Below are 86,187 nucleotides of genomic sequence, written 5' to 3' on the forward strand. Positions count from 1 at the left end.
CCGTGACCGCGACCGCCGTGGCAACCGTGACGGCGACGCCGGCCAGCAGCGCGGCGACCGTCAGCAGCAGCGTGACCGTGGTCCCCAGGGCGGCCCCCAGGGCGGCCCGCAGGACGAGGACGACTTCGAGGGCGGCCGCCGCGGCCGCCGTGGCCGCTACCGCGACCGTCGTGGCCGCCGCGGGCGTGACGAGGGCTTCGCCAGCGAGCCGCAGGTCTCCGACGACGACGTCCTGATCCCCGTCGCGGGCATCCTGGACATCCTCGACAACTACGCCTTCATCCGGACCTCCGGCTACCTCCCGGGCCCGAACGACGTCTACGTCTCCCTCGCCCAGGTCCGCAAGAACGGCCTGCGCAAGGGTGACCACGTCACCGGTGCGGTCCGGCAGCCGAAGGACGGCGAGCGGCGCGAGAAGTTCAACGCCCTCGTCCGCCTCGACTCGGTGAACGGCATGGCGCCCGAAACGGGCCGTGGCCGCCCGGAGTTCGGCAAGCTCACCCCGCTCTACCCGCAGGACCGCCTGCGGTTGGAGACGGACCCGGGCGTGCTGACGACCCGGATCATCGACCTGGTCGCCCCCATCGGCAAGGGCCAGCGCGGTCTGATCGTCTCGCCGCCGAAGGCCGGCAAGACCATGATCATGCAGGCGATCGCCAACGCGATCACTACGAACAACCCCGAGTGCCACCTGATGGTCGTCCTGGTCGACGAGCGTCCGGAAGAGGTCACCGACATGCAGCGGTCGGTCAAGGGCGAGGTCATCTCCTCGACCTTCGACCGCCCGGCCGAGGACCACACCACCGTTGCCGAGCTGGCCATCGAGCGCGCCAAGCGCCTCGTGGAGCTGGGTCACGACGTGGTCGTCCTGCTGGACTCGATCACCCGTCTGGGCCGTGCGTACAACCTGTCGGCCCCGGCCTCGGGCCGCATCCTGTCCGGTGGTGTCGACTCGACCGCGCTCTACCCGCCGAAGAAGTTCTTCGGCGCCGCGCGCAACATCGAGGACGGCGGCTCGCTGACCATCCTGGCCACCGCGCTGGTCGAGACCGGCTCGCGCATGGACGAGGTGATCTTCGAGGAGTTCAAGGGCACCGGCAACATGGAGCTCAAGCTCGACCGGAAGCTCGCCGACAAGCGCATCTTCCCGGCGGTGGACGTGGACGCGTCCGGCACCCGTAAGGAAGAGATCCTTCTCAACAGCGAGGAGCTCGCCATCGTCTGGAAGCTCCGCCGGGTGCTGCACGCGCTGGACTCGCAGCAGGCCGTGGAGCTGCTTCTCGACAAGATGAAGCAGACGAAGTCCAACGCCGAGTTCCTGATGCAGATCGCCAAGACCACGCCCTCCTCGGGCAACGGCAACGACTGATCCGCATCCGCACGGCAACAGCCTCCCCGTCACACCTGTGGCGGGGAGGTTTTGCCTTGCCGCCACTCACCCGCCCCCGGCCCGCCACCGCATCGTGATCTTCCCGTGACCTTTTGAGAGATGCGCCACAGCCGCGACGTCGGCCGCTGGCCGGATCAAAGGCCATCAATTGGCCGAAATCCCAGGTGGCGCCGGGCGCGAAGGCCGCACCGGCACCCTCGCGGCCAGCGAATTTCTAAGACGGTCCTCAGATTCCGCTGTGCAACCCTGTCGCAAGCTCACCCGTCTGGCAGACAGCAGGGGGTAGCCGGAAAGACACAGCGAAGGACTGAGGAGCGGCATGGCTGACGACAGCAGCAGTACGACGGCGGGTTCACCACGCCGCCGTGCCGGCGGTGGGCGCGGTCGCCGTCGCAAGCCACCGGTGCGCCGCAGGGGCCGGCGAATAGCCGCCTGGAGCGCCGCGGCCCTGGTCGTGCTCGGCGGCACGGGGGCGGGCTTCCTCTACTTCAAGCTCAACGGCAACCTCAGCAGCGTCGACATCAACGCGGCGCTGGGCAAGAACCGGCCGGAGAACATCGACAACGGCTCCCAGGACATCCTCGTCCTCGGCTCCGACTCGCGGGCCGGCGACAACGGCAAGTACGGCAGGGACGAGGGCAGCTCCCGCTCGGACACGGCGATGATCGTCCACGTCTACGCGGGTCACAAGGAGGCCAGCGTCGTGTCGATCCCGCGCGACACCATGGTCGGCCGCCCCGAGTGCACCACGCAGAGCGGCAAGAAGGTCCCGGCCGTCAGGCGCGCGCAGTTCAACGAGGCGTACTCCATCGGCGGCGCGGTGTGCGCGGTCAAGACCGTCGAGGCGATGACCGATATCCGCATGGATCACTACCTGGAGGTCGACTTCGCCGGCTTCCAGAAGCTGATCGACAAGCTGGGCGGGGTGAAGGTCACCACCACCAAGCCCATCCGCGACAAGGACAGCCACCTCAACCTCGACGCGGGCACCCACACCCTCGACGGCGAGCAGTCCCTCGGCCTGGTCCGGACCCGCAAGGGCGTCGGGGACGGCAGCGACCTCGGCCGGATCAAGCTGCAGCAGGCCTTCATCAAGGCCCTGCTGGAACAGGTCAAGTCCATCGGCCTCTTCACCAGCCCCACCAAGCTCTACGGGATCGCCGACACCGCCACCAAGGCGCTCACCACCGACCGCGACCTGAACTCCGTGGACAAGCTCTACAGCTTCTCCAACGGCCTCAAGGGCATCGGCTCGCAGGACATGCACATGGTGACGCTGCCCATCGGCGCGGACCCCCGCGACTCCGACCGGGTCGTGCCGCTCACCGTGCAGTCCGAGCAGGTCTGGCAGGCCCTGCGGAACGACCAGCGGATCCCGGAGTCCGCGATCAAGGACAGCGAGGGCACGAAGACCGGCGCCGACGACGTCGTCAAGTAGCCCCGCGCCCCCGCCGGGGCCGCCGGAGCGGCCCAGGGAATAACCGGCCCGGACCCCCCGTTTTGGGGGATACGGCCAGGACTGGCAGACTGGTACGTCGGCCCCGGTTCACGTAAGGCAACCCGCCTCTACGACCCGGAGCCCTCCCGAACCTAGGAGAACCCCTTGAAGCGCGACATCCACCCGGATTACGTCGAGACCCAGGTCAGCTGCACCTGTGGCGCCTCGTTCACCACGCGTAGCACTGTCGCCGACGGCACCATCCGTGCCGACGTGTGCTCCGAGTGCCACCCGTTCTACACGGGCAAGCAGAAGATCCTCGACACCGGTGGCCGTGTGGCGCGGTTCGAGGCCCGCTTCGGCAAGGCCGCCGGGTCGGCCAAGAAGTAGCGACCCGCAGGCGCCGGTCCTCGGTCGCCCAGTTTCGGCTGGGCGACCGGACCGGCGCTTTGTCGTCCAGCAGGAGGCCCGCGGGCCCGTCACTTCCAGCAGCTAGGGAAATTCGATGTTCGAGGCAGTCGAGGAACTGATCGGTGAGCACGCCGACCTCGAGAAGCGGCTCGCCGACCCCGCCGTACACGCGGACCAGGCCAACGCCCGCAAGCTCAACAAGCGCTACGCGGAGCTGACCCCGATCGTCGGCACCTACCGCTCCTGGAAGCAGACCGCGGACGACATCGGGACCGCGCGCGAGTTCGCGGCCGACGAGCCCGAGTATGCCGCCGAGTTCGCCAAAGAGGTCAGGGAGCTGGAGAAGCAGCGCGAGGAGCTCACCGAGAAGCTGCGCCTGCTGCTCGTCCCCCGCGACCCCAGCGACGACAAGGACGTCATCCTCGAGATCAAGGCGGGTGCGGGCGGCGACGAGTCCGCGCTCTTCGCCGGCGACCTGCTGCGCATGTACCTGCGCTACGCCGAGCGCGTGGGCTGGAAGACCGAGATCATCGACTCCACCGACTCCGAGCTCGGCGGCTACAAGGACGTCCAGGTCGCGGTGAAGACCAAGGGCGGCAATGGCGCCACCGAGCCCGGCCAGGGCGTCTGGGCCCGGCTGAAGTACGAGGGCGGTGTGCACCGCGTCCAGCGCGTGCCCGCCACCGAGTCCCAGGGCCGGATCCACACCTCCGCCGCCGGCGTCCTCGTCACGCCCGAGGCCGAGGAGATCGAGGTCGAGATCAACATGAACGACCTGCGGATCGACGTCTACCGCTCCTCCGGCCCCGGCGGCCAGTCCGTGAACACCACCGACTCCGCGGTGCGCATCACCCACCTGCCGACCGGTGTGGTCGCCTCCTGCCAGAACGAGAAGAGCCAGCTCCAGAACAAGGAGCAGGCCCTGCGCATCCTGCGCTCCCGGCTGCTCGCCGCGGCCCAGGAGGCGGCGGAGCAGGAGGCCTCGGACGCCCGCCGCAGCCAGGTCCGTACCGTGGACCGCTCCGAGAAGATCCGCACCTACAACTTCCCGGAAAACCGCATTTCGGACCACCGGGTCGGTTTCAAGGCGTACAACTTGGACCAGGTGCTCGACGGCGAGCTGGACCCCGTGATCCAGGCCTGCGTCGACGCCGACTCGGCGGCGAAGCTCGCTGCCGCGAGCTGACGGTGTTGGCGGTGCCGACGGTGCCGGCGGTGCCGACGGTGTTGGCGGTGCTGACGGTGCTGGTCAAGTGATGAAGAATCGAGCCCGTCCGGCCACTGAGGACGACCGGGGCGCCGACGCGAGAGGAACAACGTGAACCTGCTGCTAGCAGAGGTGGCGCAAGCCACTCAGCGGCTGGCCGACGCCGGCGTACCGTCCCCGCGCTTCGACGCGGAGGAGCTCGCCGCCTTCGTGCACGGCGTCAAGCGCGGTGAGCTGCACAACGTCAAGGACGCCGACTTCGACGCCCGCTACTGGGAGGCCGTCGCGCGCCGTGAGGCCCGCGAGCCGCTGCAGCACATCACCGGCCGCGCCTTCTTCCGCTACCTCGAGCTCCAGGTCGGACCCGGCGTCTTCGTGCCCCGCCCCGAGACCGAGTCGGTCGTCGGCTGGGCCATAGACGCCGTACGGGCCATGGACGTCGTCGAGCCGCTCATCGTCGACCTGTGCACCGGCTCCGGGGCCATCGCCCTGGCCCTCGCCCAGGAGGTGCCGCGCTCGCGCGTGCACGCCGTCGAGCTCGACGAGGGCGCCCTCGGCTGGGCCCGCAAGAACGTGGCGGGCTCCCGGGTCCAGCTCCATCACGGCAACGCCCTGGCCGCCCTGCCGGAGCTGGACGGCCAGGTCGACCTCGTGATCTCCAACCCGCCGTACATCCCGCTCACCGAGTGGGAGTACGTCGCTCCCGAGGCCCGCGACCACGACCCCGAGCTCGCGCTCTTCTCCGGCGAGGACGGCCTCGACACCATCCGCGGCATCGAGCGCACCGCGCACCGGCTGCTGCGGCCCGGCGGCGTCGTCGTCATCGAGCACGCCGACACCCAGGGCGGGCAGGTGCCGTGGATCTTCACCGAGGAGCGCGGCTGGGCCGACGCGGCCGACCACCCCGACCTCAACAACCGGCCCCGCTTCGCCACCGCCCGCAAGGCCACCCCGTGACGGCCCCGACGGCCCCGGCAGCCGGCCGACCCCAGGCAGAGACCCAGTACGAGGAGGTCCGTTAGATGGCACGGCGATACGACTGCAGCGACGCGACCGACCGCAAGACCGGTCTGCGCGAAGCGGCCGCCGCGGTCCGCCGCGGCGAGCTGGTCGTGCTGCCCACCGACACCGTCTACGGCATCGGTGCGGACGCCTTCAGCCGCGAGGCCGTCGGCGACCTCCTGCACGCCAAGGGCCGCGGCCGGGGCATGCCCTCGCCCGTCCTGGTCGGCTCCCCGAACACTCTGCACGGCCTGGTCACGGACTTCTCCGAGCAGGCCTGGGAGCTCGTCGACGCCTTCTGGCCCGGCGCCCTCACCCTCGTCGCCAAGCACCAGCCGTCGCTGACGTGGGACCTGGGCGAGACCCGCGGCACCGTCGCCGTGCGGATGCCGCTGCACCCGGTGGCCCTGGAGCTGCTCACCGAGTTCGGCCCCATGGCCGTCTCCAGCGCGAACCTCACCGGCCACCCGGCCCCGCAGAACTGCGACGCCGCGCAGGAGATGCTCGGCGACTCCGTCTCCGTCTACCTCGACGGCGGCTCCACGCCCGCCGATGTGCCGTCCTCCATCGTGGACGTCACCGGCAAGGTGCCCGTCCTGCTGCGCGCCGGCGCCATCAGCGCCGAGCAGCTGCGCGAGGTGGTACCCGAACTCGAGGTGGCGAATTGATCGCCCCGCAGGGGCGTGGCATAGCGGGACCGGACACCATCACCGACACTTTCCGCATCCTCCACGTCAGCACCGGCAACGTCTGCCGCTCGCCCATCACCGAGCGGCTGACCCGCCATGCCCTCAGCCACCGGCTCGGCGACCCCACCGCGGGCGGCCTGGTTGTGGAGAGCGCCGGTACCTGGGGACACGAGGGCGCGCCGATGGAGGCGCACGCCGCGACCGTCCTGGCCGACTTCGGCGCCGACGCCCACGGCTTCACCGGCCGTGAGCTCCTCGACGAGCACGTCATCCGCGCCGACCTCGTCCTGACCGCCACCCGCGACCACCGCGCCCAGGTCATCTCCATGGGCCACTCCGCGGGCCTGCGCACCTTCACGCTCAAGGAGTTCACCCGGCTGGTACGGGCCATAGACCCCGCCACGCTCCCCGACCCCGAGCAGGCCGGCGGGGTGGTCGACCGCGCCCGCGCCCTGGTGCAGGCCGCCGCCGCCCTGCGCGGCTGGCTGCTCGCGCCCAACGCGGAGGCCGACGAGGTCCACGACCCCTACGGCGCCCCGATCACCTTCTTCCGCTCCATCGGTGACGAGATCAACCAGGCCCTCGACCCGGTCGTCACCGCGCTCACGGGAGTCGCTTCCCGCTCCTGAGCAGCGACCGCGCGGCCCCGGGCCTACATTGGGTGGTGAGCCCATCGCACCCGCCCACAGCTCGGAGCCCGCGATGTCCGCCACCCCCCTCACCCCCGCGCGCGCCCGGAGCGCCGGCGCGGCCGAAGCCACGGCAACCGCGGAGCCGAGGCTGCCGCACCCCGCGTGGGGGCACGGCTTCGAGGCGCTGCTGCGGCAGGATCCCGAGCTCGCCGGGCTCCTCCTCGGCGAGGCCGAGCGCCAGGCGACCGGCCTGCAGCTGATCGCCGCCGAGAACTTCACCTCGCCCGCCGTGCTCGCCGCCCTCGGCTCCCCGCTCACCAACAAGTACGCCGAGGGCTATCCCGGCGCCCGCCACCACGGCGGCTGCGAGCTCGTCGACCTCGCCGAGCGCATCGCCACCGAACGCGCCAAGGCCCTCTTCGGCGCCGAGCACGCCAACGTCCAGCCGCACTCCGGCACCGCCGCCGTACTGGCCGCCTACGCCGCCCTGCTGCGTCCCGGCGACACCGTGCTCGCCATGGACCTGCACCACGGCGGGCACCTCACCCACGGCTCCCCGGCCAACTTCTCGGGCCGCTGGTTCGACTTCGTCGGCTACGGGGTCCGCGCGGACACCGGCCTCATCGACTACGACCAGGTGCGCTCGCTGGCCGGAAAGCACCGGCCCAAAGCCGTCGTCTGCGGCTCGACCTCCTACCCCCGCCACCCCGACTACGCGGCCTTCCGCGAGATCGCCGACGAGGTGGGGGCGTACCTGATCGTCGACGCCGCCCATCCCATCGGCCTGGTCGCCGGGGGAGCGGCGCCCAACCCCGTCCCGTACGCCGACGTGGTGTGCGCCACCACGCACAAGGTGCTGCGCGGGCCGCGCGGCGGGCTGCTGCTGTGCGGGGCCCGGCCGGCGGAGCAGGTCGACCGGGCGCTGTTCCCGTTCACCCAGGGCGGTGCCCAGATGCACACGGTCGCCGCGAAGGCCGTCGCCTTCGGCGAGGCGGCGACCCCCGCCTTCACCGCCTACGCCCACCAGGTCGTCGGCAACGCCCGCGCCCTGGCGGCCGCGCTGGCCGCCGAGGGCCTGGGCATCGTCACGGGCGGCACGGACACCCACCTCGTCGTCGCCGACGTCGCACCGCTGGCCCTGGACGCCGCCACGGCACGCCGCCGCCTCGCCGCCGCCGCGATCGTGCTGGACGTCTGCGGCCTCGCCCCCGGCGCCGCGCGCGGGCTGCGCCTGGGCACCGCGGCGCTCACCACCCAGGGCATGGGCGAGGCGGAGATGGCGCGGGTGGCGGCGCTGCTGGGGGCCGCGCTGCGGGGGGACGGGCGGGAGGGCGCGGTCCGTGCCGAGGTGGCGGATCTGGCCGGAAGGTTTCCGCCCTACCGGTCCCACATGTGATCATTTGAAACCACCTGGGCACGCAGCACGTCTTCTCCTGCATTCACGGATCCGGGGCGGACGCGAATATGGTGTGGGGCTGTGATGTCCGGCGCGATCCCTGGGGCAGCCCGTGCGTGAATACCTGCTGACGTTGTGCGTCACCGCGGCTGTCACTTATCTGCTGACGGGCCCGGTGCGCAAGTTCGCGATCCTGGCCGGCGCGATGCCGGAGATCCGTGCGCGCGACGTGCACCGGGAGCCGACGCCCCGCCTCGGCGGCATCGCCATGTTCGGCGGCCTGTGCGCGGGCCTGCTGGTGGCCGCGCACCTGCCGAACCTCCAGCACGTCTTCGAGCTGTCCAACGAGCCGCGCGCGCTGCTCTCGGGCGCGGGCCTGATCTGGCTGCTGGGTGTGCTGGACGACAAGTGGGGCGTGGACGCCCTCGTCAAGCTCGGCGGGCAGATGATCGCCGCCGGTGTGATGGTGCTGCAGGGCCTGACGATCCTGTGGATCCCGGTGCCCGGTGTGGGCACGGTCTCGCTGACGCCGATGCAGGGCACGCTGCTGACGGTCGCGCTGGTCGTGATCACCATCAACGCGGTGAACTTCGTCGACGGCCTGGACGGGCTGGCCTCCGGGATGGTGTGCATCGCGGCCGCCGCGTTCTTCTTGTACGCGTACCGGATGTGGTTCGGGCACGGCCTGGAGGCGGCCGCCCCCGCGACGCTCTTCGCGGCGATCCTGATGGGCATGTGCCTGGGCTTCCTGCCGCACAACATGCACCCGGCGCGGATCTTCATGGGTGACTCCGGCTCGATGCTGATCGGGCTGGTCCTGGCGGCGGGCGCCATCTCCGTCACCGGCCAGGTGGACCCGGACGCGCTCAAGCTGTGGGCCGGTTCGGAGCGGGCGGCCGTGCACACCATGGTGCCGGTCTACATCCCGCTGCTGCTGCCGCTGACGGTGATCGCGGTGCCGGTCGCGGACCTGCTGCTGGCGGTCGTGCGCCGTACGTGGAAGGGGCAGTCGCCGTTCGCCGCCGACCGGGGGCACCTGCACCACCGGCTGCTGGAGATCGGCCACTCGCACAGCCGCGCCGTGCTGATCATGTACTTCTGGTCCGCGCTGATCGCCTTCGGCGCGGTGGCCTACTCCGTGAACTCGGCGAGCGTGTGGATCCTGCTGCTGGTCGTCGCGCTCAGCGCGGTCGGCCTGGTGCTGCTGCTGATGCCGCGCTTCACCCCGCGCGCCCCGCGTTGGGCGGAGCGGTTCGTACCGCCCCGCTACCGCCGTCGTGCCGTCCCCGCGGCCGTCACGGGGGCCGTGGCGGCCGCGGAGGCCGAGGAGCGGCCGGAGCCCGTTCCGGCCGGTCTGCACGGCGCCACGGCCATCGGCGACCGCTCGCGTTTCTCCCAGCGTGGGAAGATCGGCAGTAATCACTGAACGGCCCGGAAGGGGGCGTTCAGCCATCCGCAATAGCAGACCAAAAGGCGCCCCGTCAGCCCCGTGACCAGCGCATTGACCCTTCCGTGTGACATGCGGCACACGATGTAGGTAAAGACCTCATCAAATAGTTTGTGATACCGTTCACGAAACCCGGTGCTAGAGCCGAAGGACCGTAGTGCGGCGGCCCTTCGTCGCGAGCCATGTCTCATCCCCGGGGATACGCTCGTCACGACGAATCGTTGCTTCCGACCTTCGCCGGAGAATCCCTTCATGCAGTCCAACGACGCCCGAACGCTTTTGCAGTGCGCCGTCCCGACCGCCGTTGCCGGCGTGGTCGCCGTCGCCGTCAGCTCGGTGCTCGCCGGTGGCAAGGGAGGGGTCGGCGCTGTTGTCGGCGTGGCCCTTGTCGGTGCTGTCATGGGCGTGGGGCTGATCATCCTGAACCGCACTGCGCGGCACCTGCCTCACCTGTTCCAGGCGATGGGCCTGTTGCTCTACACGACGCAGATCCTGCTCGTGGCGGTGTTCCTTCTGGTGTTCAAGCACACCACGCTGTTCAACACCAAGGCTTTCGCCTTCTCCCTGCTCGCCGCGACTCTCGTATGGATTGCGGCGCAGGCGCGCGCCTACATGAAGGCGAAGATCTTGTATGTGGATCCCGAGTCCGTAGACGCGAAGAAGTCCGCGCCGGCCGGGTCTCCGTCATGACCAGTAGGGCCGGGATAAATGCTCGCGTGCTCACCTGCTATCGTCCGGTGCCATCTGAGGTACAGCGGACGCAGGCAGCCGAATCCCCGGTTCTCACCGGTGAGGATCGGCTTCCCGTGCAGCTGACGCCTGCGATGACTTCCGGCCGCCGGCCGACCTGCCGCACCCCCATCCGTATGTCCAGTCCAGTGCCGTTCCGTGGCTGTGCGCCGCGCCGACACAACGAGGTTGCCGTACCTATGCGCCACGCTGAAGGAGCTCGCGGTGAGTGCTGACCAGACGCTGCTCGCCTTCGAGACCGATTGCCACATCTTCGAAGGGTGCGGCTTCCCGGCCCCAGGGCTCCACTCGTTCGTCTTCGAACCGATCTTCACTGTCGGCGGATTCGACTTCAACAAGCCGATGCTGCTCGCCCTGTTGGGCTCGATCGTCATCGTCGGCTTCTTCTGGGCGGCCTTCGGCAAGGCCAAGGTGGTGCCGGGCAAGCTCCAGATGATCGGTGAGGCCGGTTACGACTTCGTCCGGCGCGGCCTCGTCTATGAAGCCCTGGGGAAGAAGGAGGGTGACAAGTACGTCCCCCTCATGGTCTCCCTGTTCTTCTTCGTGTGGATCATGAACCTCTGGTCGGTCATTCCGGTCGCCCAGTTCCCGGTGACGTCGATCATTGCCTACCCGGTGGGCCTCGCCCTGATCGTCTACGTCCTGTGGATGTCCCTGACCTTCAAGAAGCACGGCTTCGTCGGTGGCTTGAAGAACCTCACCGGCTATGACAAGTCGCTCGGCGGGATTCTTCCCCTGGTCGTCGTGCTCGAGTTCCTCTCGAACGTGTTCATCCGGCCCTTCACCCACGCGGTCCGGCTCTTCGCCAATATGTTCGCCGGTCACATGCTGATCGTGATGTTCACCGTCGCCAGCTGGTACATGCTGAACGGCATCGGCATCGCCTACGCGAGCGCCTCGTTCGTGATGACCATCGTGATGACCGCCTTCGAGCTCTTCATCCAGGCCGTTCAGGCGTACGTCTTCGTCCTCCTGGCCTGTAACTACGTTCAGGGTGCGCTCTCCGAGCACCACTGAGTAGTCCTCCCGCTCCAGACCAACAGACGTCCGGTGGCCAACCCCCACCGGTCCGTGAAAGAGAAGGAAGAACCGGTATGTCCGCTCTCCAGACCCTTGCCGCCACCGACGCCGTCAGCGGCAACGTCGCTGCGATCGGCTACGGCCTCGCCGCCATCGGTCCCGGCGTCGGCGTCGGCATCATCTTCGGTAACGGCACCCAGGCCCTGGCCCGCCAGCCCGAGGCGGCCGGTCTGATCCGCGCCAACCAGATCATGGGTTTCGCCTTCTGTGAGGCGCTTGCACTGATCGGCATCGTCATGGGCTTCGTTTACAAGTAAACCGGCCCACGACCACCTTTTTCGACGAAAGGCACTGATGTGTACGCCCTGATCGCGTCAGAGGAGATGGAAAACCCGCTCCTCCCGCCGATTCCAGAGCTTGTCATCGGCCTTGTCGCCTTCCTCATCGTCTTCCTGTTCCTCGGCAAGAAGCTCCTCCCGAACATCAACAAGGTTCTGGACGAGCGCCGGGCGGCCATCGAGGGCGGCATGGAGAAGGCCGAGGCCGCCCAGGCCGAGGCTCAGCAGGTACTCGAGGACTACCGGGCTCAGCTCGCCGACGCCCGCCACGAGGCCGCGCGTCTGCGCCAGGAGGCGCAGGAGCAGGGCGTCGCGCTGATCGCCGATATGCGGTCCGAGGGCCAGCGGCAGCGTGAGGAGATCATCGCTGCCGGTCACGCCCAGGTCGAGGCCGACCGCAAGGCCGCCGCGGCCTCGCTGCGCCAGGACGTCGGCCAGCTGGCCATCGACCTGGCCGGCCGGATCGTCGGCGAGTCCCTCGCGGACTCCGCCCGCCAGAGCCGGACCATCGACCGCTTCCTCGACGCGCTCGAGGACAAGTCGGTTGACGTGACGAAGGCCGAGGCAAGCCGATGAGCCTTGCGAGCCGGGAGGCCCTGGCCTCCGCACGCGAGAGCCTCGACGCGCTGGCGGACAACACGTCCGTGGACGCGGCGAAGCTCGCCGAGGAGCTCACCGCCGTCACCGCGCTGCTCGACCGCGAGGTCTCGCTGCGTCGGGTCCTCACCGACCCGGCGCAGTCCGGCGAGGCCAAGGCCCAGCTGGCGGCGCGTCTGCTGGCCGGCCAGGTGGGCGACGAGTGCGCCGACCTGGTGGCGGGCATGGTCCGCTCCCGCTGGTCGCGCTCGCGTGACCTGGCCGACGCGACCGAGGAGCTGGCCAGTGCGGCCGACCTCGTCGCGGCCGAGCGCGCCGGCAGCCTGGACGACGTCGAGGACGAGCTGTTCCGCTTCGGCCGGATCGTCACTTCGAACCCGGGACTGCGTGCCGCGCTGACCGACAAGGTCGCGGACCGGTCCGCCAAGGCGGGCCTGCTGCGCGAGCTGCTGGGCGGCCGGGCCGACCCGGTCACCGAGCGCCTCGTCGTCCGGCTGGTGACCGCACCGCGTGGCCGTAGCCTGGAAGGTGGGCTGAACGCCCTCTCCAAGCTGGCCGCCGACCGCCGGAACCGCATGGTGGCCGAGGTCACGTCCGCGGTGCCGCTGAACGAGCAGCAGAGGCAGCGCCTCGGTGACGCGCTCGCCAAGCTGTACGGGCGGCGTGTCCACATCAACCTGGACGTCGACCCCGAGGTCCTCGGCGGCATCCAGGTGCGGATCGGCGACGAGGTCATCAACGGGACCATCGCGGACCGGTTCGCCGAGGCGGGCCGCCGGATGGCCGGCTGACCAGCCACCAACTCAAGAGCAAACTGACGGCCCGGGTTGGGTCGACGGTGTCCTCTGGGGGCCCGCAGCGCAGCTGCTGTGGGAGCAAGACCCCAGACCCCCAGAATTACTTCGGGCCCAACAAGGAGAGCAGGGAACCCAGATGGCGGAGCTCACGATCCGGCCGGAGGAGATCCGGGACGCACTGGAGAACTTTGTCCAGGCGTACAAGCCGGACGCGGCCTCGCGCGAGGAGGTCGGTACGGTCAGCGTTGCCGGCGACGGCATCGCGAAGGTCGAGGGTCTTCCCTCGGCCATGGCGAACGAGCTGCTGCGGTTCGAGGACGGAACCCTCGGTCTCGCCCTCAACCTCGAGGAGCGCGAGATCGGTGCGGTCGTCCTCGGCGAGTTCAGCGGCATCGAGGAGGGCCAGCCGGTGCAGCGCACCGGTGAGGTGCTCTCCGTCGCGGTGGGCGAGGGCTACCTCGGCCGCGTCGTCGACCCGCTGGGCAACCCGATCGACGGCCTCGGCGAGATCGCGACCGAGGGCCGCCGCGCCCTCGAGCTGCAGGCCCCCACGGTCATGGACCGCAAGTCGGTCCACGAGCCGATGGAGACCGGCTACAAGGCCGTCGACGCCATGACCCCGGTCGGCCGCGGCCAGCGTCAGCTGATCATCGGTGACCGCCAGACCGGCAAGACCGCGCTGGCCGTCGACACGATCATCAACCAGCGCGACAACTGGCGCTCCGGCGACCCGAAGAAGCAGGTCCGCTGCATCTACGTCGCCATCGGCCAGAAGGGCTCCACCATCGCGTCCGTGCGCGGTGCGCTGGAGGAGGCCGGCGCCCTGGAGTACACGACCATCGTCGCGGCTCCGGCGTCCGACCCGGCCGGCTTCAAGTACCTCGCGCCGTACACCGGCTCGGCCATCGGCCAGCACTGGATGTACCAGGGCAAGCACGTCCTGATCGTCTTCGATGACCTGTCGAAGCAGGCCGACGCCTACCGTGCCGTCTCCCTGCTGCTGCGCCGCCCGCCGGGCCGTGAGGCCTACCCGGGTGACGTCTTCTACCTGCACTCCCGCCTGCTGGAGCGCTGCGCCAAGCTGTCCGACGAGATGGGCGCGGGCTCGATGACCGGTCTGCCGATCGTCGAGACCAAGGCGAACGACGTGTCGGCGTTCATCCCGACCAACGTCATCTCCATCACCGACGGCCAGTGCTTCCTGGAGTCGGACCTGTTCAACGCGGGCCAGCGCCCGGCGCTGAACGTCGGTATCTCGGTCTCCCGTGTCGGTGGCTCCGCCCAGCACAAGGCCATGAAGCAGGTCTCCGGACGCCTCCGCGTGGACCTCGCCCAGTACCGCGAGCTCGAGGCGTTCGCCGCCTTCGGCTCCGACCTGGACGCCGCTTCCAAGGCCGCCCTGGAGCGCGGTAAGCGCATGGTCGAGCTGCTCAAGCAGTCGCAGTACGCGCCGTACGCCACCGAGAACCAGGTCATCTCCATCTGGGCCGGCACCACCGGCAAGATGGACGACGTCCCGGTCGAGGACATCCGCCGCTTCGAGCGCGAGCTGCTGGACTACCTGCACCGCGAGCACAAGGGCCTGATGACCAGCATCGTCGAGGGCGGCAAGATGTCCGACGACACGCTGCAGGCCGCTGGTGACGCGATCGCGTCCTTCAAGCAGCAGTTCGAGACCTCGGACGGCAAGCTGCTGGGCGAGGGCTGAGCATGGGTGCCCAGCTCCGGGTCTACAAGCGACGGATCAAGTCCGTCACTGCGACCAAGAAGATCACCAAGGCGATGGAGATGATCGCCGCCTCGCGCATCGTCAAGGCGCAGCGCCAGGTGGCAGCGTCCACTCCGTACGCCAGTGAGCTCACCCGGGCAGTGACCGCGGTTGCCACCGGCTCCAACACCAAGCACGCCCTGACGACCGAGGTGGAGAACCCGGTCCGGGCCGCGGTGCTGCTCATCACGAGCGACCGCGGTCTGGCCGGTGGCTACTCCTCGAACGCCATCAAGGCCGCCGACCAGCTCACCAGCCGCCTCAAGGCGGAGGGCAAGGACGTCGTCACGTACATCGTCGGCCGCAAGGGCGTCGCGTACTACGGCTTCCGTGAGCGTCCCGTCGTCCAGTCGTGGACGGGCTTCACCGACAGCCCGACCTACGCCGACGCCAAGAAGGTCGCCGGTCCGCTGATCGAGGCCGTCAAGCAGGACACGGCCGAGGGCGGCCTGGACGAGCTGCACATCGTCTTCACGGAGTTCGTGTCGATGATGACGCAGACGCCGGTCGACAAGCGGCTGCTGCCGCTGCGCCTCGAGGCGACGGCGGAGGAGGCCGGAGCGGCGAAGGACCAGATCCTTCCGCTCTTCGACTTCGAGCCGTCCGACGAGGGTGTGCTCGACGCGCTGCTGCCGCGGTACGTCGAGTCCCGGATCTACAACGCTCTGCTGCAGGCCGCCGCTTCCGAGCACGCGGCCCGCCGCCGGGCGATGAAGTCGGCGACCGACAACGCCGAAGATCTCATCAAGTCGCTCACGCGGCTTGCCAACGCGGCCCGCCAGGCCGACATCACCCAGGAAATCAGCGAGATCGTCGGTGGCGCCAGCGCCCTGGCCGACGCGACCGCGGGGAGTGACCGATAAATGACCACCACAGTTGAGACGGCCGCCGCGACGGGCCGCGTCGCGCGGGTCATCGGCCCGGTCGTCGACGTGGAGTTCCCCGTCGACGCCATGCCGGAGATCTACAACGCGCTGACCGTCGAGGTCGCCGACCCGGCCCAGGCCGGCGCGAAGAAGATCCTGACCCTCGAGGTCGCGCAGCACCTCGGCGAGGGCGTCGTGCGCGCCATCTCCATGGAGCCCACCGACGGCCTGGTCCGTCAGGCCTCCGTGACCAACACCGGCGACGGCATCACCGTCCCCGTCGGCGACGTCACCAAGGGCCGGGTGTTCAACACCCTGGGCAAGATCCTGAACGAGCCCGAGGCCGAGGCCGAGGTCACCGAGCGCTGGCCCATCCACCGCAAGGCCCCGGCGTTCGACCAGCTCGAGTCGAAGACCGAGATGTTCGAGACCGGCCTGAAGGTCGTCGACCTGCTGACCCCGTACGTCAAGGGCGGCAAGATCGGTCTGTTCGGTGGTGCCGGTGTCGGCAAGACCGTGCTGATCCAGGAAATGATCATGCGTGTGGCGAAGCTGCACGAGGGCGTTTCCGTCTTCGCCGGTGTCGGTGAGCGTACCCGTGAGGGCAACGACCTCATCGCGGAGATGGAGGAGTCCGGCGTTCTGGACAAGACCGCGCTGGTCTTCGGCCAGATGGACGAGCCCCCGGGCACCCGTCTGCGCGTGGCCCTGGCCGGTCTGACCATGGCGGAGTACTTCCGCGATGTGCAGAAGCAGGACGTGCTGTTCTTCATCGACAACATCTTCCGCTTCACCCAGGCCGGTTCCGAGGTCTCCACCCTGCTGGGCCGCATGCCCTCCGCGGTGGGTTACCAGCCGAACCTCGCGGACGAGATGGGCATCCTGCAGGAGCGCATCACCTCGACCCGTGGTCACTCGATCACCTCGATGCAGGCGATCTACGTCCCCGCGGACGACCTGACCGACCCGGCCCCGGCGACGACCTTCGCGCACCTCGACGCGACGACCGTTCTCTCGCGTCCGATCTCGGAGAAGGGCATCTACCCGGCGGTCGACCCGCTGGACTCGACGTCCCGCATCCTGGACCCGCGCTACATCGCGCAGGACCACTACGACTGCGCCTCCCGCGTCAAGGGGATCCTGCAGAAGTACAAGGACCTGCAGGACATCATCGCGATCCTCGGTATCGACGAGCTCGGCGAAGAGGACAAGCTGGTCGTCCACCGCGCCCGCCGTATCGAGCGCTTCCTGTCGCAGAACACCCACGCCGCGAAGCAGTTCACCGGTGTCGACGGTTCGGACGTGCCGCTGGACGAGTCCATCGCCGCGTTCAACTCCATCGCCGACGGTGAGTTCGACCACTTCCCGGAGCAGGCGTTCTTCATGTGCGGTGGCCTCGAGGACCTCAAGGCCAACGCCAAGGAGCTGGGCGTCTCCTGATCCACGGGCTCGCCAGAGCCCTGTGATCAGCGGCCCGGGGGCGGGGCACTCCCGCCCCCGGACCGTACGTCCCCTATTCTTTGACCCAACACCCGCCGTACCCGGCGGGTGGAGACCCGAGGAGCCACGTTGGCTGCTGAGCTGCACGTCGAGCTGGTCGCGGCGGACCGAAGCGTCTGGTCCGGCGAGGCCACTCTGGTCATCGCGCGTACCACATCGGGTGACATCGGCGTCATGCCCGGCCACCAGCCGCTGCTCGGTGTGCTGGAGTCCGGCCCGGTGACCATCAAGACCACCGACGGTTCCACCGTCGTCGCCGCGGTGCACGGGGGCTTCCTCTCGTTCGCCGACGACAAGCTCTCGCTGCTCGCCGAGATCGCGGAGCTTGCCGACGAGATCGATGTCGAGCGTGCCGAGCGGGCGCTCGAGCGCGCGAAGTCGGAGGCCGACGCGGCCGCCGAGCGTCGCGCGGATGTCCGGCTGAAGGCGGTCACGGGCGTTCGCTAGCCCGACCCGCTTCGAGTACGTCCCTCAGCCGCGGACCGGCCTGGAACAATTCCAGGGCGGTCCGCGGCTGAGGCCATAACGCAGGTGCGGTTGCTCTAGATGATGCGAGGAGGTCGGTGGAGATGATCCTCGCTCTGCTCGTGAGCGGCATCGTCGTGCTGCTGGTGCTGGTGGGGCTCTTCGTCTTCGGGCTGCGCAGGCGGCTCATCCAGCGGTCCGGCGGCACGTTCGACTGCAGCCTGCGCTGGAACGTCCCCGAGGACGACCCCGAGCCGGCGGGCAAGGGCTGGGTGTACGGCGTCGCCCGCTACAACGGTGACCGGATCGAGTGGTTCCGGGTCTTCTCGTACGCGTACCGGCCGCGCCGGACGCTGGAGCGGGACTCCATCGAGGTGCTGCGCCGCCGCATGCCGCAGGGCGAGGAGGAGCTGGCGCTGCTGTCGGACGCCATCGTCCTGGTCTGTGTGCACCGCGGCACGCACTTGGAGCTGGCGATGAGCGAGGACGCCCTGACCGGCTTCCTGGCCTGGCTGGAGGCGGCCCCGCCCGGGCAGAGAGTCAATGTCGCCTGATGCGGGCGTCTCTGAATGGGGGTCCCCCGGACGGAGTCCGGGGGAGGGTCAACGTCGCTCGATGAGCTCCGCGGCGTCGGATTTCGGGGCCTTGGCAGCCTTCGGCTCCTTGGGCCAGATCGTGTAGCTCAGCGCGATGATCACGTTGATGCCGACGACCCACAGCATGGTCGACTGCCAGTTCCGCAGCGAGCCGGTGTCGCCCGAGCCGCCCACGTACCAGATCGCCGCCTGCAGCAGGCCCGTCGCCACCGCGGCCGCCAGCACCCACCGCCCCGCGACCTTCCACTCGTGGACCGTGCGCGCCCTGCCGTACTTCGGCGGCTTCACCGGCGGCGGGCCCCCGGCGAAGCGGTGGGCGAAGCGCTGGTCCACCCACGTGATCGTGGAGTGGCCGAGGCCCGCCGAGTAGCCGATGTAGACGGCGGCCAGCCCGTGCTTCCAGTCCGCCTGGGCGCCGTTCCTCAGGTCCACCGCCGTGGCGATCAGCAGGACGAGCTCCAGCACGGGCTCCAGCAGCAGCACCGCGGCCCCCGTGCGGGGCATGCGGGCCAGGTAGCGCAGGCTCAGCCCCCCGGCCAGCAGCACCCAGAAGCCCACTTCGCAGATGACGATCAGCGTGACGATCACAGCTCTCTCCCTTCCTCGCTCCCAGCGTGACCGCCGCCACCGGCCCTTTCGTCGTCGCGCGTGAGGATTGCCGACTGCATCCTTCGATGTAGTCGCAGGCCGCCCCGCCGCCCAGGCAGGGGACGACCGTTCCGCTTGCGACGTGCTGTGATGGATCCATGCCGGTCCGCCTCCTCCGTCAGCCCCCCGATCGCGAAGCGATGCTCATCGGCGCGGCCGGGCTGCTCGGCGGGCTCCTGCTGTGGTTCCTGGGCCTGACCGGCGAGAAGGCCTGGTTCGGGCTGCCGAAGTGGCTGGCGCTGGTCGACCTGGTGGTGATGGCCGGGGCCGAGCTGCTGCGTCGCCGGGCTCCGCTCGCGGGCCTGGTGATCGGCACGTGCGCGGTGACGCTGGACATCATCACCGGCACGCTCGTCGCCACGATCGTGATGTACACCGACATCGTCTACGCGGCCGTGCTGTACGGGCCGCCGGCTGCGGCCCGCCGGATCCCGCGGACCTGCGAGATCCTCACCGCGCTGGTGACGCTGCTGGCCCTGATCGCGACGCGCAAGCCGGAGGCCCTGCTCCTCGGCACGGGCTTCGGAGTGATCACGGCCGCCCCCGCCTGGACCGCGGTGGGCGTCCGAAGGCACCGCGACCGTGCCGAGGCCGCCCGGCTGGAGGCCGAACGGACCGCGCTGCTGGCCGAGCTGGACCGGCGCGAGGCGGTGGGCGCGGAGCGCGCCCGGATGGCACGCGAGCTGCACGACATGGTGGCCGGGCACCTGTCGGCCATCGCGATCCACTCCTCGGCCGCCCTGTCGATCGACGAGCCGGAGGCGTCCCGTCAGGCGCTGGGCGTGATCCGCGAGAACAGCGTGCGGGGCCTCGCCGAGATGCGCCGGCTGATCGGCCTGCTGCGCGAGGAGGTGGGTGCGGACGAGCCCGCCGCCACCCCCACGCTCGACGGCCTCGACGCGCTGGTCTCACGGGCCCGCAGCTCCGTGGCGGACGACCGCTTCTCGTTCGCGCTGCGCGACGAGCGCGGCGGTGCGGCGCTGCCCGTGCCGGTGGAGCTGGCGGCGTACCGCATCGTCCAGGAGTCGCTGACCAACGCGGTCAAGCACGCGGCGCCGGGCGAGGTGACGGTGGAGCTGACCCGTGCCGGAGAGGGCGCCGGGCCGCTGACGGTACGGGTGGCCAGTGCGCTGGGCGACCACTCGGGCCCGCGGGCACCCGGCGCCGGGGCGGGCCTGGTCGGCATGCGCGAGCGCGTCGCGCTGCTGGGCGGGGAGCTGACGGCGGGACCCGTGGCGGATGGCGGCACGGTGTGGGAGGTACGGGCCGAACTGCCCGTCGGATGCGAGGAGAAGGTCTGATGACGGTCCGCGTTGTCGTTGCCGAGGACCAGGCCGCCGTGCGGTCCGGGCTCGTGCTCATCCTGCGCTCGGCACCCGGGATCGAGGTCGTCGGGGAGGCCGCCGACGGCGAGGAGGCCGTGCGGACGGCGCGGGAGCTGCGCCCGGACGTGGTGCTGATGGACGTGCAGATGCCGCGCCTGGACGGGGTGTCCGCCACCCGGCAGATCACCGGTGAGCAGCTCGCCGACGTGCTCGTGCTGACCACGTTCGACCTGGACGAGTACGTCTTCGGGGCGCTGCGTGCGGGTGCCGCGGGCTTTCTGCTCAAGGACAGCGAGGCCGGTGATCTGGTGGCGGCCGTACGGACCGTCGCGCGTGGCGAGGGCCTGATCTCCCCGGCGGTCACGCGCCGCCTCATCGCGGAGTTCGCCCGCCCCACGCCCGTACGCCCGCCGGGCGGCCCCGGTCCGGCCGTGCTGGAGGTGCTCACCCGGCGGGAGCGGGAGGTGCTGGCCCGGCTGGGGGAGGGGATGTCGAACGCGGAGATCGGGGAGCGGCTGGGGATGGCGGAGGCGACCGTGAAGACCCACGTCAGCCGGTTGCTGGGGAAGCTGGAGCTGCGCAGCAGGCTGCAAGCGGCCGTGCTGGCACGGGAGTTGGGTCTGGTCCAGACCTCTTGACCATTGGTACGGACCTTCTTACGCTCCCCCCACAACGCGCACCCCCCACCCTGTCCGGACCTCACCAGGGGAGCACCCCTTGAGCACAGGAACCTTGGGACGACGCAGACGCATCACTCGCATCTCTCGCATCAGAGCCGTGGTGGCCGCCCTCGGGGCGCTGCTGCTGCCGCTCGCCACCCTCGTCGGACTGGCGGCTCCGGCCCATGCCGCGGCCTCCGCGACGGCGACATTCGTCAAGACCTCCGACTGGGGGACGGGCTTCCAGGGCCAGTGGACGGTCAGGAACACCGGCACCACCACCCTCGACTCCTGGGCCGTGGAGTGGGACTTCCCCGCCTCCACCACGGTCGGTTCCTTCTGGGACGCCCTGGTCAGCACCTCCGGCAGCCATGTGACGGCCACGAACCGCGAGTACAACGGCACTCTCGCACCAGGCGCCGGCGTCACCTTCGGCTTCGTCGCCTCCGGCGACGGCGAGCCCGTCGGCTGCAGGCTCAACCGCGGCCCGTGCGACGGTTCGTCCGGGGGTGACAGCGTGCCGGGCGCGCCCGGCACGCCCCTCGCCACCGGAGTGGGCGCGGACAGCGTCTCGCTGAAGTGGACCGCCGCCACGGACGACAAGGGCGTCAAGGACTACGACGTCTACCGGGGCCCGACGAAGGTCGCCACCGTCGCCAAGCTCGCGTACACCGACACGGGCCTGAGCCCCGGCACCGAGTACCGCTACACGGTCGTGGCCCGCGACACGGCCGGCCAGACCGGCCCGGCCAGCGCACCGCTGACCGTACGGACCACCGGCGGCGGCGAGCCCCAGCCGGGCGGCGACTACATCAAGGCCGGCTACTTCGTGCAGTGGGGCATCTACGGCCGTGGCTACACCGTGAAGTCCCTGGACACCACGGGTGCCGCCGCCAGGCTGACCCACATCAACTACTCGTTCTCCAACATCGACCCGGTCAACCTCACCTGTCTCAACGGCGTCACCAAGGCCACCACCCCCAACCCCCAGGACCCCGGCCAGGGCGACGGCGCCGGTGACTCCTGGGCCGACTACGAGAAGGGCTTCGGCGCCGGCGAGTCCGTCGACGGCGTGGGCGACACCTGGGACCAGCCGCTGGCCGGCAACTTCAACCAGCTCAAGAAGCTCAAGGCCAAGTACCCCAAGCTCAAGATCAATATCTCCATCGGCGGCTGGACCTACAGCAAGTACTTCTCGGACGTCGCCAGGACCGACGCCTCGCGCCAGAAGTTCGTGAAGTCCTGCATCGACATGTACATCAAGGGCAACCTGCCGGCGACCGGCGGGCGCGGCGGCAACGGCGCCGCGGCCGGCATCTTCGACGGCTTCGACATCGACTGGGAGTGGCCCGGCTCCGAGGGCCACGCCGGCAACCACGTCTCCAAGGACGACAAGGCCGGCAACACGCTGCTCTTCGCGGAGTTCCGCAGGCAGCTCGACGCGCTGAGCGGGACGACCGGCAAGAAGTACCTGCTCACCGCCTTCACCCCGGCCGACCCCGCGAAGATCGACGCGGGCTGGGACATCACCACCAAGGACGGCACGCCCAGCGTCCTGGACTACATGGACTTCGCCAACGTCCAGGGCTACGACTTCCACGGCTCCGGCAGCGACAACAGCTGGGAGCCGAACCGCACCGGCCACCAGGGCAACCTCTACGCCGACGCCAAGGACCCGTACCCCACGAAGTTCAGCGTGGAACGGACCGTCCAGACCTACCTCGACGCGGGCGTCGACCCACGGAAGGTCGTGCTGGGCCTGGCCTTCTACGGCCGGGGCTGGCAGCAGGTCGCCGACGGCGGGGCCCGGGGAGTGTGGCAGGCCGCGGGCGGCGCGGCCCCCGGCCAGTTCCCCGAGGAGGCCGGCACCCGCGGCTACGACAATCTGCTGGCGTCCGTGCCGAACCTGACCGTCCACCACGACGAGCAGGCGGTGGCGACGTACGGCTACACCGGGCCCGGTGGCCAGTGGTGGACGTTCGACGACGCGTGGTCCATCGGGAAGAAGACCGCTTGGCTCAAGCCGAGGAAACTGGGCGGCGTGATGATCTGGGAGATGTCCGGCGACAGCGGCACGCTGATGACGGCCGTGGAGAACGGCCTGCGGTAGCGGTTGCCTCGCTTCGGCGGTCCTTCCCCTCCCCGCCCGCCGGACGGGCTGACATCCGGCCCGTCCGGCGATCGAGGACACCGCGGTGCCCCCCCCTGCTACCGGTTCTCGCCCGGTACCCACAGGATGTCGCCGAGCTCCTTGTTGGCCGTCCGCGCCAGGATGAACAGCAGGTCCGAGAGCCGGTTGAGGTACGTCGCCGTCAGGGGGTTCATGATGTCGGCGTGCAGCTCCAGCGCCGCCCACGTGGAGCGCTCGGCGCGCCGTACGACCGTGCAGGCCTGGTGCAGCAGTGCGGCACCCGGCGTGCCGCCGGGGAGGATGAAGCTACGGAGCTTCTCCAGGTCCTCCAGGAAGTGGTCGCAGTCCGCCTCCAGCTTGTCGATGTAGGACTGCTCGACGCGCAACGGCGGGTACTTGGGGTCCTCGACGACGGGAGTGGCGAGATCCGCCCCCACGTCGAAGAGGTCGTTCTGCACTCGTACGAGCACCTTGACGACCTCCGCGGGCAGCTGCCCCAGCGCGATGGCCACCCCGATCGCGGCGTTCGCCTCGTTCGCGTCGGCGTACGCCGCGATGCGGGTGTCGGTCTTCACGGTGCGGCTCATGTCGCCGAGGGCGGTGGTGCCGTCGTCACCGGTGCGGGTGTAGATACGCGTCAGATTGACCATGGGTCCGAGCGTAGTCACGGCACCGGCCCGATGGGGGAGCGGCGTGCCCGCGCCACACGAGGGCACGGTGCGGGCTGTGTGACCCCTGAGTCGCGAGGGGCCCAACTGCAGGGTGGGACCCGGCCCCTGGCCGTCTCAGTGTGATGTCCGTCATTCGGGACGTGACGCGCATCTCTTACTGCCCAACCGCGCGCTCACGGGCGCTAATCTCCGGGCGGAGAGCCGTAAATGAACAGATACATGCACAGGGAGTAAGGGGACAGCCGTGGCCAAGAAGCTCGCCGTCATCGGGGCCGGACTGATGGGCTCCGGGATCGCGCAGGTCTCCGCCCAGGCCGGGTGGGACGTCGTGCTCCGGGACGTCACCGACGCCGCGCTCACGCGCGGGACGGACGGCATCAAGGCCTCGTACGAGAAGTTCGTCTCCAAGGGCAAGCTGGAGGCCGCGGCGGCCGAGCAGGCGCTGGAGCGGATCACGACCACCACCGACCTGGACGCGGCGGCCGACGCCGACATCGTCGTCGAGGCGGTGTTCGAGGACATCGACACCAAGCGGGAGATCTTCCGCACCCTGGACGGCCTGGTGAAGGACGAGACGGTCCTGGCCTCCAACACCTCCGCCATCCCGATCACCAAGATCGCGGCCGCGACGTCCCGCCCGGAGCGGGTCGTCGGCACCCACTTCTTCTCCCCGGTGCCGATGATGCAGCTGTGCGAGCTGGTGCGCGGCTACAAGACCAGCGACGAAACGCTCGCCAAGGCCCGTGAGTTCGCCGAGGGCGTCGGCAAGACCTGCATCGTCGTCAACCGCGACGTGGCGGGTTTCGTCACCACCCGTCTGATCGCGGCCCTCGTCGTCGAGGCCGCCAAGCTGTACGAGTCGGGCGTGGCCAGCGCCGAGGACATCGACATCGCCTGCAAGCTGGGCTTCGGCCACGCCATGGGGCCGCTGGCGACCGCGGACCTGACGGGCGTGGACATCCTGATGCACGCCACGGGCAACATCTACACCGAGTGCCAGGACGAGAAGTTCGCCCCGCCGGAGATCATGCGCCGCATGGTGGACGCGGGCGACCTCGGCCGCAAGAGCGGTCAGGGCTTCTACCAGCACTGAGGTTGAACCGTCCACCGGGCTTCACCCTGTGGGGTGAATTCGGTGTCGGTTCGCTTACAGGCGGCAACTTTGTCGTGTGAGAGGCAGTCAGTTCTTTAGAGCCACACCCTCATCAGGCACCACTCCCGGGAGCGCATATGCACATCAGGGGCGACCACGCCGAACTGGTCGTCGGGGGGCGCCTCGACGTCCGCAATGCGGCGGACGCCCGTACGGTCCTGCACTCCGCCCTCGACGCCGGGCGAGGCGACCTCGTCCTCGACCTGACCGAGCTGGACTCCTGGGACGCCACCGGGCTCGGCGTCATCATGGGGGCTCACCGCCGCGCCGGGCGCACCGGGCGGCGGCTCGTCCTGCGCGGCGTGCCGGACCGGATGCAGCGCCTCCTGGTGGCCACCCGGCTGCACCGCATCCTCGCGATCGAGGGAATCGAGGGAATCGAGAGTGCCCAGACAGGCGGCATCGACGCCCCCTCCCCGCAGGCCCTGCCGAGGGCCTGAGCCACCCGCCCGCCGGCTGCCCCATGGGACGAGGGGCGCCGGGCGGGCCCGGTGAGCCCCCTGCGGCGCGAGTACCCCGATCCTCACGAGACTGTGACGTCCCGTGGCGACGCGGCACCCTCCCGGTCGTAGATACTGTGCCAAGGTCTGTTCGGTTTCCCGCCGCCCACCAAAGCCCACGGCGGGCACCGGACCGGAATCGACGGCACGGGCAGCGCCCCGGCCGGAGGTCGAAGGAGTGCGGACAGGCCGGAGGGCACGACGGCACGCCACGCATCTTGGGGGCTCTGAACCATGGACCCGACGAACCGGGGACCCGAGGAATTCCACGACGACGAGCGCACTCCCGCCGAGGACAGCGGCAAGCAGCGCCCACCTCGCGAAGCGGCGCCGGCGCCGGAGGCATCCAGCGGTGGCCAGGGCCCCGTCCGCGTCGTCCAGCTCGTCTGCGGTGACTACCTCGTCACCGTCAACCCGGTCGACGGCAGCGAAATAGAGCCCTGCCCGCCCGGCGCCCTCCCGGACCGCCCCGAACGGCACGGCCCCGAGCAGCGCGCCGAGCTGCGCCGCGCCGCCGCTCCCCCCGTGCCCGCCCGGCAGGCCGGCCCCCAGCTGCCCCTGCTGCACCGCGAGGAGGAGCGCGAGAGACTGGGCCGGCTCCTCTCGCGCGGCCGCTCCGTACGCCTGACCGGACCCTCCGGCTCGGGGCGCAGCGCCCTGCTGGACGCCGTCGCCGAGGACTGCGCGGACCTCGCGCCCGACGGCGTCGTACGCCTCAGCGGCTACCACCGCACCCCCACCGACCTGCTGCACGAGCTCTTCGCGGCCGTCCACCACGCGCCGCTGCACCGCCTGGACCGCACCGAGCTGCCGGCCGCCGTGCACGAGATCGGCGCGGTCGTGGTCCTGGACGACCTGGAGTTCGGCGGCAGCACGCTCGACGAGCTCCTGGACGCCACTCCCGAGTGCGCCTTCCTGCTCGCCGCCACCCCCGATGTGGCCGCGCCCTCCGCCGACTCGCACCTGGAAGAGGTCTTCCTCGGCGGGCTCGACCGCACCGGCTGCCTGGAGCTGCTGGAGCGGGCCGTGGACCGGCCGCTCACGGACGAGGAGGCGGGCTGGGCCGCAGATCTGTGGTTCGAGTCCGAGGGGCTGCCGCTGCGCTTCGTCCAGGCCGGTGCGCTGCTGCGGCAGCGCGACGCCCAGGCCTGTGGCCCGGCGGCCGTCGACGAGTACGGGGTCTTCGCCGAACGGCCCTACGCCGCCTCCGGCGCCGCCGAGGAGACCGACGGGAGCGCCGATGCCCAGGGCATCGCGCTGCCGAGCCTCGCCGAGGCCGCGGCGCCTGCCGTCCTGCTCTCCTCCCGGCTGTCCAAGGCCGCCCGCGAGACCCTGCGGTTCGCGGTCGCCCTGGGCGGCGAGGTGCCCCACCAGGCGCATCTGCCCGCCCTGGCCGGCGACACCCACGCCGACGCCGCCATCGGCGAGCTCCTCTCCTGCGGCCTGATCACCACCGTCGGCGCGCACTACCGGCTGGCCGCCGGCATCGCCGACCAGCTTCTCGCCGAGGGCTACGGCAGTGACGCCACCGCCAAGGCGCACGCCGCCGCCCAGCACTACGCCTGGTGGGCCGGGCACCCCTCCGTCACCCCCGAGCGGATCGCCGTCGAGTCCGACGCGGTCCTCGCCACGATGGGCGCCCTGATCGGCGACGCCGAGGCCGGGCACCGCGCCGCCGCCGTGCTGCTGGCCCGCACCGCCGCGCCGGCGTTCGCGGCGGCGCTGCACTGGGGCGCGTGGGAGCGCAGCCTGCGCTACGGGCAGGAGGCCGCCCGACTCGCGGGCGAAGTCGGTGAAGAAGCGTATTTCCACCACGAGTTGGGCGTACTCGCCCTGTGCAGCGGCAACCTCGACCGGGCCCGCGCCGAGCTGGAGGCGTCCATCGGCCTGCGCGGCGTCCTCGCGGACAAGCGCGGCGCCGTCGCCGGGCGGCGGGCGCTGGCGCTGGTCGCCGACCGCTCCGGCCTGGCCATGGGCGCCCGGCCCGGCCCCGGCGGCGCCCCGTCGCGTCCCCCCTCCGGGCCCGTGCCGCCCCTGCCGCCGCTGCCGCCCCTGCCGGGCAGGACGGACGGCCGGCAGCGCGTCAGCGGCGACAGCCACACGCCGGCCGGCGAGGAGATCCCGGACGCGCGCAGCGAGGAGTCGGCCGCGCCGCCCGCGAAGGTGCCTCCGGTGCTCGCGCGCCGGCAGCCGGACGACTCCACGACCACGGTCGTCAACAAGATCCTGCCGCCGGGCGCGTCGGCGGCCCGGCCGCCCGCCGCCCCGCAGCGCGGTCCGGTGGCCGAACAGTCGTGGGCGCAGAAGCTGATGTCCGGCGGCAACCGGCGCAACCTCCTCGCGGCGGGCGCGGGTGCTCTCCTCGCGGCCGTGCTCGGCACGGTCGTCACCCTCGGCGCCACCTCCGGTGACAAGGGCGGCACGCACTCGGACACGGTGCAACCGGGCCGGTCGGCGTCCCAGCAGGACGGCGACGGCGGGCTGAGCGCCGACGAGCCGACGGCGGGCGAGCCGGGAGCGCCACAGGTGCAGGACAGGCCGCGGGAGCCCGGGCGGACGCCCGGCACGAGCGACGGGCCCGGTACGCCGGGCCCCTCCGGCAGTGCTTCGCCGTCCGCCCCGCAGACCAGCGGCGGCCCGGCGACGGGGGCGCCGTCCAGCCCGGGCCGGCCCCCGCAGAGCCCCACGCGCACGCCCGGCGGCGGGGAGTCCCCGAAGCCGCCGACCACGCAGCCGACGCCCACCAGGACGGGTGACGGGCAGCCGCCGACGAAGTCTCCGGACCCGCCGACGACTCCGTCCCAGCCTCCCGCGGGCGGCAGCTCCGACTCGGCGAGCGGGCCGGCGTCGGGCAACCCGTCTGCCGGGGGCGGCACGCCTGTCGTCTAGGTGACCGGGGCTCCGCCCCGGACCCCGGTCCTCAAGCTCCCCCAGCTACCGCTGGGAGGTGCCCCCGGACGGGCTGCGATGGCAGCCCGTCCGGCGTTTGAGGACAAGAAGCCCTCAGAACAGTCGCAGCTTGTCGTCCTCGATGCCGCGCAGGGCGTTGTAGTCCAGGACGACGCAGCCGATGCCGCGGTCCGTGGCGAGCACGCGAGCCTGCGGCTTGATCTCCTGGGCGGCGAAGACGCCGCGCACGGGAGCGAGGTGCGGGTCGCGGTTGAGGAGCTCCAGGTAGCGGGTGAGCTGCTCCACACCGTCGATGTCGCCGCGCCGCTTGAGCTCGACGGCCACCGTCGCGCCGTCCGCGTCGCGGCAGAGGATGTCGACCGGGCCGATGGCCGTGGGGTACTCGCGGCGGACCAGGGTGTAGCCCTCGCCGAGGGTCTCGATGCGGTCCGCGAGGAGCTCCTGCAGGTGCGCTTCCACACCGTCCTTGATGAGGCCGGGGTCGACGCCGAGCTCGTGCGAGGAGTCGTGCAGGACCTCTTCCATGGTGATGATGAGCTTCTCGCCCGCCTTGTTGATCACCGTCCACACGCCGGTGCCGTCTTCGACGTCCTCCTTGAGCGTGCACGGCGGGGACATCCAGTTGAGGGGCTTGTAGGCCCGGTCGTCCGCGTGAATGCTGACGCTGCCGTCCGCCTTGACCAGAATCAGTCGGGGGGCGGAGGGCAGATGGGCGGTGAGCCGGCCCGCGTAGTCCACGGAGCAACGGGCGATGACGAGACGCATGGTGTGTCACGCTACTCGACTTCCGCCACTCCACGCGATTCGCCCTGGACCGGCCCTCGGGCTTTGGCCAGTTGTCGGTGTTCTCCTGGTGGGGCAGCAGTGGCCGGATTACCGTTGAAGCGGGCGGTCGCCGTACGGGCACTGGGCGTCGTCGTCCGCTCGCCCATCCCTGAGACCCCGCTCGCGGGGTCGCGAGAGGAGAACCTCATGTCGCTCGACGTCTCACCGGCCCTCCTTGAACAGGCCGAGCGAGGCGAGGTCGACGAAGCCGATTTCGTCGACTGCGTCCGGAACTCCCTGCCCTATGCGTGGGAGATGATCAGCTCTCTGGTGGACCGGCTCCAGGTCGAGGGCGGAGAGTTCGCCGACAACCGGACGCCCCCGCCGGACGAGCAGGCGCGCGGCCAGCTGCTGCGCGCCCTGGCGAGTGACGCGATTCGTGGTGCGCTGCAACGACACTTCGGGGTCCGGCTGGCGTTCCAGAACTGCCACCGGGTGGCGGTCTTCCCCGTCGACCGCTCGGTGGACCAACGCCTGGCCCGCTTCACCTCGGTCCGGGGGCAGCTGCTGAACCAGTCGCCGGAGCTCCGCGACTGCTGACGCGTACCGTGCTGCCGCTCCGGTCCGGGAGGCGAGAGAGCGCGGGGGCGGCAGCTCCGCCAGGGGGCCTGGGGCAGGGGGCACGGGGGAGTCAGGCGAGCAGGGGAAGTACTTCCGAGCCGAGCCGGCGCAGGTTCTCCTCGGTGGCCGCGAGGTCGCCGGAGCCCTCGGCGAGGAGGGCGAAGCGGCTGATGCCCGTCCGCTCGGAGGTGACCGCCAGCCGGTCCGCGCACAGCCGGGGCGAGCCGACGGGATGCAGCTCGCACAGCAACTCCGTATACGCGAGGGGATCGCGCATCGCGCGCGCCCTGCCGTCGACCGTCACATGCGCCGACAGGCCGTAGTGCAGCCAGCCCGGCATCGCCTTCAGCAGCGTCTCCCTCGCCTCCTGGGCGCGGTCCGCGATCTGCACCACCCCGGCGGCCACATGGCCGGCCGCCGCCACCGTCTCCGGTGAACTCCCGGCCTCCAGAGCGCACTTGCGCCAGCAGGCCACCATCTCCGCCTTCTCCTCGTCCGTGCTGTGCATGCCGAGCAGCATGGGCAGGCCGTGGGCCGCCGCCAGCCGCACGCTCGCGGGGGAGGTGCAGGCGACGATCACCCCGGGGCCGGTGGAGTCCAGCGGGTCGTCGGGCCGGGGCACGACCGGCACCTCGCGGAAGGCGAACCGTTCACCGGCACTGCCGACCCGGGGCTCGCGCAGCCACCGCATCAGCAATTCGAGCGATTCGGGGAACCCCTCTTCGTACGCCCCCAGGCCTGAGTTGAACACCTCCAGGTCGACCCACGGCCCGCCCCGGCCCACCCCGAGAGTGAACCTTCCGCCCGATGTCAGGTGCAGCAGCGCCGCCTGCTCCCCCAGGGCCACGGGGTGGGTGGTGGGCAGCACGCTCACGGCCGTGCCGACGTCGATGGTGCGGGTGCGGCCGAGCAGCAGGGCTGCCAGGGTGACGGCGGACGGGCAGACCCCGTACGGGACGAAGTGGTGTTCCGCCAGCCAGACCGCGGCCAGCCCCGCCTCCTCGGCGACCTCGGCCGAGCGGACGGCCCGGTACAGCGCCTCCTCGTGGCCCTGGCCCGGGAACTGGGCGGCCAGGACAAATGCTCCAACGCGCATCGCTCTTGTTCCTCCTAGCGACCGACGCGGCATCCCCCTGGAGGCAATAACGGCTGACACGTGCCAAAGGTACGGCCGAGCGTGAAGTTTTCATGATGATCGGAGCGCGGACGCCATAGTGCCGCGAGGATGCCGGACCGGGGTGGTGACCGTGCCGCGTAGGCTGGTCGCGACCCGTAGCCCCAGACCTCCCGAGGTGCCCCGTGTCTCCGCGCCGAAACCGCCCGCGAGGCGGCGCCGACAAACAAGCCCCCCTCCCGCGCGACGAGAGCGGCGCGCGGTACGGCCTGGAGCGCACGGAGGCCTGGCAGGGCGAGGACTGGGCGGTCCGCATGATCGGGGGCGGTGCGGCGGCCAAGCACTACCGCTGCCCCGGCTGCGACCAGGAGATCCCCCCGGGGGTGCCGCACGTGGTCGCCTGGCCGCAGTACGGCGGAGGGATCGACGACCGGCGCCACTGGCACAAGGCCTGCTGGAACGCGAAGGACCGCCGGAGCGTGCGGCTCCAGCGGTCCCGTAACGCGCCGAGGTACTGACGGCCGGGCGGGCGGCCGGTGCGGACCTAGGCGTCGCGCCGCAGGAGTGAGGCGTAGGCGCCGGCCATGGCCACGGCCGCCACGCCCAGCATGATCCACAGGGAGTCCCAGCCCGTGGGACCCTCGTCCATCGCACCGGCCGCGGTGGTGTAGAACGCCGACAGCTGGTTGGGGATCGAGTAATCGAACAGGCCCTTGCGGAGGTCCTCAAGGGCGTCGCCCACCATGAACATCGCCAGGACCAGCGGGAGCAGCACCACGCCCAGCATGACCGTGATGGCCCCTGCGGAGTGCCGCAGCAGCGTGCCCATGGCGAGGGCCAGCAGGCCGAGCGCCGCCACGTAAAGGCTCACGCCGACCGTCGCCCGGAGCCATTCCCCCGCACTCGGTTCGACGGTGGACCGGTCGCCCAGCAGCGCGATGTCGGCCATCGCCACCAGCAGGGTCGACAGCAGTGTGATCACGAACGTGAGAAGGAAGAACACGATCGCCTTGGCCGTCAGCACGCGGCCGCGGTCCGGGCAGGCGGTCAGCGTCGTGCGGATCAGGCCCGTGCCGTACTCGGACGAGATCGTCAGCACGCCGAGCGTGATCACGCAGACGATGCCCAGCAGGATGCCGAAGAAGCCGAGGCCCAGGGGGGAGTTGCCCTCCAGCGTGCTGCTCGTGCTGCTGTACGCCGTCGCGACCAGCAGGCCGATGCCGACGACGAGCACGATCATCACGCCGAGCGTCCACATCGTGGAGCGGACCGAGCGGATCTTGGTCCACTCGGAGAGCAGGGCGTCGGCGAGGGTGGCCCTGCGGATCGGGATCGGCGAGACGTAGCCGGCGGCGGGCGCCTGGCCGGGCCAGTAGCCGCCCTGCGGCGCGGACGGCTGCCCGTAGGCGGGCGCGCCCGCGGAGGCCTGCGGCGGGTGCTGCGGAGCGTGCTGCGGGGGCGCGGGGTGCTGGGGAGTGGTCATCGGGCGTCCTCGCTGTCGCGCTTGGTCGGGCCGGCGGGGGCGTGGTCGGGGGCGGGGGCGGGGGCGGCGGGCGCTGCGACGGCCGCGGTGGGCCGGTGCGGTGCGGGCGCGGCGGCCTGCGGCTGCGGCTGCGGTGCCTGCGGGGCGGCGGCCTGGGGCTGCGGTGCCTGAGGTGCCTGCCACTGCGGTGCCTGCGGCTGCAGCTGCGGTGCGTGCGGTGCCTGCTGGGCCGCGGCCGGCTGCTGATGTGCATGCGGGGCCTGAGGCGCCGACGGCTGTGTGCCGGCGGCCGGCATGGCCGGGCCGGGCTGCCGTGCCGCCTGGGCCTGGGCCTGGGCGTACGGGTTCGGCTGCTCGCCCGGCAGGACCGGGTACGCCTGCTCGGGCCAGCCCTGCGGGGCCGCGGCGGTCTGCTGCCACGGCTGGGCGGGCGCCTGGAGACCGGCGCGCTGGTCCACCGTCGAGCGGTAGTCGACCGCGCCCTGGGTCATGCGCATGTACGCCTCCTCCAGGGAGGCCTGGTGCGGGGAGAGCTCCCAGAGGCGGACGTCCGCGCCGTGCGCGAGGTCGCTGATCCGCGGCAGCGCCAGCCCCGTCACCCGCAGGGCGCCGTCCTGCTCCGGCAGGACCTGGGCGCCGGCCTCCACCAGGGCGGCCGTGAGCTTCTCGCGGCCCTCCGGCTCGCCGTCGGGGGTACGGACGCGGGCGAAGTCCGCGGAGTTCGCCGAGATGAAGTCCTTGATGCTCATGTCGGCCATGAGCTGCCCGCGCCCGATGACGATCAGGTGGTCGGCGGTCAGCGCCATCTCGCTCATTAGGTGCGAGGAGACGAAGACCGTACGGCCCTCGGCCGCCAGCCGCTTCATGAGGTTACGGACCCAGAGGATGCCCTCGGGGTCCAGGCCGTTGACCGGCTCGTCGAAGAGCAGCACCTGCGGGTCGCCGAGCAGCGCCGCGGCGATGCCCAGGCGCTGCCCCATGCCGAGGGAGAAGCCCTTGGAGCGCTTCCTCGCCACGCCCTGGAGGCCGACGACGCCGAGGACCTCGTCGACGCGGCGGGCCGGGATGCCGGAGAGCTGCGCCAGGGACAGCAGGTGCTGGCGGGCGCTGCGCCCGCCGTGCACGGCCTTGGCGTCGAGGAGGGCACCGACCTGGCGGGGGGCGTTGGGGAGCTTGTGGAAGGGGTGGCCGCCGATGGTGACCCGGCCGGCGGTGGGCATGTCCAGGCCGAGGATCATGCGCATGGTCGTCGACTTGCCGGAGCCGTTGGGCCCCAGGAAACCGGTGACGGCGCCCGGCCGCACCCGGAACGTCAGGTTGTGCACGGCTGTCTTGGCGCCGTAGCGCTTCGTCAGACCGACTGCCTCGATCATTCCTCGCCCCTTGCGAACTCGGTCAGGGCGAAAAGCCCCCGTAAGGGTTAGGAGGATAGACGAGGGATTGACGGTTCCCGATTTGTGCGAGTTGTGGCATGGGTAAGGGCCGGAGAGACCTGCGGAGGGTTGTCTTCCAGATCGTCCTGGCAGAGCGCGCTCGCCCCGTCGCCGCCGTGTGCGGGGTCGTATGCGGGAAGCCCCTCGGGGCTCCGCACCCAGCCCTCGTCGACGAACACCTGCGCCCCCGCCGCCCGCACCCGTGCGTCGGCCGCGGCCCGCTCCACCCAGTTCCCCGGGCCGGGCCCGAGCAGGGCACGCAGCCGCGGCGAGGCCAGCAGCAGTGCCGCGAGCAGGGCGCTCTGGTCGCCGCCGCCCGGGCGGGGCAGCCCGCTGCCGGGGTCGGTGAGCACGCCCCACTTGCTGACGTAGAGATACGCGCCGCCCAGCCGCCGCCCGGACGGCAGCACCATCGCGAACGCGTCCCCGGGCAGCAGGACGCGCCAGTAGTTGAGCTCCGTGGCGTCCACAGCCGCCAGCTGTCCGGCGTCCAGCCAGCTCGCCACCAGCGGGCGCTCCGCCGCCGGGTCCGCGTACGGGGCCGCCGCCACGTACCCGAACCGTCCGATGTGCCCCGAGCAGCCCACGCCGATGCCGCGCACCCGCACCGGGACCATCGGCACGGTCGCCGGCAGGCCCTGCCGGGTGAGCTTGTGGGCGAGCTGGGCGGGGGAGGCGTTGGAGCCGACGGCGAGGACCGGGTGGCGGCGGCCGGTGAGCGGGCAGCCGAGAGAGGCGAGGACGTGGTCGAGGGCGGCGGTGCCGACGCGCCACGTGCCGAGCCGGCCCGGGCCCGCCACCAGCGGTGTCAGCTCCTCGCCGGCCAGCAGCGCGGGCTCGGTGACCGGGCGGCCGGGGTAGCTGAGCGGATGGCGCGCGGGGGCGACGTCCAGGCCGAGGGCTCGCAGGGTGCGGCGCGTCATGACGGGATCTTTCCCCAGGCCCGCCCCTTCCCGAAACCGGTGGCTCCGCCCCCGGGCCCCGGGTCCGGCGGTTGAGGACACAGCACCCGCATCACACGCCGCGGCTTGCCTACGCGTCCCGCCTCTTCAGCAGGACGTACCCGCCGGCCAGCGCCGCCACCACCCACAGCACCATGATCGCGAAGCCGCCCCACGGCCCGTACGGGGCGTCGTCAGCGGCGACGACCTGCATGACCTTCTGGCCGGCCTGGTCCGGCAGGTACTGCCCCACCTTCTTCGTGGCCGAGACGTTGCCCAGGATCGCCGAGATCAGGAAGAAGAACGGCATCAGAATGCCGAGCGAGAGCATCGGGCTGCGCAGCATCGTCGCGACGGCCATCGAGAAGACCGTGATCAGCGTCATGTAGAGGCCGCCGCCGAGCACCGCGCGCAGGACGCCCGGATCGCCGAGATGTGCCTTGTAGGCGCCGAGCATCGCCTGGCCGGCGAAGAACGTCACAAAGCTGGTGACCATGGCGACGACGAATGCGAGCAGCGCGGCGACGGCGAGCTTGCTGAAGAGAAAGATGCCGCGCTGGGGAACGGCCGCGAGCGAAGTGCGGATCATTCCGGTGCTGTATTCGTTGGAAACGACCAGCACGCCAAAAACGATCAATGCCAGCTGGCCGAGTCCCATCCCCGCGAAGCTGATGAACGTCGGATCGAATTGGATCTTCTCCCGGGGTGACAGCTTCTCGAACTCGTTCTTCGACAAAGCACTGATCAGCGCGCCGAGAGCCACCGTCACGACCACGGCGAGCCCGAGCGTCCACACCGTGGAACGCACTGATTTGATCTTTGTCCATTCCGATTGGAGTACCTGAGTCACCACGGCCATCGTCAGGACCCCTTCTTCCGCCAGTCGGCTCCCCAGCCCGCACCCGCGCTCGTACCCGTACCTGCGGCCGTTCCCGGCGGCTGGTGGTTGTCGTGCGCGTGGTACTCCACCGACCCGGCCGTCAGCCGCATGAACGCCTCCTCCAGCGAGGCCTGCTGCGGGCTCAGCTCGTGCAGCACGATCCGGTGCCGTGCCGTCAGCTCGCCCAGGTGTGCGGCGTCCTCGCCCTCCACTTCCAGGGCGCCGTCGGCGCCGGGCGCGAAGTCGATGCCCGCGCCGTGCAGCACGTCCCGCAGCCGCTCCTGCTGGGGGGTGCGCACCCGGACGTAGGAGCGGGAGTTCTCCCTGATGAAGTCCGCCATGCTCGTGTCCGCGAGCAGCCGGCCCTGGCCGATGACCACCAGGTGGTCGGCGGTCAGCGCCATCTCGCTCATCAGGTGCGAGGAGACGAAGACCGTACGGCCCTGGGTGGCCAGGTTCTTCATCAGGTTGCGGATCCAGTGGATGCCCTCGGGGTCGAGCCCGTTGACCGGCTCGTCGAACATCAGGATCTGCGGGTCGCCGAGCAGCGCGGCGGCGATGCCCAGGCGCTGGCCCATGCCGAGGGAGAAGCCCTTGGAGCGCTTTTTGGCCACAGGCGTCAGGCCCACGGTATCCAGCACCTCTCGGACACGCGTACGCGGAATGCCGTTGCTCTGCGCCAGACACAGCAGATGGTTGTGGGCGCTGCGGCCGCCGTGCATCGCCTTGGCGTCCAGCAGGGCACCGACCACCTTCAGGGGGTCGCGCAGCTCGCGGTAGTGCCTGCCGTCGATGCTGACCGTGCCGCTGGTCGGATTGTCCAGATCGAGCATCATCCGCATCGTCGTGGACTTGCCCGCGCCGTTGGGCCCGAGGAAGCCGGTGACGATGCCGGGCCGCACGGTGAACGTGAGGTGATCCACCGCGCGGACGTCGCCGTAGTACTTCGTCAGCGCCGCCAGCTCGATCATTCAGCCACGGTAAGGGCGCCCCCGGCCACCCGCCACCGGTGGCGCGGACTCCGGAGCAGGCGGCGGAAAGCACTCAGCGCGCCCTCCGCCACACCGGGTGGCGCAGTGCGCGCTGAACACAGGATCCCCCGAACGAGCGCCGTACGTGCCGTGCCGCCTGCCGCGTCAGCGGCTCTGCTGGGCCGGGACGCCGCGCGAGATCGGCTCGTCATCACCCGGTACCCCGGCCGCGGCCACGGCCGCACCGGTCAGCGTGGCCAGCATCTCGCGGACATTGGTCAGCTGGGCGTTGATGCTGTCGCGGCGGTTGGTGAGCGCCGCCAGCTCGCGCTCGGACTCGCTGCGGATGCGGTCGGCCTTGGCATTGGCGTCGGCAACGATGTCCTCGGCCTGGCGCTGCGCGGTCTCCACCGTCTGACGGGCCCGGCGCTCGGCGTCCGTGCGCAGCTTCTCCGCCTCCAGGCGCAGCTGCTCGGCGCGGTGCTCGATCTCCGCCAGCCGCTTCTCGGCCTTGGCCTGACGGGAGGCCAGGTCGCGCTCGGACTGCTCGCGGCGCTTGGCCAGGTTCGTCTCGAAGTCGGCCGCGGCCTGGGCGGCCTTGGCGCGGGTCTCCTCGAAGAGCGCGTCCGCCTCCTCGCGCTTGGACTGCGCGTCCTTCTGCGCCTCGGCACGCAGCGTAGCCGCGTCGCCCTTCGCCTTCTCGACGATCCGCGCGCCCTCGTCCTCCGCCTTCGCCTTCCGGTCGGCGGCGAACGACTCGGCGTCGTTGCGCACCTGCTGCGCGGCCGACTCGGCCAGCTCACGGTGCTGCTCGGCGGCGCGCCGGGCCTCTTCCCGCAGGTCCTTGGCCTCTTCCTCGGCCAGCCGGAGAATCTTTTCGACCCGGGCGCCGAGCCCCGCGTACGACGGCTCCGCGTCATTGATCTGCGCCTGAGCGTTCTGCGTTTCGAGGTGGAGCTCCTCGATGCGCTTTTCCAGCGAGGTGATCCGTGCCAGTGCGCTGTCACGGTCCGCTACCAGCTTCGTAATGCGGTCGTCCACCTGGCCGCGGTCGTATCCACGCCGCACCAACTCGAAGCCGAAGGGGGAGGAAGTGTCGCTCATGGGGTTCCTGTCATAAGAGACCGGTGAGGTGATAGAGGGAATCCTAGGGGCGTGAGCGGCGTCTCATCGAGCAGATGGAAGTAGACAGTTGGGGAATCCGGATTCCGACCCCTCGATTGAGTGTTACTTCTGTGACTGCTTGCCACCCGATCGAGTTGCGCCGGCACCCGCCGCCGCCTTCACCCCGCCCTCCTTGGAGCCGCCTGCCCCAGGGGACTCAAATGATTCCAACGCCTCCAACACGTCCTGGACACGGGAAATCTCGGCCTGAATGTCCTCGCGACGGCGGACCAGCACCTCCAACTCCCGCTTTCCCTCACCGAGAAGGCGTGAGGCCTCCTCCTGAGCCTCGGTGCGCAGGCGCTCCGCCTCGCGTACGGCGGAGGTCCTCTTCTGCTCCGCCTCCTTGATCAGCCCGTCCGCCTTCTTGACGGCGGTGATCCGCACCTTGCTGGCCTCGCTCTGGGCGTCCGAGAGCAGCTTCTCCGCCTTCTCCTCGGCCTCCGCCAGCTGTTCGGTGGCCGCCGCGACGAGCTTGTCGCACCGCTCGCCCGCGGACTGCATCGCCTCGGCCGCCTCCCGGCGGGCCCGCTCGTGCAGCTCCTCGACCTCGCCCTCGAGCCGCGACCGCAGCTCCTCGGCCCGTTCCCTTATGGCTGTGGCGTCCCCACGGGCCTCGGCGAGCATGGTGTTGGCGTCCGTACGCGCCTGCTCCACCAGCACACTGCCCTCGCCGGTGGCCTCCTTGACGATCCGCTCGGCCTCCTTGCGGGCCGCGCCGACCATGGCGTCCGCCTGCTCCTCGGCCGCCGCGGCCGCCCGTACGGCCTCCTCCTGCGCCTTGGCGACCAGCGCGTCCGCCTGCTCGGCGGCGTCCGCCAGCCGCTTGGCGCCCGCGTCCCGCGCCTGGTCCACGGTCCGCTCGGCCTCGGCACGGGCCTCGGCCCGCAGCCGCTCCGCCTCCATGACGGCGTCGGCCTTGACCTTCGCGGAGTCGGCGCGCGTGCTGTTGGCGTTCTCCTGCGCGGCGGCCAGCGCCTCGGCGGCCTCGGTGGCCATCCGCTCGGCCTCCGCCGTCGCCTCGGCGACCAGGCTGTCCGCCTGCCCGGCCGCCTCCGCGCGGCGGGCATGGGCCGCCTCACGGGCCTCGTCGGTGGTCCGCGCCGCCTCGTCGCGGGCGCTCTCCAGGGTCGCGTCGGCGTCGGCACGCAGCCGCTCCGCCTCCGCGGCCGCCTCGGCCAGCGTCCGCTCGGCCTGCTCGGTGGCCTCCGCCAGGCGGGCGTCGGCGGCCTCGCGGGCCTCCGCCATCGCGCGGGCGGCCTCGGCGGCCATCTTCTCCGCCTCGGACGTCGCCTCGGCGATCAGCTCGTCGGCCTGCTGCGCCGCCTCCGCGCGCCGGGCGCCCGCCGCCTCGCGCGCCTTGTCCACGATGCGGTCGGCGTCCTCCTGAGCGGAGGAGGTCAGCTCGGCCGCCTCGTCGACGATCCGCTCCGCCTCGGCCCGGCCCTCCGTCCGGATCTTGTTGGCGTCCTCGCGGGCCTCGGCGCGCGTGCGCGCCGCGTCCTGCTCGGCCGACGCCAGCGCGTCGGAGGCGTCCGTGCGCATCTGCTGCGCCCTGGCGGACGCGTCCGCCACCACCCGCTCGGCCTCGGCCGTCGCCTTGGCGAGGACGGCCTCGGCCTGCTCGTCCGCCTTGGCCTTCTTCTCGGCGGCCGCGGCCCGCAGCCGCTCCGCCTCCGCGCCGGCCTCGGCCAGCGTGCGCCCGGCCTGCGCCTCGGCCTCGGCCCGGTGGGCGTCGGCGGCCTCGCGGGCCTCCGTCACCGTGCGGGCGGCCTCGGCGGCCATCTTCTGCGCCTCGGTCGTCGCCTCGGTGATGAGCTCGTCGGCCTGCTGCGCGGCCTCCGCCCGGCGGGCGCCCGCCGCCTCGCGGGCCTCGTCCACGGTCCGCGCCGCCTCGGCCCGCAGCCGCTCGGCGTCCGCCTCGGCCTCGGCCCGGTGGGCGTCGGCGGCCTCGCGGGCCTGCTCCTCGAAGCGTGCCGCCTCGCTGCGGGCGGCCTCGACCATCTCGGCCGCCTCGGCGATCAGCCGGTCCGCGTCCGCTGAGGCCTCGGCCCGGTGACCGTCGGCCTCCTCACGTGCCTGCGCCACGATGCGGGCGGCCTCGGCCGCCATCTTCTCCGCCTCGGCCGTGGCCTCGGTGATCAGCTCGTCCGCCTGCTGCGCGGCCTCCGCACGACGGGTACCCGCGTCCTCACGGGCCTCGTCCAGGACGCGGGCCGCCTCGGCACGCAGCCGCTCGGCGTCGGCGTCGGCCTCGCCGCGCTGGGCGTCGGCGGCCTCGCGGGCCTCCTCGACCGTACGGGCGGCCTCGGCACGCAGCCGCTGCGCCTCGGCCGTGGCCTCGGCGATCAGCTCGTCGGCCTGCCCGGCGGCCTCCGCGCGGCGGGCGTTGGCCGCCTCGCGCGCCTCGTCCAGCACCCTGGCCGCCGCGGTCTCCACGCGCTCCGCCTCGGCGAGCGCCTGCGCCACCGTGCGCTCCGCCAGCTCCTCGGCGGCGTCCGAGGCCTCCTTGGCCTCCGCACGGATACGGGCGGCGTCCTCGTCGGCGCGCTCGCGCTCGGCGTAGGCGTCGGCGCGGACCCGGTCCGCCTCGATCTGGGCGTCGGTGACGGTGCGCTCGGCGTTGTGCTCGGCGGCCGAACGCAGACCGGCGATCTCCTCCTCGGCCTGCTCGTGCAGCCCGGCCACGGAGTCCCGCACCTGCTGCGCGGTCTGCTCGGCGGCGGTCACGAGATCGCTCGCCCGCTGCTCCGCCTCCTCGACCAGGCGCCGGCCCTCCTCCTGCGCCTCGGCGACCCGCTTGCGCGCCGAAGCCAGCAGCTCCTCGCTCTGCTCGCGCGCCGCCTCCCGCTCGGCCTGCGCCTCCGTACGGGCGTCCCCGAGCAGCTCCTCGGCCTCGCGCCGGCGCCGGGCGGCCTCCTCCTGCGCGGCGGCGAGCGCCTCGGCGGCCTCCGCGGCCGCCCGCTCGGCGGCGGCGTTGGCCTCCGCACGCACCCGGTCGGCGCTCTCCTGCGCCTCCGAGCGCAGCCGCTCGGCCTCCTCCTCGGCCTCGCCCAGCAGGCGCGCGGCCGTGGCCTCGCCCTCCGTACGGGCCTCCGACGCCTCCGCGGCCGCCTCGGCCCGCAGCCGCTCGGCCTCCTCCTCGGCCTGGGCCCGCAGCGTGCGCACCCGCTCCGCGGACTCCGAGCGCAGCCGCTCCGTCTCCTCGTTCGCCTCGCGCCGCAGCCGCTCGGCCTCCGCGCGTGCCTCGCGCAGCGCCGCCTCCGCGGCCTCCACGCGCTGCTCGGCCTCGGTGTGCAGCCGGGCCAGCTCCTCGGCGGCCTCCTCGGCACGCGCCCGCGCGGCGCGCTCGGCCTCCTCGCGCATGCGGCGGGCCGCCTCGTCGGCCTCCTTGCGCGTGCGCCCGGCGTGGTCCTCGGCCTCCTCGGCCATCTCCTCGGCCTCGGCGCGGGCCCGCTCCAGGGCCTCCGCGGCCTGCTTGCGCAGGCCCGCCGCGCGCTCGGCCGCCTCGCCCCGTACGCGCTCGCTCTCCGCGCTCGCCCCGGCCCGCGTCTCCTCGGCGTCGGCCTTCGCCTTGACCAGGAGCTCCTCGGCGGTGCTGGCCGCCTCCTCGATCTGCTGGACCGCCTCGCGACGGGCCTCGCCCCGGATCCGCTCGCCCTCGGCGACGGCCTCGGCCCGCAGCTGCTCGGCCTCGCCCCGCAGCCGCCGCGCCTCCTCCTGGAGCTCGACGGTCCGGGCGCGGTACTCCTCGGTGTCGTCCTTCGCCTCGCCCTTGAGCTGCTCGGCGGTGTCCGCGGCCTGCGCCCGCAGCCGCTCGGCCTCGGCCTCCGCCTCACGGCGGATCCGCTCGGCCTCGGCGGCGGCGGCCTTGGTGGTGGCCTGCGCGTCCTGCGACGCCTTGGCCAGCACCTCCTCGGCCGTACGTGCGGCCTTGGCGAGCTGCGCGGCGGAGTCCTCGGCGACGGCGCTGCGCGCCTTCTCGGAGGCCTCGGCCAGCAGCCGCTCGGCCTCCGCGGCCGCGTCGGCACGCAGCTGCCCGGCCTCCGCCCGCAGGGCTTCGGCCTCCTTGGTGGCCTCGCTCACCAGGCGGGCGATCTCGGCCCTGGCCGTACGGGTGCGCTGCTCGTTGTCCGACTCGGCGGCGGACAGCCGCCGCGTGGCGGCGTCCTTCGCCTCGGTGACCAGCTTCTCCGCCTCGGCGCGCGCCTCGCGCAGCGCCGTGTCGGCCTCCTGGATGCGCGCCTCGGCCGAGCGCGTCATCTCCGCGGCGGCGGTACGGGCCTGGTCGGACTCGGCGCTCGTGCTGGAGCGCAGCTGCTCGGCGTGGTCGGTGGCCTCCTGCGCCTGCGCGGAGGCGGCGGTCAGCAGCCGCTCGGCATCCGTGCGCGCCCGGCGCAGGATCGCTTCGGCTTCGGCGCGGGCCTCCTCGGCGGCGGCACCGAGCCGGCCGGCGGCCTGCTCGGTCAGCCGCTGCGCCTCCGCGCGGGCGGCCGCCAGGGCCTGCTCGGACTCGGCCCGGGACTCCTCCAGCAACCGGCGGGCCTGGGACTCGGTACGGGCACGCAGCTGCTCGGCCCAGGCGACGTTCTCGTTGACGTGCGACTCGACGGTGCGGCGGCGCTCGTTGAGCTCCTCGTCCAGGCGCTGCCGGCGGGCCACCGCCTCGGCGTGCAGCTCCGCCTCCATCCGGGCCTGCTGCTCGGCGTGCTCCTGCAGCAGCCGCTGCGTCTGGGCGCGGGCCTCGCGCAGCTCGCGCTCGGCGTCGCTGCGCAGCTGCTCCGCCTGGATCTGGGCATTGCGGAGCAGCTGCTCCGCCTGGTAGCCGATGTCCGCCGAGTCATAGGCGGGACGGTGGGCGAGATTGCGGCGCGCCTCGTGGAGCTTGGCGCGCAACACCTCGACCTGGTAGCCGAGGTCGTCGGCGTGCTGGACAGCCTTTTCCCGCTCGGTCTTCAGCCGCTTCATCTCGGCCTCGAACTTCGAGAGGTGGTCGGCTTCCTCCAGCTGACTCTCCTGGCGCTCGTAGCCCCGCACAGCGCGGTCCATCCGTCCCCTGGTCGCGTCGGCGGCCGGCCCCGTACTGCGTCGGTGGTGGAACCCGGAGCCCGCCCTTCCGAAGAAATGGTGTCAGATCATCGGTACAGCCCGGTCCGGGGGCCACCCGTACCCGGCCGAACCTGCACTCTACCGGCCGGGGGAGGGGTGGGTCAGTGCTCAGCGGTCCCGGGAGGCGCGGAGGTGACCAGTTCCGTCAGCACCCCGTGACAGTCCTTCGGGTGCAGGAAGGTGATGCGCGAGCCCATGGATCCGGTGCGCGGCTCGTCGTAGAGCACCCGTACCCCCTTCTCCCGGATGTCCTCGGCGTCGCCGTCCACATCCGCCGTACCGAACGCGATGTGGTGAACGCCCTCGCCGTTCCTGGCCAGCCACTTGCCCACCGCGGAGTCCTCGCGGGTGGGCTCCAGCAGCTGCAGATACGAGGCGCCGCCGTCGGAGGTCCCGTTGATTTTCAGCATGGCCTCGCGGACACCCTGTTCCTCGTTGACCTCGGTGTGGAACACCTCGAAGCCGTACGTGGCACGGTAGAACTCGACAGTCCTGTCGAGGTCGGAGCAGGCGATCCCGATGTGGTCGATGCGCGTCAGCATGGCTCCAGTGCACCGCCGAACGGGGTGGTTACGCAACGTGCGCGCGATCACACCTTCCGCCCGGTGACCCGGGCGGTACCGCTCAGTACATTGACGGAAACCGTCGTTAACATCCCTCCGCTCGAAGGGGCAGCGCCCATGTCTGGTACGAACGGACAATCCGGTACGACCTCCGTCATCGTCGCTGGTGCACGCACGCCCATGGGCCGGCTGCTGGGCTCCCTGCGCAGCTTCTCCGGGGCGGACCTGGGGGCCGTGGCCATCAAGGCGGCGCTGGACCGGGCCGGCATCGGCGGGGACCAGGTGCAGTACGTGATCATGGGTCAGGTGCTGCAGGCCGGCGCCGGGCAGATTCCCGCCCGCCAGGCGGCCGTCAAGGCCGGCATCCCCATGAGCGTCCCCGCGCTGACCGTCAACAAGGTCTGTCTGTCCGGGCTCGACGCCATCGCACTGGCCGACCAGCTCATCCGCGCCGGTGAGTTCGACGTCGTGGTGGCCGGCGGCCAGGAGTCGATGACCAACGCCCCGCACCTGCTGCCCAAGTCCCGCGAGGGCTTCAAGTACGGCGCGATCGGGATGCTCGACGCCATGGCCCACGACGGGCTGACGGACGCCTTCGAGAACATCGCGATGGGCGAGTCCACCGAGAAGCACAACACCCGCCTCGGAATCCGCCGTCCCGAGCAGGACGAGGTCGCGGCCCGCTCCCACCGGCGCGCCGCCGCCGCCCAGAAGAACGGCCTCTTCGAGGCCGAGATCACCCCCGTGGAGATCCCGCAGCGCAAGGGCGAGGCGGTCGTCTTCAGCAAGGACGAGGGCATCCGCGCGGAGACCACGGCGGAGTCGCTGGCGAAGCTGCGGCCCGCCTTCGCCAAGGACGGCACGATCACCGCCGGCACGTCCTCGCAGATCTCCGACGGCGCCGCGGCCGTGGTCGTGATGAGCAAGGCCAGGGCCGAGGAGCTGGGCCTGGAGTGGATCGCCGAGATCGGTGCCCACGGCAACGTGGCCGGCCCCGACAACTCCCTGCAGTCGCAGCCCTCCAACGCCATACGGCACGCGCTGGGCAAGGAGGGCCTGGGCGTCGAGGACCTCGATCTCATCGAGATCAATGAGGCATTCGCCGCCGTTTCGGTGCAGTCAATGAAGGATCTGGGCGTATCCCCGGAAAAGGTGAACGTCAACGGCGGTGCGATCGCGCTCGGCCACCCCATCGGCATGTCCGGCGCCCGCATCGTGCTGCACCTCGCGCTGGAGCTGAAGCGCCGGGGCGGCGGCGTGGGCGCGGCCGCCCTGTGCGGCGGTGGCGGCCAGGGCGACGCCCTGATCATCCGCGTGCCGGGCAACTGACCCACCCGGCCCAGCCGGCTCATCGCAACGGATCCGAGCGGACCGAACGGAACGGAACGGAGCAGTCATGGCGGACGTCCCCACACTGGTCGAGCAGGCGCGGGAAGGCCGGCCGCGCGCCGTGGCCCGGCTGATCTCACTGGTGGAGGGGGCGTCCCCCCAGCTGCGCGAGGTCATGGCCGCACTGGCCCCCCTCACGGGCAACGCCTACGTCGTGGGCCTCACGGGCTCACCGGGCGTCGGCAAGTCGACGTCGACCTCGGCACTGGTGAGCGCCTACCGCCGCATGGGCAAACGGGTCGGCGTGCTCGCCGTCGACCCCTCCTCGCCCTTCTCCGGCGGCGCGCTGCTCGGTGACCGGGTACGGATGTCCGAGCACGCCTCCGACCCCGGCGTCTACATCCGCTCCATGGCCACGCGCGGGCACCTGGGCGGGCTCGCCTGGGCCGCCCCGCAGGCGATCCGGGTGCTGGACGCCGCCGGGTGCGACGTGATCCTCGTCGAAACGGTCGGCGTGGGGCAGTCGGAGGTGGAGATCGCCTCCCAGGCCGACACCTCCGTGGTGCTCCTCGCGCCGGGCATGGGGGACGGCATCCAGGCCGCCAAGGCGGGCATTCTGGAGATCGGCGACGTCTACGTCGTCAACAAGGCCGACCGCGACGGCGCCGACGCCACGGCCCGCGAGCTCAACCACATGCTGGGCCTGGGCGAGGCCCGCACCCCCGGCGACTGGCGGCCCCCCATCGTGAAGACGGTGGCCGCGCGCGGCGAGGGCACCGACGAGTTCGTCGAGGCCCTGGAGAAGCACCGCGCGTGGCTGGAGGAGCACGGAGCGCTGGTGGAACGCCGCCGCCTGCGGGCCGAGCGGGAGGTCGAGACCATCGCGGTCACGGCTTTGCGTGAGCGCATCGGGGACCTGCGGGGCGACCGGCGCGTGGGCACTCTCGCGGCACGGGTCGTGGCCGGCGAGATCGACCCCTACGCGGCGGCGGACGAACTCGTCGCGGGTCTCACGGAAAACGGGGCGAGCGCCTGAAATGAGCCCGGCGAATTCCGCCGGGCTCATTTCGTAACGGGGAGGCTCCTCCGCACCGTTACTTCGTGTAGAGAGTCCACTCCTGGGCGGCCCTGTTGCGGCCCTTGTTCTCAAGGGTGACCGGCCTGTCCTGGCCGTGCGCCTGGATGACCTCGTCCGGATACTTCTGGCTCGCTACCGTGGTCTGGTCCAGCGCGGTGTCGAGTATCCAGCGCTGCGAGAGGCTTTGCGAGTTGCAGGGCTGCTGCACGATTCGCTGGCTGAGGCCCTTCGCGGTGAGGCACTTTCCGTAGTACGAGCCCCTGATCGTGTAGATGCCGGAGCCGGTCGGGGTCGTCCCCACCTTGTTCAGCCGCCATACCTGCAGGTTGTGCGCGGGGTGACGAGTCAGCACGTCATTGCCGTAGTACTCGTCGAGGTTCGTGTCGTCGCTGAACACCTGGATGGACGTCGGGAAGTCGGCCGGAGCGGCCGTCGCCGGGCCGGCGGTGGCCGCCAGGCCGCCCGTGAGGAGACCCGCCGCTGCGGCGATGAGCACGATCTTCCTGGTTCTCGCCATGTGATGCCTTCCTTTTCGCTGGTTGGCTTTGTCGGCGATCGGAAATTTAGGCGCTGGCGGTGGGCATAACCAGGGGAGTTCGGGCCAGCGTGCCGCTGTGAAGGTCAACCGTTCAACTCGTTGTATTCCCGCGGGTACCAGGCCGCCGGCAAGTGCGGAAAAGAGCCGGTTGGCGGGTGGCGGCAATCCGTTGAATGGGCGCGGGCTGCTTCCCAGGCGAGGGTGCATGGACAGCGGAACGGGCCATGGCCGTAAATCTCCCCGGCCAGGTGGGCACCATGCGCTTCCGGACATCGCGGAAGCAAACGCACCACGGCCATGAGTCCCGTTCGGGACGCGGGACCCATGGCCGATAGCGGTGGCGCGCACGGGGCTTGAGGCCGCCGCACATGCGAGTGAGGCTGCGGCGGCGCCCGGAAGGCGCCCCACAGCCTCACTCACACGTTCACACCTGACGTACTCGGCAGGTGCTCAGCCCCGCCCGCGCGTGGAGCGCAAGTGCTGTGCCACCGGTGTCAGTGACGCGTGCAGGGCCTTGAGCTCCCCCGGCGACAATAGGTCGATGAAGTGCTGGCGCACGGACGCCACATGGTGCGGGGCGACCTTGCGCATGGTCTCCCAGCCCTGTTCGGTGAGGACCGCGAACAGACCGCGCCGGTCGGACTCGCAGTTCTCACGCCGGACGAGCCCCGCGTTCTCCATGCGCGTGATCTGGTGCGACAGACGGCTCTTGGACTGCAGCGTCGCGGTCGCGAGATCGCTCATCCGCATCCGGTGGTCCTCCGACTCCGAGAGGTTGACGAGGATCTCGTAGTCGTTGTTGGTGAGTCCGAACGGCTGGAGGTCCCGTTCGAGCTGGTGCATCAGCAGCCGGCTCACGTCCAGATGGGCGCGCCAGGTGGCCTGTTCCTCGTCGCTGAGCCAGCGGGTGCCGTTCTCGGTGTCCATAGATGGATTCTACCTAAGAAGTTGAAAGATTAACTAAGGGCGGGTTTCGCGGAGCGCAAGGAGAGGTCATGCGTTCGATGTCACACTCCGCAGGGTACCGCTCACAGCCCGAAGCGGCGCTGGAGGTCCCCCAGCTGGCCCGGCATCCGCGGGGTCATTGGCTGATTTCCGGCGCTTCCCTGCGGAACGCCGGCCTGCGGCGGCGGCCCCTCGCCCGTGGCGATCTCCCCCATCAGCTGCTCGGTGGACTGCAGCAACACCGTCCCGGCGCCGACGAATTCAAACTGATGCTCCTCGCCCGACGCGCCACCGATGCCCGTCAGCCTGCGCACACCGCCCATGACCCCCCGCAGGTACTGGTGGTCGTAGTGATGGCACGGCGACGGGCAGTCCGCCCACCCCACCAGCGCCTGCGGGTCCACCCGGATCGGCGGCTCGACGAAGACGACCGGACCGTTGGAGGCGGCCACGAACTTTCCCGTGCCGATCAGGGTCAGGAAGCCCGGAATGATCGACTGCTTCAGGGACAGCGTCGGCTCGAACGCCAGCAGATTGCCTGAGCGGACCGTCAGATTGCCGTCCTCGAGGTCGTAGGAGTTGACGTCGAAGGAGCGGTCGGCGAGCAGCATCCTGCCCTGGCCCTCGGCGACCACCCAGTCAGCCGCGTGCAGGGGGGAGTGGAAGCTGCCGGAGATCAGCCGGTCGAGCGGGCCGTGGCCGATGCCGTGGAAGTCGATCTGCCCGTAGTAGGCGATCATCTTCCCCTTCTGCAGGAACCACTGGCCCTTGAGGTCGACGCTGAAGGCGTACGCGTTGACGTTGTCGTTGCTCGGCAGAGTCGTCGCGTCATGGATGACCGGGGCGTTCACAGCTTCTCCTCCGACGCCTGTACGTACACCGTCCCGGTGCCCGAGAGTTCGAGCCGGAACGCCTCGCCGCTGCCGCGGCCGACGACCTCACGCCAGCCGATGGCCGCCGTGAGCTTGTTGCGGACATCGCCCCGGTGGGCGACGTAGGCCTGCGGGTCGACGGTGATGGGCCGCTGCGGGTTGATCGGCAGCTCGATGAAGCCGCCGTGCGCCATCACGGCGACCGCGCCATGGCCCTTGAGGGTCGTGGTGAACAGGCCCTGACCGGTGACCTGGCCGCGCACCATGCCCATCACGCCACCCTGGGACCCCATGAACATCGTCCCCTGCTGCAGCGTCCCGTCGAACGCCAGCAGCCGGTCCGCCTCCACATAGAGGGTGTCGCCGGACAGCTCGATCACATGGACGTGATGGCCGCCGTGCCCGAACATCACCGTGCCGCTGCCCTCGACGCTCATCAGCGGCGTCGCCTCGTTGGCGATGCGACGGCCGATCATCCCCATCACACCGCCCTGACCGCCGGTGATGCTGGGAGTGAAGGAGACGTCGCCCTTGTAGGCGAGCATCGCCCCGCGCTGGCTGAACAGCCGCTGCCCCGGGATCACCTGGGCCTCGACCATCCGCGAGTTCAAAAGCCGGAACGGCATCAGATCTCACCCCCGATCGTGTTGCGCTCGCTCGGCTGCACGTACACGAGCCCTTCACCCTCGAAGCGGATCTGGAAGGCCTCTCCCGAGCCCTCGCCGATGAAGGTCCGGAAGTTCACACCGGACTGGAAGTGCTGCTTGAGCCTGCCGGTGTGCGCGATGTACGCGCCCGGGTCGACCTGCAACGGCATCTGCGGAGTCACCCGCAGCACGATCGCCGTGCCGTCGGAGAGGATCGCCGCCTGGCCGGAGCCCTCGACGGTGGTGGTGAACAGCCCGTTGCCCTGCGAGGCGCCCCGCAGGCCCGTGAACGTGGTGCCGGTCTTCAGCGCCGAATCCGTGCACAGCAGATTGCTGGCCTCCACGTACAGCGTCTCGCCCTGCAGCTTCACGAGGCTGATCTCGCTCGCCCTGTCGGCGAAGTAACAGGTGCCGTGTCCCTTCACCTCCATGACTTCCATCTGTTCGCCGGTGAGCCGGCGCGTGACCATGCCACGCAGGCCGTCACCGCCACCGGTCATCTTCTTGAATGCCATATCGCCTTCGTACGCGACCATTGCGCCGTTCTTGGCCTTGACCGCGTCGCCCGCCATGTCGACGGCGAGAACTTTGCTCCCGTGGAGCCGAAACTGAGCCACGCCCCGACGCTAGCGGGCGGACATACGCCTCCAACAGGCCCCAGGGGCCCTGAAACACTCCGGAACGGACCCGGATCCCTGGATCTACAGCCGGGCTGTAACAATGGAGCGGCTTGTGAATACCGTCACAAGCTGTGACCGCCCTGCCACTCCCGACCGAAGGTGTGCCCCCTCGTGGACCTCAAGACTGCCTCCGCCCTGCGCCGGCTCCGCCTGGTCTCCGCCCCGGAGGCTGTTTCCTTCCTGCTGCTGATCCTCTGCTCGGTCCTCAAGCGGACCACCGACTTCAACGCGGTGCCCGTCATGGGTGCCGTGCACGGCATCCTCTTCATCATCTACGTGCTCTTCTGGATCGACGCCTGGGTGAGCGCCAAGTGGCAGCGGAAGACCGCCGCCCTCTACTTCGTCCTGTCCGTCCTGCCCACCGGCGGCTTCTTCGCCGACCGCATGCTGCGCCGCGAGTCCGAGGCCGGCGTCATCGCCGCCCGGGCCCGCAAGGAAGGCGTGATCAGCGCATGATCGTCGCCTTCTCCGTCTCCCCGGTCGGTGCCGGCGAGGACGTCGGCGAGTACGTCGCCGACGCGGTACGCGTCGTCCGCGAGTCCGGGCTGCCGAACCGCACGGACGCGATGTTCACCTCCGTCGAGGGCGAGTGGGACGAGGTCATGGACGTCGTCAAGCGTGCCGTGGCCGCCGTCGAGGCCCGCTGCGGCCGGGTCTCCCTCGTGCTCAAGGCGGACATCCGCCAGGGCGTCACGGGTGGGCTGACGTCCAAGGTGGAGACCGTCGAGCGCTACCTCGCCGAGGGCGGCTCCGGCGCCGCGTCCTGACCGACCGCGGGCTGCCGGTACGCTCGGGGCCGAGCAAGATCGACAGGGGGTCACCATGTTCGGACGGTTCACGGGCGGGGCCAAGGGGCCCGAGGACTCGGGTCCCGCCCTCGGCGTGGTCGTGCTGCGCGACTCGCGCGCCATCGACGAAGCCGTGCGTGAGGCGCTGGCCGGTGCGAGCGACGAGGACCGGCCGGGGCTGGAGCGCGCAGCCGCGCTGATCGCGGCGCGGGCGGCGCGGCCGGAGAGCGAGATCCGGGGCGAGTGGGTGCGCGGCATCGTCGCGGCGCAGGGCGTGGACCTGCACGCGCAGGAGCTGCAGGCGATCAGGGTGCTGCGCAAGGCCCAGCCGCGGCTGGGCCTCGCCGAGGCGGTCCACCTGGTGCGCGAGGCGGCGGCGACCGACCCGCAGTAGCGGCCCGCGTCCGAAGGCTGAGCCTGCGACGCGGGGCCGCACCGGTGGCCTGGCCCCGCGTTCCGAGCGGTGCGTCCGAAGTCTGAGATGGCCCGGGACGCGATATGACCGAACTGTAGGCTCGTGTCGTGCCGAAGCCGCTCAGCCTCCCCTTCGATCCCATCGCCCGTGCCGACGAACTCTGGAAGCAGCGCTGGGGATCCGTGCCGTCCATGGCCGCGATCACCTCGATCATGCGCGCCCAGCAGATCCTGCTCGGGCAGGTCGACGCGGTCGTCAAGCCGTACGGGCTGACGTTCGCGCGGTACGAGGCGCTGGTGCTGCTGACCTTCTCCAAGGCGGGCGAGCTGCCCATGTCGAAGATCGGCGAGCGGCTGATGGTGCACCCGACCTCGGTCACCAACACCGTGGACCGGCTGGTCACGGCGGGCCTGGTCGACAAGCGGCCCAATCCCAACGACGGGCGCGGCACGCTCGCCTCCATCACGGACAAGGGCCGCGAGGTCGTCGAGGCGGCCACGCGCGACCTGATGGCGATGGACTTCGGGCTCGGTGCGTACGGCGCGGACGAGTGCGGCGACATCTTCCGGATGCTGCGGCCGTTGCGGATCGCCGCACACGACTTCGAGGACGTGGAGTGAGCTCTGCACTACAGTGGGCTCGGGTCAGTACGTGTGCTCCCCGCGTCGGCGGGGGTGAGCCGACCATGGCTGTGCACAGCACGAGCAGCATGAGGTGCTCCCCGCCTCCGCGGGGGTTTTCGCGAGTGGTTTAGTCTCGTAGGCATGAAAAGCAGCGTGCTGACCCGTTATCGGGTGATGGCCTACGTCACTGCCGTCATGTTGTTGGTGTTGTGCGCGTGCATGACCTTCAAGTACGGCTTCGGTATGGGCAAGGACCTCACGCTCGTGATCTCCCAGATCCACGGCGTGCTCTTCATCATCTACCTCGTCTTCGCCTTCGACCTGGGCTCCAAGGCCAAGTGGCCGCTCGGCAAGCTGCTGTGGGTGCTGGTGTCCGGCACCATCCCGACCGCCGCGTTCTTCGTCGAGCGCAAGGTCGTCCGCGAGGTCGAGCCGCTGATCACGGACGCGGCCCCCGCGACCGCCCAGGCCTGACGCTCCGCCGCGCCGCCCCGGACACCCCTTGTGTCCGGGGCGTTCTTGCGCGAAAATTTAGTAGGACGTCCTAGTAAATTCTTGACCTTGGGTTCCAGTACAGGGCGCGGAGAGGCAGACGAGACCACCATGGACGCAGCAGCCATCGAGGCGGGGCGCCGCCGCTGGCAGGACCGGTACGACAAGGCCCGCAAGCGCGACGCCGACTTCACCACCCTCTCCGGCGACGAGGTCGCCCCCGTCTACGGCCCCCGTCCCGGCGACACATACGAGGGCTTCGAGCGCATCGGCTGGCCGGGGGAGTACCCCTTCACCCGCGGCCTGCACCCCACCGGCTACCGGGGCCGCACCTGGACCATCCGGCAGTTCGCCGGCTTCGGCAACGCCGAGCAGACCAATGAGCGCTACAAGATGATCCTGGCCAACGGCGGCGGCGGTCTGTCCGTGGCGTTCGACATGCCCACCCTCATGGGCCGCGACTCCGACGAGCCCCGCTCCCTCGGCGAGGTCGGCCACTGCGGCGTCGCCATCGACTCCGCCGCCGACATGGAGGTCCTGTTCAAGGACATCCCGCTGGGCGACGTCACCACGTCCATGACCATCAGCGGACCGGCCGTCCCGGTCTTCTGCATGTACATCGTCGCCGCCGAGCGGCAGGGCATCGACCCGGGCATCCTCAACGGCACGCTGCAGACCGACATCTTCAAGGAGTACATCGCGCAGAAGGAGTGGCTCTTCCAGCCCGAGCCCCACCTGCGCCTGATCGGCGACCTCATGGAGCACTGCGCCCGCTCCATCCCGGCCTACAAGCCGCTGTCCGTCTCCGGCTACCACATCCGCGAGGCCGGGGCGACGGCCGCGCAGGAGCTCGCCTACACGCTCGCCGACGGCTTCGGCTACGTCGAGCTGGGCCTCTCGCGCGGCCTCGACGTCGACACGTTCGCGTCCGGCCTGTCCTTCTTCTTCGACGCCCATCTCGACTTCTTCGAGGAGATCGCCAAGTTCCGCGCGGCCCGCCGCATCTGGGCCCGCTGGATGAAGGATGTCTACGGGGCGAAGACCGACAAGGCCCAGTGGCTGCGCTTCCACACCCAGACGGCCGGTGTCTCGCTGACCGCCCAGCAGCCGTACAACAACGTCGTGCGCACCGCCGTCGAGGCCCTCGCCGCCGTCCTCGGCGGCACCAACTCCCTCCACACCAACGCCCTCGACGAGACCCTCGCCCTGCCCAGCGCGCAGGCCGCCGAGATCGCCCTGCGCACCCAGCAGGTGCTGATGGAGGAGACCGGCGTCGCCAATGTCGCCGACCCGCTGGGCGGCTCCTGGTACGTCGAGCAGCTCACCGACCGGATCGAGGCCGACGCCGAGAAGATCTTCGAGCAGATCAGGGAGCGCGGCCTGCGCGCCCACCCCGACGGCAGGCACCCCATCGGCCTCATCACCTCCGGCATCCTGCGCGGCATCGAGGACGGCTGGTTCACCGGCGAGATCGCCGAGAGCGCCTTCCGCTACCAGCAGGCCCTGGAGAAGGGGGCCAAGCGCGTCGTCGGCGTCAACTGCCACGAGGGCTCGGTCACCGGCGACCTGGAGATCCTCCGCGTCAGCCACGAGGTCGAGCGCGAACAGGTGCGCGTCCTGGTGGAGCGCAAGGCGGCGCGTGACGACGCGCGCGTCCGTGCCTGCCTCGACGCGATGCTGGCCGCGGCCCGGGACGGCTCGAACATGATCGAGCCGATGCTGGAGGCTGTGCGGGCGGAGGCGACGCTGGGCGAGATCTGCGGCGTCCTGCGGGACGAGTGGGGCACATACACGGAGCCGGCGGGCTTCTGACGTCTCTCGATCAAGGCAGTGGTACGAGCTTGACCACGCTGACGGTCACCACCGAAGGGCTGACCAGGTAGGTGATGAAGGCGATGTTGCCGACGGTCGCGTCGCGACGGTCATGATCGCCGCGAACGGCGCTGGAGCCACAGCCGTACGGGTTCAGAGCCAAGGCAGTCATGCCGTTCTCGAACAGCTTGCGCCGTTCGGCGGTCAGGCTCCGACGCTCGGTGTCGGCGTCATCGGTATAGGCGATGCGGTAGCTCAACCGGTGCTCCTGTACTCGTCACCCGATTCGTCGTCGAAGTGGACGCCGGAGAAATCCCCTGCCTTCAGGCGCGCGATCAGGTCCTCCTCCTCCGGGTCGTGCGCCTGCGGCGTCCGGAGGGCCCAACGAGCCAGGACACCGGAGATCTCATCCGCACCCGCCTGCTCCGTCTCGCGCTCGAACTCTGCCCGCAGCGGGGCGGGCAGTGCCTCCCGGATGCTGTGGATGGTGCCCGGCAGTTCCACCGTCCGGCCGCCGATGGTGGTCGTGAAGGTCTTCGCCATGTCCTGCCCCTTCCTCGATGCCCATGCCGCCGATGTCGACGTGGTCATTCGAACTATGCCTGCTGCCCGGCGTGGTGGTGAGCGAACACTCGAGAAGCGTGTCACTCGCAGATGCGGCAGCGCACGTGTTGCTTCACCCGTTAGCGTGAATCGGTTCGAAACGCTGGCGCCGGGCGAGCTGAATGCGACAAGGGTCGACTCCCGAAGGAGCCGACCCCCATGACTGCGAATCCGTACTACAGCTTGTTCGTCCAGACCTTGCGCGGCTCGTTGAAGCCGTCACCCTTGCTGGTGAAGGTCCACAGGGCGGCTTCATTGCGGCCGTCGGCGCCCTGACCGAAGTCATAAGTGACGCTGATGTCGGCCTTGCCATCGCCGTTGAAGTCGCCGGCGGTCAGCTCGCTGGTGTTCCAGTTCCAGCTGTCGGTCGAGCCCTTACCGCTTTCCCAGACCTTGCGGGGGTCGCCGAAGCCGTTGTCGGTGCCGGGGAACACCCACAGGCCGGTCTTGTTGCGGCCGTCGACTACGCCGTAGTCGTAGAGAACGGCGACATCCACCTTGCCGTCACCATCGAAGTCACCCGACGCGATCTTGCTGCTGTCCCAGCTCCAGCTGCCCGAGCTGTTCTGCCACTCCAGGCTGTTCCACACCTTGCGCGGCTCGTTGAAGCCGTTCTTGCCGTTGGCGGTGAAGAAAAGGGCGGTCTCATTGCGGCCGTCGGAGGACTTGCCGTAGCCGTAGAGGACGGCGAGGTCCGCCTTCTTGTCGCCGTTGAAGTCGCCGGACGTCAGCTTGCTGGAGTTCCAGTTCCAGCTGACCGGGCCGCTTTTCCACACCCTGACGGGCGCCTCGAAGCCCTTGCCGTTGCTGGTGAAGGTCCACAGGCCGGTCTTGTTGCTGCCATCGGTCTTGCCGTAGTTGTAGAGGACGCCGATGTCGGTCCTGCGGTCGCCGTTGAAGTCGCCGGCGGTGAGCTTGCTGGCGTCCCACCGCCAAGCGTCGAGCCCGCCCGTACCGGTTCCCCACACCGCGCGCGGCTCCTTGAAGCCGTCTCCGCTGGCGGTGTGGACCCACAGGGCGGCCTGGCTGAGATCGTTCTTGGACTGGCCGTAGTTGGTGAGCGTGGCGATGTCGGTTTTGCCGTCACCGTCGAAGTCGCCTGTCGTCGTCACGTACCGCTTACAACCGCTAACAGAATGAGGTCCGTTAAGGCCGTTGGCCGTGCCTGACGGGCGGGTTGAGCGTTATCCGGCTCGTGGGGGCATCGCCGTGGATCGTGTCGGATGAGCTGTGGGAGCGGATCGAGCCGCTGCTGCCATGCAACGAGCGCCGGTTCCGGTATCCGGACCGCAAGCGGCTACCGGACCGGGAGGTGCTGTGCGGGATCCTGTACGTGCTGCACACCGGGATCCAGTGGGAGTACCTGCCGCAGGAGCTGGGCTTCGGCTCGGGCATGACGTGCTGGCGGCGGCTGCGGGACTGGAACGAGAGCGGGATGTGGCAGCGGCTGCACGAGGTACTGCTGGCGGAGCTCAACGCGGCGGCGAGGCTGGACCGGTCCCGCTGCGTGGTCGACTCCAGCCAGGTCAGGGCCCTAAAAGGGGGCTCGCGACGGGCCCGTCGCCGGTCGACCGGGGCCGGGCCGGCTCCAAGCATCACCTGATCACCGACGGCCGTGGCACCCCGCTCGCGGTCATCCTCACCGGCGCAAACCGCAACGACGTCACCCAGCTGCTGCCCCTGCTCCACGCGATCCCGCCCGTGCGCGGACGTGTCGGCCATCCCCGCAGGAAGCCGGACTCGCTCTTCGCCGACCGCGGCTATGACCACGACATCTACCGCGACCACGTCCGCAAGCGCGGCATCGTGCCCGCCATCGCCCGACGGGGCACGCGCCACGGCACAGGCTGGGCACCTACAGATGGGTAGTTGAGCGCAGTTTCGCCTGGCTGCACGGCTTCAAACGCCTCCGCATCCGCTGGGAACGACGAGCCGACATCCACGAAGCCTTCCTCCGCCTCGCCTGCTGCCTCATCACCCTCAGACAGATCAACTCATTCTGTTAGCTGTTGTTAGACGCCGAACGGCTGCGGCCGACACTGGCCGCGGTCGGTCTCGCGCTCGTCGGCCGGGCCGGCGCCCGCATGGCGGCTGTGTTCGGGGTCTCCGTCAGCCGCCGCACGGTCCTGCGCATGGTCGGAGCCCTGCCCGAACTGGAAGCACCGGCCCCGCGAGTGGGCGGCGTCGATGAGTACGCGACACGCAGCCTTGGCTCTCGGCTGTGTGCGGGGCAGGGGTGTGTTGGGTGCGGCAGCAAAGTAGCAGTGAAGGCCGTCGCTGCCCCGTCGTATTGGAGGTGGCTGGCCTGGCCGCGACAGGACTGGGGATCCTCAGCCGCTCCCCGGAAGGTCAGACGCTGTGGTCCGGACAAGGAAGGCGGGGTCGGCGCTTGGCGCCGACCCCGCAACCGAGTCCTTCCCCACATGCGGTCGAACTCTTCAGTCGTCAGGCCTGCGGGGTGTTGCTCCACACGGGGCGCGGTTCGCCGAAGCCGCTGCCGTTACTGGTGAAGGTCCACAGGGTCATTTCGCTTCGGCCGTCTGCGCCCTGACCGTTGTTGTAGGTGACGCTGACGTCGGTCTTGCCGTCGCCGTTGAAGTCACCGGCGGTCAGTTCGCTGGCGCTCCAGTTCCAGCTGTTCACCGGGCTCGTATTGCTGTCCCATACCTTACGCGGGTCGCTGAAGCCGTCGCTGGTGCCGGCGAAGACCCAGAGGGCGGTCCTGTTTCGGCCATCAACCTTGTCGTAGGCGTAGAGGACGGCCATGTCGGTCCTGCCGTCACCGTTGAAGTCACCGGATGTGATCTTGCTGGCGTTCCAGTCCCAGCTTCCCTTGCCGTTGTCCCAGGCCTTGCTGTCCCAGACCTTGCGGGGCTCGTTGAAGCCGTTGTTCCCCTTGGAGGTGAACCACAAGGCGGTCTCGTTACGGCCGTCGGAAGTCTTCCCGTAACCGTAGAGGATGGCGAGGTCAGACTTCTTGTCGCCGTTGAAGTCACCGGCGACCAGCTTGCTGGAATTCCAGTTCCAGCTGTCGATCGAGCCCTTACCGCTCTCCCAGGCCTTGACGGGGGTATCGAAGTCGCTGCCGTTGCTGGAGAAGGTCAGCAGAGAGGTCGCGTTGCGGCCGCCAGTGATGCCGTGGTTGTAGAGGACGGCAATGTCGGTCTTGCCGTCACCGTTGAAGTCACCCGACGTGACTTTGCTGGACTCCCAGTTCCAGCTCTGCCAGTCGCCGGCTCCGCTCTCCCACGCCTTGGCCGGGGCATTGAAGCCGTTTCCGTTGCTGGTGAAGGTGAACAGCCCGGTTCGGTTCCGGTCCTCAGCGGTCTTGCCGTAGTTGTAGAGGACGCCGATGTCCGCCTTGCCATCGCCGTTGAAGTCACCGGTGGTCAGCTTGCTGGCCTCCCACCTCCAGCTGTCCGAGCCGCTCTCCCACACGGTGCGCGGTGCGTTGAAGCCTTCGCCACTGGCGGTGTACACCCACAGGGCCGCCTGACTGCGGCCGTCCTGGGCCTGCCCGTAGTCGGTGAGCATCGCGAGGTCGGCACGGCCGTCGCCGTCGAAATCACCGCTGGCCGTCACGTAGCGCTTGGGCAGGGATCGGATCTGCAGCATCCACGAGCTGATGTCGTCAAGGCGGGTACTGAGCGCGGACGTGCTGGTCTGGTTCGCTTCGGCGCCCAGGCAACCGCCGTGACCGGATTTGCTGGTGATTCCAGCGAGTTCGTAGCGGCCGCCAATGTTGCGGAAGGCGGGACCACCGGTGTCACCCTGGCATACGGCCGCGCCATCGGACTTGGCAGAGAGCTTGAGCGAGGTGGCGTTGACCGTGTTGATGGAGAATTTGCCGTAGTGCAGGCGGTCGGGGACCCACTCGTTCTTGGTCCGTCCGAATCCGGCAATCCACAGGTCTTCCCCCGGGAGCGCAGGGTTGGAGCTGATGCTGGCCGGGGTGATGCCGGTGACGGGTGTGGCCAGCCGCGCCATGACCAGGTCACGATCGGTTCGGGGTACCAGCTCGACGACGTCGACTACGGTCCCGGCTTCCCGCGTCAGGTCAGCGCGGCCGATGGTGGCCTTGGTCTTGAGCTGCGGAGTACCGGCGGGGATCTTCAGGCTCTCAGCCGGGTTGGCGGCGAAGCAGCTGGCGGCAGTCACCAGCCATTGCTGGTCTACCAGCGCGGCCGAGCAGCTGCGCTGGCCCTCGCCGATGTCGAGCTTGGCAGTGAACGGGAATGAGCCGTCCTTGGCCTGCTCACCCACCACGGCATGCGCCGAGGTGCCGATGAGCAAGCTGACAGCGACGGTCGACGTGAGGAACGCCGCAACCCGCGCAGCGCGCGGGCGTATGACAGACATGTTGTGGTGAATCTCTCTGGGATTGAAGTGCGGAAGTCTGTTGGGGTCCTGTGCCGTTGCACCGGGGGGTTGCATTACGGCTGGGTGCATCACCCAGTGACGCGGAGCTCGACCAGCACGGTGGGGCTGCCCGGGGCCTTGGTGCCTTGACCGACGGATGCATCCTCGTTCTTGTCCACGCTGACGTCCGTTGTCTTACCGTCGGCGGTGAGGCTGGCGCGGATGGCGAAGTCACCGGTGGAAAGGTGGTGCACCTTAGGTATTTCCAGAGACAGGTAGCCGGTCTTTCCCGTGCCAGTCACCTTGAAGCAGAACTTACCCCTGTCGGGATTCGGCTCTTCAGTCCGAGAAGACAGGACAACGATGTCTCGAGAAACATTGCAATCTGCCAGAACGATGTGCCCGTCACCTCTACGTAGAGCAACGCCGTGCTCCTTGAGAGCCTTTGCCGCATCAGGGTATGCAAAATTCTCCACGGCGAACGACATCGCGTCATCATCTGCGGGATCCGGGGCCGCTGTTGCGACACCCAAAGCAGACAGGCCCAGCACTGCCGCGAGAGACGCAACGATGCCTGCGAAGAGGGTCCTGCGCACGCGAGGTATCACTGTGATCCTTCCCCGGGCTTCATGAAAGCAGAAGCCGGATATAATTACAAGATAAAGAGTTGCCGAGAACGTATCAGGTCTCCTTGAGTCACGACACCCTGACTCTTCCTCAGGCGACGGCGCCGACTCCTGTGGTGTTACCTCCGGCAACACCACAGGCTCGGCGAAATTGTCATGATCCCCTCACGGTCGTCATGTTTCTCGGCTACCCGCCATCCCGTTCTGCTGCCATATGAACCACGGCTATGCTCACCGCGTTGATCTTCGCCTATGACATCGGAAGGAAGAAAACGTCGGTGAGATACCATCTTTTTTTGAAAAGCCCCCCAGAAAGGAGGTCACTTGGCATACGTGTAGCCTGTGCGTTCCTGCTGCCAATGGCACTTCTTTTGGGTTTGCTCGATGGAGCGGCCGCTGCCGAGGGGACAAAGAACGACGGCCTCTCGGGCCTAGGTGCGCGCGCTTCAGTGGTGGAGCTGTGGGCGCGGGGCGGTCCCGAGGTCAAGGCGGCGGCCGAAGCGGCCCTTGCGGGAACCGATGAAGACATACGTCGCTTCCTCGATCGCGACAGGGATCTGGCCGAACTCAACGATGACCGGATTGCTGCCTCGCGTATCTACGATGCCGGGGGTCCTGGTATCCGTGAGGCAGCCCGCAAGGCGCTTGCCGGCACGGCGGAAGAGTTGCGGGCCTTCCTGAAGGACGGCTGGCAGGAACCTCTGGAGCAAGACGAGCGCATCCAGGTCTCGCAGGTCATGGACGGCGCCGGGCCTGCCGTGCGGGAAGCTGGCCGTGCGGCCCTGCAGGGCTCCGCCGAAGATGTCCGCGAGTTCTTGGAGCAGGCTAAGGACACGGCGCAGGAAGCCGACGACCGTCTCAAGGTTTCCCAGATCATGGACGCCGGCGGTCCGGCGACCAAGGAGGCTGGTCGGGTCGCGCTCAGGGGGTCCATCGAGGACGTCCGCGAGTTCCTCAACGTTGGTCAGCACATCGCGCGCTCTCGTGACCAGGAACGCACCAGTGTTACCCAGCTGGCTCAGCAAGCCATCGAGGCCGGCAAGGTAGCCAAGCAGCAGACCGAGGCAGCCAAACAAGCCTCCGAGCGGGCTGTGAAGGCAGCGGAACTGGCGAAGGAATCGGCTAAGAAGGCCGCAGCCGAAGCCAAAGCCGCTGGCAAGGACGCTTCCCGCGCTGCGAGTGCCGCAGGACGAGCAGCCAACGCGGCGGCGGGCGCGGCCAGTGCTGCCCAAGACGCCATCAGTGCTGCTCAGGCCGCTAACTATGCAGCACGGATGGCGGCCAACGCCGCGGCCAACGCCGCCGCCGCTGCCGCCGCGGCATCCGAGGCGGCAGCACGCGCTCGCAGCGCAGCAGCGAACGCGGCGACGGATGCCAATGGCGCAGCCGCCGCGCGTCAGGCGGCTGAGAACGCCTATGCCGCTGCTCGTGCAGTGGACGAGCTCGGCGAGGCCGTCAAGCAGGTCGGGGTTGCCGCGAGGGCTGCTCAGGCCGCTGCCGGCGCCGCTGCCAGCGCGAGTGCCAATGCCAGTGAGGCAGCCGACGCAGCAGACGAAGCCGGAGGCCATGCCGGGGAGTCGAGTGCTCAGGCCGCTCAGGCACGGCAGTACGCAGCCATGGCCCGGAGCCAGGCTGCCGCGTCCGCCCGTGCGGCAAGGCAGGCGCAGGCACTGGCCAATGAAGCAGCCAATGCAGCCGATGAGGCGCTGGAGGCAGCGAAAAAGGCGGCCCAGCACGCTCGGAACGCTGCCAAGGCTGCCGAGGAAGCGGCTCAGCATGCCGGCGAGGCAGTGAGCGCGGCGAAACAGTCGGATGAGCATGCCAAGGCGGCGAAGGAAGCAGCCGACCAGGCAACCGCCGCTGTGGAGACAGCGCGCAAGGTGCAAGAAGTCGCCCGGAAGGTCGAGGCCGAAGAGCTTACAGCTCGAACCGCCATCCGGGTCGAGCGTGCCAGGGTCCTCAGCCAGGAAGACGACCAGCGCGCAGCGGGCGTCAAGCGCGCAGCCGCGGAGAACAAGGCACTCGACGAGGAAGCCGCACGCCTTGCGGCGGAGGCATCCAAGCCGGGCACCAACGCTAAGGAGATGGCCGTCCAGGGCCGCAAGCTGGCCGTCCAGGTTCTCAAGGTCCATGGCCCCTGGAGTCAGGCGGCTGCCAAGGCCGCACTCGCAGGATCCGACGACGCCGTCCTCAGGTACCTGCGATCCGGCCGGCAAGAAGCCGTGCAGGAAGACGAACGCGCCGAGGTCCAGCGCCTCGCGCTGGAGAGCAGTCTCGAGGCAGTCCGCAAAGCAGCGCAAGAAGCACTCAAGGGCGACTCCAAGCAGATCAGCGCCTTCCTGAACACCGGCCAGCACGACGCCGCGCTCAACGACTACCGCCTGCGCATCAGCCAGGTGTCCGACGGAGCAGGAAAAGAGGTCAGGGCCGCCGCCCGCACCGCGCTCAGGGACGACTCCGTCGACAAGCTCCGCCAGTTCCTGGCGGAAACTCAGTACACGGCGCGTGAAGCCGACGAGCGCGTCGCCGCTTCCCGTCTTATGGACGGCGGCGGACCCGAGACCAAGGCAGCCGCCAAGGTCGCCCTCGAAAGCCCGCCCCAGCTTCTCCACGCCTTCATCGAGACCGGGCAGTACGCCACAGCCCGCCTGGACCAGCTCACCGCCACTCACATCGCAGGCGTCAAGCAACTCATCGCCCAAGCAGGCATAGCCGCTGCGACCGCACAAGAAAACGCGGCGGACGCCGCCGCGGTGGCAGCCACCGCCAACGAGGCAGCAGACAAGGCCGTCGACTACGCCAGACAAGCCAAGGAATCAGCCAAACAGGCCCAGGAATACGCCACACAGGCACGCCAGTACGCAGAACAAGCGGCACAAAACGCCGCCGAAGCCGCACGCTCAGCCCAGACCGCCCGAAAAGCCGCAGCAGCAGCAGCAGCAGATGCCGACGCCGCTGATTCATACGCCGCCGACGCCGAAGCATCGGCCGCCTGGGCCCAGGACAGCGCCGGCGAAGCCTACCGCTCAGCCGCCGAAGCCTACGCCTCAGCCACTCAAGCCGGTCAGGACGCCGACGCAGCCACGATCGCCTCGGCAAAAGTAAAAGCACACGCACACGCACTGTGGATCCAGGACCGCGAGACAGAACTTCTTCACCAAATAAGAACAGAGGAAGCCGACGCCCGGAAAAGAGCGCTAGAGACTGGCGAAATAGCCGTCTGGAATAAAGAATGCCCTAAGACTGATGTACGGTGCTACGACGGCGCCTTGGGCTTTACTTTCGAATGGTACGGCCTGAAAAGCGGAGTCGAATGCCTCGACAAAAAGGACTTTGACAGCTGCAAAGATCTCATGCTGGTGCTCAGCCCCATGAAAAAGGCTTCCCAGCTAGGGAAAGCCGCCAAAAAGGGTGGCAGCACTGTCCGAGACATCATTCGGAAATGGTTTCCCTGTAAATGCTTCTTGGCCGGCACTCAAGTGCTCATGGCCGACCACACCACTAAAAAGATCGAGGACGTCAGAGAAGGAGACCAAGTCCTCGCTGCCGACCCAAACACACGGGAGCCGACACCCCGCACAGTCACCCGGCGAATCGTCACGGACGAGGATAAACAGTTCAATGAACTGACAATCGGAACCCCTGACGGCGCGAAGAAACTTGCGGCCACCTCCGAGCACCCGTTCTGGAACCCTGAGCAGCGCCGCTGGCTCCCGGCAAGCAAACTCGCACCAGGCTCCAGCCTGCTCACCAGTAACCAGACCATAGTCCGGGTCCTGGACAACCACCCATATAGCCAACAAGCACGTACCTACAACCTCACCGTTGAAGGCCTTCACACGTACTATGTGCTCGCGGGCGCGACTCCCGTCCTCGTACACAACAGCAGCTGCAATGTTGCCAACGAGCGGCGTCTGCAGGCCCGGCTTGCTGGGGAGGAGCTCGCGGGCGCGGACGGGCACGCGTTCGAAAAGCATGTGCTGAGTCAGGGCGAGTTCCCAGGCATTCGGACTCGCCAACAGTTCGCCGAGATGATCCAAGATGTGATTCTCAACGGAGAACGGCGAGTCGGGGGCGGTGGACGCAGCGCTTACTGGCGAAACGGCGTGATTGTAATCAGAAATCCTAATTCCAGGGACGGAGGGACTACTTTCGCACCTAAGGAAGGCTACGAATACTTCACCAGGAATTTCAGACCGGAATAGGAACCTTACGTGCAGGTGCAGGATCAAGGCTCAGAGATCGTGGTCACCATGACCAGGGAAGAATTCTTCCTTGTCCAATCGCTCATGAGTGAAGCGCTCGAGACCGGGGACGATCGGGACTTCGACACTCGCGTGGGAGCAACCAAGGATAAGGTACGGGTTCTTTTGCGGAGCTTGCCGGACCTGCCACTGAGCGGCCGATAACAACTCCACTTGAACGATCAAGCGCAACGTGGGCCCCGTCAGGTAAATCCTGGCGGGGCTCATGCATTACCTGATGGAATTAGTTGACATCACGGCAATGGATACGATAACTACTACTTGCGAGAACCTAAGTAGCTGGATCGACGCAATGTCGAAGCTCACTTCTGAATTCACGATGAACTTCGAGGCTACCTACGGCTATGATCCAGGAGAGAACTGTCTTGTAGCAGTTGTCGCCGATCAGGAGAATGACGCACTTCAGGCGCTTTCCGCCCAGGAAGTTCCGAGCGATCTAATCCACTTTTACCGTAAAGTGAAGCAAGTGCAGCTTCCTGATGTCGGTAACGGAATCTTTGTGAATTCTGCCGAGGATGTCGTTGACGGACTAGCTGGGGGCAGCCCACAGAGGTAATCGGAAGCGTCAACGACTCAATCATCGTTTTCGGGTCGGACGGGGGAGGCGGGCTTTTCGCCCTGAACTCCTCGGGCAACAAGGTGTACCACCTCAAGGGTGGAGCCCTGATCGGCTCCACGTACGACGTTGACGACTCAGGCGTTGATTCGATTACAAACGGGTTCTGGGGATTCCTGGAGCATTTGCGTCAAGAGATGTCCGACGCCTTGAACCCCAACTAATATCGGATCGACAGGCCGTACGCTAACCGATCCTGGGGATCAGGCGCAGCACTATCGCTCCTGGTCCCCAGAGCATTTGGGATGCCTCACAATATTTGGGGGTGGCTACTTCCACATTTGTGACGATCACTGAGCTGCTCAGAGCGGCAAAGTTATGCCCAGCTCGCGCATCGCGGTGGACGGCGGACCGCCTTCGGAGCGTTCTGTCTTACTGCCCTTGGCCCCCGCCGCCAGGGTGCGTGGGTCAACGGCTTCGGCCGGGGCTCCAGTGACGTAGAGACCCTCCGGGGCGCTGTCACGGTCGTGGGGAAGGAGCCAGAAGACGCGGCGGCGGAAGGTGCCGGAGGAGCGGGAGGGTTTGGCGGCGGGGCCGAGGATGGCGTAGCCGATCATGCGGCCGTCGCGGTGGTAGGCGGGCTTGCCGCGGCGGGTGGGCAGGCGGTCCAGGCTCTGACGTACGTAGTCCAGGTCGGTGGTGTCTTCGAGCCAGACGAGTTCGGTCTCGTGGCTGATCTCGTCTTCGGTGATCAGGGAGCGCGGCCTGCGCGCCCACCCCGACGGCAGGCACCCCATCGGCCCCATCACCTCCGGCATCCTGCGCGGCATCGAGGACGGCTGGTTCACCGGCGAGATCGCCGAGAGCGCCTTCCGCTACCAGCAGGCCCTGGAGAAGGGGGGCAAGCGCGTCGTCGGCGTCAACTGCCACGAGGGCTCGGTCACCGGTGACCTGCGGGAACCAGGTCAAGTTGTGGCGGATGGACGCGGGTGTGAGCCGGGAGGCGCTGAGCCAGGAGGCCGGGTACGGGTACGAGGCCCTCAAGTCCATGGAGCAGGGGCGGCGTAAGCCGAGCCAGCGGTTGCTTGAGGTCGCGGATGAGATGTGCGGGGCGAGGGGGAAGCTCGCAGCCGCGCTGGCCTATCTCGAACCAGAGCGGTTCGCTGTGCGGGCGCAGGAGTACTTGACGCTCGAGGCTGAAGCGATCGCCCTGCACTGGTACGAGACGTTGCTCATTCCGGGGCTGCTGCAGACCGAGGATTACGCGCGTGCGCTGATGAGCAACCACTGTCCACCTGTGGACGACCACACCATCGAGTCGCGCGTGGCCGCTCGGGCTCAGAGGCAGGAGCTGCTGGAGAGGCCGATCGTGCTGTTCAGCTTTGTGATCCATGAGGCGGCTCTGCGGAGCAACGTGGGCGGACCCAAGGTGATGAAGGCGCAGCTTTGCCGTTTGGTGGAGGTCGGCGAGCAGCGCCACGTGTCGGTCCAAGTACTGCCCATGGGCTTTGGCGTCACCCCGGGCCTCGGCGGGCCATTCATCGTGGTCGAGACAGCTGACCACAGGCACTACGGCTACGAGGAGGGTCAGGAAACCGGCATGTTGCATGCGGATGTCGAGAGGGTGAGTGCCCTGATGAAGCGGCATGCCATGATCCGCATGCATGCCCTCGGCGACGCGGAATCGGCTCAGTTCATCAGCGAGGTGGCAGAAGAACTATGAAGCTCAGTTGGTTCAGGTCCAGCTACAGCGGTAGTGACGGCAGCGCCTGTGTCGAAGTCGCCACCGCCCCCGACACCGTCCGCCTCCGTGACTCCAAACGGAAGGACGGCCCCCACCTCTCCATACCCGCCGCCGCCTGGGCGGACTTCATACGCTACGTACCCGAGGCCTGACTCATAACCCCCAGGCCGCCCACCAGCAGCCCCGCAAACCCCCGCGCCCACTCCGCGTCCACCGGCTCCGCGCTCACCAGCGTCCGGTGCACGACCGCGCCCGCGATCACGTCGAAGATCAGATCCGCGGTACGGGCCGCCGCGCCCGGGTCGTCCTCGCGCGGCAGCTCCCCGCGGGCCTGGGCGCGCTCGCGCCCGAGGAGTACGAGCCGCTTCTGCCGGTCCACGATCGCCCCGCGGATGCGGTCGCGCAGCGCCTCGTCCCGCGTCGACTCCGCCACCACGGCCATCAGTGCCGTCTTGGTCTCCGGGCGCTCCAGCAGTGCCGCGAACTGCAGCACGACGCCCTCGATGTCGGCCTGCAGGCTGCCCCGGTCGGGGAGTTCGAGGTGCTCGTCGAAGAGTGCCGCCACCGCGTCCACGACGAGCTCGTTCTTGCCCGCCCAGCGGCGGTACAGGGTGGTCTTCGCGACCCCGGCCCGGGCCGCCACGTCGCCCAGCGTCAGCTTGCCCCACCCGAGCTCCACCAGGGCTTCGCGCGTGGCGCCGAGGATCGCGCGGTCGGCCTCGGCGCTGCGCGGCCGGCCCGTACGGCCGCCGGAGGTGCGGCTGGCGGGGGGAGGAGCTGGGGTCATGGGAGGGACCTTACCGCCGGGTAGGTCCACCGGTATGACTCAGATCACAGCGCCACGGGTGACGCTTCCAGTTACGCTACGACTCGTAGCGTAAGAGTTGAGAGCGACAACCACGCATGCCGGGTGGGGACCCGGCGTCACAGCGAACCGCTACGGGTTCACGGTTCAGGGGTACGGAAATCACGCCCTGGGCGTACTTTTCCGGTTCGCCGCGCGGAGGGGGGAGGATAGGCCCATGCAGCCACGGAACATGTCCATGAGTGGAGTGGTCGACCTCGCCGCGGTGAAGGCGGCCGGCGAAGCGAAGCAGAAGGCGGAGCAGGCGCGCGCGGAAGCGGCGCGCCAGGGCGGCGGCGTGCCCGCCGCCGGTGCCGGGCGCCTGGTCTTCGACGCCGATGAAGCGGGTTTCGACCAGGAAGTCCTGCAGCGCTCCGCCGAGGTGCCCGTCGTCGTCGACTTCTGGGCCGACTGGTGCGAGCCGTGCAAGCAGCTCAGCCCGGTGCTGGAGCGGCTGGCGCAGGAGTACGCGGGCCGGTTCGTCCTCGCCAAGGTCGACGTCGAGGCCAATCAGCTGCTGTTCCAGCAGTTCGGCGTGCAGTCCATCCCCGCCGTCTTCGCGGTCGTGGCCGGACAGGCCCTGCCGCTCTTCCAGGGCGCGGCGCCCGAGGAGCAGATCCGGCAGGTGCTGGATCAGCTCGTCGCGCTGGCCGAGCAGCGCTTCGGCATCGTCGGCGGGCCCGTCGAGGGTGACGCGGTGGGAGAGGGTGCCGGCGTCGCCGCGCCGATGGCTCCGGCCGGTCCGCACGACAGCGCCCTGAGCGCGGCGCACGACGCGCTGGACGCCGGTGACCTGGGCGGCGCGGTGCGCGCGTACCAGAACGTCCTGTCCGACGACCCCGGCAACCCCGAGGCGAAGCTGGGCCTGGCCCAGGCCGAACTCCTGCAGCGCGTGCAGGGCATGGACCCCCAGCAGGTCCGCAAGGCCGCCGCGGACGCGCCGGGCGATGTCCGGGCGCAGATCGCGGCAGCCGACCTCGACCTGGTCGGCGGGCATGTCGAGGACGCCTTCGGGCGGCTGACCGACGTGGTGAGGAAGACGGCCGGCGAGGACCGTGAGGCGGCCCGCGTGCGGCTGCTGGAGCTGTTCGAGGTGATCGGCCCCGACGACCCGCGGGTGACGGCCGCAAGGGCGGCGCTCTCGCGCGCGCTGTTCTGACCGACCCTCGTCCCTCCTGTGCCCCAAGCGGCACAGCCACTGCGCTTTACCAAATCTTGGTAATCGCGCGTCCTGTTACTGCAAGTAAGAAGAACCCGGGTTTTCGCCCGGGTTCTTCTGTTTCCTCCGCTTCTTTCCGAACACGCTGCGGAGCCTTCGCGCAGGGGGCCGATGCCGAGTGGTCGCCCCTTGGTTATCGGCTCGTTACTCGCCAGTAATCAGCCTCTTGTGCCCCGGCCGGGAATGCATCACGATCGGCCCAGCCCGGTCCATCCCCGCCGCCCGGCCATCCGGTCGCGCGGGGTCATGGGTCCCCACCGGGCCGTCCGGCGCATCTGCGCCGGTCCTTGGGGACAGGGGGGTCCCTGCCGTCAACGGCAGGGCCTGTCCCGGCGGTTGCGCGAAGGCGTGGCCAGTGGTTGTCGCTCGGGGGTGAACGCCGGTGTGTATCGGGCGCGATTGGCGCCGCCGAATGCGACGGCGCTCTTCTTCCCGAGGACGTAGCGCTTCTCCATCCCGGGCACGGGCCCGCAAGCCCCGCCCGGAGGTGTACGTCCGAGAAGGAGGAAAGTCGTGAAGTCCCAGACTCGTGGCGGGACCAGATGGCGGCGGTTCGCCGTCGTCATGGTGCCCAGCGTCGCGGCGACGGCCGCGATCGGCGTGGCCGTCGCCCAGGGCGCCCTCGCGGCGTCGTTCAGTGTGTCGGGCCAGCAGTTCCAGGTGACGGCGGAGAGCCTGCACGGTTGGGGGTTCGTCCAGTACGGAGCGCTCGACCAGACCAAGAAGGGCAACAAGCCCGTGGCGGTGGTCGGCATCGAGACGGCGAAGATCACCAACCTCTGCCAGGCGGTGACCATCCCGACGCCGTTCGGCGATGTGTCGATGAAGCTCACGGCCGGCAAGGACAAGGAGGTCGAGGCCAAGAAGCTCTACATCGACGCCGACGAACTGTCCGCCAACGCCACGTTCACCAACGTCGACATCGGCGTCTCGGTGACCGACACCAACAAGGGCCCCGGCCCCGCGGCCCCGGGCAAGGACGGCCGTGGTGCGTACGTACCGGGCTCCTTCGCCCAGCAGGCCGACGAGGTGATGTTCACCCAGGTCGATCAGCGTGCCTGGGCGACCTCGGCCGGGACGTTCACGCTCCCCGGTCTGCACATGGGCGTCAGCATGGGCGCCTCCGCGTGTCCCAAGATGAAGAATTGACGCGCTGAACGGACGGGTACGGGGCGGCGGTCGCAGCTCACGTCTCCGTGCCCGTACCGGCCCGCGCGTCGCTCCGTGCTTCGCCACGTACCACCGATTCGCCAGTCCCGAGGAGCTGTACACATGAGCGCCGACACGCGACCACGGCTGATCGACAATCTCGGCCGCACCCGCCGTTCATTCTGGGACTGGCGAGGCCGACGCCCGTTCTGGGGCGGAATGCTGTGCATTCTGGCCGGTATCCCGATCACGTACATCCCGTACCAGACCATGACCCTGGGCGACCTGCACCTCCGCATGGCCACGACGGCCGGCGCCGGCTCGCTGATCATCGGCGTGCTGTTGATCGTGCTCGGTCTGACCATGTGGTTCCAGCCGCAGTCCAGGGTCTTCGCGGGTGTCGCCGCGATCCTGCTCGCGCTGGTCTCGCTGGTCGTCTCGAACTTCGGCGCCTTTCTGATCGGCTTCCTGCTCGCCCTCATCGGCGGGGGACTCGGCGTCTCCTGGATGCCGGGCAGGCCGCCGGCCGAGGTGTCGGCCGAGGTGCCGGCCCAGGCGCCGGCCGAGGTGTCGGCCGAGACGCCGGCCCACGCGCCGGCCGACAGCGGCGGGGACGACGCCGGTACCCCCACCGGCCCCAGCCTGGTGAAGGGGAATGACGGGAGGCACCGTGGCGACTGACGAGGAACGCGCAGACCTCGCAAGAACCGGCCCGCGCCATGCCGCGCCGCGCAAGCCCCTGCTGTCCCGGCTGCACATGCCGGCCGGCAAGGCGATCGCCCTTGCGGCGATGCCCAGCGCGGTGCTGATGGGCATGGGCCTGACGCCCACGCTGGCGCAGGCGAAGCCGGTGCAGCCGACGAAACCTTTCGGCGACGCACAGTGCGCGACCGCGCCGGACGCGGCGGCGGAGGCCGAGCCGGGCGGGACGCCCGCGCCCGGGGCGGACGAGAGCGGGAAGCCGTCGCCGTCCTCCTCCCGGTCGCCTTCGCCCTCCTCGTCCTCGGCCTCGCCGGGCGGGGCCGGGAGCGGCGGCAGCGGTACGAGCCGGGGTCGCGAGCCCTCCGCCTCGTCCTCCGCGCAGCCTGTGCCGGGCGTGAAGCCGGCGCCGGCACCCGCTCCGGTGCCGGTTCCGTCGACGTCCCCGTCGCCCTCCAAGGCGGTCAATCCGCTGGATCCGCTGGGCCTCGGCGAGAAGCTGACCGGCATCCTCACGGGCGGGAAGAAGGCGACGGCCGGCCCGTCCCCGGCGCCGTCCGCGCCGTCCGCGCCGGGCGTGAAGCCGGCGCCCGTACCGCCGTCACCGTCCCTGCCGGTGTCCGAGCCCGCGCAGCCGCCGTCGGCCAAGGCCAAGGGCGGGCCCACGCCTGCCCTCAAGGTGCCCGGTGAACCCGCCGCGACGCCGTCGCCGTCGGCGAAGCCCACGCCCGATCCCTCGTCCACGGCGTCACCGGACGCCGACAAGCCGCTGCCCCCGTGCCCGGCGTCGCACGTCATCGACGAGAACGAGAAGCGCGCCTTCCCGAACCAGCCCTGGTACCTGGAGGCGAGCAAGCTCACGCTGACCGGGCTGACCTACGAGGGCGTCAAGCGGATCACGATGGTGAACGGGCAGCAGAAGTCGGTGCTGAAGTTCACCGCCGACTCGCTGGCGATCAAGGACTTGCATCAGATCGTCAACAATCAGGGCAAGCAGTACCACGTCGCCGGATCCGGGACGACGTCCACAGTCTCCGGGGCCAGGATCACCATGTACACGGAGGAGCTGAAGGGAAAGCTCCTGGGCGTGCTGCCGTCGACGCAGTCGCCGTCGAGCCTGCCGCCGCTGATTCCCGGGGTGAAGCTGCCGATTCCGATCTTCTTCACGGATGTGAAGATCCGGCAGGCGGGGCAGTACGGGGGGACGTTGCACATCCCGAATCTGCGGCAGTACCTCACGGAGGGTACGTACCCGTAGGGGTGCCCCGGCTGTGCGGTGCCAGGGCGTGGCGGGTGGGTTTTGCCCCTGCCCCGCCCTGGCACCGTTTCTTGTCCTCAAACGCCGGACGGGCTGGTGGCTGTGCTGTGTCCTCAAGCGCCGGACGGGCTGGCTGCTGTGCTGTTCTCGAACGCCGGACGGGCTGCATCTGCAGCCCGTCCGGCGTTCGAGGTGTGGGTCAGCGGGTCTCGCCGCCCAGGTGGTGCACCCGCACCATGTTGGTGGTGCCCGGGATGCCGGGCGGGGAGCCGGCCGTGATGATCATCGTGTCGCCCTCGTTGTAGCGGTTGAGCTTCAGCAGCTCGGCGTCGACGAGGTCGACCATCGCGTCCGTGTTGTCCACGTGCGGCACGACGTAGGTCTCCACGCCCCAGCTCAGCGTGAGCTGGTTGCGGGTCGAGGCGTCCGTGGTGAAGGCCAGGATCGGCTGGGCCGTGCGGTAGCGGGACAGGCGGCGGGCCGTGTCGCCGGACTTGGTGAAGGCCACCAGCGACTTCGCGCCCAGGAAGTCCGCGATCTCGCAGGCCGCGCGGGCGACCGAGCCGCCCTGCGTGCGCGGCTTCTTGCCCGGCACCAGCGGCTGCAGGCCCTTGGAGAGCAGCTCCTGCTCGGCCGCCTCGACGATGCGGGACATCGTCTTGACCGTCTCGATCGGGTACGCGCCGACGCTCGACTCGGCCGAGAGCATGACCGCGTCCGCGCCGTCCAGGATCGCGTTGGCGACGTCGGAGGCCTCGGCGCGGGTCGGGCGCGAGTTGGTGATCATCGACTCCATCATCTGGGTCGCCACGATCACCGGCTTGGCGTTGCGGCGGCACAGCTCGATGAGGCGCTTCTGCACCATCGGGACCTTCTCCAGCGGGTACTCCACCGCCAGGTCGCCACGGGCCACCATCACACCGTCGAAGGCCATGACGACCTCGAGCATGTTCTCGACGGCCTGCGGCTTCTCGACCTTGGCGATGACCGGCACCCGGCGGCCGACCTCGTCCATGACGCGGTGGACGTCGTTGACGTCCGTGGCGTCGCGGACGAAGGACAGCGCGACCATGTCGCAGCCCATCGCGAGCGCGAACTTCAGGTCGTCGATGTCCTTCTCGGACAGCGCCGGGACGTTCACCGCCGCGCCGGGCAGGTTGATGCCCTTGTGGTCGGAGATGACACCGCCCTCGATGACGATCGTCCTGACCCGGGGGCCGTCGACCTCGGTGACGCGCAGCTCGACGTTGCCGTCGTTGATGAGGATCTGGTCGCCCTTGGTGACGTCACCGGGCAGACCCTTGTAGGTCGTGCCGCAGATGGTCCTGTCACCGGGGACGTCCTCGGTGGTGATGACGAACTCGTCACCGCGCACCAGCTCCACGGGGCCGTCCGCGAAGGTCTCCAGGCGGATCTTCGGGCCCTGAAGGTCGGCCAGGACGCCCACGGCGCGGCCGGTCTCCTCCACGGCCTTGCGGAGGCGGTGGTACCGCTCCTCGTGCTCCGAGTGGGTCCCGTGGCTCATGTTGAAGCGGGCCACATTCATACCGGCCTCGATCAGCGTCTTCAGCTGGTCGAAGGAGTCGACGGCGGGGCCCAGTGTGCAGACGATTTTGGAACGGCGCATGAGGCGGATCCTATCGGTTTGTTTCGGAGCGGAATATTCGAGCTGTGGGAAAGGCCAAGAGGCGACCGGGTGACGAAGCGGCGATCAAGAGCTGACCAGCGCATACACCTGGGTGGCGATCTCCAGCTCCTCGTCGGTCGGGACCACGGCCACCGCGACACGGGCGTACTCGGGGGAGATCAGCCGCGCCGCGTCGGAGCGGATCTCGTTGAGACCGGCGTCCACGACCAGGCCCAGCTCCTCCAGACCGGCCACGGCGGCCTCGCGCACGGGCGCCGCGTTCTCGCCCACGCCCGCCGTGAAGGCCACGGCGTCGACCTTGCCCAGAACCGCGTAGTAGGCGCCGATGTACTTCTTCAGCCGGTGTACATAGATGTCGAAGGCGAGCGCCGCCCGCTCGTCGCCCTCGTCTATGCGCCGGCGGATCTCGCGCATGTCGTTGTCGCCGCACAGTCCGATCAGACCGCTCTTCTTGTTCAGGAGCGAGTCGATCTCGTCGATGGACATACCCGCGTTGCGGGACAGGTGCGAGATCACCGCCGGGTCGATGTCACCGGAACGGGTGCCCATGACCAGGCCCTCCAGCGGGGTCAGGCCCATGGAGGTGTCGACGCAGCGGCCGCCCTCGACCGCCGAGGCCGAGGCGCCGTTGCCCAGGTGCAGGACGATGACGTTGGCCTCGGAGGGGTCCTTGCCCAGCAGCTTGGCGGTCTCGCGGGAGACGTAGGCGTGCGAGGTGCCGTGGAAGCCGTAGCGGCGGATCCTGTGCGCGTCGGCCGTCTCGACGTCGATGGCGTAGCGCGCGGCGGACTCCGGCATCGTCGTGTGGAAGGCGGTGTCGAAGACCGCGACCTGCGGCAGGTCGGGGCGGAGCGCCTGGGCGGTGCGGATGCCGGTGATGTTGGCGGGGTTGTGCAGCGGTGCGACGGGGATCAGCCGCTCGATCTCCGCCATCACCTCGTCGGTGACGACCGTCGGCTCGGTGAACTTCTTGCCGCCGTGCACGACGCGGTGGCCGATCGCGGCCAGCTCCGGCGAGTCCAGGCCCAGGCCGTCGGCGGACAGCTCCGCGGCCACGGCGTTCAGGGCGGCCGCGTGGTCGGCGAAGGGCTCCTGGCGCTCGCGCCTGGTGCCGCCCGTCGCCAGCGGGGTGTGTGCCAGCCGCGAGGTCTCCTCGCCGATGCGCTCGACCAGCCCGAGGGCCAGCCGGGCGCCGTCGGCCATGTCGAGCAGCTGGTACTTGAGCGAGGACGAGCCGGAGTTGAGGACGAGGACTCGGGTGGCGTTGGCAGTCATCAGGCTTTCCGGGGTGGGAGCGTGCGGTGGGAGGGGGTTGCGGGATGCTCTACGGGATGCGGGCAGGGGGTGCGGGCCACGGCCGTACGGATACCCGCGGGCGAGGGGCCCGGCGGGGCACCCGTACGGCCGTACGGACGCCGATGACGCGGATCAGGGTTCCGTGCGCTCGCCGCGCTGCTCGCCCTGTGCCTGGATGGCGGTGATGGCCACCGTGTTGACGATGTCCTGCACCAGCGCACCGCGCGAGAGGTCGTTGACGGGCTTGCGCAGGCCCTGCAGGACCGGGCCGACCGCGACTGCGCCCGCCGACCGCTGCACGGCCTTGTAGGTGTTGTTCCCGGTGTTGAGGTCGGGGAAGACCAGCACCGTGGCCTTGCCCGCCACCTCGGAGCCGGGCAGCTTGGTCCGCGCCACGGCCGCGTCGACGGCGGCGTCGTACTGGATCGGGCCCTCGACGAGCAGGTCCGGGCGGCGCTCGCGCACCAGCTCGGTGGCCTTGCGGACCTTGTCGACGTCCGCGCCGGAGCCGGAGGTGCCGGTGGAGTACGACAGCATCGCGATCCGCGGCTCCACGCCGAACTGGGTGGCGGTCGCCGCGGACTGGATGGCGATGTCCGCGAGCTGCTCGGCGTTCGGGTCGGGGTTGACCGCGCAGTCGCCGTAGACCAGGACCCGGTCGGCCAGGCACATGAAGAAGACCGAGGAGACGATCTGCGCGCCCGGCGCGGTCTTGATGATCTCGAAGGCGGGCCGGATGGTGGCGGCGGTGGAGTGCACCGCGCCGGAGACCATGCCGTCGGCCAGGCCCTCCTGGACCATCAGGGTGCCGAAGTACGAGACGTCGGCGACGACGTCGTGGGCCAGCTCCACGGTCATGCCCTTGTGGGCCCGCACCTTCGCGTAGAGCTCGGCGAAGCGCTCGCGCAGCGGCGAGGTCTGCGGGTCGATGAGCTGCGCGCCGGCCAGGTCGATGCTCAGGTCGGCGGCGCGCTTGCGGATGGTCTCCTCCTCGCCCAGCAGGATGAGGTCGCACACGTCACGGCGCAGCAGCACGTCGGCCGCGCGCAGCACGCGCTCCTCGGTGCCCTCGGGCAGCACCACGCGGCGGCGGGCCGAGCGGGAGCGCTCGATCAGCTCGTGTTCGAACATCATCGGCGTCACGCGGCTGGAACGGGCCACGGAGATGCGGTTCGTCAGCTGCGTGGTGTCCACGTGCCGCTCGAAGAGGCCCAGGGCGGTCTCGGCCTTGCGCGGCGAGGACGCCTCCAGCTTCCCCTCGACCGCGAAGAGCTCGGCCGCGGTCGGGAACGAGCCGCCCGGCACCGAGACGACCGGGGTGCCCGGGGCCAGCCGGCCCGCCAGCGCCAGGATGTCCGGGCCCGGCCGCTCGTCCAGGGTCAGCAGCACGCCGGCGATGGGCGGGGCGCCCGCGCTGTGCGCGGCGAGCGCGCCGACGATCAGGTCCACGCGGTCGCCGGGGGTCACCACCAGGCAGCCCTCGGTCAGGGCGGGCAGGAAGGCCGGCAGCATGGCGCCGCCGAAGACGAAGTCCTTCGCGTCGCGCGAGAGGCCCGAGTCGTCGCCGAGCAGCACCTCGGCGCCCAGCTTCTGCACGATCTGCCGCACGGTCGGCGCGGAGAGCGAGCCGTCCTCGGGCAGTGCGTAGCAGGGCACCGGCAGGCTCGTGGTCAGCCGCTCGGCGATGGCCTCGCGGTCGGCCGGGGCGACCCGGTTGACGACCAGGGCGACGACGTCGCAGCCCAGCGACTCGTACGCGCGGTAGGCGTTGCGCGCCTCGGCCCGTACGGACTCGGCCGACTGCTCCTGGCCGCCGACGACCGTGATGACGGACGCGGCGAACTCGTTCGCCAGGCGCGCGTTGAGGGCGAGTTCGTCGGGGAGCGTGGTGCCCGCGAAGTCGGTGCCGAGGACGAGCACGTACTCGTACTGCCGGGCCACCGCGTGGAAGCGCTCGACGAGGAGGGAGACCAGCTCGTCCGTGCCGCGCTCGGCCTGCAGGGCGGCGGCCTCGCCGTAGGTCAGGCCGACGATGCTCTCGGTGGACTGCGCGAGCCGGTAGCGGGACCGCAGCAGGTCGAAGAGGCGGTCGGGGCCGTCGCCGTGGAAGAGCGGACGGAAGACGCCCACGCGGTCGACATGGCGAGTGAGGAGCTCCATGACTCCCAGCTCGATGACCTGGCGCCCGTCGCCGCGGTCGGTCCCGGTCACGTACACGCTGCGCGTCACGCGTGCTCTCCTTGATGCTTCGCCGAGTGTTCTTCGGAAGAAAATAAAACCCGTTAGGGTGGCCTTGCCCTCTTGACAATACCTGCGCCCGTGGATAAGGCGCTCGTCAGCGGGTGTCGGGGGTGCGGCAGTACCGCCCGGCCCGTGAAACAATCGGCCCGGCTCACATGTACCAGTAGCGAGCAGGAGACACAGCACGATGCGCATCGGAGTCCTCACCGCGGGCGGCGACTGCCCTGGCCTGAACGCTGTCATCCGCTCGGTCGTGCACCGCGCGCTTGTCGGCCACGGAGACGAAGTCATCGGCTTCGAGGACGGCTTCAAGGGCCTGCTCGAGGGCCGCCACCGCAAGCTCGACCTGGACGCCGTCAGCGGCATCCTGGCCCGCGGCGGCACGATCCTCGGTTCCTCCCGCCTGGAGCGCGCGCGGCTGCGCGAGGCGTGCGAGAGCTCCAAGGAGCTCGCCCGCGACCTCGGCATCGACGTCCTGATCCCGATCGGCGGCGAGGGGACGCTCACCGCGTCCAAGATGCTCTCCGACGCGGGCCTGCCGGTCGTCGGCGTCCCCAAGACCATCGACAACGACATCTCCTCCACCGACCGCACCTTCGGCTTCGACACCGCCGTCGGCGTCGCGACCGAGGCCATCGACCGCCTCAAGACGACCGCCGAGTCCCACCAACGGGTGATGGTCGTCGAGGTCATGGGCCGCCACGCCGGCTGGATCGCCCTGGAGTCCGGCATGGCCGGCGGTGCCCACGGCATCTGCCTGCCCGAGCGGCCCTTCGAGGTCGACGACCTCGTCAAGATGGTCGAGGAGCGCTTCGCCCGTGGCAAGAAGTTCGCCGTGATCTGCGTCGCCGAGGGCGCGCACCCGGCCGAGGGCTCGATGGAATACGCCAAGGGCGCCATAGACCAGTTCGGCCACGAGCGCTTCGCGGGCATCGGCACCAAGCTCGCCGTCGAGCTGGAGAAGCGCCTGGGCAAGGAGGCCCGACCGGTCATCCTCGGCCACGTCCAGCGCGGCGGCACGCCCACCGCGTACGACCGCGTCCTCGCCACCCGCTTCGGCTGGCACGCCGTCGAGGCAGCCCACCGGGGCGACTTCGGCAAGATGACCGCGCTGCGGGGCACCGACATCACGATGGTGCCGCTGGCGGACGCGGTGACCGAGCTCAAGCGCGTGCCGGAGAACCGGATGGACGAGGCCGAGTCGGTCTTCTAGGCCCCGGCCCGCCCCGTACGACAGCAGCGCCCCGCCCGGACTTCACCCGGGCGGGGCGCTGCTGTCGTACGGGGAGCTGCTGTCGTACGGCCCCTCCACGGCCGTGGGGGCCCTTGTCGGGGAGCCGGCCCACCGCTGCCCGGCGAGCCTCACTGCGCCCCGATCGACTCCAGCATGTTCAGCCTGGCCGCCCGGCGGGCCGGCCAGAGCGCGGCCAGGACTCCGACCGCGAGGGCCAGCAGCAGGAAGACCCCGATCCGCGCCCACGGCACGACCATCTCGTACTGAGGGAAGGACGCGCGGAGCAGGTGGCCGCCCGACCAGGCGAGGAAGACGCCGACCCCGACGCCCATGACCGCGCCGAACATTGCGATGATCACGGACTCCAGCCGCACCATCCGCTTGACCTCACGGCGGGCCAGGCCGATTGCGCGCAGCATCCCGATCTCCCGGGTCCGCTCGAAGACCGACATGGCCAGGGTGTTGACCACGCCGATGACGGCGATGACGACGGCCATGCCCAGCAGCCCGTACATCAGGTAGAGGACGTCGTCGATGTTCCCGGCCTGGGAGCGGCGCAGGTCGTCCTGGCTCTGCACCTTGATGAGCGGGTTGCCGCCCAGGGACTCCTTGATCTTGCCGTGGAGGCCCTTCGCCCGGCCAGGGGCGGCCTTCACCAGCACCTGGTCGTCGTGCACCTTGTCCTGGTGCGGGTCCAGGAGGGCGGGGGTGGTGAGGACGTCGGTCAGCACGTCGTTGTCCCGGTAGACCGCCGCGACGCGCGGGCTCGCCTTCTTGCCGTCGTAGAACGCCATCGGCAGCGTCGAACCGGCCTTCAGGCCCCGCTCCTCGGCGAACTTCTCCCCGACCGCGACGGCGCCGGTGCCGCGTACGTCGGCGAGCGAGCCGCTGACCATGCGCACGTCGGTCACCTTGGCGACGGCCCGCACGTCGGTGGCGTAGGCCAGCGCGGGACGTCCGTCCGCCTCGAAGCCGAGCGAGCGCAGCGGAACCGCCGCCTCGACGCCGGGCTGCCCGGCGAGCGTCTTCGCGATCTCGGGCGAGAGGCCGAGGTAGCCCGAGGAGCTGACCTTGTAATCGGCCTTCAGGTCCTGCTTGCCCATCTTGTTCATGCCCTCGTTCGCCGATACGGCGGCCACGGTCAGGCCCGTGATCAGGGTGAGACCGATCATGAGGGCGGAGGCGGTGGCGGCGGTGCGGCGCGGGTTGCGCAGGGCGTTCTCCTTGGCGAGCCTGCCGCTGACGCCGGAGAAGCGGGCGGTGAGCCGGCCGAAGAGGTTCACGAACGGGCGGGAGAGCAGCGGAGCCAGCACGATGACGCCCGCGAGGGTGAGTGCCGAGCCTGCCATGGCGGCCGTCAGACCGCCGGTGGTGCGCAGCGTGGTGACGTACAGCATGACCGCCACACCGGCGGCGGTGAGGACCGCGCCGATGGAGTTGCGCACGACGAGGCTGCGCGTGGTCGGTGCCTGGTCGACGGCGGCCAGCGCCTCGACCGGGGCGATCCGCGCGGCCTTGCGGGACGGCAGCCAAGCGGCGAGCACGGTCACTGCGACGCCGACTCCGAGGGCGGAGAGTACGGCCGTCGGCGTGATGACCATCGGGCCGTCCGGCAGGCTCGCGCCGGTGGAGTTCAGCAGCGGGTGCAGACCGGCGGCGATGCCGAGGCCGAGGACGAAACCGGCGGCGGAGGCGACGAGGCCCAGCAGACCAGCCTCGATCAGCACCGAGCGCACCACCTGGCGGCGGGAGGCGCCCACCGCGCGCAGCAGCGCGATCTCCCGGCTGCGCTGGGCGATGAGCATGGTGAAGGTGTTGGCGATGATGAAGATGCCGACGAAGAGGGAGATGCCGGCGAAGACCAGGAAGGTCTTGCGGATCGAGCCGGTCTCCTGGTCGATCCCCTTGGCCTGGTTCTCCGCGAGCTTCTTGCCGCTCTCGACCTCGAAGGACTTCGGCAGCGCCTCGCGGACCTCCGCGGTCAGCTTCTGCTGGTCGGTGCCGCGGGTGGCGGCGACGACGATCTCGCTGAACTCGCCGGGCTTGCCGAAGAGCTTCTGCGCGGTCGCGGTGTCGAAGAGGGCGAGGCTGCCGCCCGCGCTCACACGCGGGTCGTCGCTCCTGACGATGCCGACGAGCTTCTTGGTGACGACCGGGCCGTCGACGGCCAGCCGGACGGTGCCGCCGACCTTGGCACCGATCTTGCCCGCGGTTTTGGTGTCCAGGGCGATCTCGCCCTCGGCGGCGGGGCCGCGGCCCTCGGCGAGCGGGTAGCGGCTGTCCTTGCCGTCCTTGCCGGGGACGTAGTTGGTGCCGCTGTTGCCCCAGGCGTTGCCGGTGGCGTTGTTCTGCCGGTCGGCGATCACGGGGGTGCCGGTGACGGACGGGCGGACGGAGGCCACGCCGGGCAGGGTGCGGACGGTGTCGACGACGCGGGTGTCGAGGGCGGCCTGGTCCTCGGCACGGGCGCGGGGGCCGCCGGCCGTCACCTGGACGGCGACGTCGTCGAGGCTCTTGGAGAGCCGGTCGCGGTAGGCGCTGCCGACGGAGTCGCTGAAGACGAGGGTGCCGGAGACGAAGGCGGTGCCGAGGAGGACCGCGAGGGCGGTCATCATCAGCCGGGTCTTGTGCGCGAGGAGGTTGCGCAGGGCGGTACGGAACACGGGGCGGATTCCTGGAGGTGAGAGCGGGACGAAGGGGCGGAGCTGCTCGGGCCGGACCCGGCAGGTCAGCTCGTGCGGCCCTTGGCGTCGAAGGCGAGGGGCCGGGGGTTTCCCCCGGGAAGGAGGCGCATGCGGTCCAGGACCGCGTCCGCGCTGGGCTCGCGCAGCTCGTCGACGATGCGGCCGTCGGCCAGGAAGACGACGCGGTCGGCGTAGGACGCGGCGACGGGGTCGTGGGTGACCATGACGACCGTCTGCTCCAGCGCCCGTACGGATTCGCGCAGGAAGCCCAGCAGTTCGGCGCCGGAGCGGGAGTCGAGGTTGCCGGTGGGCTCGTCCGCGAAGATGATCTCGGGCTTGGCGGTGAGCGCGCGGGCCACGGCCACGCGCTGCTGCTGGCCGCCGGACAGCTGGCTCGGCCGGTGCGCGAGCCGCCCGGACAGGCCCAGCGTCGTCACGATCTGCTGCAGCCACGCCGGCTCCGGCTTGCGGCCCGCGATGTCCATGGGCAGCGTGATGTTCTCCAGCGCGCTCAGGGTCGGCAGCAGGTTGAAGGCCTGGAAGATGAAGCCCACCTTGTCCCGGCGGAGCCTGGTCAGCTGCCGGTCGCCGAGCGAGCCCAGCTCGACGTCACCGATCCGGGTGGACCCGGAGGAGATCGTGTCCAGGCCCGCCATGCAGTGCATCAGCGTCGACTTGCCGGAGCCGGACGGCCCCATGATCGCCGTGAACTCGGCCCGGCGGAAATCCACGGACACCGAGTCCAGGGCGGTCACGCGGGTCTCGCCCTGCCCGTAGACCTTGCTCAGCCCGGTGGCGCGAGCGGCGACGATGCCGGCGGGTGTGTGGGGGGTGGCGTACGCGGCCGTGTGGGACACGAGGTCTCCTCCGGGAGCTGTGTGTGTGGGGGGGAACAAGGGAAAGCGGGGGGAGGGGAGAGGAAAGGAGGAAATAGGGGGGAAGTGCTGGAATCAGCAGTTCCAATTCTCGGAGGGGACGACCGGCGGGGCGTCAGCCATGAGGCCGGAATACGGCGCCGGACCCTGCGCCTGTAGTGCCGGTGGGACGTAGTACTGCAGACGGACGCCGTCATCCTGAAGACGCACCGGGACGGGCTCTTCCCGAACGCGTCCGGCGGTGGCAGGTCAGCCCTTGACCGCGCCGCCGAGCGTGAAGCCCGCACCGAGGCGGCGTGCGATGAGCGCGTACAGCAGGATCACCGGCGTCGAGTAGAGAATCGAGAAGGCGGCGAGCTGGCCGTAGGCCACTTGCCCGAAGTTCCCGAAGAAGGTGAAGACTGTCACCGATGCGGGAAGCTGCTCCGGCGAGAGCAGCAGCATGAACGGCACGAAGAAATTGCCCCAGAGCAAAACGAACGAGTAGATCCCCACGACGGCGATGCCGGGCCCCATGAGGGGAAGAACGACGCGGGTGAGCGTCTGGAGCCATCCGGCGCCGTCTGTCCAGGCGGCCTCTTCCAAAGACTTGGGTACGCCGTCCATGAAGTTCTTCATCAGCCAGATGGCGAACGGTAGTTGTGTGGTGGCCATGAAGACGGCAGTGCCGTACATCGTGTCGATGAGATCGACCTGCACGAACAGCCCGTAGACCGGCACCATGACAGCGGTGAGCGGCAGACAGCTCGAAAAGAGAAGCGTAAGCAGGTACGGGCGGTTGAAACGGGACCGGAAGCGCGACAGGGGGTAGGCCGCGAGCGCTGCGCACGTGACCGTGAGAGCTGTCGCACTACCGCACAGAAGCAGGCTGTTGAGCATCGGCGTGAAGGCGATGTCGTCCGTCAGCACCGCGGAGAAGTTTTCCAGTGTCGGGCTGACAGGGGCGCGCACCCGTAGGCCGGCCTCCGAGTCGACGGAGGCGAACAGCAGCCACAGAAGAGGAGTGGCGAAGGCGGCGACCACGACGAGCAGCGCGGCGTCGGCGGCGAGCCGGTGACGGGTGCGGCGGGCGAGGAGCGGGCGCATGGCACCTCCGGGCGCGGCGTGCGCGGACAGCCATGGGGAGGGTAGCGCGTGGCAGAGCTGGGGAGCAGGGCGCGGGGGCGTGAGAACGCCCGCCGGGCCCGGAAGCGTCCCGGCGGGCGAAAGAGCCCCGGGCCGGACGGCACGGGGGTGGGGCGCAATGAGCACGGGGGTGGGGCGCAATGATGGGCGGCGGTCGGGGATTACCTCTGCACGAGTGAGGCTGATTGACCGGCAGGATCAGCCGTCGTTCTTCGGGCATGGCCACTCGCAGGACAGTTATGGCGCTCGCTGTCGCCGCATTCGCATGGGGATGCAATATCGCCACGGCCCCCTCAGCCGCAGCGGGCGGTATTGGAGACTTCTTGTCGCCCGCCATTGGCAATGGTTGCGCAAACCACAACCCCAGAGCCGGCGCGAAGGGGGCGACTGCCCACGGCGCCGGTGCAGTCGGCGGCAACGGGGCATACTCCGTTCGGCGCCGGGCCTGCGGCCGGTCGGCTCGGTGGTGGTTGCGGCGCGGCGCGGCGCATGCGCTGCCGCGGCTGCGGTTAGGGGGCCGGTGAGTAGATGTGGCCCGCGAATTCGGCGACCTGGGCGTCGGGGAGGTGGCGGGCCAGGTCGGCCTCGCTGATCATGCCCACCAGGCGCTTGTTCTCGATCACCGGCAGCCGGCGGATCTTGTGGCTCTCCATCTCGTGCAGAACGTCCTCGACGTCGGCGTTCGCGTCGATCCAGCGCGGGGTGCCCTGGCAGAGGTCGCCCGCCGTGCACTTGGACGGGTCGTGTCCGTGGGCGAGGCACTTCACGACGATGTCGCGGTCGGTGATGATGCCGCACAGCCGCCCGTTTTCGTCACTGACGGGCAGGGCGCCCACGTTCAGCATCTGCATCACCTGTGCCGCGCGGGGCAGGGTCTCGTCGCGGGTGATCCACTGCGCACCCGCGTGCATGATGTCCTTGGCCTTGGTCATGATCTGTCTGCCTCCTCGGCTGCTGTCGGAGCCGTGGTCCGCCTCGTCGGCCGGCCGCCGGGTTCCGCCGACGCGTCTGGTCAGCCAGCCGGCCACCCCGTCGGCGTGGCGGGTCTGCCGACCCGCCCGGTCAGCCGGTCGGCCGGTGGTCCGCCGGGTCAGCGGGCGTAGACCATTTCCGCGAACTCGGCGATCTGGTCGTCCGTGAGGTGCTGGGCCAGGTCCGCCTCGCTGATGATGCCGACGAGACGCTTGTTCTCGATCACCGGAAGCCGCTTGATGCGGTGCTGCTCCATCTCGTGCAGAACGTCCTCGACGTCGGCGTTCGCGTCGATCCACCGGGGCGTGCCCTCGCAGAGTTCGGCGGCGTTGCACTGGGACGGGTCGATGCCCTCGGCAATGCACTTCACGACGATGTCCCGGTCGGTGACGATGCCGCACAGCCGCTCGTTCTCGTCGGCGACCGGCAGGGCTCCGACATTGAGGTCGCGCATCAGCTGCGCTGCCACGTCCAGGGTCTCCGTCCGGGATATCCACTGGGCGCCCGGGTGCATGATGTCCTTGGCCGTCGTCATGATCGGTCTCCTCTGGATGGGTGTGCCTCTCTCATGGCACTTTCATCGTCTACCTCCCCCTGGCCCCCGGCTATCGGAGGCATACTCCGCTCTCCGGTGCCGCGCCCCCTGCCCCCGTACGCCGGGGGCGTACCGGCGGCGGTGCCGGGCGATTGTCGGTGGCCGGTGCCAGACTGAATCCGGCCGGGGCGACCCGGCGGAATCCGTCGAAGGGGCACACCACCATGCTCACTACAGACTTTGTCACCGGCGCACCCTGTTGGCTCGACCTCGGCAGCCCGAATACGGAGGGGGCCGCCGACTTCTACGGGGGCGTCTTCGGCTGGGACCACCGGTCCGGTGGGGACGAGGCGGGCGGTTACGGGTTCTTCCAGAAGGACGGCAAGAACGTCGCGGCCCTCGGTCCGCTCACCGAGGAAGGTGCGACCTCGGCCTGGACCGTCTATTTCCACACGCTGGACGCGGACGCCGCGGCCAAGGCCACCGAGCAGGGCGGCGGCACGGTGCGGGTGGCACCGTTCGACGCCATGGAGGCCGGGCGGATGGCCTGCCTCACCGACCCGTGCGGCGCCGAGTTCGCCGTCTGGCAGCCCGCGGCCGTCAAGGGCCTGGAGAAGGTCACCGACCCGGGCTCCCTGTGCTGGGCCGAGCTGCACGTCGGCGACCCCACGGCGGCCAAGGCGTTCTACCGCGGCCTGTTCGGCTGGCGCTCCGAGGACGTCAAGGTTCCCGGCATGACCTACACCGTTCTCTCCACCGCGGCCGGCCAGGACCAGCAGCGGGCCTCGTTCGGCGGCGTCGTCCCCTTCCGGGAGCCCGCCGAGAAGGCGCACTGGCTGCCCTACTTCGAGGTCCCGGACGTCGACCAGGCCGTGGCCCGCACGGAGGGCAACGGCGGCTCGGTCCTCATGCCGGCCGCCGACGCGCCCGACATCGGGCGCATGGCGTGGCTGACGGACCCGTACGGCGCCGCGTTCGCGGTGATCAAGAGCGCGTCGCCGCCGGCGGAACCGGCGCCTTCGTCGGGCTGACCGGAGAGAAGGGGGAAAGAGGGGAGAGAGGTAAAGAGAAGAGAGGCTGAAGAGAGGCTAAGGAACGAGCACGAGCCGACCGCGCAGGCCGCCCCCGGCCAGCTTCGCGTGCGCCTCGGCGGCTTCGCCCAGGGGGTACGTCGCCGCGACCCGGGTCGTCAGCACCCCCTCGTCGACGAGAGCGGACAGCTCGCCGAGGCGGGCCCCGTCCGCGCTCACCTCGACCTCCGCGACGCGGATGCCGCGCGCGGCGGCGGGCGCCGTGCCGGGGATGACGCCCGTGTACGTACCGCCGTCGCGTACGAGCTCCAGCGCGGCCGGGCCGAGTACCGCCGCGTCCAGGACACCGTCCAGGCTGCCGGGTGCGACGGCCCGCGTGTCCGGTGCGAAGTGGTCGGCGCCCAAGGAACGTACGAACTGTTCGTCCCCGGGCCGGGCGAGCGCGGTGACGGTGATGCCCGCGCGGTGGGCGAGCTGGACGGCGTACCCGCCGAGTGCACCGGCCGCGCCGGTGATCAGCAGGCTGTCGCCCGCCTTCAGCCCGGTCAGGTCCAACGCCTGGGCAGCGGTCAGCGAGTTGAGCGGCAGCGTCGCGGCGTGCACCTCGTCGACGGTGGTGGGGGCCTTCGCCACGGCGGAGGCGTCCAGCACGACGTACTCGGCGTGGGTCTTCAGCGCCGCCGGCCCGTACGACAGCCCCACCACGGCCGTCCCCGGCGCGAACTGCGCGCCCACGCCCACCGCGTCGACCGTCCCGGCCACGTCGTAGCCGAGGCCCAGCGTGCCGTCGGGGCCCAGCGGGCCCATGAAACCCGCCCGGAAGGCGGCATCCACCGGATTCAGCGCCGCGGCCGCCACCTTGATGCGGACCTGGCCGGGGCCCGGCTGGGGCAGAGCGGTCTCGACGACCTCGAGCACCTCGGGTCCGCCGAAGGACCGGATTACTACAGCACGCATGACAACGCTCCTGGAAAGCCGTTCAGTTGACTGGCCGGGCGGGCTGTGAAAGCCCCGTCCCGTCGATGTGACAAACCTACGAGGGGTACTCTCTTTTAGTAAGTACGCACTTCAAGGTGCGTACGGCACCCGGAGGTAGGACATGGCGACCCTGACCGCGGCGCAGCGCCGCACCGAGGCCCGCACCGCGTACGACGCGTTCGTCAAGGACTGCCCGACCAGCCAGTTGCTCGCCCGCATCAGCGACAAGTGGGTCAGCCTGATCGTCAGCGCCCTCGGTCCCGGCCCCATGCGCTACAGCGACCTGGGCCGCAAGATCCCCGGCGTGAGCCAGAAGATGCTCACGCAGTCGCTGCGCTCACTGGAGCGGGACGGCATCGTCACCCGCACGGTGACCCCGTCGGTGCCGGTGCGCGTCGACTACGAACTGACCGGCCTCGGCCGCAGCCTGTGCTGCCTGTTGTCCGCGGTGAAGGAGTGGGCGGAGGCGCACATCGAAGAGGTCGACGACGCCCGCCGCCAGTACGACGACAGGGCGGCAACCGACCGCTGAGCGCTGAGGGCGGGGCACGATGTCAGAGGTCTCTGTGTCACGTCTTATTTAGTGCCCGTGTACAAACTGATCCACAGCTCTCGGTTGGGTGGGCCGGTTCGCCGATAACTGCACGTTGAAACAGGGCCTCTTGGTAGTCCAGGGG

Annotated in this window: 79 protein-coding genes and 2 pseudogenes (1 of these 81 cut by a window edge); 48 read left to right on the forward strand and 33 right to left on the reverse strand. The window is 70.0% G+C overall.

Features of this window, described 5'->3' with window-relative positions; genetic code table 11:
- The 19 genes from rho to AB0F13_RS03250 all read left to right on the forward strand — a co-directional run.
- On the forward strand, positions 1-1,369 hold the 3' portion of the coding sequence (gene rho / locus AB0F13_RS03160) for a transcription termination factor Rho (protein WP_362074169.1). It extends 728 nt beyond the left edge of the window; only the last 1,369 of its 2,097 coding nucleotides appear in the window; its start codon lies off the left edge, out of view; it ends in the stop codon at positions 1,367-1,369.
- A 340-nt stretch (positions 1,370-1,709) separates the two neighbouring features.
- Positions 1,710-2,828, forward strand: a complete 1,119-nt coding sequence (locus tag AB0F13_RS03165) for an LCP family protein (protein WP_362074172.1) — start codon at positions 1,710-1,712, stop codon at positions 2,826-2,828.
- A gap of 165 nt (positions 2,829-2,993) precedes the next feature.
- On the forward strand, positions 2,994-3,218 hold the full coding sequence (rpmE, locus tag AB0F13_RS03170) for a 50S ribosomal protein L31 (RefSeq protein ID WP_215078378.1): 225 nt from the start codon (positions 2,994-2,996) through the stop codon (positions 3,216-3,218).
- A 115-nt stretch (positions 3,219-3,333) separates the two neighbouring features.
- Entirely contained in the window at positions 3,334-4,425 is a 1,092-nt protein-coding gene (gene prfA / locus AB0F13_RS03175; protein ID WP_362074175.1) for a peptide chain release factor 1, read from the forward strand.
- A gap of 132 nt (positions 4,426-4,557) precedes the next feature.
- Positions 4,558-5,403 (forward strand): peptide chain release factor N(5)-glutamine methyltransferase, encoded by an 846-nt coding sequence (gene prmC, locus AB0F13_RS03180; protein WP_362074178.1) that lies wholly within the window; start codon positions 4,558-4,560, stop codon positions 5,401-5,403.
- Between the two features lie 65 nt (positions 5,404-5,468).
- Positions 5,469-6,116: an L-threonylcarbamoyladenylate synthase gene (locus AB0F13_RS03185; RefSeq protein ID WP_362074181.1), complete on the forward strand. Its 648-nt coding sequence runs from the start codon at positions 5,469-5,471 to the stop codon at positions 6,114-6,116.
- Positions 6,113-6,766: a protein-tyrosine-phosphatase gene (locus AB0F13_RS03190; protein ID WP_362074184.1), complete on the forward strand. Its 654-nt coding sequence runs from the start codon at positions 6,113-6,115 to the stop codon at positions 6,764-6,766. The genes AB0F13_RS03185 and AB0F13_RS03190 overlap by 4 nt, the downstream gene beginning before the upstream one ends.
- 73 nt (positions 6,767-6,839) lie before the next feature.
- A complete protein-coding gene (glyA, locus tag AB0F13_RS03195; protein ID WP_362074187.1) occupies positions 6,840-8,165 on the forward strand; it encodes a serine hydroxymethyltransferase in 1,326 nt (441 codons plus the stop codon).
- A 112-nt stretch (positions 8,166-8,277) separates the two neighbouring features.
- A complete protein-coding gene (locus AB0F13_RS03200; protein ID WP_362074190.1) occupies positions 8,278-9,591 on the forward strand; it encodes an MraY family glycosyltransferase in 1,314 nt (437 codons plus the stop codon).
- Positions 9,592-9,864: 273 nt separating this feature from the next.
- Positions 9,865-10,302 carry a hypothetical protein gene (locus AB0F13_RS03205; protein WP_362074193.1) on the forward strand — a complete coding sequence of 146 codons (438 nt, stop codon included), beginning with the start codon at positions 9,865-9,867 and terminating at the stop codon, positions 10,300-10,302.
- A gap of 264 nt (positions 10,303-10,566) precedes the next feature.
- A complete protein-coding gene (atpB, locus tag AB0F13_RS03210; RefSeq protein ID WP_362074196.1) occupies positions 10,567-11,379 on the forward strand; it encodes a F0F1 ATP synthase subunit A in 813 nt (270 codons plus the stop codon).
- A gap of 77 nt (positions 11,380-11,456) precedes the next feature.
- Positions 11,457-11,699 carry a F0F1 ATP synthase subunit C gene (locus AB0F13_RS03215; protein WP_358627062.1) on the forward strand — a complete coding sequence of 81 codons (243 nt, stop codon included), beginning with the start codon at positions 11,457-11,459 and terminating at the stop codon, positions 11,697-11,699.
- 39 nt (positions 11,700-11,738) lie between these two features.
- Positions 11,739-12,296, forward strand: coding sequence for a F0F1 ATP synthase subunit B (locus AB0F13_RS03220; protein ID WP_362074199.1), 558 nt, complete (start codon positions 11,739-11,741; stop codon positions 12,294-12,296).
- Positions 12,293-13,108 (forward strand): F0F1 ATP synthase subunit delta, encoded by an 816-nt coding sequence (locus tag AB0F13_RS03225; protein ID WP_362074202.1) that lies wholly within the window; start codon positions 12,293-12,295, stop codon positions 13,106-13,108. Before AB0F13_RS03220 ends, AB0F13_RS03225 begins: the two co-directional genes overlap by 4 nt.
- A gap of 142 nt (positions 13,109-13,250) precedes the next feature.
- On the forward strand, positions 13,251-14,822 hold the full coding sequence (atpA, locus tag AB0F13_RS03230) for a F0F1 ATP synthase subunit alpha (protein WP_362074205.1): 1,572 nt from the start codon (positions 13,251-13,253) through the stop codon (positions 14,820-14,822).
- Positions 14,823-14,824: 2 nt separating this feature from the next.
- Positions 14,825-15,745: a F0F1 ATP synthase subunit gamma gene (locus AB0F13_RS03235; protein WP_362074208.1), complete on the forward strand. Its 921-nt coding sequence runs from the start codon at positions 14,825-14,827 to the stop codon at positions 15,743-15,745.
- Positions 15,746-17,188, forward strand: coding sequence for a F0F1 ATP synthase subunit beta (gene atpD / locus AB0F13_RS03240; RefSeq protein WP_362074211.1), 1,443 nt, complete (start codon positions 15,746-15,748; stop codon positions 17,186-17,188). It begins immediately after the preceding gene.
- Positions 17,189-17,317: 129 nt separating this feature from the next.
- Complete coding sequence (locus tag AB0F13_RS03245; protein ID WP_362074214.1) at positions 17,318-17,695, forward strand: F0F1 ATP synthase subunit epsilon; 378 nt, start codon at positions 17,318-17,320, stop codon at positions 17,693-17,695.
- Positions 17,696-17,817: 122 nt separating this feature from the next.
- Positions 17,818-18,267 carry a DUF2550 domain-containing protein gene (locus AB0F13_RS03250; protein ID WP_362074217.1) on the forward strand — a complete coding sequence of 150 codons (450 nt, stop codon included), beginning with the start codon at positions 17,818-17,820 and terminating at the stop codon, positions 18,265-18,267.
- A gap of 48 nt (positions 18,268-18,315) precedes the next feature.
- On the opposite strand, the gene AB0F13_RS03255 is transcribed toward AB0F13_RS03250, so the two are convergent.
- Entirely contained in the window at positions 18,316-18,897 is a 582-nt protein-coding gene (locus tag AB0F13_RS03255; protein WP_362074220.1) for a hypothetical protein, read from the reverse strand.
- A 158-nt stretch (positions 18,898-19,055) separates the two neighbouring features.
- Between AB0F13_RS03255 and AB0F13_RS03260 the strand changes: the two genes are divergently transcribed.
- The 3 genes from AB0F13_RS03260 (at position 19,056) to AB0F13_RS03270 (ending at position 23,051) form a co-directional block, all read left to right on the forward strand.
- On the forward strand, positions 19,056-20,258 hold the full coding sequence (locus AB0F13_RS03260) for a histidine kinase (RefSeq protein WP_362074223.1): 1,203 nt from the start codon (positions 19,056-19,058) through the stop codon (positions 20,256-20,258).
- Positions 20,258-20,920: a response regulator transcription factor gene (locus AB0F13_RS03265; RefSeq protein WP_362074226.1), complete on the forward strand. Its 663-nt coding sequence runs from the start codon at positions 20,258-20,260 to the stop codon at positions 20,918-20,920. The genes AB0F13_RS03260 and AB0F13_RS03265 overlap by 1 nt, the downstream gene beginning before the upstream one ends.
- Positions 20,921-21,059: 139 nt before the next feature.
- Complete coding sequence (locus tag AB0F13_RS03270) at positions 21,060-23,051, forward strand: glycoside hydrolase family 18 chitinase (protein WP_362074229.1); 1,992 nt, start codon at positions 21,060-21,062, stop codon at positions 23,049-23,051.
- A 98-nt stretch (positions 23,052-23,149) separates the two neighbouring features.
- On the opposite strand, the gene AB0F13_RS03275 is transcribed toward AB0F13_RS03270, so the two are convergent.
- Positions 23,150-23,722 carry a cob(I)yrinic acid a,c-diamide adenosyltransferase gene (locus tag AB0F13_RS03275; protein WP_362074232.1) on the reverse strand — a complete coding sequence of 191 codons (573 nt, stop codon included), beginning with the start codon at positions 23,720-23,722 and terminating at the stop codon, positions 23,150-23,152.
- A 265-nt stretch (positions 23,723-23,987) separates the two neighbouring features.
- Here AB0F13_RS03275 and AB0F13_RS03280 point away from each other — a divergent pair, with 265 nt between their 5' ends.
- The 3 genes from AB0F13_RS03280 to AB0F13_RS03290 all read left to right on the forward strand — a co-directional run bounded on the left by AB0F13_RS03280 (position 23,988) and on the right by AB0F13_RS03290 (position 28,285).
- Positions 23,988-24,836, forward strand: coding sequence for a 3-hydroxyacyl-CoA dehydrogenase family protein (locus tag AB0F13_RS03280; protein WP_362074235.1), 849 nt, complete (start codon positions 23,988-23,990; stop codon positions 24,834-24,836).
- 137 nt (positions 24,837-24,973) lie between these two features.
- The gene (locus AB0F13_RS03285) at positions 24,974-25,336 is read left to right on the forward strand and encodes an STAS domain-containing protein (RefSeq protein WP_362074238.1); all 363 of its coding nucleotides are present in this window, start codon (positions 24,974-24,976) and stop codon (positions 25,334-25,336) included.
- 294 nt (positions 25,337-25,630) lie between these two features.
- On the forward strand, positions 25,631-28,285 hold the full coding sequence (locus AB0F13_RS03290; protein ID WP_362074241.1) for an ATP-binding protein: 2,655 nt from the start codon (positions 25,631-25,633) through the stop codon (positions 28,283-28,285).
- 114 nt (positions 28,286-28,399) lie between these two features.
- Here AB0F13_RS03290 and nucS read toward each other — a convergent pair whose 3' ends face one another.
- Complete coding sequence (gene nucS, locus AB0F13_RS03295) at positions 28,400-29,071, reverse strand: endonuclease NucS (protein WP_362074243.1); 672 nt, start codon at positions 29,069-29,071, stop codon at positions 28,400-28,402.
- 207 nt (positions 29,072-29,278) lie between these two features.
- Here nucS and AB0F13_RS03300 point away from each other — a divergent pair, with 207 nt between their 5' ends.
- Positions 29,279-29,671 (forward strand): SCO5389 family protein, encoded by a 393-nt coding sequence (locus AB0F13_RS03300; RefSeq protein WP_362074519.1) that lies wholly within the window; start codon positions 29,279-29,281, stop codon positions 29,669-29,671.
- A gap of 91 nt (positions 29,672-29,762) precedes the next feature.
- Here AB0F13_RS03300 and AB0F13_RS03305 read toward each other — a convergent pair whose 3' ends face one another.
- Entirely contained in the window at positions 29,763-30,788 is a 1,026-nt protein-coding gene (locus tag AB0F13_RS03305) for an LLM class flavin-dependent oxidoreductase (RefSeq protein ID WP_362074246.1), read from the reverse strand.
- A 203-nt stretch (positions 30,789-30,991) separates the two neighbouring features.
- Between AB0F13_RS03305 and AB0F13_RS03310 the strand changes: the two genes are divergently transcribed.
- Positions 30,992-31,324 carry an ATP/GTP-binding protein gene (locus AB0F13_RS03310; RefSeq protein ID WP_362074249.1) on the forward strand — a complete coding sequence of 111 codons (333 nt, stop codon included), beginning with the start codon at positions 30,992-30,994 and terminating at the stop codon, positions 31,322-31,324.
- 26 nt (positions 31,325-31,350) lie between these two features.
- Here AB0F13_RS03310 and AB0F13_RS03315 read toward each other — a convergent pair whose 3' ends face one another.
- The 8 genes from AB0F13_RS03315 to mce all read right to left on the reverse strand — a co-directional run bounded on the left by AB0F13_RS03315 (position 31,351) and on the right by mce (position 43,329).
- Complete coding sequence (locus AB0F13_RS03315) at positions 31,351-32,289, reverse strand: ABC transporter permease subunit (protein WP_362074252.1); 939 nt, start codon at positions 32,287-32,289, stop codon at positions 31,351-31,353.
- Positions 32,286-33,662 carry an ABC transporter ATP-binding protein gene (locus AB0F13_RS03320; protein WP_362074255.1) on the reverse strand — a complete coding sequence of 459 codons (1,377 nt, stop codon included), beginning with the start codon at positions 33,660-33,662 and terminating at the stop codon, positions 32,286-32,288. Before AB0F13_RS03320 ends, AB0F13_RS03315 begins: the two co-directional genes overlap by 4 nt.
- Before the next feature lie 47 nt (positions 33,663-33,709).
- Positions 33,710-34,645, reverse strand: coding sequence for a hypothetical protein (locus tag AB0F13_RS03325; RefSeq protein WP_362074258.1), 936 nt, complete (start codon positions 34,643-34,645; stop codon positions 33,710-33,712).
- Between the two features lie 109 nt (positions 34,646-34,754).
- Positions 34,755-35,522 carry an ABC transporter permease gene (locus AB0F13_RS03330; protein WP_362074261.1) on the reverse strand — a complete coding sequence of 256 codons (768 nt, stop codon included), beginning with the start codon at positions 35,520-35,522 and terminating at the stop codon, positions 34,755-34,757.
- Between the two features lie 2 nt (positions 35,523-35,524).
- Positions 35,525-36,514: an ATP-binding cassette domain-containing protein gene (locus AB0F13_RS03335; protein ID WP_362074264.1), complete on the reverse strand. Its 990-nt coding sequence runs from the start codon at positions 36,512-36,514 to the stop codon at positions 35,525-35,527.
- Positions 36,515-36,679: 165 nt separating this feature from the next.
- Positions 36,680-37,618: a cellulose-binding protein gene (locus tag AB0F13_RS03340; RefSeq protein WP_071962662.1), complete on the reverse strand. Its 939-nt coding sequence runs from the start codon at positions 37,616-37,618 to the stop codon at positions 36,680-36,682.
- Between the two features lie 123 nt (positions 37,619-37,741).
- Positions 37,742-42,727, reverse strand: coding sequence for a polarized growth protein Scy (scy, locus tag AB0F13_RS03345; RefSeq protein WP_362074267.1), 4,986 nt, complete (start codon positions 42,725-42,727; stop codon positions 37,742-37,744).
- 161 nt (positions 42,728-42,888) lie between these two features.
- The gene (mce, locus tag AB0F13_RS03350) at positions 42,889-43,329 is read right to left on the reverse strand and encodes a methylmalonyl-CoA epimerase (RefSeq protein WP_362074270.1); all 441 of its coding nucleotides are present in this window, start codon (positions 43,327-43,329) and stop codon (positions 42,889-42,891) included.
- A gap of 138 nt (positions 43,330-43,467) precedes the next feature.
- Here mce and AB0F13_RS03355 point away from each other — a divergent pair, with 138 nt between their 5' ends.
- Positions 43,468-44,679 (forward strand): acetyl-CoA C-acetyltransferase, encoded by a 1,212-nt coding sequence (locus AB0F13_RS03355; protein ID WP_362074273.1) that lies wholly within the window; start codon positions 43,468-43,470, stop codon positions 44,677-44,679.
- A 67-nt stretch (positions 44,680-44,746) separates the two neighbouring features.
- On the forward strand, positions 44,747-45,715 hold the full coding sequence (gene meaB / locus AB0F13_RS03360) for a methylmalonyl Co-A mutase-associated GTPase MeaB (RefSeq protein WP_362074276.1): 969 nt from the start codon (positions 44,747-44,749) through the stop codon (positions 45,713-45,715).
- Between the two features lie 58 nt (positions 45,716-45,773).
- Here meaB and AB0F13_RS03365 read toward each other — a convergent pair whose 3' ends face one another.
- From AB0F13_RS03365 to AB0F13_RS03385, 5 genes are all read right to left on the reverse strand, one after another.
- Complete coding sequence (locus AB0F13_RS03365; RefSeq protein ID WP_362074279.1) at positions 45,774-46,274, reverse strand: RICIN domain-containing protein; 501 nt, start codon at positions 46,272-46,274, stop codon at positions 45,774-45,776.
- Between the two features lie 471 nt (positions 46,275-46,745).
- Positions 46,746-47,222, reverse strand: coding sequence for a MarR family transcriptional regulator (locus AB0F13_RS03370; protein WP_362074282.1), 477 nt, complete (start codon positions 47,220-47,222; stop codon positions 46,746-46,748).
- A gap of 101 nt (positions 47,223-47,323) precedes the next feature.
- On the reverse strand, positions 47,324-48,091 hold the full coding sequence (locus AB0F13_RS03375) for an AIM24 family protein (RefSeq protein ID WP_362074285.1): 768 nt from the start codon (positions 48,089-48,091) through the stop codon (positions 47,324-47,326).
- Positions 48,088-48,738: an AIM24 family protein gene (locus tag AB0F13_RS03380; RefSeq protein ID WP_362074288.1), complete on the reverse strand. Its 651-nt coding sequence runs from the start codon at positions 48,736-48,738 to the stop codon at positions 48,088-48,090. Before AB0F13_RS03380 ends, AB0F13_RS03375 begins: the two co-directional genes overlap by 4 nt.
- The gene (locus AB0F13_RS03385) at positions 48,738-49,376 is read right to left on the reverse strand and encodes an AIM24 family protein (RefSeq protein ID WP_362074291.1); all 639 of its coding nucleotides are present in this window, start codon (positions 49,374-49,376) and stop codon (positions 48,738-48,740) included. Before AB0F13_RS03385 ends, AB0F13_RS03380 begins: the two co-directional genes overlap by 1 nt.
- A gap of 174 nt (positions 49,377-49,550) precedes the next feature.
- Between AB0F13_RS03385 and AB0F13_RS03390 the strand changes: the two genes are divergently transcribed.
- The 6 genes from AB0F13_RS03390 to AB0F13_RS03415 all read left to right on the forward strand — a co-directional run bounded on the left by AB0F13_RS03390 (position 49,551) and on the right by AB0F13_RS03415 (position 53,569).
- On the forward strand, positions 49,551-49,895 hold the full coding sequence (locus tag AB0F13_RS03390; protein ID WP_362074294.1) for a DUF3817 domain-containing protein: 345 nt from the start codon (positions 49,551-49,553) through the stop codon (positions 49,893-49,895).
- Positions 49,892-50,206 (forward strand): MTH1187 family thiamine-binding protein, encoded by a 315-nt coding sequence (locus AB0F13_RS03395; protein WP_362074297.1) that lies wholly within the window; start codon positions 49,892-49,894, stop codon positions 50,204-50,206. Before AB0F13_RS03390 ends, AB0F13_RS03395 begins: the two co-directional genes overlap by 4 nt.
- A 55-nt stretch (positions 50,207-50,261) precedes the next feature.
- Positions 50,262-50,621 (forward strand): hypothetical protein, encoded by a 360-nt coding sequence (locus tag AB0F13_RS03400; RefSeq protein WP_362074300.1) that lies wholly within the window; start codon positions 50,262-50,264, stop codon positions 50,619-50,621.
- Positions 50,622-50,749: 128 nt separating this feature from the next.
- Positions 50,750-51,262, forward strand: a complete 513-nt coding sequence (locus AB0F13_RS03405; RefSeq protein ID WP_362074303.1) for a MarR family transcriptional regulator — start codon at positions 50,750-50,752, stop codon at positions 51,260-51,262.
- A 144-nt stretch (positions 51,263-51,406) separates the two neighbouring features.
- On the forward strand, positions 51,407-51,739 hold the full coding sequence (locus AB0F13_RS03410; RefSeq protein ID WP_362074306.1) for a DUF3817 domain-containing protein: 333 nt from the start codon (positions 51,407-51,409) through the stop codon (positions 51,737-51,739).
- Positions 51,740-51,868: 129 nt separating this feature from the next.
- Positions 51,869-53,569, forward strand: a complete 1,701-nt coding sequence (locus AB0F13_RS03415; protein WP_362074309.1) for a methylmalonyl-CoA mutase family protein — start codon at positions 51,869-51,871, stop codon at positions 53,567-53,569.
- A 10-nt stretch (positions 53,570-53,579) separates the two neighbouring features.
- Here the strand turns inward: AB0F13_RS03415 and AB0F13_RS03420 are convergent, their stop codons facing one another.
- From AB0F13_RS03420 to AB0F13_RS03430, 3 genes are all read right to left on the reverse strand, one after another.
- Positions 53,580-53,777, reverse strand: coding sequence for a hypothetical protein (locus AB0F13_RS03420; RefSeq protein WP_362074522.1), 198 nt, complete (start codon positions 53,775-53,777; stop codon positions 53,580-53,582).
- Positions 53,778-53,824: 47 nt separating this feature from the next.
- On the reverse strand, positions 53,825-54,112 hold the full coding sequence (locus AB0F13_RS03425; protein WP_362074312.1) for a hypothetical protein: 288 nt from the start codon (positions 54,110-54,112) through the stop codon (positions 53,825-53,827).
- Between the two features lie 236 nt (positions 54,113-54,348).
- Positions 54,349-55,284 carry a VCBS repeat-containing protein gene (locus AB0F13_RS03430; RefSeq protein ID WP_362074315.1) on the reverse strand — a complete coding sequence of 312 codons (936 nt, stop codon included), beginning with the start codon at positions 55,282-55,284 and terminating at the stop codon, positions 54,349-54,351.
- Positions 55,285-55,367: 83 nt separating this feature from the next.
- On the opposite strand from AB0F13_RS03430, the pseudogene AB0F13_RS03435 reads away from it, so the two are divergent.
- Positions 55,368-56,178: pseudogene (locus AB0F13_RS03435) on the forward strand (IS5 family transposase).
- A 439-nt stretch (positions 56,179-56,617) separates the two neighbouring features.
- On the opposite strand, the gene AB0F13_RS03440 reads toward AB0F13_RS03435, so the two are convergent.
- Positions 56,618-58,531, reverse strand: coding sequence for an FG-GAP-like repeat-containing protein (locus AB0F13_RS03440; protein WP_362074318.1), 1,914 nt, complete (start codon positions 58,529-58,531; stop codon positions 56,618-56,620).
- A gap of 89 nt (positions 58,532-58,620) precedes the next feature.
- Positions 58,621-59,127 carry a hypothetical protein gene (locus AB0F13_RS03445; RefSeq protein ID WP_362074321.1) on the reverse strand — a complete coding sequence of 169 codons (507 nt, stop codon included), beginning with the start codon at positions 59,125-59,127 and terminating at the stop codon, positions 58,621-58,623.
- 257 nt (positions 59,128-59,384) lie between these two features.
- On the opposite strand from AB0F13_RS03445, the gene AB0F13_RS03450 reads away from it, so the two are divergent.
- On the forward strand, positions 59,385-63,362 hold the full coding sequence (locus AB0F13_RS03450) for a polymorphic toxin-type HINT domain-containing protein (RefSeq protein ID WP_362074324.1): 3,978 nt from the start codon (positions 59,385-59,387) through the stop codon (positions 63,360-63,362).
- A 265-nt stretch (positions 63,363-63,627) separates the two neighbouring features.
- On the forward strand, positions 63,628-63,978 hold the full coding sequence (locus tag AB0F13_RS03455; protein ID WP_362074327.1) for a hypothetical protein: 351 nt from the start codon (positions 63,628-63,630) through the stop codon (positions 63,976-63,978).
- Between the two features lie 362 nt (positions 63,979-64,340).
- On the opposite strand, the gene AB0F13_RS03460 is transcribed toward AB0F13_RS03455, so the two are convergent.
- Positions 64,341-64,775, reverse strand: a complete 435-nt coding sequence (locus AB0F13_RS03460) for a DUF6009 family protein (RefSeq protein ID WP_362074330.1) — start codon at positions 64,773-64,775, stop codon at positions 64,341-64,343.
- On the opposite strand from AB0F13_RS03460, the pseudogene AB0F13_RS03465 reads away from it, so the two are divergent.
- From AB0F13_RS03465 to AB0F13_RS03475, 3 genes and pseudogenes are all read left to right on the forward strand, one after another.
- A pseudogene (locus AB0F13_RS03465) lies at positions 64,735-64,932 on the forward strand (methylmalonyl-CoA mutase family protein); the annotation flags it as partial. The gene AB0F13_RS03460 and the pseudogene AB0F13_RS03465 sit on opposite strands and share 41 nt — an antisense overlap.
- Complete coding sequence (locus tag AB0F13_RS03470; protein ID WP_362074333.1) at positions 64,925-65,701, forward strand: helix-turn-helix transcriptional regulator; 777 nt, start codon at positions 64,925-64,927, stop codon at positions 65,699-65,701. The pseudogene AB0F13_RS03465 and the gene AB0F13_RS03470, both read left to right, overlap by 8 nt.
- Entirely contained in the window at positions 65,698-65,874 is a 177-nt protein-coding gene (locus AB0F13_RS03475; RefSeq protein WP_362074336.1) for a DUF397 domain-containing protein, read from the forward strand. Before AB0F13_RS03470 ends, AB0F13_RS03475 begins: the two co-directional genes overlap by 4 nt.
- On the opposite strand, the gene AB0F13_RS03480 is transcribed toward AB0F13_RS03475, so the two are convergent.
- Positions 65,856-66,509, reverse strand: coding sequence for a TetR/AcrR family transcriptional regulator (locus AB0F13_RS03480; protein ID WP_362074339.1), 654 nt, complete (start codon positions 66,507-66,509; stop codon positions 65,856-65,858). The two genes, AB0F13_RS03475 and AB0F13_RS03480, sit on opposite strands and share 19 nt — an antisense overlap.
- Before the next feature lie 235 nt (positions 66,510-66,744).
- Between AB0F13_RS03480 and AB0F13_RS03485 the strand changes: the two genes are divergently transcribed.
- The 4 genes from AB0F13_RS03485 (at position 66,745) to AB0F13_RS03500 (ending at position 70,891) form a co-directional block, all read left to right on the forward strand.
- Positions 66,745-67,725 carry a tetratricopeptide repeat protein gene (locus AB0F13_RS03485; RefSeq protein WP_362074342.1) on the forward strand — a complete coding sequence of 327 codons (981 nt, stop codon included), beginning with the start codon at positions 66,745-66,747 and terminating at the stop codon, positions 67,723-67,725.
- A 573-nt stretch (positions 67,726-68,298) separates the two neighbouring features.
- Positions 68,299-68,934, forward strand: a complete 636-nt coding sequence (locus AB0F13_RS03490; RefSeq protein WP_362074344.1) for a DUF6230 family protein — start codon at positions 68,299-68,301, stop codon at positions 68,932-68,934.
- A gap of 123 nt (positions 68,935-69,057) precedes the next feature.
- On the forward strand, positions 69,058-69,615 hold the full coding sequence (locus tag AB0F13_RS03495) for a DUF6114 domain-containing protein (protein ID WP_362074347.1): 558 nt from the start codon (positions 69,058-69,060) through the stop codon (positions 69,613-69,615).
- The gene (locus tag AB0F13_RS03500; protein ID WP_362074350.1) at positions 69,605-70,891 is read left to right on the forward strand and encodes a hypothetical protein; all 1,287 of its coding nucleotides are present in this window, start codon (positions 69,605-69,607) and stop codon (positions 70,889-70,891) included. The genes AB0F13_RS03495 and AB0F13_RS03500 overlap by 11 nt, the downstream gene beginning before the upstream one ends.
- 199 nt (positions 70,892-71,090) lie before the next feature.
- On the opposite strand, the gene pyk is transcribed toward AB0F13_RS03500, so the two are convergent.
- The 3 genes from pyk to pta form a co-directional block, all read right to left on the reverse strand.
- On the reverse strand, positions 71,091-72,518 hold the full coding sequence (gene pyk, locus AB0F13_RS03505) for a pyruvate kinase (protein WP_362074353.1): 1,428 nt from the start codon (positions 72,516-72,518) through the stop codon (positions 71,091-71,093).
- An 84-nt stretch (positions 72,519-72,602) separates the two neighbouring features.
- Complete coding sequence (locus AB0F13_RS03510) at positions 72,603-73,814, reverse strand: acetate kinase (protein ID WP_362074356.1); 1,212 nt, start codon at positions 73,812-73,814, stop codon at positions 72,603-72,605.
- Between the two features lie 153 nt (positions 73,815-73,967).
- A complete protein-coding gene (gene pta, locus AB0F13_RS03515) occupies positions 73,968-76,064 on the reverse strand; it encodes a phosphate acetyltransferase (RefSeq protein WP_362074359.1) in 2,097 nt (698 codons plus the stop codon).
- Between the two features lie 199 nt (positions 76,065-76,263).
- Between pta and AB0F13_RS03520 the strand changes: the two genes are divergently transcribed.
- Positions 76,264-77,289, forward strand: a complete 1,026-nt coding sequence (locus AB0F13_RS03520; protein ID WP_362074362.1) for an ATP-dependent 6-phosphofructokinase — start codon at positions 76,264-76,266, stop codon at positions 77,287-77,289.
- A 149-nt stretch (positions 77,290-77,438) separates the two neighbouring features.
- Here the strand turns inward: AB0F13_RS03520 and AB0F13_RS03525 are convergent, their stop codons facing one another.
- The 5 genes from AB0F13_RS03525 to AB0F13_RS03545 form a co-directional block, all read right to left on the reverse strand.
- Positions 77,439-79,973, reverse strand: coding sequence for an FtsX-like permease family protein (locus AB0F13_RS03525; RefSeq protein WP_362074365.1), 2,535 nt, complete (start codon positions 79,971-79,973; stop codon positions 77,439-77,441).
- A gap of 65 nt (positions 79,974-80,038) precedes the next feature.
- Positions 80,039-80,851: an ABC transporter ATP-binding protein gene (locus AB0F13_RS03530; RefSeq protein ID WP_362074368.1), complete on the reverse strand. Its 813-nt coding sequence runs from the start codon at positions 80,849-80,851 to the stop codon at positions 80,039-80,041.
- 267 nt (positions 80,852-81,118) lie between these two features.
- A complete protein-coding gene (locus tag AB0F13_RS03535) occupies positions 81,119-81,955 on the reverse strand; it encodes a carbohydrate ABC transporter permease (RefSeq protein WP_362074370.1) in 837 nt (278 codons plus the stop codon).
- 548 nt (positions 81,956-82,503) lie between these two features.
- On the reverse strand, positions 82,504-82,926 hold the full coding sequence (locus AB0F13_RS03540; RefSeq protein WP_362074373.1) for a CBS domain-containing protein: 423 nt from the start codon (positions 82,924-82,926) through the stop codon (positions 82,504-82,506).
- Positions 82,927-83,084: 158 nt separating this feature from the next.
- Positions 83,085-83,501 carry a CBS domain-containing protein gene (locus tag AB0F13_RS03545; protein WP_362074376.1) on the reverse strand — a complete coding sequence of 139 codons (417 nt, stop codon included), beginning with the start codon at positions 83,499-83,501 and terminating at the stop codon, positions 83,085-83,087.
- 224 nt (positions 83,502-83,725) lie between these two features.
- Between AB0F13_RS03545 and AB0F13_RS03550 the strand changes: the two genes are divergently transcribed.
- Complete coding sequence (locus tag AB0F13_RS03550) at positions 83,726-84,532, forward strand: VOC family protein (RefSeq protein WP_362074379.1); 807 nt, start codon at positions 83,726-83,728, stop codon at positions 84,530-84,532.
- A 57-nt stretch (positions 84,533-84,589) separates the two neighbouring features.
- Here AB0F13_RS03550 and AB0F13_RS03555 read toward each other — a convergent pair whose 3' ends face one another.
- Positions 84,590-85,489 carry an NADP-dependent oxidoreductase gene (locus AB0F13_RS03555; protein ID WP_362074382.1) on the reverse strand — a complete coding sequence of 300 codons (900 nt, stop codon included), beginning with the start codon at positions 85,487-85,489 and terminating at the stop codon, positions 84,590-84,592.
- A gap of 142 nt (positions 85,490-85,631) precedes the next feature.
- Between AB0F13_RS03555 and AB0F13_RS03560 the strand changes: the two genes are divergently transcribed.
- Positions 85,632-86,042 carry a helix-turn-helix domain-containing protein gene (locus AB0F13_RS03560; RefSeq protein WP_362074385.1) on the forward strand — a complete coding sequence of 137 codons (411 nt, stop codon included), beginning with the start codon at positions 85,632-85,634 and terminating at the stop codon, positions 86,040-86,042.
- The last annotated feature ends 145 nt before the right edge of the window (positions 86,043-86,187 follow it).

It is taken from the genome of Streptomyces sp. NPDC026206, from assembly GCF_040638465.1.
Lineage (GTDB): Bacteria > Actinomycetota > Actinomycetes > Streptomycetales > Streptomycetaceae > Streptomyces.

Excerpts from the sequence above, each read along its gene's own strand:
- AB0F13_RS03165 (WP_362074172.1), top strand. The coding sequence starts at position 1,710 with ATGGCTGACGACAGCAGCAGTACGACGGCGGGTTCACCACGCCGCCGT.
- prfA (WP_362074175.1), top strand. The coding sequence starts at position 3,334 with ATGTTCGAGGCAGTCGAGGAACTGATCGGTGAGCACGCCGACCTCGAG.
- AB0F13_RS03185 (WP_362074181.1), top strand. The coding sequence starts at position 5,469 with ATGGCACGGCGATACGACTGCAGCGACGCGACCGACCGCAAGACCGGT.
- glyA (WP_362074187.1), top strand. The coding sequence starts at position 6,840 with ATGTCCGCCACCCCCCTCACCCCCGCGCGCGCCCGGAGCGCCGGCGCG.
- AB0F13_RS03205 (WP_362074193.1), top strand. The coding sequence starts at position 9,865 with ATGCAGTCCAACGACGCCCGAACGCTTTTGCAGTGCGCCGTCCCGACC.
- AB0F13_RS03215 (WP_358627062.1), top strand. The coding sequence starts at position 11,457 with ATGTCCGCTCTCCAGACCCTTGCCGCCACCGACGCCGTCAGCGGCAAC.
- AB0F13_RS03225 (WP_362074202.1), top strand. The coding sequence starts at position 12,293 with ATGAGCCTTGCGAGCCGGGAGGCCCTGGCCTCCGCACGCGAGAGCCTC.
- atpA (WP_362074205.1), top strand. The coding sequence starts at position 13,251 with ATGGCGGAGCTCACGATCCGGCCGGAGGAGATCCGGGACGCACTGGAG.
- AB0F13_RS03235 (WP_362074208.1), top strand. The coding sequence starts at position 14,825 with ATGGGTGCCCAGCTCCGGGTCTACAAGCGACGGATCAAGTCCGTCACT.
- atpD (WP_362074211.1), top strand. The coding sequence starts at position 15,746 with ATGACCACCACAGTTGAGACGGCCGCCGCGACGGGCCGCGTCGCGCGG.
- AB0F13_RS03250 (WP_362074217.1), top strand. The coding sequence starts at position 17,818 with ATGATCCTCGCTCTGCTCGTGAGCGGCATCGTCGTGCTGCTGGTGCTG.
- AB0F13_RS03260 (WP_362074223.1), top strand. The coding sequence starts at position 19,056 with ATGCCGGTCCGCCTCCTCCGTCAGCCCCCCGATCGCGAAGCGATGCTC.
- AB0F13_RS03265 (WP_362074226.1), top strand. The coding sequence starts at position 20,258 with ATGACGGTCCGCGTTGTCGTTGCCGAGGACCAGGCCGCCGTGCGGTCC.
- AB0F13_RS03275 (WP_362074232.1), bottom strand. The coding sequence starts at position 23,722 with ATGGTCAATCTGACGCGTATCTACACCCGCACCGGTGACGACGGCACC.
- AB0F13_RS03285 (WP_362074238.1), top strand. The coding sequence starts at position 24,974 with ATGCACATCAGGGGCGACCACGCCGAACTGGTCGTCGGGGGGCGCCTC.
- AB0F13_RS03290 (WP_362074241.1), top strand. The coding sequence starts at position 25,631 with ATGGACCCGACGAACCGGGGACCCGAGGAATTCCACGACGACGAGCGC.
- nucS (WP_362074243.1), bottom strand. The coding sequence starts at position 29,071 with ATGCGTCTCGTCATCGCCCGTTGCTCCGTGGACTACGCGGGCCGGCTC.
- AB0F13_RS03300 (WP_362074519.1), top strand. The coding sequence starts at position 29,279 with ATGTCGCTCGACGTCTCACCGGCCCTCCTTGAACAGGCCGAGCGAGGC.
- AB0F13_RS03305 (WP_362074246.1), bottom strand. The coding sequence starts at position 30,788 with ATGCGCGTTGGAGCATTTGTCCTGGCCGCCCAGTTCCCGGGCCAGGGC.
- AB0F13_RS03315 (WP_362074252.1), bottom strand. The coding sequence starts at position 32,289 with ATGACCACTCCCCAGCACCCCGCGCCCCCGCAGCACGCTCCGCAGCAC.
- AB0F13_RS03320 (WP_362074255.1), bottom strand. The coding sequence starts at position 33,662 with ATGATCGAGGCAGTCGGTCTGACGAAGCGCTACGGCGCCAAGACAGCC.
- AB0F13_RS03325 (WP_362074258.1), bottom strand. The coding sequence starts at position 34,645 with ATGACGCGCCGCACCCTGCGAGCCCTCGGCCTGGACGTCGCCCCCGCG.
- AB0F13_RS03330 (WP_362074261.1), bottom strand. The coding sequence starts at position 35,522 with ATGGCCGTGGTGACTCAGGTACTCCAATCGGAATGGACAAAGATCAAA.
- AB0F13_RS03335 (WP_362074264.1), bottom strand. The coding sequence starts at position 36,514 with ATGATCGAGCTGGCGGCGCTGACGAAGTACTACGGCGACGTCCGCGCG.
- AB0F13_RS03340 (WP_071962662.1), bottom strand. The coding sequence starts at position 37,618 with ATGAGCGACACTTCCTCCCCCTTCGGCTTCGAGTTGGTGCGGCGTGGA.
- scy (WP_362074267.1), bottom strand. The coding sequence starts at position 42,727 with ATGGACCGCGCTGTGCGGGGCTACGAGCGCCAGGAGAGTCAGCTGGAG.
- mce (WP_362074270.1), bottom strand. The coding sequence starts at position 43,329 with ATGCTGACGCGCATCGACCACATCGGGATCGCCTGCTCCGACCTCGAC.
- AB0F13_RS03355 (WP_362074273.1), top strand. The coding sequence starts at position 43,468 with ATGTCTGGTACGAACGGACAATCCGGTACGACCTCCGTCATCGTCGCT.
- meaB (WP_362074276.1), top strand. The coding sequence starts at position 44,747 with ATGGCGGACGTCCCCACACTGGTCGAGCAGGCGCGGGAAGGCCGGCCG.
- AB0F13_RS03365 (WP_362074279.1), bottom strand. The coding sequence starts at position 46,274 with ATGGCGAGAACCAGGAAGATCGTGCTCATCGCCGCAGCGGCGGGTCTC.
- AB0F13_RS03370 (WP_362074282.1), bottom strand. The coding sequence starts at position 47,222 with ATGGACACCGAGAACGGCACCCGCTGGCTCAGCGACGAGGAACAGGCC.
- AB0F13_RS03380 (WP_362074288.1), bottom strand. The coding sequence starts at position 48,738 with ATGCCGTTCCGGCTTTTGAACTCGCGGATGGTCGAGGCCCAGGTGATC.
- AB0F13_RS03395 (WP_362074297.1), top strand. The coding sequence starts at position 49,892 with ATGATCGTCGCCTTCTCCGTCTCCCCGGTCGGTGCCGGCGAGGACGTC.
- AB0F13_RS03400 (WP_362074300.1), top strand. The coding sequence starts at position 50,262 with ATGTTCGGACGGTTCACGGGCGGGGCCAAGGGGCCCGAGGACTCGGGT.
- AB0F13_RS03410 (WP_362074306.1), top strand. The coding sequence starts at position 51,407 with ATGAAAAGCAGCGTGCTGACCCGTTATCGGGTGATGGCCTACGTCACT.
- AB0F13_RS03415 (WP_362074309.1), top strand. The coding sequence starts at position 51,869 with ATGGACGCAGCAGCCATCGAGGCGGGGCGCCGCCGCTGGCAGGACCGG.
- AB0F13_RS03425 (WP_362074312.1), bottom strand. The coding sequence starts at position 54,112 with ATGGCGAAGACCTTCACGACCACCATCGGCGGCCGGACGGTGGAACTG.
- AB0F13_RS03440 (WP_362074318.1), bottom strand. The coding sequence starts at position 58,531 with ATGTCTGTCATACGCCCGCGCGCTGCGCGGGTTGCGGCGTTCCTCACG.
- AB0F13_RS03450 (WP_362074324.1), top strand. The coding sequence starts at position 59,385 with ATGCTCACCGCGTTGATCTTCGCCTATGACATCGGAAGGAAGAAAACG.
- AB0F13_RS03455 (WP_362074327.1), top strand. The coding sequence starts at position 63,628 with ATGCATTACCTGATGGAATTAGTTGACATCACGGCAATGGATACGATA.
- AB0F13_RS03460 (WP_362074330.1), bottom strand. The coding sequence starts at position 64,775 with ATGGGGTGCCTGCCGTCGGGGTGGGCGCGCAGGCCGCGCTCCCTGATC.
- AB0F13_RS03475 (WP_362074336.1), top strand. The coding sequence starts at position 65,698 with ATGAAGCTCAGTTGGTTCAGGTCCAGCTACAGCGGTAGTGACGGCAGC.
- AB0F13_RS03480 (WP_362074339.1), bottom strand. The coding sequence starts at position 66,509 with ATGACCCCAGCTCCTCCCCCCGCCAGCCGCACCTCCGGCGGCCGTACG.
- AB0F13_RS03485 (WP_362074342.1), top strand. The coding sequence starts at position 66,745 with ATGCAGCCACGGAACATGTCCATGAGTGGAGTGGTCGACCTCGCCGCG.
- AB0F13_RS03495 (WP_362074347.1), top strand. The coding sequence starts at position 69,058 with ATGAGCGCCGACACGCGACCACGGCTGATCGACAATCTCGGCCGCACC.
- pyk (WP_362074353.1), bottom strand. The coding sequence starts at position 72,518 with ATGCGCCGTTCCAAAATCGTCTGCACACTGGGCCCCGCCGTCGACTCC.
- AB0F13_RS03510 (WP_362074356.1), bottom strand. The coding sequence starts at position 73,814 with ATGACTGCCAACGCCACCCGAGTCCTCGTCCTCAACTCCGGCTCGTCC.
- AB0F13_RS03520 (WP_362074362.1), top strand. The coding sequence starts at position 76,264 with ATGCGCATCGGAGTCCTCACCGCGGGCGGCGACTGCCCTGGCCTGAAC.
- AB0F13_RS03535 (WP_362074370.1), bottom strand. The coding sequence starts at position 81,955 with ATGCGCCCGCTCCTCGCCCGCCGCACCCGTCACCGGCTCGCCGCCGAC.
- AB0F13_RS03540 (WP_362074373.1), bottom strand. The coding sequence starts at position 82,926 with ATGACCAAGGCCAAGGACATCATGCACGCGGGTGCGCAGTGGATCACC.
- AB0F13_RS03545 (WP_362074376.1), bottom strand. The coding sequence starts at position 83,501 with ATGACGACGGCCAAGGACATCATGCACCCGGGCGCCCAGTGGATATCC.
- AB0F13_RS03550 (WP_362074379.1), top strand. The coding sequence starts at position 83,726 with ATGCTCACTACAGACTTTGTCACCGGCGCACCCTGTTGGCTCGACCTC.
- AB0F13_RS03555 (WP_362074382.1), bottom strand. The coding sequence starts at position 85,489 with ATGCGTGCTGTAGTAATCCGGTCCTTCGGCGGACCCGAGGTGCTCGAG.
- AB0F13_RS03560 (WP_362074385.1), top strand. The coding sequence starts at position 85,632 with ATGGCGACCCTGACCGCGGCGCAGCGCCGCACCGAGGCCCGCACCGCG.